General features: G+C 48.3%; 100 protein-coding genes and 1 pseudogene (1 of these 101 only partly in view). 18 read left to right on the top strand and 83 right to left on the bottom strand.

Translation table 11 applies throughout. The annotated features are described in order from the left end of the window. Window positions 1–408: 408 nt before the first annotated feature. The 7 genes from galE to ruvA all read right to left on the bottom strand — a co-directional run bounded on the left by galE (window position 409) and on the right by ruvA (window position 9,159). Window positions 409–1,425, bottom strand: a complete 1,017-nt coding sequence (gene galE / locus DW677_RS02000) for a UDP-glucose 4-epimerase GalE (RefSeq protein ID WP_015554230.1) — start codon at window positions 1,423–1,425, stop codon at window positions 409–411. A 394-nt stretch (window positions 1,426–1,819) separates the two neighbouring features. Next, complete coding sequence (locus DW677_RS01990) at window positions 1,820–3,250, bottom strand: penicillin-binding transpeptidase domain-containing protein (protein WP_242990508.1); 1,431 nt, start codon at window positions 3,248–3,250, stop codon at window positions 1,820–1,822. Next, window positions 3,237–4,571, bottom strand: a complete 1,335-nt coding sequence (locus DW677_RS01985; protein WP_117566396.1) for an FtsW/RodA/SpoVE family cell cycle protein — start codon at window positions 4,569–4,571, stop codon at window positions 3,237–3,239. Before DW677_RS01985 ends, DW677_RS01990 begins: the two co-directional genes overlap by 14 nt. Window positions 4,572–4,581: 10 nt before the next feature. Then, a complete protein-coding gene (locus DW677_RS01980; RefSeq protein WP_117483227.1) occupies window positions 4,582–6,801 on the bottom strand; it encodes a U32 family peptidase in 2,220 nt (739 codons plus the stop codon). Window positions 6,802–6,811: 10 nt separating this feature from the next. After that, window positions 6,812–7,144 carry a cell division protein ZapA gene (locus DW677_RS01975; protein ID WP_015554226.1) on the bottom strand — a complete coding sequence of 111 codons (333 nt, stop codon included), beginning with the start codon at window positions 7,142–7,144 and terminating at the stop codon, window positions 6,812–6,814. Between the two features lie 191 nt (window positions 7,145–7,335). Continuing rightward, window positions 7,336–8,334 (bottom strand): Holliday junction branch migration DNA helicase RuvB, encoded by a 999-nt coding sequence (gene ruvB / locus DW677_RS01970; RefSeq protein ID WP_117469434.1) that lies wholly within the window; start codon window positions 8,332–8,334, stop codon window positions 7,336–7,338. Window positions 8,335–8,541: 207 nt separating this feature from the next. Continuing rightward, on the bottom strand, window positions 8,542–9,159 hold the full coding sequence (ruvA, locus tag DW677_RS01965) for a Holliday junction branch migration protein RuvA (protein ID WP_117469433.1): 618 nt from the start codon (window positions 9,157–9,159) through the stop codon (window positions 8,542–8,544). Between the two features lie 320 nt (window positions 9,160–9,479). On the opposite strand from ruvA, the gene DW677_RS01960 reads away from it, so the two are divergent. Next, window positions 9,480–10,559, top strand: coding sequence for a ribonuclease H-like domain-containing protein (locus DW677_RS01960; RefSeq protein ID WP_117566395.1), 1,080 nt, complete (start codon window positions 9,480–9,482; stop codon window positions 10,557–10,559). Window positions 10,560–10,696: 137 nt separating this feature from the next. On the opposite strand, the gene DW677_RS01955 is transcribed toward DW677_RS01960, so the two are convergent. The 8 genes from DW677_RS01955 to DW677_RS01920 all read right to left on the bottom strand — a co-directional run bounded on the left by DW677_RS01955 (window position 10,697) and on the right by DW677_RS01920 (window position 20,475). Continuing rightward, window positions 10,697–11,278: a DUF5662 family protein gene (locus DW677_RS01955; protein ID WP_117566394.1), complete on the bottom strand. Its 582-nt coding sequence runs from the start codon at window positions 11,276–11,278 to the stop codon at window positions 10,697–10,699. Window positions 11,279–11,281: 3 nt separating this feature from the next. After that, complete coding sequence (hslO, locus tag DW677_RS01950) at window positions 11,282–12,166, bottom strand: Hsp33 family molecular chaperone HslO (RefSeq protein WP_117566393.1); 885 nt, start codon at window positions 12,164–12,166, stop codon at window positions 11,282–11,284. 3 nt (window positions 12,167–12,169) lie between these two features. After that, on the bottom strand, window positions 12,170–12,931 hold the full coding sequence (locus tag DW677_RS01945; protein ID WP_117483232.1) for a class I SAM-dependent methyltransferase: 762 nt from the start codon (window positions 12,929–12,931) through the stop codon (window positions 12,170–12,172). An 81-nt stretch (window positions 12,932–13,012) separates the two neighbouring features. Beyond that, a complete protein-coding gene (locus DW677_RS01940) occupies window positions 13,013–13,528 on the bottom strand; it encodes an SEC-C metal-binding domain-containing protein (RefSeq protein WP_117469428.1) in 516 nt (171 codons plus the stop codon). 185 nt (window positions 13,529–13,713) lie between these two features. Beyond that, window positions 13,714–15,015, bottom strand: coding sequence for a CapA family protein (locus DW677_RS01935; protein WP_242992094.1), 1,302 nt, complete (start codon window positions 15,013–15,015; stop codon window positions 13,714–13,716). A 328-nt stretch (window positions 15,016–15,343) separates the two neighbouring features. Next, window positions 15,344–16,996: an ABC transporter ATP-binding protein gene (locus DW677_RS01930; RefSeq protein ID WP_117566391.1), complete on the bottom strand. Its 1,653-nt coding sequence runs from the start codon at window positions 16,994–16,996 to the stop codon at window positions 15,344–15,346. Between the two features lies 1 nt (window position 16,997). Further along, on the bottom strand, window positions 16,998–18,815 hold the full coding sequence (locus DW677_RS01925) for an iron ABC transporter permease (RefSeq protein WP_117469425.1): 1,818 nt from the start codon (window positions 18,813–18,815) through the stop codon (window positions 16,998–17,000). A 238-nt stretch (window positions 18,816–19,053) separates the two neighbouring features. After that, window positions 19,054–20,475: a hypothetical protein gene (locus DW677_RS01920; RefSeq protein WP_117469424.1), complete on the bottom strand. Its 1,422-nt coding sequence runs from the start codon at window positions 20,473–20,475 to the stop codon at window positions 19,054–19,056. Window positions 20,476–21,056: 581 nt separating this feature from the next. Between DW677_RS01920 and DW677_RS01915 the strand changes: the two genes are divergently transcribed. After that, window positions 21,057–21,932: a phosphoribosylaminoimidazolesuccinocarboxamide synthase gene (locus tag DW677_RS01915; protein WP_015554215.1), complete on the top strand. Its 876-nt coding sequence runs from the start codon at window positions 21,057–21,059 to the stop codon at window positions 21,930–21,932. Between the two features lie 157 nt (window positions 21,933–22,089). Here the strand turns inward: DW677_RS01915 and DW677_RS01910 are convergent, their stop codons facing one another. From DW677_RS01910 to DW677_RS01835, 17 genes are all read right to left on the bottom strand, one after another. Next, window positions 22,090–23,181: a M20/M25/M40 family metallo-hydrolase gene (locus DW677_RS01910; protein ID WP_117469422.1), complete on the bottom strand. Its 1,092-nt coding sequence runs from the start codon at window positions 23,179–23,181 to the stop codon at window positions 22,090–22,092. Between the two features lie 82 nt (window positions 23,182–23,263). Then, window positions 23,264–24,112 (bottom strand): response regulator, encoded by an 849-nt coding sequence (locus DW677_RS01905; RefSeq protein ID WP_117566390.1) that lies wholly within the window; start codon window positions 24,110–24,112, stop codon window positions 23,264–23,266. Between the two features lie 40 nt (window positions 24,113–24,152). Beyond that, a complete protein-coding gene (locus DW677_RS01900; RefSeq protein ID WP_242992093.1) occupies window positions 24,153–25,736 on the bottom strand; it encodes a sensor histidine kinase in 1,584 nt (527 codons plus the stop codon). Further along, entirely contained in the window at window positions 25,715–25,879 is a 165-nt protein-coding gene (locus DW677_RS18625) for a hypothetical protein (RefSeq protein WP_242992092.1), read from the bottom strand. The genes DW677_RS01900 and DW677_RS18625 overlap by 22 nt, the downstream gene beginning before the upstream one ends. Continuing rightward, window positions 25,876–26,910 (bottom strand): ABC transporter substrate-binding protein, encoded by a 1,035-nt coding sequence (locus DW677_RS01895; protein WP_117566389.1) that lies wholly within the window; start codon window positions 26,908–26,910, stop codon window positions 25,876–25,878. The genes DW677_RS18625 and DW677_RS01895 overlap by 4 nt, the downstream gene beginning before the upstream one ends. 394 nt (window positions 26,911–27,304) lie before the next feature. Beyond that, window positions 27,305–28,456, bottom strand: coding sequence for a (R)-2-hydroxyglutaryl-CoA dehydratase subunit beta (gene hgdB / locus DW677_RS01890; protein ID WP_021904088.1), 1,152 nt, complete (start codon window positions 28,454–28,456; stop codon window positions 27,305–27,307). Between the two features lie 3 nt (window positions 28,457–28,459). Further along, a complete protein-coding gene (gene hgdA / locus DW677_RS01885) occupies window positions 28,460–29,902 on the bottom strand; it encodes a (R)-2-hydroxyglutaryl-CoA dehydratase subunit alpha (protein ID WP_015554211.1) in 1,443 nt (480 codons plus the stop codon). A gap of 78 nt (window positions 29,903–29,980) precedes the next feature. Next, window positions 29,981–30,772 (bottom strand): (R)-2-hydroxyglutaryl-CoA dehydratase activase HgdC, encoded by a 792-nt coding sequence (hgdC, locus tag DW677_RS01880; protein ID WP_021904090.1) that lies wholly within the window; start codon window positions 30,770–30,772, stop codon window positions 29,981–29,983. A gap of 123 nt (window positions 30,773–30,895) precedes the next feature. Continuing rightward, window positions 30,896–32,665: a carboxyl transferase domain-containing protein gene (locus DW677_RS01875; protein WP_117469416.1), complete on the bottom strand. Its 1,770-nt coding sequence runs from the start codon at window positions 32,663–32,665 to the stop codon at window positions 30,896–30,898. A gap of 93 nt (window positions 32,666–32,758) precedes the next feature. Beyond that, complete coding sequence (gene gctB, locus DW677_RS01870; protein ID WP_021904092.1) at window positions 32,759–33,568, bottom strand: glutaconate CoA-transferase subunit B; 810 nt, start codon at window positions 33,566–33,568, stop codon at window positions 32,759–32,761. Between the two features lie 21 nt (window positions 33,569–33,589). After that, complete coding sequence (locus DW677_RS01865; RefSeq protein WP_345941818.1) at window positions 33,590–34,690, bottom strand: CoA-transferase; 1,101 nt, start codon at window positions 34,688–34,690, stop codon at window positions 33,590–33,592. A gap of 143 nt (window positions 34,691–34,833) precedes the next feature. Then, window positions 34,834–35,976 (bottom strand): sodium ion-translocating decarboxylase subunit beta, encoded by a 1,143-nt coding sequence (locus DW677_RS01860; protein ID WP_117469414.1) that lies wholly within the window; start codon window positions 35,974–35,976, stop codon window positions 34,834–34,836. A 16-nt stretch (window positions 35,977–35,992) separates the two neighbouring features. Further along, complete coding sequence (locus DW677_RS01855) at window positions 35,993–36,427, bottom strand: acetyl-CoA carboxylase biotin carboxyl carrier protein subunit (RefSeq protein ID WP_117469413.1); 435 nt, start codon at window positions 36,425–36,427, stop codon at window positions 35,993–35,995. 49 nt (window positions 36,428–36,476) lie between these two features. Continuing rightward, window positions 36,477–36,758 carry an OadG family protein gene (locus DW677_RS01850; RefSeq protein ID WP_015554205.1) on the bottom strand — a complete coding sequence of 94 codons (282 nt, stop codon included), beginning with the start codon at window positions 36,756–36,758 and terminating at the stop codon, window positions 36,477–36,479. 457 nt (window positions 36,759–37,215) lie between these two features. Beyond that, the gene (locus DW677_RS01845) at window positions 37,216–38,016 is read right to left on the bottom strand and encodes a gluconate 5-dehydrogenase (RefSeq protein ID WP_015554204.1); all 801 of its coding nucleotides are present in this window, start codon (window positions 38,014–38,016) and stop codon (window positions 37,216–37,218) included. 55 nt (window positions 38,017–38,071) lie between these two features. Then, the gene (kduI, locus tag DW677_RS01840; protein ID WP_117483243.1) at window positions 38,072–38,914 is read right to left on the bottom strand and encodes a 5-dehydro-4-deoxy-D-glucuronate isomerase; all 843 of its coding nucleotides are present in this window, start codon (window positions 38,912–38,914) and stop codon (window positions 38,072–38,074) included. A gap of 208 nt (window positions 38,915–39,122) precedes the next feature. Continuing rightward, window positions 39,123–40,334, bottom strand: coding sequence for an MFS transporter (locus DW677_RS01835; protein WP_117483244.1), 1,212 nt, complete (start codon window positions 40,332–40,334; stop codon window positions 39,123–39,125). 165 nt (window positions 40,335–40,499) lie between these two features. Here DW677_RS01835 and DW677_RS01830 point away from each other — a divergent pair, with 165 nt between their 5' ends. Both DW677_RS01830 and DW677_RS01825 read left to right on the top strand, forming a co-directional pair. Beyond that, a complete protein-coding gene (locus DW677_RS01830) occupies window positions 40,500–41,435 on the top strand; it encodes a ketopantoate reductase family protein (RefSeq protein WP_015554201.1) in 936 nt (311 codons plus the stop codon). 204 nt (window positions 41,436–41,639) lie between these two features. Beyond that, complete coding sequence (locus DW677_RS01825) at window positions 41,640–44,288, top strand: heavy metal translocating P-type ATPase (RefSeq protein ID WP_117566388.1); 2,649 nt, start codon at window positions 41,640–41,642, stop codon at window positions 44,286–44,288. A 196-nt stretch (window positions 44,289–44,484) separates the two neighbouring features. Here the strand turns inward: DW677_RS01825 and DW677_RS01820 are convergent, their stop codons facing one another. The 23 genes from DW677_RS01820 to DW677_RS01710 all read right to left on the bottom strand — a co-directional run bounded on the left by DW677_RS01820 (window position 44,485) and on the right by DW677_RS01710 (window position 73,189). Beyond that, window positions 44,485–44,751 carry a hypothetical protein gene (locus DW677_RS01820; RefSeq protein WP_242992091.1) on the bottom strand — a complete coding sequence of 89 codons (267 nt, stop codon included), beginning with the start codon at window positions 44,749–44,751 and terminating at the stop codon, window positions 44,485–44,487. Between the two features lie 150 nt (window positions 44,752–44,901). Beyond that, window positions 44,902–45,909, bottom strand: a complete 1,008-nt coding sequence (locus tag DW677_RS01815) for a beta-methylgalactoside transporter (protein ID WP_117469409.1) — start codon at window positions 45,907–45,909, stop codon at window positions 44,902–44,904. Window positions 45,910–45,928: 19 nt separating this feature from the next. Continuing rightward, complete coding sequence (locus DW677_RS01810) at window positions 45,929–47,461, bottom strand: sugar ABC transporter ATP-binding protein (protein ID WP_117566387.1); 1,533 nt, start codon at window positions 47,459–47,461, stop codon at window positions 45,929–45,931. 118 nt (window positions 47,462–47,579) lie between these two features. Beyond that, the gene (locus tag DW677_RS01805; protein WP_117566386.1) at window positions 47,580–48,707 is read right to left on the bottom strand and encodes a galactose ABC transporter substrate-binding protein; all 1,128 of its coding nucleotides are present in this window, start codon (window positions 48,705–48,707) and stop codon (window positions 47,580–47,582) included. A 235-nt stretch (window positions 48,708–48,942) separates the two neighbouring features. After that, window positions 48,943–49,950 (bottom strand): galactose ABC transporter substrate-binding protein, encoded by a 1,008-nt coding sequence (locus DW677_RS01800; RefSeq protein ID WP_117566385.1) that lies wholly within the window; start codon window positions 49,948–49,950, stop codon window positions 48,943–48,945. A 13-nt stretch (window positions 49,951–49,963) separates the two neighbouring features. Next, window positions 49,964–50,935, bottom strand: a complete 972-nt coding sequence (locus DW677_RS01795) for a substrate-binding domain-containing protein (RefSeq protein ID WP_117471738.1) — start codon at window positions 50,933–50,935, stop codon at window positions 49,964–49,966. Further along, complete coding sequence (locus tag DW677_RS01790) at window positions 50,925–52,724, bottom strand: sensor histidine kinase (RefSeq protein WP_117566384.1); 1,800 nt, start codon at window positions 52,722–52,724, stop codon at window positions 50,925–50,927. Before DW677_RS01790 ends, DW677_RS01795 begins: the two co-directional genes overlap by 11 nt. A gap of 20 nt (window positions 52,725–52,744) precedes the next feature. Beyond that, window positions 52,745–54,385: a response regulator gene (locus tag DW677_RS01785; protein ID WP_117471736.1), complete on the bottom strand. Its 1,641-nt coding sequence runs from the start codon at window positions 54,383–54,385 to the stop codon at window positions 52,745–52,747. Window positions 54,386–54,466: 81 nt separating this feature from the next. Next, complete coding sequence (locus tag DW677_RS01780; RefSeq protein WP_242992090.1) at window positions 54,467–55,132, bottom strand: GGDEF domain-containing protein; 666 nt, start codon at window positions 55,130–55,132, stop codon at window positions 54,467–54,469. A gap of 526 nt (window positions 55,133–55,658) precedes the next feature. After that, window positions 55,659–56,537: an MBL fold metallo-hydrolase gene (locus DW677_RS01775; protein ID WP_117469620.1), complete on the bottom strand. Its 879-nt coding sequence runs from the start codon at window positions 56,535–56,537 to the stop codon at window positions 55,659–55,661. A gap of 29 nt (window positions 56,538–56,566) precedes the next feature. Beyond that, window positions 56,567–57,967 carry a Na+/H+ antiporter NhaC gene (gene nhaC / locus DW677_RS01770; RefSeq protein WP_117504506.1) on the bottom strand — a complete coding sequence of 467 codons (1,401 nt, stop codon included), beginning with the start codon at window positions 57,965–57,967 and terminating at the stop codon, window positions 56,567–56,569. A gap of 202 nt (window positions 57,968–58,169) precedes the next feature. Continuing rightward, a complete protein-coding gene (gene tsf / locus DW677_RS01765; RefSeq protein ID WP_117469399.1) occupies window positions 58,170–59,111 on the bottom strand; it encodes a translation elongation factor Ts in 942 nt (313 codons plus the stop codon). A gap of 97 nt (window positions 59,112–59,208) precedes the next feature. After that, window positions 59,209–59,934 carry a 30S ribosomal protein S2 gene (gene rpsB, locus DW677_RS01760; protein WP_147570577.1) on the bottom strand — a complete coding sequence of 242 codons (726 nt, stop codon included), beginning with the start codon at window positions 59,932–59,934 and terminating at the stop codon, window positions 59,209–59,211. A 389-nt stretch (window positions 59,935–60,323) separates the two neighbouring features. After that, window positions 60,324–61,106 carry a GTP-sensing pleiotropic transcriptional regulator CodY gene (gene codY, locus DW677_RS01755; RefSeq protein ID WP_015554182.1) on the bottom strand — a complete coding sequence of 261 codons (783 nt, stop codon included), beginning with the start codon at window positions 61,104–61,106 and terminating at the stop codon, window positions 60,324–60,326. A 236-nt stretch (window positions 61,107–61,342) separates the two neighbouring features. Then, window positions 61,343–63,439 carry a type I DNA topoisomerase gene (gene topA / locus DW677_RS01750; RefSeq protein WP_021904113.1) on the bottom strand — a complete coding sequence of 699 codons (2,097 nt, stop codon included), beginning with the start codon at window positions 63,437–63,439 and terminating at the stop codon, window positions 61,343–61,345. Between the two features lie 21 nt (window positions 63,440–63,460). Continuing rightward, the gene (gene dprA, locus DW677_RS01745; protein ID WP_117566383.1) at window positions 63,461–64,567 is read right to left on the bottom strand and encodes a DNA-processing protein DprA; all 1,107 of its coding nucleotides are present in this window, start codon (window positions 64,565–64,567) and stop codon (window positions 63,461–63,463) included. Window positions 64,568–64,583: 16 nt separating this feature from the next. Continuing rightward, complete coding sequence (locus DW677_RS01740; RefSeq protein ID WP_147324914.1) at window positions 64,584–66,119, bottom strand: YifB family Mg chelatase-like AAA ATPase; 1,536 nt, start codon at window positions 66,117–66,119, stop codon at window positions 64,584–64,586. A 500-nt stretch (window positions 66,120–66,619) separates the two neighbouring features. Then, on the bottom strand, window positions 66,620–67,555 hold the full coding sequence (locus tag DW677_RS01735) for an alpha/beta hydrolase (protein WP_158553075.1): 936 nt from the start codon (window positions 67,553–67,555) through the stop codon (window positions 66,620–66,622). A 341-nt stretch (window positions 67,556–67,896) separates the two neighbouring features. Continuing rightward, window positions 67,897–68,808: an ornithine carbamoyltransferase gene (argF, locus tag DW677_RS01730; protein WP_117566382.1), complete on the bottom strand. Its 912-nt coding sequence runs from the start codon at window positions 68,806–68,808 to the stop codon at window positions 67,897–67,899. Then, window positions 68,805–69,989, bottom strand: coding sequence for an aspartate aminotransferase family protein (locus DW677_RS01725; RefSeq protein WP_117566381.1), 1,185 nt, complete (start codon window positions 69,987–69,989; stop codon window positions 68,805–68,807). The genes argF and DW677_RS01725 overlap by 4 nt, the downstream gene beginning before the upstream one ends. A gap of 144 nt (window positions 69,990–70,133) precedes the next feature. Beyond that, window positions 70,134–71,003, bottom strand: coding sequence for an acetylglutamate kinase (gene argB, locus DW677_RS01720; protein WP_117552251.1), 870 nt, complete (start codon window positions 71,001–71,003; stop codon window positions 70,134–70,136). Window positions 71,004–71,074: 71 nt separating this feature from the next. After that, window positions 71,075–72,013 (bottom strand): N-acetyl-gamma-glutamyl-phosphate reductase, encoded by a 939-nt coding sequence (argC, locus tag DW677_RS01715; RefSeq protein WP_181968284.1) that lies wholly within the window; start codon window positions 72,011–72,013, stop codon window positions 71,075–71,077. Window positions 72,014–72,529: 516 nt separating this feature from the next. Beyond that, window positions 72,530–73,189, bottom strand: coding sequence for a Crp/Fnr family transcriptional regulator (locus DW677_RS01710; RefSeq protein ID WP_242992089.1), 660 nt, complete (start codon window positions 73,187–73,189; stop codon window positions 72,530–72,532). Window positions 73,190–73,379: 190 nt separating this feature from the next. Between DW677_RS01710 and DW677_RS01705 the strand changes: the two genes are divergently transcribed. From DW677_RS01705 to DW677_RS01695, 3 genes are read left to right on the top strand one after another with little or no spacing between them, the layout of a single operon-like run. After that, the gene (locus DW677_RS01705) at window positions 73,380–74,084 is read left to right on the top strand and encodes a GTP-binding protein (protein ID WP_117469394.1); all 705 of its coding nucleotides are present in this window, start codon (window positions 73,380–73,382) and stop codon (window positions 74,082–74,084) included. After that, window positions 74,081–74,833 (top strand): ATP-binding cassette domain-containing protein, encoded by a 753-nt coding sequence (locus DW677_RS01700; RefSeq protein ID WP_117469393.1) that lies wholly within the window; start codon window positions 74,081–74,083, stop codon window positions 74,831–74,833. The genes DW677_RS01705 and DW677_RS01700 overlap by 4 nt, the downstream gene beginning before the upstream one ends. After that, window positions 74,830–75,837 (top strand): hypothetical protein, encoded by a 1,008-nt coding sequence (locus tag DW677_RS01695; RefSeq protein WP_117469392.1) that lies wholly within the window; start codon window positions 74,830–74,832, stop codon window positions 75,835–75,837. The genes DW677_RS01700 and DW677_RS01695 overlap by 4 nt, the downstream gene beginning before the upstream one ends. On the opposite strand, the gene DW677_RS01690 is transcribed toward DW677_RS01695, so the two are convergent. Next, the gene (locus DW677_RS01690; RefSeq protein ID WP_242998055.1) at window positions 75,810–76,175 is read right to left on the bottom strand and encodes a sigma factor-like helix-turn-helix DNA-binding protein; all 366 of its coding nucleotides are present in this window, start codon (window positions 76,173–76,175) and stop codon (window positions 75,810–75,812) included. The genes DW677_RS01695 and DW677_RS01690 overlap by 28 nt on opposite strands. A 7-nt stretch (window positions 76,176–76,182) precedes the next feature. Continuing rightward, window positions 76,183–78,012 (bottom strand): recombinase family protein, encoded by a 1,830-nt coding sequence (locus DW677_RS01685; protein ID WP_107000081.1) that lies wholly within the window; start codon window positions 78,010–78,012, stop codon window positions 76,183–76,185. A 90-nt stretch (window positions 78,013–78,102) separates the two neighbouring features. On the opposite strand from DW677_RS01685, the gene DW677_RS01680 reads away from it, so the two are divergent. The 3 genes from DW677_RS01680 (at window position 78,103) to DW677_RS18620 (ending at window position 81,012) form a co-directional block, all read left to right on the top strand. After that, window positions 78,103–78,477 carry a TnpV protein gene (locus DW677_RS01680; RefSeq protein WP_117566379.1) on the top strand — a complete coding sequence of 125 codons (375 nt, stop codon included), beginning with the start codon at window positions 78,103–78,105 and terminating at the stop codon, window positions 78,475–78,477. A 234-nt stretch (window positions 78,478–78,711) separates the two neighbouring features. Next, window positions 78,712–79,077 (top strand): BlaI/MecI/CopY family transcriptional regulator, encoded by a 366-nt coding sequence (locus tag DW677_RS01675; RefSeq protein ID WP_107000083.1) that lies wholly within the window; start codon window positions 78,712–78,714, stop codon window positions 79,075–79,077. Window positions 79,078–79,080: 3 nt separating this feature from the next. Continuing rightward, entirely contained in the window at window positions 79,081–81,012 is a 1,932-nt protein-coding gene (locus tag DW677_RS18620) for a M56 family metallopeptidase (protein ID WP_233430164.1), read from the top strand. A gap of 555 nt (window positions 81,013–81,567) precedes the next feature. On the opposite strand, the gene mobQ is transcribed toward DW677_RS18620, so the two are convergent. From mobQ to DW677_RS01630, 8 genes are all read right to left on the bottom strand, one after another. Further along, window positions 81,568–83,274, bottom strand: a complete 1,707-nt coding sequence (gene mobQ / locus DW677_RS01665; protein WP_117504978.1) for a MobQ family relaxase — start codon at window positions 83,272–83,274, stop codon at window positions 81,568–81,570. Between the two features lie 346 nt (window positions 83,275–83,620). Further along, window positions 83,621–83,839: a DUF3847 domain-containing protein gene (locus DW677_RS01660; RefSeq protein ID WP_107000084.1), complete on the bottom strand. Its 219-nt coding sequence runs from the start codon at window positions 83,837–83,839 to the stop codon at window positions 83,621–83,623. A gap of 142 nt (window positions 83,840–83,981) precedes the next feature. Then, window positions 83,982–84,830: an ATP-binding protein gene (locus DW677_RS01655; protein ID WP_107000085.1), complete on the bottom strand. Its 849-nt coding sequence runs from the start codon at window positions 84,828–84,830 to the stop codon at window positions 83,982–83,984. After that, window positions 84,827–85,546, bottom strand: a complete 720-nt coding sequence (locus DW677_RS01650; protein WP_107000086.1) for a replication initiator protein A — start codon at window positions 85,544–85,546, stop codon at window positions 84,827–84,829. Before DW677_RS01650 ends, DW677_RS01655 begins: the two co-directional genes overlap by 4 nt. Before the next feature lie 36 nt (window positions 85,547–85,582). After that, window positions 85,583–85,954: an adenylate cyclase gene (locus tag DW677_RS01645; protein WP_117504976.1), complete on the bottom strand. Its 372-nt coding sequence runs from the start codon at window positions 85,952–85,954 to the stop codon at window positions 85,583–85,585. Between the two features lie 2 nt (window positions 85,955–85,956). Then, window positions 85,957–86,874, bottom strand: coding sequence for a ParM/StbA family protein (locus DW677_RS01640; protein WP_107000088.1), 918 nt, complete (start codon window positions 86,872–86,874; stop codon window positions 85,957–85,959). A 230-nt stretch (window positions 86,875–87,104) separates the two neighbouring features. After that, window positions 87,105–87,737 carry a helix-turn-helix transcriptional regulator gene (locus DW677_RS01635; RefSeq protein WP_117566378.1) on the bottom strand — a complete coding sequence of 211 codons (633 nt, stop codon included), beginning with the start codon at window positions 87,735–87,737 and terminating at the stop codon, window positions 87,105–87,107. 99 nt (window positions 87,738–87,836) lie between these two features. Continuing rightward, window positions 87,837–89,132: an ATP-binding protein gene (locus DW677_RS01630; protein WP_107000090.1), complete on the bottom strand. Its 1,296-nt coding sequence runs from the start codon at window positions 89,130–89,132 to the stop codon at window positions 87,837–87,839. A gap of 583 nt (window positions 89,133–89,715) precedes the next feature. Between DW677_RS01630 and DW677_RS01625 the strand changes: the two genes are divergently transcribed. Together DW677_RS01625 and DW677_RS01620 are read left to right on the top strand one after the other, a co-directional pair. After that, complete coding sequence (locus DW677_RS01625) at window positions 89,716–90,078, top strand: hypothetical protein (RefSeq protein WP_117566377.1); 363 nt, start codon at window positions 89,716–89,718, stop codon at window positions 90,076–90,078. Further along, complete coding sequence (locus DW677_RS01620) at window positions 90,003–90,698, top strand: transposase (RefSeq protein WP_107000092.1); 696 nt, start codon at window positions 90,003–90,005, stop codon at window positions 90,696–90,698. Before DW677_RS01625 ends, DW677_RS01620 begins: the two co-directional genes overlap by 76 nt. 189 nt (window positions 90,699–90,887) lie before the next feature. Here the strand turns inward: DW677_RS01620 and DW677_RS01615 are convergent, their stop codons facing one another. The 3 genes from DW677_RS01615 to DW677_RS01600 form a co-directional block, all read right to left on the bottom strand. After that, entirely contained in the window at window positions 90,888–91,817 is a 930-nt protein-coding gene (locus DW677_RS01615; protein WP_117504970.1) for a type II CAAX endopeptidase family protein, read from the bottom strand. Window positions 91,818–91,870: 53 nt separating this feature from the next. Beyond that, complete coding sequence (locus DW677_RS01610) at window positions 91,871–92,158, bottom strand: hypothetical protein (protein ID WP_107000094.1); 288 nt, start codon at window positions 92,156–92,158, stop codon at window positions 91,871–91,873. A gap of 469 nt (window positions 92,159–92,627) precedes the next feature. Beyond that, window positions 92,628–94,940, bottom strand: a complete 2,313-nt coding sequence (locus DW677_RS01600) for an NB-ARC domain-containing protein (RefSeq protein ID WP_117566376.1) — start codon at window positions 94,938–94,940, stop codon at window positions 92,628–92,630. A gap of 292 nt (window positions 94,941–95,232) precedes the next feature. Here DW677_RS01600 and DW677_RS01595 point away from each other — a divergent pair, with 292 nt between their 5' ends. Continuing rightward, window positions 95,233–95,376, top strand: coding sequence for a hypothetical protein (locus tag DW677_RS01595; protein ID WP_233430165.1), 144 nt, complete (start codon window positions 95,233–95,235; stop codon window positions 95,374–95,376). Between the two features lie 20 nt (window positions 95,377–95,396). On the opposite strand, the gene DW677_RS01590 is transcribed toward DW677_RS01595, so the two are convergent. Both DW677_RS01590 and DW677_RS01585 read right to left on the bottom strand, forming a co-directional pair. Next, a complete protein-coding gene (locus DW677_RS01590) occupies window positions 95,397–95,873 on the bottom strand; it encodes a helix-turn-helix domain-containing protein (RefSeq protein ID WP_158553078.1) in 477 nt (158 codons plus the stop codon). Between the two features lie 134 nt (window positions 95,874–96,007). Further along, window positions 96,008–96,283, bottom strand: a pseudogene (locus DW677_RS01585) (sigma-70 family RNA polymerase sigma factor); the annotation flags it as partial. A 289-nt stretch (window positions 96,284–96,572) separates the two neighbouring features. Here DW677_RS01585 and DW677_RS01580 point away from each other — a divergent pair. Together DW677_RS01580 and DW677_RS01575 are read left to right on the top strand one after the other, a co-directional pair. Continuing rightward, the gene (locus DW677_RS01580; protein WP_117566375.1) at window positions 96,573–97,100 is read left to right on the top strand and encodes a hypothetical protein; all 528 of its coding nucleotides are present in this window, start codon (window positions 96,573–96,575) and stop codon (window positions 97,098–97,100) included. Window positions 97,101–97,310: 210 nt separating this feature from the next. Beyond that, window positions 97,311–99,038, top strand: a complete 1,728-nt coding sequence (locus tag DW677_RS01575; RefSeq protein WP_117566374.1) for a carbon starvation protein A — start codon at window positions 97,311–97,313, stop codon at window positions 99,036–99,038. Window positions 99,039–99,094: 56 nt separating this feature from the next. Here the strand turns inward: DW677_RS01575 and DW677_RS18205 are convergent, their stop codons facing one another. The 8 genes from DW677_RS18205 to DW677_RS01540 form a co-directional block, all read right to left on the bottom strand. Then, window positions 99,095–99,271 carry a hypothetical protein gene (locus DW677_RS18205; protein ID WP_181968283.1) on the bottom strand — a complete coding sequence of 59 codons (177 nt, stop codon included), beginning with the start codon at window positions 99,269–99,271 and terminating at the stop codon, window positions 99,095–99,097. Continuing rightward, window positions 99,258–100,589 carry an acetyl-CoA hydrolase/transferase C-terminal domain-containing protein gene (locus DW677_RS01570; RefSeq protein ID WP_117566373.1) on the bottom strand — a complete coding sequence of 444 codons (1,332 nt, stop codon included), beginning with the start codon at window positions 100,587–100,589 and terminating at the stop codon, window positions 99,258–99,260. Before DW677_RS01570 ends, DW677_RS18205 begins: the two co-directional genes overlap by 14 nt. A 32-nt stretch (window positions 100,590–100,621) precedes the next feature. Then, window positions 100,622–101,968, bottom strand: a complete 1,347-nt coding sequence (locus DW677_RS01565; RefSeq protein ID WP_117566372.1) for an SLC13 family permease — start codon at window positions 101,966–101,968, stop codon at window positions 100,622–100,624. A gap of 250 nt (window positions 101,969–102,218) precedes the next feature. Further along, complete coding sequence (locus DW677_RS01560) at window positions 102,219–103,115, bottom strand: LysR family transcriptional regulator (protein WP_117566371.1); 897 nt, start codon at window positions 103,113–103,115, stop codon at window positions 102,219–102,221. 100 nt (window positions 103,116–103,215) lie between these two features. Continuing rightward, entirely contained in the window at window positions 103,216–104,526 is a 1,311-nt protein-coding gene (locus DW677_RS01555) for an FtsX-like permease family protein (protein ID WP_117469385.1), read from the bottom strand. After that, window positions 104,513–106,429, bottom strand: coding sequence for a CARDB domain-containing protein (locus DW677_RS01550; protein ID WP_242990502.1), 1,917 nt, complete (start codon window positions 106,427–106,429; stop codon window positions 104,513–104,515). The genes DW677_RS01555 and DW677_RS01550 overlap by 14 nt, the downstream gene beginning before the upstream one ends. A 77-nt stretch (window positions 106,430–106,506) precedes the next feature. Beyond that, window positions 106,507–107,355: an ABC transporter ATP-binding protein gene (locus tag DW677_RS01545; RefSeq protein WP_117566370.1), complete on the bottom strand. Its 849-nt coding sequence runs from the start codon at window positions 107,353–107,355 to the stop codon at window positions 106,507–106,509. Between the two features lie 232 nt (window positions 107,356–107,587). Beyond that, on the bottom strand, window positions 107,588–108,628 hold the full coding sequence (locus DW677_RS01540; RefSeq protein ID WP_117566369.1) for a hypothetical protein: 1,041 nt from the start codon (window positions 108,626–108,628) through the stop codon (window positions 107,588–107,590). A gap of 202 nt (window positions 108,629–108,830) precedes the next feature. Here DW677_RS01540 and pyrB point away from each other — a divergent pair, with 202 nt between their 5' ends. Then, the gene (pyrB, locus tag DW677_RS01535) at window positions 108,831–109,754 is read left to right on the top strand and encodes an aspartate carbamoyltransferase (protein ID WP_117566368.1); all 924 of its coding nucleotides are present in this window, start codon (window positions 108,831–108,833) and stop codon (window positions 109,752–109,754) included. Then, window positions 109,748–110,170 (top strand): aspartate carbamoyltransferase regulatory subunit, encoded by a 423-nt coding sequence (locus tag DW677_RS01530; protein ID WP_015554166.1) that lies wholly within the window; start codon window positions 109,748–109,750, stop codon window positions 110,168–110,170. Before pyrB ends, DW677_RS01530 begins: the two co-directional genes overlap by 7 nt. 101 nt (window positions 110,171–110,271) lie before the next feature. On the opposite strand, the gene DW677_RS01525 is transcribed toward DW677_RS01530, so the two are convergent. Beyond that, window positions 110,272–111,270: an isocitrate/isopropylmalate dehydrogenase family protein gene (locus DW677_RS01525; RefSeq protein ID WP_117566367.1), complete on the bottom strand. Its 999-nt coding sequence runs from the start codon at window positions 111,268–111,270 to the stop codon at window positions 110,272–110,274. 20 nt (window positions 111,271–111,290) lie between these two features. Further along, window positions 111,291–112,148 (bottom strand): DUF6282 family protein, encoded by an 858-nt coding sequence (locus DW677_RS01520; protein WP_117566366.1) that lies wholly within the window; start codon window positions 112,146–112,148, stop codon window positions 111,291–111,293. Window positions 112,149–112,373: 225 nt separating this feature from the next. On the opposite strand from DW677_RS01520, the gene DW677_RS01515 reads away from it, so the two are divergent. Beyond that, window positions 112,374–113,294 carry a LysR family transcriptional regulator gene (locus tag DW677_RS01515; RefSeq protein ID WP_117566365.1) on the top strand — a complete coding sequence of 307 codons (921 nt, stop codon included), beginning with the start codon at window positions 112,374–112,376 and terminating at the stop codon, window positions 113,292–113,294. Window positions 113,295–113,358: 64 nt separating this feature from the next. On the opposite strand, the gene DW677_RS01510 is transcribed toward DW677_RS01515, so the two are convergent. The 3 genes from DW677_RS01510 to DW677_RS18615 form a co-directional block, all read right to left on the bottom strand. Next, on the bottom strand, window positions 113,359–113,553 hold the full coding sequence (locus tag DW677_RS01510; protein WP_117469378.1) for a hypothetical protein: 195 nt from the start codon (window positions 113,551–113,553) through the stop codon (window positions 113,359–113,361). Between the two features lie 532 nt (window positions 113,554–114,085). Beyond that, a complete protein-coding gene (locus tag DW677_RS01500) occupies window positions 114,086–114,661 on the bottom strand; it encodes a hypothetical protein (RefSeq protein ID WP_117469377.1) in 576 nt (191 codons plus the stop codon). A 311-nt stretch (window positions 114,662–114,972) separates the two neighbouring features. Next, on the bottom strand, window positions 114,973–115,343 hold the 3' portion of the coding sequence (locus tag DW677_RS18615) for a hypothetical protein (RefSeq protein ID WP_242990605.1). Its footprint extends 127 nt past the window's final position; the window shows 371 of its 498 coding nt (coding positions 128–498); its start codon lies beyond the right edge, outside the window; its stop codon occupies window positions 114,973–114,975.

The raw sequence follows: 115,343 nt of genomic DNA, 5'->3' as shown, positions 1-115,343 counted from the left end.
AATTCCTCCTGACAGGCATTCAAGGGATTCCGCCCGAAAGCAGATTCCGCAGGTGTGTTTTTTACTGAGTTTAGTATACTTCTTTTTACCCGTGTTTGCAACCACGTTTTCACTCGCAGAAATTTCCATAATGTGTTACAGTACACGGGCACTCCATGCCCGCGCACTGTAACAGGATTTTGCCGATGCTTCGCATTCCGAATCGGCAAAATCCACTACCCCCACTGTATTGTACGGAATTTTCAGTTCAGAAAATTCCTACCCATGAAAAGTAACCATAAGATATCTTCAGAAGGCCGATCATATATTTCACTGCGGTCCACACCTTACGCCGAAACAGAAAAACTCCGGCAGACCATACATCCGCCGGAGTTTCCTGTCTATGACCAAAGTTCAGTCATTCATTTTTTATGAACGATAACCATTCGGATTCTTGGACTGCCAGTTCCATGCGTCACGGCACATATCGTCGAGGTTTCTCTTTGCCTCCCAGCCAAGCTCCACCTTTGCCTTTGTAGCATCGGAATAGCATGTCGCGATATCGCCTGCACGGCGCGGTTTGATCACATACGGGATCTCTTTTCCAACCGCCTTGGAAAAAGCGTGGATCACGTCAAGAACGCTGTATCCGTGACCTGTTCCGAGATTATAGATATATACCGCCGGCTTATCATCAAATTTCTTTAATGCCTTTACATGGCCTTCCGCAAGATCCATCACATGGATATAGTCGCGGACACCCGTTCCGTCCGGTGTATCGTAATCGTTTCCGAATACGCCCACCTCTTTCAACTTTCCGATGGCAACCTGGGTGATGTACGGTGTCAGGTTGTTCGGGATTCCCTCCGGATCCTCTCCGATCAGACCGCTCTCATGAGCTCCCACCGGATTGAAGTAACGGAGCAGGATCACATTCCACTCCGGGTCTGCCTTCTGCATATCGGTAAGGATTTGCTCCAGCATACTCTTTGTCTGTCCGTACGGGTTTGTGCACTGTCCCTTCGGGCACTCCTCTGTGATCGGAACGAAAGCCGGATCTCCGTAAACGGTAGCGGAGGAGCTGAAGATGATCTTCTTCACGCCATGTTTTCTCATCACATCGAGAAGGATCAATGTACCGGTAATATTGTTGTGGTAGTATTCCCACGGCTTTGCGACTGATTCGCCAACAGCCTTTAATCCAGCAAAGTGGATCACTGCGTCGATCTTCTCCGCATCAAAGATCTTTTCCATCGCATCACGATCCAGCATATCTGCCTTGTAGAATGTCAGATCCTTTCCTGTGAGCTTCTTTACACGGTTTAATGCTTCTTCCGACGCATTGTAAAGATTATCAAAGACAACGACCTCATGTCCCTGTTCCAGAAGTGCCAGGCATGTATGGCTTCCGATATATCCTGCGCCGCCGGTTACTAAAATTCTCATGATGAACCCTCCCATGAATTTTGCCGTTCTGAGATACGGTTATTATTTCGGATCCTTTTCCCCGGATCCTGTCCTCGTTATCATTTTAACACTGCCCGTAATAAAAGAAAATATCATTTTTCTTTTATTCAATACAGATTTCTTTTTTTACAGTAATTTTGTTACAGTTCAGCCATTACATCTTCTTGTTTTCATATTCATGAAAACAAGAAGCTTGGTGGTTCCACCATATGCTGATTTGGATGAAAAAGTGCTTATGCAAGCAAGCTTGCAACACACTTTCTCATTCAAACCAGCGCATGGCTGAACTGTAACGTAATTTTCTCCGCATACAGCACTTTTTCAGTTCCTCAGACACGTCCCGTATCTTACAGGCATATTTCCAAAAAGCACTCTACTGAAGCCATGCATCAAACAATTTCGCCGCGATCGGTGCTGCCGTATGCCCGCCGGAGCCGCCTTCCTCCACGATAACGCATACCGCGATCTTCGGATCATCCGCCGGTGCGAAACCGACAAACCATGCGTGAGTCTCTTTTCCCTTGTCGAATTCTGCGGATCCTGTCTTCCCTGCCACCTGGTAGGAATCCCGTTTCAGTGCGGATCCCGTTCCCACATTGACCACCTGTACCATCAGGTTCTTTAAGGCATCCGCCTCGTTCGGGACCATCAGCTCTCCTGCCACAGACGGGGAAAACTTCCGGATCACATCACCGCCGGAATTTTCCACATGATCCATCAGATACGGTTTCATTAAGATTCCGCCGTTTGCGATCGCCGCGGTGATCAGAAGATTGTGCATCGGGGACATCAATGTCTGTCCCTGTCCGATACTTGTCTGAAGCACTTCCCATGTCTCCGCATCCGGCTGCATGGAGAAGGTACTCTTATTGTACGGAATATCGAGAGGCAGGCTTCTGTTGAATAAAAGCTGCTCTGCAAGGTTCCGGTAGCTCGTCAGCTCAAGCTCTGTGCCGAGGTTCGCGAACGCTCCGTTGCAGGAATTTGCAAATGCCTGGGTGAAATCCTGGGATCCGTGTGCCTTCTTGTGATAGCACTGGATCTTGTTGTTCTCGAATGAAAAAATTCCACTGCAGTCATAGTGATAGTCATTGTACGCGCTCGGATGTTCTCTCATATACTCCAGGGCTGTGACGATTTTAAAGGTGGATCCCGGCGGGTAGAGTCCCTGAGTCGCGCGGTTTAACAGTCTCGCCTCCGTACTGTCCCCGTTTACGAGATCATTCCAGTTTGCCGCCACCTTATTCGGGTCGAAGGACGGCTTTGAAACCATGCAGAGGATCTTTCCGGTATCCGGCTCGATGGCGATGACCGCGCCCCGGTTCTTTCCGAAAGCATCCGATGCGATCTGCTGCAGATTTACATTCAGGGTCGTCACCACGTTGTCCCCAATGCTCTTTCTTCCCATGATCTCATCGGCGGTCTGCTCGATGAGGTTCGTGTGAGATCTCAAAAGGTCAAAGTTTGCCAGGGATTCGATTCCTGTCTTTCCCACCGTCGAATATCCTACCGCATGGGCAAACAGGCTGCCGTATGGGTATTCCCGCACCTCGGTACCGTTGGAATCCGTCGCCGTAACGGTCTTTGCAAGCACAGTCCCGTCATCCGCCAGGATCTTGCCGCGGGTGACCCGGTCCTGGAAAATAGTGGCTCTGGCGTTATACGGATTATCGATCACCGTATCGCTCTTTACCACGAGAAAATATCCCACATAGATTCCCATTGCGAGAAATAAAAATATTGCTGCATACACAAACCAGAGGATATTCCGGTTTGCCTTCGGATTCGGTTTACTCTTCTTCACTGGAATTCTCCTCCTCCTCTTCTTCCCCGCGTTTTAAGACATAAAGTCCCTGGATGACCTGGAATATGATAAAGGTCGAGACGATGGAGCTGCCGCCATAGCTCACAAGAGGCAGCGTCACACCGGTGGACGGGATAAACTTCGTCACCCCGCCGATAGTCAGAAATACCTGGGTAATATAAACACTTCCAAGTCCAAACGCGATCAGTTTATAGAACATCGCCTGCATCTTTATCGCGATCAGCATAAACTGCATATAACAGCCAAGGCATAAAAACAGGACGCAGAGCGCATAGAGTGCCCCCATCTCCTCGGAGATCGCCGCGAAAACGAAATCCTTGTCCACAACCGGGATCTTCTCCGGCATGCCCCGGTAAAGACCCATTCCGAACCATCCGCCTGTTCCGATGGCAAACAGCGCCTGTGCCACCTGGTAGCCCTTGTTTGCGATATCAGACCAGGGATCCGCCCAGGCCTCCACACGCCGTCTCACATGTGGGAACAGATAGTAAGCCGCAACCGCCGCCAGGGATCCGCCCGCAATGCCGGCGCCGAACCAGAGATAGCTGGATGTGGCAACAAAAAGCATCGTCATGTAGGCGACGAAAAAGATCAATGCGCTTCCAAGGTCCTTTGAAAGCACAAGCACCAACACATGAAGTGCCGCCACGACGGTGGTCTTTATGATCGTCTCCCTGTCCGTGGACTGGTAGAACATGGCTGCCACGAAGAACACAAAACTGATCTTCACAAACTCAGACGGCTGTACTGTAAATCCACCGAAGGAGAGGGAAAGCTGTGCGCCGTAGGAAGTATTTCCGATGACGCAGACCACTCCCAAAAGTACCAGCCCGAGTATTCCATAGACCCATGGGAACGTCACAAGCTGCCATACCCGGTCGATGATAAACGGGATGATCCAGGTGATCACCGCTGCCGCCGCCACGATCACGAACTGTCTCATAGCCCGGTCAGGGTTCAGCCTTGTGAGGATAATAAATCCCGTCGCCAAAAGCGTACACATATTGTTGACGAGCAGTCTGGAACTGTTCCTGTAAAACAGTCTCGTAAGGTAAATGTACAGCAGGAAAAATACCACCTGCGCACCGTAAAAGGCTAACATCGTCACAGATTCCGTGTTCAGCCAGATCAGGATATTCGCCAGAAAGTGCAGCATAAACATGCACACAAGCTGGCGTCCGCAGACGCGGTTTTTTCCCTCCTCATCCCGCATGGAAAAGAAGCGGAAATTGTAATAGGTATCCATGGCGATCAGAAGGATCATCAAGTATCTGGATATCTGTATGATCAGATTAGTCAATAATTATCACCTACTCCACTCCGCGCTTAAAGTGTCCGCGCGTAAACTGATTCCTTAAAACTGGCGGCTCCGCCGCTTTTTCACTCATTCCGTATTCCTCAAAGAACGCGTCCAGGATCTCGCCCGCCGCAGCTGGTTCCTCCACCGTGAAGTTCAGGCGGACCGCATTCGGCTTAAGTCCTGTGACCTGTTCGGAGAGTCCTAAAAGGGAAAGCGGCGCAGAATTGTAGATCGTATTGTAACAGAAACGACACTGGTTTACCACCGGGAACCGCATGTCCTTGCGGTCCTTTAACCACATGATTTCCGACTTTCCGGAACATCCAAGCGTTGTTTTTCTGATACACTGGGCGGAGATCATCATCGGAAGATACCCGTATACGATCATCTCTCCCTGAACACCAGAATCCCGGATCTCTCTCTCGTTTAACTCCACAGGGATCGTCAATCGGTCTGCCCCATACCGCTCCATCGCCGCTCCCGCAAGGTGGTTCCAGGAATACATTCCCTGGTCGAAGTACATAGGAAGTTCAATTCCTGCTTCCCGGAGGAATCCCGGTTCTTCCATGGAACCGATACCAAGCGCGTCAAAACCGGCACTCGTTAAAAGCTCCATCTGCTTTCTGAAGTACTGTTCCGCCTCTTTCCGGAAGATCCTCGGCATCATAAGATAACACCGGACTCCCGCCTCATGACAGCGGTCCGCAAGCTTCTTCCACTCCTGGGCGTCAAAGCTCTCCGCCGCAAGATAAATTCCGTATGATCTTTCGGACAGCTTCCGGTACATCTTAAATTTCCCGAGAACCATCTCAAACTGCTGTTTCGTCTGGACAAAGACAGTAAATTCCGGTCTTTCTTCCAAATCAGCCTTTTCAGGCGCTCTCTCTTCTTCCTTTGTCGGTGGAACAGAACTGTTTCTCCGGTATCCGGAAAGGATCTCGTCCTGAAGCTTCTCCAGGACCTCGCGGCGCATCTTATTTAATGCCTGCACCGGCATAAACACATTTCCCTCACACTCCACGGTAAGGTCCGTGAACGTAAACATGGAATCACCGGTCTTTGAGAGCTGTTTTCTGATGCGCTCCGCGTCCATCGGGGCATTCTTTGCCTCCTCGGCGGGCTGGGATTCCTCCCAGGCTGTATTTCCCGCCGTATCCGACACGGAGCAATATCCCGGTTTTCCGACCGCGATGTACGCGCTTCCCGTCACAGGGATCTTCTTTTCCACATTCACATACGTGCGGTCCAGATAGTCGAAAAGTTCCTGGTCCACGTCGCGGTACTCCGGCTTTTCCTTTAAGACCACCATGTCCCGTCCGTTGTGGGTGTGGTAATAGCCCTGGGACTGTCCGCCCCGGTCGAAAAGAGCCAGCAGGGCATCCCTGTCTGCCTTCTCCACATGGTATCCGGCACGCCCCTCCTTCAAGTAGAGGTCCACGTATTTCCGGTAGATACTTACAACTCCTGCCGTGTAGCGCGGACTCTTCATGCGTCCCTCGATCTTTAAGGAACAGACACCCGCTTCCAGGATATCCGGGATCAGATCCAGGGTACAGAGATCCTTTAAGCTTAAGATATATTTTTCATTCTTTTTATTGACATATTTTCCGTTCTGCTCTGCGTCAAAAGGCAGACGGCAGGTCTGTGCGCACCGGCCCCGGTTTCCGCTCCGTCCGCCGATCAGGCTGGAAAACAGGCACTGGCCGGAATAGCAGTAACAGAGGGCACCGTGAACGAAGGTCTCCACCTCCAGACCCGTATCATCATAGATCTCACGGATCTCCTTTAAGGAAAGTTCTCTCGCCGGAACCACACGGACAGCGCCAAGGGCTTTCAGGTCTCTCGCGCTGTATTTCCCTGTCACCGTCATCTGGGTGCTGATGTGGACCGGAAGATCCGGGAAATGTTTCCGGATGTAGGTGAGCGCTCCCATATCCTGAACTAAAACGGCATCCAGTCCCGCCTCATAGTACGGTTTCAGATAGGAATACAGATCTGACATCTCTTTTTCCTTCACGAGCGTGTTGACCGTCATATAAATCCTGCATCCGTGAAGATGCATGAAGTTGATGGCTTTCACCATCGTCTCCTCATCCAGGTTGTTCGCGTAGGCACGGGCACCGAACCGGCTTCCGCCGATATAGACCGCGTCCGCTCCCGCGTTCACCGCCGCCACCATACTCTCGTAGGAACCGGCCGGTGCGAGTATCTCAACCGTTCTGTTTTTCATATTCTCTCCTTTATTCCGCCTTCTTCTCCGCGGATTCCTGCTTCATCTGAAGACCGATCAGCTCATGCTTTAAGCTGTAGATCTCCTTCTCCATCTCATCCTTCTGGCTGCGCAGCATCATCGCCTCCTGAAGTGTCTTAAAATAATCGTCCGCCAGGTTCAAATAGATCATGACTTCCTGGTAATCCTTATTCTGTCTCGTAAATCCCGGCTGTGCCTTTAAAACGGCGATCTTCTCATTAATATAGGCAGCCACCTTCTGCAGGTACTCCGGATCCTCCGCTCCTCCCAGCGTGTAGACATTTCCATTGATCAGCACTTCCGTATAGTTCTTCTCATCCATTTCTAATTCCTCACTTCTTTTGCATAACCGTCCGCCTGTTTTCCAGCCTGTACTCCCTCACGGCTCCACACGATCGATCCACAGATCCGCCGGACAGTTATCATCTATATAAAAATTGTCATTTTTTCTCTATCGTACAGATTTTTCAATTCAGAAAATTCCTGCCTGTATACTGCAGCAAATGTTTTTTTCTATTTCGCCGCATCCAGCCCAAGGTGCTTGTAGGCCAAATCCGTCGCCATTCTTCCTCTCGGCGTGCGCATAATAAGTCCGTTCATCAATAAATACGGCTCATACACGTCTTCCAGTGTCCCGGAATCCTCTCCGATAGACGCCGCCAGCGTCTCAAGTCCCACCGGACCACCGGAAAATTTCTGGATCAGGGTGAGAAGCAGGGTCCGGTCATTATTGTCGAGACCAAGCTTGTCCACATCCAGGATATCCAGGGCAAAATCCGCCACATGTCTCGTGATCACACCGTCGTATTTTACCTGTGCAAAGTCCCTCACTCTCTTTAAGAGGCGGTTTGCCAGTCTCGGCGTTCCCCTGGACCTTCTTGCGATCTCAAAAGCTCCTTCCTCGTCGATCTCAACGCCCAGGACCTTTGCGGAGCGTTTTACGATCACGCAGAGTTCCTCCGGTGTATAAAATTCCAGCCTCTGGATCACACCAAAACGGTCCCGGAGCGGAGCTGTTAAAAGTCCCACTCTCGTTGTTGCTCCCACAAGTGTAAATTTCGGAAGATCCAGTCGGATCGAGCGGGCGGATGAATCCTTTCCAAGCATGATATCGATGGCAAAATCTTCCATCGCCGGATACAGGACTTCCTCCACCTGGCGGTTCAACCTGTGGATCTCATCCACAAACAGGACATCTCCCTCCTGGAGATTGTTTAAGATCGCAGCCATCTCTCCCGGCTTCTCGATCGCCGGCCCGGAGGTCACCTTTAAGTTCACCCCCATCTCGTTCGCGATGATTCCGCAGAGCGTTGTCTTTCCAAGGCCCGGCGGGCCGTAAAAAAGCACATGATCCAACGCCTCCCCGCGGCTCTTTGCCGCATCGATAAAGACCTTCAGCGTGGACTTTATCTTCTCCTGACCGATATAATCTTTTAAGTACTGTGGGCGCAGGGTCCCCTCTATTTTTTTGTCTTCCTCAGTTTCTTCGGTCGTAATGATTTTTCGGCTCATAACATTTCCTATCTATTTCTCCTATCAGACAGCCGTCTCCGGCTGCCATTTTTACAAAGTTTCGTAACGATTCAGTACCCTCACAGTTACGCGCAAAAATCCATTCTAAATCGGCTGTGCCGATAGGATTTTTGCCTTCTAGTCTAAGTTTTCTTACGGTCAGCGCAGTAAATGCGCAGACCTACCGAATAGTTACAAAGTTTCATCCTATAAGAATGCCAGATGCTTTAACGCGCCCTTCAGCACGTCCTCGGAAGTCATACCTTCTGTGATCGCAACCTTCTTTACTGCGGTCTGCGCCTCGGACGCGGAATAACCGAGGGCCGTAAGCGCTTCCACAGCCTCTTTTCCAGCTTCCGCCATTCCAGAGAGATCCGTTTTCGGGCTCTCCTCCAGATCTGCACCTGCAAATAATACGTCTTCTGCTTTTATTTTATCTTTGAGATCCAGGATGATCCTCTGGGCTGTCTTTGCCCCGACGCCGGGCGCCTTCGAGATTGCCTTCGCGTCACCGGAGATTACAGCCAGACGCAGCACATCCGGTTTCAGCGCGGAGAGGATTCCCAGGGCACTCTTCGGACCGACCCCGTTCACCCCGATCAGCTGGCGGAACATCTCAAGATCCTGCCTTGAGAGGAATCCGAAAAGACTCATTCCATCCTCACGCACGGAAAAATACGTGTAGATCTTCACTTCCTCCCCAAGACCCGGAAGCTCCCCGAGGACCGATGACGGAATAAAGATCCGGTAGCCAATATTTCCCGCCTCAACAACGACGGAATCTTCCCTCTTTTCTTCCAAAGGACCGCGTATATATGAAATCACTGAATGAACCTCCCTTTTCCTCATCATGTCATGATGCATGTCGTAATCATACCATAGCCGCCATTTAAGTGCAAGTGGAACCGCCGCGAGAATCGAACATATTTTCGATTTAGCTGTTTTTTGAAATATCTTCCCGGAAAACGCCGCCAGGCTTCTCCTTCGTTGACTTTCCATGTTTTCGCGGGTATAATCAGAAAACACGGAAGCAAAAATTCTTCCGCCTGTTCCATTCATGATTTGCCATATGCAGTTTTCCGAGCAGTCACCAGCATTTTTATGAACCCCAGGCGGATCAGCAATATAAGTATAAGGACTATCACATGATCACTATAGAAAAAACATTCCCTGGCACCATCGCCTATCCGTTGGAGCGCCTTGGCGATCCGGAAAAGCTTGTCTTTTTTGATATCGAGACCACCGGCTTCTCCGCCGACTACAACACCGTATATCTCATCGGCTGTATCTGGCCGGAGGGAGACCATCTCCGCTTCATCCAGTGGTTTGCAGACACGAAAGCCGCGGAGGCCGATGTCCTGACCGCATTTTTTTACTTTATAAAGGATTTTCGCACTCTCGTCCACTTTAACGGGGACATGTTCGATATTCCTTTTGTCACGAAGCGCGCCAAGGCCTTAAAGCTCACCCCCGCCTTTGACAGCGTGGAAAGCGTCGATATCTTCCGCCGGATCAAGCCCTTTAAGAAGCTCCTTGGTCTGCCGGACATGAAGCAGAAGACCATCGAGCGCTTTCTTAAGATCGGACGCAAGGACCTCTATAACGGCGGCGAGCTCATCGAAGTCTACCTGGACTATCTGAGGACTCACGATCAGGAAGAAAAACATCTTCTTCTCCTCCACAATGAGGACGACTTAAAGGGAATGCCTTCTCTCCTTCCCGTCCTCTTCTATCCTGACTTTTTCGCCCAGGATTTCACCCTGGACGCGGTGCGGGAAGCTCCCGGCGAGACAGACCGGCTGATCCTCTCCCTCTCAGGGGACCCGGTGACGATCCTTCCGTCCCCGGTGGCTGCCTCCGTCCCCGCCTACGCTTTACGGGCAGACAAAGACCGGATGGAGCTTTCCATCCGGGTCTACAAAGGTACATTAAAATATTATTATCCGAACTATAAGGATTACTACTATCTGATCTACGAGGATACCGCGATCCACAAGAGTGTCGGCGAATTTGTCGACAAGGACGCCCGGATCAAGGCGACAAAGGAGACCTGCTACACAAAGAAGGACGGCACCTTTCTCCCCCAGCCCGCAGATATCTGGGTGCCGGAATTCAAGACCTCCTGCAAGGATAAAACAGGATTCTTCGAAGTCCGGAAAGACTGCTTCTCCGATGTGGAAAAGCTGAACCGGTATATAAAAGAGATCTTCTCATTTCTCAAATAAAACCCGCTAATCCAGTATCTTCACACATCAGCCCTGCCGCCTGCGTCAGCTGCAGACGGCAGCGGTTGTGCTGCAAATCTCATTCAATGCGAAAACGTGCTTAGACACATTCCTGCACCGGACGCGAGTGCTTATTTCTAGTAATCCCCGTCCTTAAGAAGCTTCCTGATATATGCAAACGTCTTTCTCTCTCCCTTTTCCTTCAACATCAGCAGGATCTTATCCAGACATGCCTTCGTCTCCGGATGCATGACGATATATTCCTTATTTCTGGAAAAATATGTGTAGGGCGCCGCGTCCGTGTAGTTCTTTCCCTGGTAGATCTTCGAGGCCGCGATCCGGTCCATGACCATCTCCGCCAGGTAATTCACCGGCATCTTCACGCCGACGATCTTCCAGTGGTCCTCCGCTGTGGACACATCGGTCCAGTACTCGAAGTGGTGTTTATTTCTTCCTTTGTGATGAAGCCATGCGGAGGAATATCCCTTTTCTTCCTTCTCCGCCGCGTTGGGACTTCTCGTTCCCTGGTAATACTTCACGCCGGTCTTAAATTCCTCCCAGGAATACTTCGACATATCATGAAGCAGCCCCTGCTTAAAAAGTCCTACTTTAAAACATCCCGCCATAACCACCAGCTTGTGATGCGTGATGGTCAGGAAGTGATGCCAGGCGTTGTGGAGCAGCCGTTTTTCTTCTTCATTTAATTTAACAGAATTCATTTTTTACTCTCTCGTTGCCTTCTTAAGCATATCTCCCAGCTCATCCACAGAGAACTTATAGTGCTTATTGCAGAACTGGCAGTTGACCTCGATCTCCTTGCCCTCGTCGATCATGTCCTGGATCTCTTTTTTCCCGATGCTGATGATCGCCTTTTCCACCCTGGAGCGCTCACAGTCGCAGTGAAACTGCACCGGCATTTTTGTTAAGATCTCAAGTCCAAACTCACCGAGGATATCTGTCAGGATCTCCTCCGGAGTCTTTCCTGCATCCAGTATGGCTGTAATGGACGAGATTCCGGAGAGCTTTGTCTCGAGCTTGTCAATGATCTCATCGGAAGCGCCCGGAAGAAGCTGGATGATAAAGCCGCCTGCCTGACGGACCGTGTTGTCCTTATTCATTAGAACACCGAGGGCAACGGAGGACGGAACCTGCTCAGATGTGGCAAAATAGTAGGTCAGATCTTCCGCGATCTCACCTGTGACGAGCTGTGTCTGTCCCACATACGGCTCTTTTAAGCCAATATCCTTGATAACGCTCAAAACACCAAGGTCCAGGGAACCGCCGACATCGAGTTTTCCCTGTGCATTCGGCGGAAGCATTACATCCGGATTGAACGCATATCCTTTCACATCTCCATGGCCATTGGCTGTGACAAGAAGTCCGCCCAGCGGACCGCTTCCCTCAATTCTAAGTGTTAAAAGGTCCTTCTCCCCTTTTAAGTCAGCGCCCATCATGGCAGCTGCTGTCATGAGACGTCCTAAGGCAGCCGTAGCCACCGGGCTTGTGTTGTGGGCGTTCTTTGCGTTCTCCACCATATCTCTTGTCGTTGCAGCAAAGGCGCGGATCTGTCCCTCCGCAGCCGTCGCACGGATCATATAATCGTTCATGCTCTATTTCCTTTCTTTTCCATATTCTCTCGCGATCACATAAATACGTTCGCTGTCCTCCCGCGGCGGATTCTTCGTAAATGCATCGTAGGCGGCAACAAATTCCATTCCCGCTTCGTGGATGGCACTCTTCACCTCTTCCAGGGAATAAGCCCGCTGATAATGTGTCTCATGGTACTTTCGGAAGAGATCCCCATCCTCACGGACAAAGATCGACAGATCATAGATATTGATCTGCTCCTCCTCATCGTACTGGTTGTCCCAGATAAAGCTGGAGTCATCCCGGTCTTCCGCGATCGTGTTGTCTCCCATGATCTCCCGGTATTTGTACTCCGTATTCATGTCGAAGATAAACACTCCGCCCGGATCCAGGTAATTGTTAACCAGGCGGAATACTTCTGTCAGATCCTCCGGCTCTAAAATATAATTCATACAGTCACAGATGGAGACCACCGCCGCCACCGTGCCATAAAGTTCAAATTCCCGCATATCCTGACAGAGATACAAAATATCTTTTCCGGACTGTTCCTTCTTTTCCAGGGCAAGCTCCAGCATCTCCTCGGAGTTGTCCACGCCGATCATATCATAACCAGCGTCCGCGAGAAGCTCCGTGAGACTTCCCGTTCCACATCCGAGATCGAGAAGAAGTCCCTCCGTAACCCCCTGTTCCTTTAAAAGCCCTGTCAGATATTCACACCATTCTTCATATGGAATATTATCCATGAAAGTGTCATAGACAGCTGCAAAACCTGTATATGCCTGCATTTTATCTCCTTGATCAGCCTCAGTCCGCGTACAATAATGAAAAAGCCACTACCCGCAATAGGTAATGGCTTACGTTTCATCTTATGCGTTGCGGCCGCAGCACTTTTTGTACTTCTTTCCGCTTCCGCACGGACACGGATCGTTCGGGTAGATCTTGTGGCCTTCGCGGCGTACGGTTCCGGAAGCTTTCTGCTTCTTGTAAAGCTCGGTTCTTGTCTCAGCGGAAAGGATCTCAGACCACTGCGGAAGCTCATAGAGCCAGGAAGCCTTAGCTTCTACCATATTGTAGTAAAGCTTTTCCGGATCGATCTCAATCTTAACAACGGTATCCTCTGCCATTGTGTCGATCGGGTTCTCATATCCCTTTAAGCTCTCATTGATTCCATCAAGGAAACCAGTCATAACGAGAACTTCTGTGCCATACTTCTCAGCAAGTTCTTTTACAGTTCCCTCAACAACTTCTGTCGGGTTGGAAAGGATCTTCTCGTAGATGCCTTTTTCGATCGTAAAATAGTTTGTCCAGAGTTCTTCTTTCTTTTTATCATCGAGACCATCGCCGTAAGCGAGGCTTCTCCATGTTTCAAGTAATGTTGCCATATCAGTTCCATCCTTTTCGTATACTGTTTCTATTTCTTTTCCGCACCATCCATTTTCAAAAGGGCAGACTGGTACAGAAAACGTCTAATGCACATTATAACATAGGATATTTTTTCTGTAAACAGGAAAATTTTTTGTGCATTGGAAATATTAAATGTGACAGGTCCGGTACGTGTTCTGTACCATTACTGGGCATTCTGCTTCGTAATATACCCCTCATCATCGATCACCGCCTCCGGAGAGATGCTTCTCATGTAATTGATGATCCGCTCCTTCTCCGCTCCTTCCGCCTTCGCCACGCGGCAATTCGACTGCTTCGCCGGAATAAACCGCAGGGATTCCAACCCCTCATCTCCGATCACCGCCTCCACGAGGCAGGAATCGAGCGTCTTTGAGTTGAAGAGATAGTTCCCGAGACTGTACACCACCGGGACATCTCCCTGGTAGCCAATGGGCTGCAGCACATGGGGATGGTCCCCGATGATCAGGTCCGCTCCTGCCGCCGCGATCTGGGGCGCCTGCTCCTGCTGCCAGTGATCCAGCTTATCAGTTCCTTCCGTCCCCCAGTGGATGTATACAATGACAAAATCGCTGTCCGCCTTCGCCGCGGAGATCACCTCCAGAAGTTTATTGATCTCCAGACACCGGAATACCCCCGGAGTTGTCTCCGTTGCCCCTTTGGTGTCCGGCGGAAGTGTCCGCTCGATCTGGGTTGCGGAGACGAAGGTGATCTTCCTTCCGTTTGCGATAAAGGATACCGGTTTCACCGCTTCATCCAGGTTTCGTCCCGCTCCCACATAGGGCATTCCGATGGCTTCCAGGGTGTCCAGGGTGTCTGTCAGGGACACTTCGCCGTAATCATAGGCGTGGTTGTTCGCCAGGGACACGAGATCCGCTCCCATGTCAAAGAGCCAGGACGCGTACTTCGGATCCGCACGGAACGTAAATTTCTTTCCCGCCGTGGGCGCTCCGCCCGTCGTATACGGAAATTCGTTGTTTACCATAAAGATATCGGCGCTCCGCATGATGGATAAGAGATCCGCGGAAATTCCACCCTCGATCCCCTGCCCCCTCTTTAAGAGGGATGCCATGATCGCGTAATGGGAGTCGAACAGGATATCTCCCGCAAAGATGATCCGCGTTTTTCCCGTCTCCGCTGTCTCTTTCACGTAGATCTTGTTCGCCGCCATGACTTCCGGGTCCTTTAAGAGGTCCGCGTAAGGATCCGCGGATCCCGTCTCCGCCTCGGAAGATTCCGTCTCATTCTGCTGCAGGACAACATGAGGTTTTTCACCGCCTGTTTTGCTGTCCACGATCTCCTGTGTAGTATCACTATTCTCCGCAGGCTCAGCCGTTTTCGTCTCCTGACTTACCTCAACCGCAGCCGTCGTCCGCACGGTCCCCGATGCCACACTGCTGCATCCGCCAAGCAGAACGACCGCCAACAGGACCGCTCCGCAAATTACCGCTATTTTTCTTCTCATCATACACTCCCATAAGCAGAATTCCTTTAAATTCCACCATTTTCCCTTTTGTTTTTTCTCCCTAAAGCTTACCAGATTTTCTCCTGTTCTGCAACATTACTATATAGAGAAAAAGGCGGCAAAGCCGCCCATTCGCAGCTCCACCGCCTTTATCCATCCTTTTATCGTAACTATTCAGTACCTTCATAGTTACACGCAAAAATCCATTCCAGATCAGCTTCGCTGATGGGATTTTTGCCCTCCAGCCTATGTTTTCTTACGGTCAGCGCAGCAAGTGCGCAGACCTACTGAACAGTTACCTTTTATCCTAACTTTTATCCTTTACTGCTTCTCAGCCTTTCACCGCAAGACTACCCGCCGTGATCGCCTTTCCAGACTTTCTGTCAAACAGAAGAATGTCCGTTCCCGCGATATCAACACCTGTCTCTTCGCCAAGTTTAAAAGTAACACCGCCGAAGATAACGCCTGTCAGCAGGTACTTTCCGATCCTGAGCTTCACGGTTGATTCCATGCCGGTCGGCATCGCACCGTAGATCGTGGATGCGATGGATCCGTCCTTTGAGAGTTTCAGCGCCTCCGGACGGATCGCCAGGACGAAGTCCTCGTTGGTGATCTCCGGCTCTTCCTCCACCGCATAGTCAGACTCGTCAACCTTCGCGATATGGTACTTAAATACCTCGTCCTTGTTGCTCTTCTCAACGGCCTTCTTATCCTTTAGCATCTCAATCCTCTGAGCTTCCAGATCAGCCGCGTCTTTATCCCTCTTTGCGAACCATGCCGCCATATCGATAGGCTCGTTCGGTCGGAATGTCGCTTCGAGATCATCCAGAATCTTAAATCTGAAACTTCCATCAGCCTGTTCTTTTCCCTTCGCCTCCACAAAGTTGATGGACGGATTTCCGACGAAGTCCGCTACGAAAAGGTTTGCCGGCCTGTTATATACATCAAGCGGGGCATCATACTGCTGAAGCACACCATTGTTGATCAGACAGATCTTTGTCGCCAGTGTCATGGCCTCCATCTGGTCATGGGTGACATACACAAAGGTACTTCCCGTCTCAACATGAAGTCTCTGCAGCTCATATCTCATCTCGAGACGGAGCTTCGCATCAAGGTTTGACAGCGGCTCATCCATGAAGAGAACTGCCGGTTCCGGTGCCAAGGTTCTCGCGATGGCAACACGCTGCTGCTGACCGCCGGAGAGCTCTGCCGGGTAACGGTTCATGAACATGCCGATCTTGACGATCCTGGAAACTCTGCGGACGGATTTATCGATCTCTTCCTTCGTGAGTTTTCTGTCTTCTGTCAGAACTTTTCCACCGGACACAACGGCATACTCCTCATTTAAGGACTGCCCCTTTGACTCGTAGGATTTTTTGATCCCGTCAAGCTTCTTTATCAGCTCCTCCGCCTTCGCCTTTGCGGCTGTGTCCGGATCTGCCGCGTCCTGAATCCCGTATCCGTAGAGGATCTTCGCGGTATAAATAGAGAGGATGAATGCGTCGATAAATTTCAGATAGACTTTATCCGTGTCGAGCTTACCTCTCTTATCGCGGCACTCTTCCACTAACTCTTTGATCTTCTTTCCGCTCTTCAGCGCCCGGATCAGCTCCCCCGTCGTCATGGCATCAAAATCGTATTTCGGAAGTTCTTCCTTGATATTGCTTAAACCAAAAGAAATATTCTGGTAAACGGTCATGTTCGGCCACAGCGCGTAGTTCTGGAACAGGAATCCGACCTTACGCTTATTGGCCGGAATGTTGATTCCCGCCTCACTGTCAAACACAACCTTATCTCCGATCTTGATCTGACCAGTCGTCGGTGTCTCGAGCCCCGCGATCATGCGGAGGATCGTTGTTTTTCCGCATCCGGACGGTCCGAGCAGTGTGATGAAGGAGTTATCCGCGATGTCGAGGTCCAGATGATCGACTCCGAAGAATTTTCCCCAGCGTTTTGTTATATTTCTCAATGTGATTTCCGGCATATTAATTTCCTCCTATTCCATCGTCAAGGCTTGCACCTGTCAGCTTATTGACTAACGTATTGAAGATCAGGATGGTAACGATCAGGATCAGGTTGATCGCGCTCGAGAACGCGTACAGACCCATTTCATCGAAATAGTCCAGCGTCGTCGAGAGGATGAAGCCCTGCGTACATAAGAGCAGGAACAGTGACAGTTCACGGAGACATGTCATAAACGGAAGCATGTATCCACTGATGATCGCGGATTTCTGGATCGGGATAATGATCCGGAACATTCTCTTCGTCCATGGAATGTCCTGTATGATCGCCGCTTCCTCGATCTCATTGCTGATCTGCAGCATGGAGTTTAACGCACTCCGGCTCGCAAACGGAATGTACTTGATCGTACCTGCGATGATCAGCAGCGTATATGTATTGAAGAGGTTGATCTTCTCGTTGGAGAACAGGATGAAGAATGCAGCACCGACAGCGATGGAGGGCATCAGATACGGAAGGAAGGCCACGCCGTTTACATAGCTTGCCCAGCGGCTTCTGCGGTTCTTCGCAACCGCGTATCCGATCAGGGTACCGATGGTACCTGCGATCAGCGCACAGCAGACAGCAACTAAAAGTGTACCGGCAAACGCGTGCCAGATCGTACTGTTATAGAGGATACCGTGCTGTCCGTACATACCGTTCTCGGTGATATTCTCTTTCGTGATCCACCATTTCGTGGTCAGGTTGCTTAAGTCTTTCGTGTAGAGGAAGCTATAGTCGCCCGGGTTCGGGAGGAACGTCTCAAGGGCGAAGGAAAAGATCGGGAAGATACTTGTGAAGAAGGTCAGAATGATCATCACAACTGCAATCGCGTATTTTCCGACTTTTCCAAGGTTCATCTTCGATAACTGACCGGATTTGCCGGTGACGGTCGTATAGTTCTTCCGGCTCTTTAAGCTCACCTGGTTCATCGTGAGGATCGCCACACCGAAGATCATCATGATGATGGCTAAAATACTCGCCTCACCGGTGTACTTGGAGTTTAAGGAAATGTACTTCGTGGAAAGTGTGGTAAGTCCAAGGTAATGCGGTACCGGGTAGCTTCCCATGGCGCTTCCGAATACGAGAAGGATCGTCGAGAGGATCGCCGGTTTTACCATCGGAAGCGTAATGCGAAACATCGTCTTCCATTTCGGTGTATCGAGGATCGTCGCCGCTTCTTCCAGATTTGCGTCCATATTCCGGAAAATTCCGCCGATCAGGATGTAAGCGAATGGCGCGTAGTGAAGTCCCAGAACCACAGAGCTCGGAAATAATCCCAGACACCACCATTTCGGCATGCAGATGCCGGTAAGGGATGCAAGGAGTCCGTTGGATGTACCAACGACTGCGTTGCTGTTAAATACGTTCTGCCATACAACCGCTAACGTCCACTGCGGCATGATGTACGGGAAAATAAAGATGGAGCTTAAATACTTTTTGAATTTCAGGTTCGTTCTTGTTACCAGAAATGCGAAGGTTCCGCCGTAGAGGATAGAGATCGTACAGGTAAAGACTGCTAAGAGGATCGTATTCCACAACGGCTTCCAGAGGTTTGTCTTCGCCAGACGGCTTGTAAAGAGGTCCACATAGTTAATCAGCGTGTAACCGGACGCCTTTCCGGCGAGATGGGCGTCAATGGTTCCCGGATGGATCGTGATCGTATCTTTTACGATGGCGATGATCGGCGCAACAGTGGAGAACGTCAGTACGATGCCGAACAGGAGAAGGATGATGTTCTGCGGTTTTGAAAAATATGTTTTTACACGATTGTATCTGTTCACAGAATTGTCCGCTCCTTTCATTTAAAACATGGATGCCGTTTTTCTCTCACGGCAGATGCCATATGTAACATGAGGGCGCCGCACACATGTACGGCACCCTCGAACTATCTTGTTTCATGCAACTGTTCAATAGGTCTGCGCATTCACTGCGCGGACCGTAAGAACGCGTCGCGCAGTAAGCAAAAATCCCATTGACGAAGTCAATTTGGAATGGATTTTTGCATGTAACTGTGAAGGCACTGAGCAGTTACAGGTTCATTTACTTTGCAGAGTCGCTGTACTTCGTGAGAAGCTCGATCCAGCTACCGACTGTAAAGGAAACGGATGCACAGTAGTCCGGATCTTCCAGAACTAACTCACCGTCTGTTGTCCACCAGTCATATCCACGGTCGTCCTTGCACGGGAACTGGTCTTCGCCGGCCTCGTTGTAGCCGCCCTTGCTGTGCTGGTAGGTTTCCTCGATCGCTGCAGCAACTTCCGGGTTAGCGGAGTAGCCGCCCATATCTTTGCCCCATGCGGAGAAGCCGTCCTCTGTACATGTCATGTACTGGATGAATGCGCATGCGGTCCACGGAAGCGGGCTGTTGTTTGTAACGAAGAGATAATGGCAGTAACCGTAACCACCGATGCCTTTGTAGCCGTCCTGATAAGCGGCAACCTTAATGTTATTTAAGGAAACGCCTGCGGACTCTTCTACGGAACGAAGTTTGGAATAAACTAATAATCCGGCCTGATCTGTTGCGGAATCCGTAACAAGTGTGTTGCAGATCGGACCATCATCTGTCTGCTCATTGTAGTTCTCAACCCAGAGCTTGATCCATGCGAGGGCATATGCGCCGTTCTCGCCAAGTCCAAGATCCTCAGCATCTGTTGCCATCTCGTCGATAACCGGTTTGAAGTATGCCTTCTTTGTGTCATCGAGAGCATCGTAAGCATCCTTTAACCATCCTGCATACTTATCTTCTGTCAGCATGTATAAGAAGTTCTTTCCAACGATCTCGGAATCGATATCCATATATAACGGGTGAACGCCCTCTGCTACGAAATCCCAGCAGTTCTTATATTCAGCGCTTCCTGTGCTGTTATACATAAATACTTTATTTAATGTCTGTAACGGAAGGAATCCTTTATATGCGTCCGGTGTTGTTCCGTTTGCCTCTGCCCACTCTTTCGGGATGTAGGTCTTTAAGATTCCCGGCTGAACCATCTTTGACTCGATCTGGTTGCCATCCTGGATCAGGGTCATCGCGAAGGTTCCTTCTGTCTTTAAGGAGTCTGCGGTCAGCTGCTCAAAGATCTTATTGTTCTTCGGCTGCTGCCACTCATATTCCATTTTGTAGGATGGATCGATGGACTGCAGGTATTCGATGAATAACGGCAGTGCGCTCTTTCCGCGGCTGGAGTTACCAACACCATAGAAGGTCTTTCCGTTGGACTCTTCGATGGCTTTCTTCGCCAACTCTTCCATGGACATTCCTTCTGCTTCCTTGATGATCTTTTCAACATCAGAAAGATTGGTATCGTCTGTGGACGCAGCCTCTGTTGCCGCCTCGCTTGCCGCCGCTGTGGTCTCACCGCCGGCTGCTGCTGTCGTAGCTGTCGTTCCGCCACCGCCGCATCCCGCGAGGGACATCGCTGCCATAGAAACTGCAAGTGCCAATGACAAAGTACGTTTTCTCATAAAACTTTTCCTCCTTCATTTACTGGGTCATCTTGTTTCTCTCACGACTCATTTTATACTTTTATTATACCGGCGCGCAGAAATTTTTAACAGTGGACAAAACTGCGATAGTTTGTGGAATCCTGTGAATCTGTATAATTTTATTCCATATTTATGATATTTTTGTGCATTTTCGACATATATTTTTCTGTGGCAGAATTGGAAGCACCGGCATATTGCTGTATATTTATTTGAGCATCATTTGTCCGCACACATTTTTCCCCATCATGCTGATCTGCAGGATCCCGTCAGTTCCGGACACCGGAGTTCAAAGTCGTCCATGTCTTTCTTATAACTGGTCACGCGTTTATTAGTGTAGCTTATTTATAAATATTAGCACAACTTTTATATATTTTATTAAAAGCCTGTAAAATTCTTTACGTGATCCCATTTCCAAAACATTTCTTTTTTCTTATGTAAATATTGTGCAAATTGAACATTGACAGAAACCGCCATTTAATGGTAATTTTACTGTAAGTTCGCTCAGCGTTTTCATGATACGACAAACGCTGTATAAGAAAATATAATGAAGAGGTGTAGACATGCAGGAATTAAAACCGATCAAAGAAGGAAAAGTACGCGAAATTTATGACAACGGGGACAGCCTTATTATGGTTGCCACTGACCGTATCAGCTGTTTTGACGTGATCCTTCACAATGAGGTTACCTCCAAAGGTGCTGTTCTGACCCAGATGTCCAAATTCTGGTTTGACCTGACAAAGGATATTCTCCCGAACCATATGATCTCCGTTGATACAAAGGATATGCCGGAGTTCTTCCAGCAGAAAAAATTTGAGGGAAAGACGATGATGTGCCGCAAGTTACATATGCTGCCGATCGAGTGCATCGTCCGCGGATATATTACAGGAAGCGGCTGGGCAAGCTACAAAAAAGACGGTACCGTCTGCGGAATCCGTCTTCCGGAAGGCTTAAAGGAATCCGATAAACTCCCGGAGCCGATCTATACTCCGTCCACAAAGGCTGAGATCGGCGACCATGATGAGAATATTTCCTTCGAGCAGAGCATCGACCATCTCGAGAAATACTTTCCGGGAAAGGGCCGCGAGTATGCGGAGCTTCTTCGTGACAGCACTATCGCTTTATATAAAAAATGTGCAGAGTACGCCCTCGCAAAGGGAATCATCATCGCCGATACAAAATTCGAATTCGGTCTTGACGAGGAGGGCAACCTCGTGATCGGTGACGAGATGCTCACACCGGACAGCTCCCGCTTCTGGCCGGCAAAAGGCTATGAGCCGGGTCACGGTCAGCCGTCCTTCGACAAGCAGTTCGCCCGCGACTGGCTCACTTCCCATCCGGGCAATGACTGGACACTTCCGCAGGAGATCGTCGATAAGACGATCGCGAAATATCTGGAAGCATATGAGATGATCACCGGGAAAAAATTAGAGGCATAACCCCCACAAATCTCCGCCTCTGAGTTTTCCTATTTAGTTCCTCATTTTTACGAAAAAAGCGTCCGGAATCCATCTTTATGGATCCGAACGCTTTTTTCTGTTGTTCTGTCTTCACCTGCCTGAGGGACACTGCCGCATTCGGGTCCCTGGGATCTTCTTATTTTAAAATATCCTGTCTGCAGATATGGCGGATCTTTTCCGCGTCAAGTCCCCGGATCACTTCCACAGCAAGATCTGCTGCCGCTTCAAGGTCGGACTTCGCGCAGAAATTATAATGGGTATGAACATACCGGCTCGGGACGCCGAGAACCAGAACCGGAACTGCCTTTGCTGTCAGGCTGATCTTTCCCGCGTTCGTGCTTCCGCCGCGGCGGACTGTCTCCTGAAATGGAATTCCGAATTTCTTCGCAAGCTCCTCCGCATACTCAATAAACACCGGATTCGAAATATAGCTCTTATCCATCCTGCGGATCTGGACACCGCCCCGCATGTGCCCCTGGGTCTGGGCAGCACTGAAATAAAAATCATCCGACGGGGATCCCTCAAAAACAATCGCCAGGTCCGGACGGACAATCTGGGATGTGACTGTGGCACCTCTTGTTCCAACTTCCTCCTGAGCCGCAAACGCTCCGGTCACCCGTACCGCCAGCTGATCCTTCTCCCCGCACAGACGGGTCATGGTGTCGATAATGCATGCACATCCTGCACGGTTGTCAAACGCTTTTCCAAAGCAGAGGTCACGTTCCTCATCGTAGGAAAATGAAACTTCCGGGACTGCCGGATCTCCGATGGAAATGCCGAATACTTCTGTCACTTCTTTCCTGCTCACCGCGCCGACATCCACGATCAGCGTCTCAATACTCAACGACTGGGAGGCCCGCTCTGCCTCATTCATAAAATGAATCGGCTTGGAAGAAATAATTCCCCGTACAAGCTTCCCGCTTCTGGTCCGGATCATCACTGTGTGAGCCGGAAGGTTCGTAAGGATCACGCCGCCGAGCATGAGGATCTCCAGGCTTCCGTTTTCTCTGATGCTCTGTACCATAAATCCACACTCATCCGTATGGGCATCCAGCATCACGACCGGTTTCTCCGGATCCTCACCGGGCATACGCGCATAAAGGTTATTCATCGCGTCATTTTCCAGCTCCAGACCTTTGCAGTACTTCGCAACCGTGCGGATTACATCCTCCTCAAATCCGCTCGGTCCAAACGCATCGCAGATCTCCCCAAACATCTTTACATTCATACTGATTCCTCCTGTATTTTCATTTTAATTCTTACCTTTTTCCATTGATGGCCTCCAACGGCTTGTTTTTTCAGGATCCAGATTATTTTTCCTGTATCTCCGATGGAGCAACACCCGCAATTTTTTTAAATGTGTTAGAAAAATACGCAATATCTTTATATCCGACTTTTTCTGCCACTTCGTACACCTTGTTCCGGTGGTCCGAAAGCAATTCCACTGCCTTTTTCATCCGGTACCGCGTGAGCCACCCCATCACCGTATATCCCGTCTCTTTCTTGAAACAGTGGCTCAGGTGGCCTTCGCTGATCCCCACCGCACCTGCAATCTTCGCCACATTGATCGCACTTTCCCCGTAATGAGATGCCATGTAAAGCACCGCGTCCCGGACATATCCGGTAAGGCCCGCGGTATTTTCATCGAATGGCAGACAGAGCCGGATCACCGCGGCATTGATCTCTGGTCCGTCACCTTCCAAAGCTCCCGGATATTGCTCCTTTACCGGTGCCTTATCCGGGACAGATCTGCTCAGACCGGTATCTCTTCTCTTCTCCCGATCCGTCTCGATCCGCTCTTTTGCCCTGAGGATCGCGCTCTCCAGCTCCCCGTCCTCGAACGGCTTTAGCAGATAATCAAATGCATAAAGCTTCAACGCCTCTCTGGCGTAGGAAAACTCGCTGTACGCGGTCAGAAAGATCACCTGTACCGGATTTTTCTCTTCCCGAAGCTTCTTTAACATCTCAAGACCGTTCATCTTAGGCATCCGGATATCACAGATCATCAGCTCCGGATTCTTTTCATGGACCAGCTCCAGCGCGTCCAACCCGTTTTCCGCCTCACCGACGACCTCGCAACCCAGCGAGGCCCAGTCCGTCTCACCGACAATGCCCATCCGGACGAACCGCTCATCATCTACAACGATCACCTTGATCATAACAGCTCCCCCCTTCCCTTTTTCCATTCCCCATCGGTCATCAGGATCTGTTCTCCATACTGGGCGCAGGCTGTCCGGAGCCATTCACCGGTATTCTTATCGTTACCTTTGTTCCACCGGCAGGCAGCCGCTCTGCCCTGAGACCGTAGTCTTTTCCATAATGAAGCCGGATGATCGTATCCACATTGTAAAAGCCGATGTGGCCATTCTTCTGTTCCTTGTCCCGGTTTCCGAGCCGTCGGATCACTTCATCGCTGATCCCGCATCCGTCATCTGAAACCTCGATCACAAGCTCCTTCCTTTCCAGATATGCCCTGACAAAAATATGCCCCTCATCCGCATCCGCCAGCCCATGGATCACCGCATTTTCCACGATGGGCTGAACGATGAGCTTTGGAACCAGGATCTCCTCCGTCTCAGGAGCGATCTCATAGCGGAAATCAAACTTTCCGTTAAACCGGATCTTCTGGATCTTTGCATAACTTTCCACCAGTGTCATCTCTTCCTGCAGCGTGATAAACTGGGCGCTTGAAATACTGGTCCTTAAGATCTTCGCAAGCTTTGCCGCCAGCGTCGCGATCTCCGGAATATGGTTCGCCTTCGCCACCCACTTCATCGTATCAAGGGTATTGTAGAGAAAATGCGGGTTTAACTGGGACTGCATCATGGCGATCTGGGTCTCGTTCAACTCCTTTTCACGCCGCACACGCTCCTCCATGTAGGATGAGATCCTCTTTGTCATGATATTAAAATTTTCTGCCAGCTCCCCAAACTCGTCCTGACGTTCCATGTCCACATGGGTATCCAGATTTCCCTCCTGAACCTCATCCATGGCATCATGAAGTACATGGATCGGCTTGGAAAGAAAGGAGCTGATCCCGATCGCGACACCAACACTTAAAAGAAAGCTTCCCGCGGCCATGAAAAGAAGAACTGTATACATGGATCTCGTGGTATCACTCGTAAAAACATGAGGACGGATCAGGACACTGTAAAGTCCTGTGTTACCCAGCTTTGAAACGTAAATACTATTGTTGTTCCAAACCTCCGTCAGAGATTCTCCCTGTAGAAAACGGCTTCTCAGAACATCTCCGACCGTCTCCCCCGATGCCGTGCCTACACTGTACACGGTCTCCAGAAATCCATTGAGAATACAGATTCCGTCCTGGCCACTGTATGTGCCGGAGAGCGCCTTCGCGAAATGCTCCGCCGTCATTGTGACCACAAAATATCCAGAACATTCCTCCGAATTTCCGGTCACCGCTCTGGCAAACCGCAGGACCTCATCACCGCCAATCTCCAGATCACTCCGGATGATCAGATCATTCGGGTGGGCATGAGCCTCTCTCAGGATCCCCCAGTATACCGGCAGCGTCTGTCCGTAAGTACGGTTTCCCGTAGAGTACAGGCAGGAGCCGTCCGCATTGTAGAGATGAAATCCCGCCATCTCACGGCATGCAGCGGTCGCTCCGTACAGACTTCGGTACACTTCATTCTTCTTTCCAAAGCTCTCCTTTTCCAGTGCCTCGGCAACCAGCGGATCCGTACACAGTTTCTTCGCCGCGTCATGATAAGCATCGAACAGCGTCATCAGCTGCTGTTCTACCGCACCGGCAAGCTCCATATTTTTTTTTCAAAATCTCTTCCGACCTTCACCTTAAACATCTGAATCAGAAACACGCAGCACACGATCAATGGAAGAACAGACACCGCGAGAAAGCTCACAAGAAGCTCCCGCCGGAAGGATCTCTGGATAAAGTTCTTCATGATCCACCTCCGTTTCCTGCCATGAGCGCCGCCCATCTTTCCAAAATGGATTTCTGGTTTTTTACTGCCCATCCAAGATCGAAGTCCATGATCGATCCCTCTTCCTTCTGATCCGGGGTAATATCATCGCGGACCGTCCGTCTGTAAAGCTTCTCGACAGCCAGTCTCTGGACATCAGGACTCACGATAAAATCCACAAAAAGCTTCGCGTTTTCTTCATGCTCTGTCCCCCTGATCACCGCGCATCCGTCTGCCACCGCGCTGGTTCCCTCCCGTGGATAGACGATCGAGATCGCCGCGCCGCGGTCGATATACTTTTTCGCAGTTTCCTCCAAAGTCAGACCAACCAGATATGTTCCCTCTGACACCTCATCGAGCACGGCGCCAGATCCTGCCGCCATCCGGCGGCCGAGCACTCTGGCAAACTGTTCCAGGACCTCGTTTTCACGCATCGGCAGGACCTGGATCATCGTCTCCAACATCGTGCAGCTGCTGCCGGATCTTCCCGGATCCGCAAAGGACACCTTTCCGTCCCAGTTCCCGTCAAACAGATCCTCAAATCCCCGCGGGGCGGAAGCCGCGTCCACCAGCTTATTGTTGTAGATCAGAACAATGGGAAGCTCCGTAAACGGAGTCCAGACATGATCCTCAGTCCGGTATATACTCTCGATATGATCGCTCTGGGTGCTCTCGTATGACACGAAGCAGTCCTTAAAGACCTCATAGCTCTCCACACCTCCGCCGAACATCACGTCACAGGATCCCTTTTCCCCCTCTTCCCGGATCCGCTCCAGAAGCTCCGTTGTTCCTCCGGGAACCACTTCTACCCAGATTCCGGTCCGCTCCTCAAACTCCTTTATGATCGGCGCATAGACCTCCTGCTTGTGGGAAGTATACACCGTAAGCCTCTTCTCCTCACTCACCTTCTCCGGTCCCTGTCCGCTGCTCTCCCCTGCGCCACAGCCCGCCGCACTCATCGCTGCAACTGCAATTCCAAGGAACAACGCCCATACGTTTCTCTTTCCCTTCACTCCCCGAAATCCCCCCTTTGATTCCGATCAGATTGAATTTCTATCGATAACTCTTTTCCTATAATCTCATTCTGTTTCGTCTCTCTTTTCAGTCTATTCTAACATATTTTCCCTGAAGAAACCATAACTTTTATATAATAAAAAAACCGCCGCACCTCCACGATCTCCCCGAAAGGAAATCATGTTCGGTACGGCGGTTTTTCGCCTGACTCCGCGTGAACACTAAGAAACAGGAACGCCTGCCCCTTCTCATTATGAATTATCTTCTTGTCCGCCTTACGGCGTCCAAGAAGCTTCGGACCTCGTCCTTATACTGCCCCGGCAATAGAATTGCTTATGAAAGCAAGCTTTCAACACAATTCTATCACCAGGTCAGTGCAATTCAAAGTTTTATTTACTTTCTCATCTCAAGAACATCCGCAAATGCCTCGATAGCAGTTGCAGCCTGTCCGAAGTCTCTCATCTGCTGGTCAACACCAAGCTTGATGTGCGGGATACCTGCGTTGTCGAGAGCTTTCTTGAGGTACGGATACTCCATCTCCTCCGGATCACAGAACTGCTGCATGAAGAGTACAAGACCCTGAGCGCCGCTCTTCTTAACCATGTCAGCTACGAACTCACCACGACGGTTCTTGGAAGACTGCGGATCGTAAAGAAGGATATCATAATCCATGTTTGCAAACTGTTTTGCAAGAGCTCTGAGAGCATCCTGCTCGTCCTCCGGAACGTCTGTACGGAAGGAACGGCTCTCATGAGCAACATCATCAGCTGCGATCGCGATGTTGTTGTTCTCGAAGATCTCAAGAAGCTTCGGGTTGTCAACGATGATACCGGATGTAACAACCTTTGTTCCCTTCCAGTCACATACCGGAAGAGCTGCAAGCTCTTTATTCAACTCTTCAAGTTTCGCTGTGTATTCCGGTTTCTCCATGAAGAAGAATGCCTTTAATACTGCGGAACGCTTTGTAGGAGTTACAACGTCGCAGTGCTCGTTAGCGAGTTTTACGAACTCACGGCGGGCTGCACGGCTCTTGTTGTAAACCTTAATTGCGTCAAGGATCGCATCGTTGGTGATCTCGTGGCCACATACTTCCTCGAGATCAGCCTTAACGTTTGCGTACTCCTCCTCACAGAACTTAAGTCCGAACTCTTCGAAACGGTTCTGCGGATGAGCAAGGAAGATAACTTTCATCTTGTCGCCCATAGCAACACGGAAGTTCTGGCTCATCGGACGTAATGTATCACAGATTGTTGGTGTGATGATTCCGTCTAACTGATCCATTGTTCCGTCAAGGAGCATCTCAAGTGCGAGCTGAGCGATTGTGCAGTAGAAGGTTGCACAGTACTCTTTTGCACGGCTGATCGTCTTGTTGTTGGAGCCCCAGATTCCCATCGGAACCATGCCTGCAGCATATACAAGCTCTTCCGGAGCGTAGTACGGGAGAACGCCGATGACCTTCTTGCCCTGTGCTTTATATTCAGCAAGCTGCTGTTTCGGAGTTGCAGCTTTTACCTTAAATTCGTCTAATAATGCGTTGATACTCATGGTCTATTTAGCCTCCTTTGCCTGGATGTTTGCTTCCATAGCCTCAACAAGACCCTGTACTCTAGTCTCGTACTGAGCGGCATTGAAGTTACGCGGGTCAGCCTGGTCACCATCGAATCCTGCGCACGGAATACCAAGATCCTTTGTGAAGCGGCGCTGCATCTCTGCCATGTAACCGGACCACGGCTTACAGCTTCTGTTGTAGTGAACGAGAACGCCATCTACCTTGTTGTCACGGCAGATGCCTTCACGCCATGCAACACCCTGCTCGATACATACAGAGTTCGGTGCTTTGTAGTAAGCACGTGCCATCTCATCCAGACCATTATATACGAAACCGAATGCCGGTGCGTATACAACTGCTGTTACGTTGACGCCGTTAGCCTTTAACGGTTTGAACAGTGCCGGAAGCTTCGGCCAGCACGGAATACCCTCGAACATTACACGGTATTTCTCCGGGAACGGAGTTGTTGTCTCGCCCTTAGCGATCGTCTCGTCAAGGTCTTTTGCTAACTGCTCAAATGCCGCAGCAGCCTCAACTCTTGCACGTGCGGTTACAACGTCAGCCATATGGTTGAACAGGTCGAAACCACTGTACGGAGCCGGTTTATACTGTAAGTAATCACAGACTTTTAACCATGCCTTTGCTGTACGGTTTGCGTTCTCACATGCATGCTCGAACTTCTTCTCGTCGAACTTCTTGCCTGTGAGTTCCTCTAACTGTTTGATTGCCTTATCAAACTGTCCACGAACATAGCGAACATTCTGATCAGCAACTTCTACAGTGTTGTTGTACGGGATATCGATCATGATAAGCGGAACATTGCACATACGGGCGATGTTCTCATACCACTTTGTCATACAGTTACAGATGTTGTTGCAGCAGAGAACGAAATCCGGCTGCGGGATCTGCATCTGACGGATCGGGGAGATCGCTGCAATACGGCGCTCTTTATCCGGTCCATCCGGAAGCTTTTCAAGCTCAAGAAGGTTTACAAGCTCAAGATACGGAGTCTGAGTCTTCGGATCTTTTTTCGGCTTGCCTGTTGCCTCATCGATCACTACGTTTCCGTCTGCGTCCTTTAACGGCTTACCTGTGCTCGGGTCGATGATGTACTCACCTGTCTCCGGGTCAAACTTACGCGCTACACGGACACCGGCTGCGTAAGCAAGGCTGATACGTGCGTATCCGCAGATATCGTTGTCGTAACCAAGATCCTCAGCTGCCTGACACATAAGCTCACCGTAACGGTTTGCTGCGATACCAGCTGCCTGGTTCTCCGGGTACATAACGTTTAAATCAAATGCTGCTGCGAGCTCGCACGGGAATTTGGAAGAAGACCAACCAACTAACTCGCCTCTCTTTTTGGCTTCGCGCGCGTCTTTATGAACGTCATCTACGACTTTACGCAGCGCAAGAACACCAGGGCTAACCTGCTTTGCCATAATAAATATCCTCCATTTCTTATCAAACATGGCTGCTTATGTTATTTACAGCCATAGATCTGCATAAACTAATAATGATTATGCGCGGCGGCTTGCTGCCTGATATGCATATAAAGCTGCACCAAGCGCACCGTTATACTGTGTCAGAGGAGATCTGTGGATCTCACAACCAAGCTCATTCTGAAGAGCCTTGACTACACCCTCGTTCTGAGCAACTCCGCCAGTCATAACGAGTGCCGGAACAACTCCGATCCTATGGGCGAGTCCAGTGACACGGTGAGCCACGGAGCGGTGGATACCGGCGATAATATCGCACTTATCGGTTCCCATCGACAGCTGGCTGATAACCTCACTCTCCGCAAACACGGTACATGTGGAGCTGATCTCCACTCTCTTCTTGGACAGGGAATCAAGATGTCCCAGATCCTGGACCTTAACCTCAAGAACGCCTGCCATAACATCCAGAAATCTTCCGGTTCCGGCAGCACACTTATCGTTCATCTGGAAATTGGTCATTGCACCGTTATCAATATGAAGGACCTTAACGTCCTGACCGCCGATATCAATGACGGTATGAACGTCAGGGAACAGGAAGTAAGCTCCCCTTGCGTGGCAGGATAACTCACTCATCTGTTTGTCTGCAAAATTCATTAAGGAATTACGGCCATAACCTGTTGCCAGGGTAAAAGCCACATCCTCTTTTTTCATGCCTGCGTTTTCCAGCACTGCGTCGATCGCGCGCTGGGGGCCGCTGGTACCTGCACCTACATCGATCAGGGATTTCGCTACGATCTCCTGGCCATCCTTAAGCATAATGCATTTGGAAGCCGTGGATCCAACGTCAATTCCCAGGGTGTAAATTGCACTCATAATAACCTCCGGGTATACTGAAAATGTAAAATGAAACTGGCTTTGTTATACCAGTATATCCAGGCCAGAGAAAGACTCCCCCGGCCTGGATACATATCATTTTACTCTATCCTTCAGTCAAAATCAAGCCTTGTGAGCGTCATTCCACTCGCGAATTGCACGCGGTGTTACCATCTGGTGCATCGGGCAGATAGACTTCGGATTCTGGTAAGCAGCCTCTGTAAATGCCTGAATGTACGGACGGATATCTGTCATGTCAACGATCTCATCTACCATACCAACCTTAGCGCAGTATGCCGGACGGGACTTATCATGATACAGCTGGATCATATCGTTCATCTTCTTGATGATCGGAGCAAGATCCTCTCCTGCCTTGCTTGCCTTAACAAGCTTTCTGGAGTACATAGCGTTTGCAGCGGTTTCACCCGGCATTACATAGTACTCACATGCAGCTGTACCAAGGGAGTATACGTTTGTATTGTTACCCTGCGGTCCACCAAGTACATAGTGAGCAGCAGCGCTTGCTTTACGAAGAGTAATTTCGAGAGACGGAAGCTTGGAGTTCTCGATGGAGTAGATCAGGGACTGACCTAAACCAAGTAATTCAGCCTTCTCTGCTTCGTCGCCTACATCGATACCTGTTGTATCCTGTAACCAGATCAGCGGAATACGGTCACGGGCACATAAGGTTACGAACTCGTTCATCTTGATGAGACCCTGACGGTACAGCTTTCCGCCGATACCAACGGAGTTCTGCTTGTACTCCGGATAATTCATAAGAAGACCCTGAGTATTTGCGATCACACCAACTAAAAGTCCGTTAACCTTTGCAAGACCTGTTACCATCTCCGGACCATAGCCCTTCTTGTACTCATATAACTGAGAACCATCGAAGAGACGGCCGATTACGTCGTAAATGTCATACGGACGTTTTCCGTTCATCGGGATGATGCTGTAAAGATCTTCTGCCGGAAGACACGGTCTCTGTGGATCATCAACACGGAAGAACTCGAGGTTGTATGCCGGAAGGTAGCTGATGTACTTCTTGATGCCCTCGATTACGCCGTAGTCGTTCTCGTAAACCTCACGGAAGAATCCTGTCTCGTCATAGTGGATCGGAACGGAGCCCGGAGCCGGAACGTGCTTCTTGCTGTTCTCGATCTGGGCAGCAACGATCTGCTCAGCAGCTTCCTCGTCAATATATCCCTTCGGGTTCATACCGGAAAGAATGCCAGCACCGCCGACTGCCATGTTAGCCTGGCTGTGTGCGATCAGGATTGTCGGGGAAATGCTGTGGTATCCGCCGCCGGCCGGGTTTGTACCGTAGATACCTACGATTACCGGAATGCCTAACTGGTTTAACTCTGCGTTACGGAAGAACGGAGTACCGCCGCCGCGTCTGTTCGGGTAAACCTGATCCTGATACGGGAAGTCTACGCCTGCGCAGTTTAATAAGTAGATTAACGGAAGATTTAACATCTTAGCAGCATCGGAGCAGCGGATCAGGTTCTCTGCCTGTCCCGGTTCCCATGTACCAGCCATCTTCTTGTTATCAGAAGCGATGATGTAAACCCATTTGCCGTTTACACATCCGAGACCGTTGATGATGTTTGTGGAACCCATCTTATTGTCGTTCGGGTTGAAAAGGCTGTTTAACGGGCAGAAGGTTCCTTCATCTACAAGAGCGTTGATACGCTGCATTGCGGATAACTGACCACGCTCGTTTAACTTCTCTTCTGTTGTGATACCAGCAGCAAGGATCTCAGTAACTTTGTCGTGGATCTGCTTCTCGATCTCTTTGATCTCTGTCTCGTTTTCCGCATTCGGATTAACTAATGCCTTACCAACGGTAGGCATGTTCTGGAAATATTTCGGCATGGAAAAGTAGCCCATGTTCTTCCTCCTTATATACGCGATCGCTGCGGTCAGCGGATTTTGCCAGCCGCTGACCGCGGCATTTATGATTTTACTTTAAATCAGTTTCGATTACTTTGTTTCCTTCGGAACTTTGATGAATGCCTGACCTGGGTCGATCTCTTCACGAATTACGCGGATGATCTCCGGATCCGGACCTTCCATAAGCTGAGCTCTTGTGGTATCGATCTCGAAACCTGTGTTCTCCTGAACCATTTCCGGAGAGGAGAATGGATAGTAGTAAGCAAGGTACATTCTCTTGGTCTCTTCGTCGAACTTCATGATACCAAGATCTGTAACTACCATCTGCGGTCCACGGTTGCCCGGAAGACCTGCTCTCTCACGTCCGCCAGGGCCGTCCATCCAGCCACAGCTTGTGATGTAGTCAACATGCTCCATGAATCTTCTCTTCTGGTGCTGCATCATGATGATTGTGTTACAGAATGTAGCGATACCGTTAGCTCCGCCGGAACCTGTGAAACGTGTTGTCGGCTGAACATAGTCGCCTTTACCGAAGATACATGTGGAGTTTACGTTACCATACGGGTCGATCTGAGCGCCGCCGATGAAAGCGATCATACGGTCAGCGTCATGAAGCCACTCATTCGCCTCGAAGCCTACGAAACGAACGTTCGGCCACTGTACTGCACAGTGAGCCATGAAACGGTTATCACCTACGGAACGCGGTACCTCTACCGGTGAGCAGTCCATAAGTCCGCTCTCTACGATCGGGTGGCAGCTCGGGCAAACCACACGCTTCGCAAGGGAAGCACCGATTAACGGAAGACCAGTACCAACGATAACGATCTGGTTTTCTTTAATATTTTTTGCGATGGCATAAGCCTGCATTTCCTGCTTTGTATACTTTGTATAATCAGCCATTTTTGAATTTCCCTCCCTCAATTAGTGTCTGGTAGAATAGCCAAGATGCGGCTCATTCTTAAGGTTCATGAGGCGAGCGCCGCCAAGGACATTAAGAAGATCATCCTGATCCTTGCAGCCGTATACGTATTTCTGGAGGTAATCCTTGAAGGTCTCCGGAATCTTTGTGCCGTTAGCAGCATCCTCTGCAGCCTGTTTTGCAACTTCTGCAGCCTTTGCAAGCTTCTCGTCTTCCGGTTTCGCAGCAGCAGCCTTCTCAGCCTTTGCAGCAGCCTTTGCGAGCTGTGCCTTTGCATCTTCAGCGTCAAGGTACTTGGAAGCCTTATCGTACTCCTTAAGTCCCTTATCATCATCATCATAGTAGCCATAGCACTGTGCCGGCCATGCGCCGTACGGAGTACGAACGACAGCGTCTACGCACTCGCCGAAGATTCTTGTCTTTGTAGGATCACGGCGGATATATTCATCACTTACGATCTCCTCGCAGGTAACGATCGTACGCTTTGCAGCGATTGCGATATCAACATCGTGGAACTCATCACCCTCGATGATGCAGGTTCCATCCGGAGATGCCTGCTGTACATGGATGATCGCGCAGTCAAGCTTCGGAACCGGAACAGCAAGAAGCTTCTCGCCCGGCTCAAACGGGTTCTCGATATCTACGCACTTTAAGTTGTCAACGCCTTCCATTGTTTTTCTCTTCTCTTCGCTGATACCCCAGAATTTAACAAGACCGGAGCCCTGCATCATTCTTACCGGGAGGTACGGAAGACCAAGGGAAGCTGCGTGAAGCTGTAACATAAGAACGTCCTGGGAGTAGTCCTCATATGTAAGCTCACCTTTCTCGATTGCAGCACGGAAACGACGTGCAACGTTTGTATAACCAGAGTTTGCTGTGTAGCAGTTGATGTAAGCTCTTACACGACCCTCACCGATTAAGGAGTCCCAGTCTCCGCCTGCCGGACCGGACCAGCCTACAAAACCAGTTTTACCCTGACGAAGGATCTCGTAAACAGCAGCGTACGGTTTACGGTTTGTTGTAAATCCGCCGAGGCAGAGTACATCGTTATCATGTACATACTTCTCTACGGCATCGTGTAATGACATAACTTTATTAGCCACAATAAAGCCTCCTTTATTTATATTTGCAGTTAAAAGGCCTGCCTGTTCTCCTCAGACAGGCCTGAACTGCTTTTAATTCCTGTAAAAATATACCACGTTACGGAATGAATTTCAACTTCTGGTTCCGTTTCGAAGGGGTTCGATCAGGCCTTGAACATCAGCATGAAGTAACCGGCTGCTACTGCAGAACCGATAACACCTGCCACGTTCGGACCCATAGCGTGCATCAGAAGGAAGTTGGTCGGATTTTCCTTAGCACCAACAGTCTGGGATACACGAGCTGCCATCGGAACGGCAGATACACCTGCAGAACCGATCAGTGGGTTGATCTTGCCGCCTGTGATCGCACACAGGACTTTACCAAGCAGGATACCTCCGACTGTCGCAAACGCGAAAGCAAGAAGACCCATTGCAATGATAGCCAGTGTCTGGACACGGAGGAAGATCTCTCCGTTTGCTGTAGCGCCTACGGTTGTGCCGAGCATGATCGTAACGATGTTGCAGAGTGCGTTCTGTGCGGTATCGGAAAGTCTTCCGGTAACACCGGACTCACGGAACAGGTTACCGAGCATCAGCATACCAAGAAGCGGTGCTACGGACGGAAGAAGCAGGGAGCAGAACAGAACAACGAATACCGGGAATACAACCTTCTCGACTTTGCTGACTTTTCTTAACTGCTTCATAACGATCTGACGCTCTTTCTTTGTTGTAAGAAGCTTCATGATCGGCGGCTGGATCAGCGGGATCAGAGCCATGTAGGAATACGCGGCTACGGCGATCGGAGCTACAAGATCCGGAGCCAGGTTATTTGCGATATAGATCGCGGTCGGGCCATCAGCACCGCCGATGATACCGATCGCTGCACACTCACCCGGTGTGAAAAGTCCGGTTGCATTTGCGAGTGTAAATGCAACATAGATACCGAACTGAGCGGCTGCACCGAGAAGAAGGCTGACCGGGTTCGCGATCAACGGACCGAAGTCTGTCATCGCGCCGACTGCCATGAAGATCAGGCACGGGAATAAGCTGGACTTAACGCCCATGTACATAATTCTTAACACACCGGACTGATACCAGTGATCTGCCTCATTCATAAGACCTGCAAGCGGAAGGTTCGCAAGGAACATACCGAATGCGATCGGGAGCAGAAGGAGCGGCTCAAACTGCTTCTTGATTGCAAGATATAATAAAACGAAGGATACAAGGAGCATTACGCACTGCTGCCAGGTGATTGCGGCGAAACCTGACTGGGCGAGCAGCTCCGCGAAAACTGAAAGTATATTCACGTGTGGCACCTCCTGCTTAGTTTAAGGTAACCAGAACTGCACCTGTCTCAACGGAATCGCCTGTGCTTACGTTGATGGATGCAACAGTTCCTGCTGCCGGAGCTACGATCTCTGTCTCCATCTTCATTGCTTCCATAACGATTACACACTGACCATAACCAACTGCGTCACCAACTTTAACTTTGATGTCAAGGATCTTACCTGGCATCGGAGCCTCTACTGTCTGTCCGCCTGCTGCTGCCGGAGCTGCTGCCGGTGCTGGAGCCGGTGCCGGTGCTGGAGCTGGTGCCGGTGCTGCTGCCGGTGCCGGAGCTGCCTTCGGTGCCGGTGCTGCTGCGAGGATCGGAGCCGGTGCGCTAGCCTGTGCGCCTCTGTCAAGCGGTCTGTACTCGTCTACTCTCTCGATCTCAACTTCATACTTTTTTCCGTTTAATGTTGCAACGTATTTCATGTTATTTACTACATCCTTTCCTTTTTCTGCGTTTTAGGTTTTTTGTTTTTTACAGTTCTTTGATACTTGTTACACGGAACTGCTCTCCAGACAATCTTGCTTCCTCACTGACTGCCGCGAGAAGCACTGCATAGGATTCCTCATCGATAGCCGGAGCCGGTGCTGCAACTGCCGCAGCTGCCTTTGGCGCACTCTCCTTAAATAATGTACCGATGACCTTAGAGATAATGATAACCGCGATTGCGAGCACTGCAAGTGCCGAGAATACGACTAACAGTCCAACAAGTGAAATGATGATCGAATCCGCAAAGGTCATACCGCCTGTCCACATATACTTACCGCACCTCCTTCGTTTCGTTTCACTTAAGAAACTTTTGTTGGTTAGTTATTTCGTATTGTGGAATGCATTCCACATTTTCCTCAGCGCATACGGGCACATCTCAAAAATGTACCCGTCTTGCGCCTGTTTCTATGCATTTTTCACAATATCGTAATTTGAGTATATCAGCTTTCTGCAAAAATGTCAACAAAGCCGCCCGAAAAAATTTATCAAATATACTAATTTCAGGTCACATAAAGACAAGCAGTACTTATGTCTTTATATGACGAAATGTTACAGTTCAGCCATTACATCTTCTTGTTTTCATATTCATGAAAGCAAGAAGCTTGGTGGTTCCACCATATGCTGATTTGGATGAAAAAGTGCTTATGCAAGCAAGCTTGCAACACACTTCCTCATTCAAACCAGCGCATGGCTGAACTGTAACGACAAAATCTTTTTTCTGCCTTTACGGCTGTTTTCCGATATAAGCGAGGATACCTCCGTCCACATAGAGGATGTGTCCATTTACAAAGTCAGAAGCCTCGGACGCGAGGAACACCGCCGGTCCCTTGAGGTCTTCCACGGTGCCCCATCTTGCTGCCGGTGTCTTCGCGATGATAAACTGATCGAACGGATGGCGGGAACCGTCAGCCTGACGCTCTCTTAACGGAGCTGTCTGGGATGTGGCGATGTAGCCCGGTCCGATGCCGTTGCACTGGATGTTGTACTCGCCATACTCGGAGGCGATGTTCTTTGTGAGCATCTTCAAACCGCCCTTTGCCGCTGCGTATGCGGATACGGTCTCTCTTCCGAGTTCAGACATCATGGAGCAGATGTTGATGATCTTTCCGGCTTTCTTTTTCATCATGCCCGGAAGGACAGCTTTTGCCATGATGAACGGAGCATTCAGGTCAACATCGACAACCTTGCGGAACTCATCCGCGCTCATCTCATGCATCGGAATTCTTTTGATCATTCCCGCATTGTTTACAAGAATATCGACCGTTCCGATCTTCTCCTCGATATCCGCGATCATTTTCTTTACCGCTTCCTCGTCCGTAACATCGCAGACATAACCGTGAGCATCGATCCCTTTCTCTTTGTATGCGGCAAGTCCGCGCTCTAAGGACGCCTCGCTGCTGCAGTTAAATACAACCGTTGCTCCTGCTTCTGCATAGCTCTCCGCGATGGCAAAGCCGATTCCGTGGGCACCTCCTGTTACGAGAGCAATCTTTCCTTCCAGAGAAAACATGTTCTTCTTATCCATTTTGATCCTTACCTTTCCTATTTTATATCAGTTTTTTATCGGCCTCTGCGATATCTTACTTTAAATCCATCGGAGCGATGTTGTCCATATCGTCGAACTCCTGATTCTCTCCGCCCATAGCCCAGATAAAGGTGTAGTTGGAGGTTCCTGCTCCGCAGTGGATGCTCCAGGACGGGCTGATCACAGCTTCTTCATTTTTCATGACGATGTGTCTCGTCTCAGTCGGTTCACCCATAAAGTGCATGACCACCTGATTCTCCGGGACTTCAAAGTACATGTAGATCTCCATGCGGCGCTCATGGGTGTGGCACGGCATGCTGTTCCAGACACTGCCCGGCTCCAGCGCTGTCATTCCCATGGAAAGCTGGCATGTTTTCAGCACATCCGGATGAATGAACTGGTTGATGACTCTCTTATTGGAAGTATTGGCATCACCCAGCGGGCGCTTTGCGGCATCCTTCAAGGTGATCAGCTTTGTCTCGTAGGACGTGTGGGCCGGCGCACTCACCATGTAAAATTTTGCCGGAGTCTCCTCACTGTCACTGGAAAAGATCACTTCCTTTGTGCCTTTTGTGATGTACAGGCAGTCTTTATAGCCAAGGCGGTACTCCATTCCGTCCGCTGTGATGGATCCGGCACCTCCGATATTGAAGATTCCGATCTCGCGGCGCTCAAGGAAATAGTGGGTACCGAAATTTTTCCAGCAGTCGATCCCCTTTTCAATGGAGACATGTTCTTTCACCGGCATACATCCCAATGTCACCATGCGGTCCACGTGGGAGTATACGGATACCACCTCATCCGGATGGTAGAGATCCTGAATCAGGAACTCGTCCCGAAGTTCTTCGGTTGTGTAGCGTTTTACATCTCTTTGATTTGCGGAATAACGAATATCCATATGTTTTTACCCCTTATTTATATTCAGGACGGTTTTTATGCCATCCCGGTTGACTTTTTTATCTCAGTCGAGAAGACTCCCACCTCTTTTAGGTGGTGAGTAATAGTAAATTTGTCTCAGCGGGAGTCAGGTCTCTGACTGAGATAAATGCTCCGCGAGGATGCACAGTGATATGTCAGCTTTACTGACCAGAATCAAGCGCCAGGTCTCACGGACGTTCGACTTGAATTTTCTGATTAGTGGCATATCTCAGAGCCCCGGCTCCAAAAAGTGCCAGCAGGAATGCGTCCAGCACTAAAAACAGGATCGCCGCCTGGAATCCAAGCTTATCCGCAAGGACTCCAATGACCTGCGGGGTAAGGATCCCGCCGAGGGAACCGATCCCTGTAAACACTGACATTCCAAGTGGGGAATTTCCCATGAGATCGCCGGTAAAGGCCGTAGTTGTCGGAAACGCCCCCGCCATTCCAAGTCCTAAAAGGATCAGGGCCGCCACTGCCATTGTGGTATGATCCGCGAAGACAAGGATCAATACCGAGACAAACTGGAGTGCGGAGATCACTGCCAGAATCTTTGCCGGCGGCACGCTCTTTGAGATGGACGCAATGACGATCCTTCCGATCATGATCATGATCCAGGTCACGGATACCATCACAGTCGCAAGACTTGTGGACATAAAGCCGGTACTTTTTAAATAAGTAACAAACCATCCGTTTACGGAGTTTTCAAGGCCCATATAGAAGAACAATGCCCCAACCGCCAGAAGGAATCCCGTGTTCTTTAAAAACCAGAATTTTTCTTTTGTCATCGACGATCCGCCGTTCTCCTCTCCCGCCTTCTTCTCCACCTCTTTTTCGATCTTTCTGTAATCCATTGTGGCGTAGGAAAGAACGATGAGAACCGTGAGGACTGCAAGGAGGCGAAGGATCGTCTTCCAGTTCATACCCGCTCCCATGAGGAGCATCGTAACGAATGGGGACAGGAAAGCCCCCACCGCATACCACATATGAAGCAGATTCAGATATTGATTGGAACTTCCCGTCACCTGACGGATCGCATGATTGTTGATGATCGTGATCATGCCCTTCGTGATTCCGATCAGGAAGATCATCACATAAAGCACCGGGACCGGAAGTCCCATTGTAAACAGGAAGAGGCACACCGGATAGGGGACCGCCAGTACGACTACCGCCGTCTTCTGGGACATCATCCCACAGAATACCGGATATACCAGGCTTGAACATAAATTTCCGATCGCCAGAAAGGAAAGCAGTCCGCCGGCCGCGGTAAAGCTTAAATTTCTCTCCTCGATCAGGTTTGGCAGAATGACACCGAAGATCAGGATGACCATTCCGCTGATAAAATAGGTCAGATAACAGTGGTCGATCACCGACCGTTTATCTTCTTTTGTGATTTCCATCCAGTATTCTCTCCCCCACACATATTTGTTAATTTTTCTCCATACTTTTCCATCATATCATCTTTTATCCCTAAAGACAAGGTTGTTTTCGTTGACACCCCAACGGTCTTACTATACAATAGAAGGAATGCAGCTTGTTTTACTTTTAAGGAGGAAAAGGGAGTTATGAAGGACATAAAGAAGGTGACGTTGATCGGTCTCGGTGCGATGGGGGTATTTTTCGCGCCGCGTATCTCAGAAAAGCTGGGGGCTGATTTCCGGATCCTTGCAGACGGCGCAAGAAAAGAGCGTCTGGAGCGAAAAGGGGTAACAGTCAATACGATCAATTACCGTTTTCCGATCATCACACCTGATGTCGAGGGGGATCCGGCAGATCTCGTTATCATTGCGGTAAAGGGATATGACCTGGAGCAGGCGATCAGGGATATTAAAAATCAGGTTGGCAAAGATACGATCATCCTCTCCGTATTAAATGGTGTGGAGAGCGAAAAACAGATCGCCGCCGTCTACGGCAGCGAACATCTGCTGTACTCCTATATGCGGATCAGCATTGTCATGAAGGACGGAAAGACGGAGTTCGATCCGCATAAGGGTCTGATCCACTTCGGCGATCTTAAGAATGATCCGGAACACTATTCCGGGAATGTTCTCGCTGTGAAGAGTCTTTTTGATCTCTGTGGGATCGACTACAAGATCGATGCAGATATGTTAAAAGGAATCTGGTTCAAGTTCATGTGCAACGTTGCCGAGAATATGACATGCGCCATGTTCGGCGTTCCCTTCGGAGCATTCCAGAAGAACGATGACGCCAATTTCTTCCGCCACAAGGCCATGTGGGAAGTGATCCGCATTGCAAATAAGTTGGGCATTGATATCGGTCAGAATGAGATCGACCGTCAGGAGCACACGCTCGGACGTCTTCCTTATGAAAATAAGCCGTCCACGCTTCAGGATCTTGAGGTCGGAAAACGCACGGAAGTCGATATGTTCGCCGGAACGGTTGTCCGCCTCGGAAAAGAGCTTGGCGTTGAGACTCCGGTCTGCGAGTGTTTCCTTCACGGAATCCATCTGATCGAGGCGCGGATGTTTAAGGAAATCTAATATTTATACGTACATAGCCAAAGCTGCCTGCGGAATATCGCCAGGCAGCTTTTTCTGCTCTCCCACCTTATTTTCTTAATTCTTTTCCTAATATCAAAAAACAGTCTTGCATTTCCCATAGAGCTGTACTATATTTAACATATGAACGATGGTTCATATGTTAATATGATAATTAAAAATTATAATTCTGAGGAGGTCTACTCTATGGAGGAATTAGAAAAATCCAAGCAGAAATCAGCAGACCACGAGGACGAAGAGGTTTGCTGCTGCGGACACCATCACCATCACGATGAGCATGATGACGAGCATGAAGAGCACTGCGGCTGTGGGCACCATCACCATCACGAGGAACATGGTGACGAGCATGAAGATCACTGCGACTGCGGACACCATCACCACGAAGGGCATGATGATGACGAACACGAAGAGCACTGCGGCTGTGAACATCACCATCATCACGACGATGACGATGGCTGCTGCTCCGAACACGATCATCATCACGAGCACGCCGAATACCACCACGGTCCGGCACCGAAATCCACCTGTGTGGTCTACGTGATGAAAAACATCGACTGCGCGAACTGCTCCGCAAAGATCGAGAAAAAGATCCAGGAGCTCCCGGAAGTCGATGACTGTATTTTGACTTTCGCGACGAGACAGCTCCGGGTCTACTCTTCCGTGGGAACAAAGCTGCTCCCGAAGATGCAGGAGATTGCTGATCAGATCGAGCCCGGCACCGTCATTGAGGTCCGCCCAAAGAATCCGAAAGCGATCTGCACCGTCTATGTAATGAAAAACATCGACTGCGCAAACTGCTCCGCAAAGATCGAGAAAAAAATCCAGGAGCTCCCGGAAGTCGATGACTGTATTTTGACTTTCGCGACGAGACAGCTCCGTGTCTACTCTTCTGAAGGAACAAAGCTGCTCCCGAAGATGCAGGAGATTGCAGACAAGATCGAACCAGGCACCATCATCGAGATCCGCGAGGAAGGAAAACCGGCAGATGCAAACAGTGACGACAAGCATGCCCATGATCTTCCGGAGCTGATCGCCGGAGGCTTGCTCTTCATCGTCGGAGAGCTTCTCTCCCACTCCATGCCGCAGATCTCCGCCATATGCTTTGTGATCGCCTACCTGATCCTTGGACGGGAAGTTCTCTTAACAGCCCTGAAAAACATGAAGACCGGCCACGTGATGGACGAAAACTTTTTGATGAGCCTCGCGACCATCGGTGCTTTCTGTGTCGGCCAGTTTGGGGAGGCGGTCGGAGTTATGCTCTTCTACCGGGTCGGTGAAGCATTCGAACACCGCGCGGTTGAAAAGAGCCGCAGCCAGATCATGGAAGCCGTTGATCTTCGTCCGGAGACCGTTCTTCTTGACGAAAATGGTACTGTCCGCGAGGTTCCGGCCGGTTCCGCCGTTGTCGGCAATATCGTAGAGATCCGTCCCGGTGACCGCATTCCGCTTGACGGCGTTGTCGTAGAGGGCGAGAGCCGGATCGATACGTCACCGATCACAGGTGAACCGGTCCCGGTATCGGTAAAGGTCGGAAGCCAGCTGACATCCGGCTGCGTCAATACTTCCGGTCTCTTAAAGATGAGAGTCGAGAAGGAACTTTCCGAGTCCATGGTCACAAGAATCCTCGATTCCGTGGAGAACGCCGCAGCCAGCAAGCCGCAGGCCGAGCGCTTCATCACGAAATTTGCACGAGTTTACACCCCGTTCGTCGTTGCCCTGGCGGCTGCGACAGCGATCATTCCGTCCTTAATTACAGGAAACTGGTCCCACTGGATCTACACAGCTCTTACCTTCCTCGTAATCAGCTGCCCGTGTGCCCTTGTTTTAAGCGTTCCGCTGGCATTCTTCTCCGGGATCGGCGCAGGTTCCAAGAAAGGAATCCTCTTTAAAGGTGGAATTGCACTTGAAAACCTGAAAGCTGTAAAAACGGTTGTCATGGATAAGACAGGAACCATCACAAAAGGAAACTTCGTGGTTCAGACGATCCTTCCGGCAGGCACAGCTTCCGAGCAGGAAATCCTTCAGATCGCGGCAGCATGCGAGACCGCATCTACTCATCCGATCGGAATCAGCATCGTCTCTGCTGCAAAGGATCAGAAACTTGTGATCGAAAAGCCCGCCGAGATCGAGGAGATCTCCGGCAAAGGCATCCATGCAAGGCTCTCCCAGGGCGAAGTGCTCTGCGGAAACAGAAAGCTTCTCACCGAGTTCAACGTGGACTGCGGTGCTTACGATGAGAACGGTGCTGTCACCACCGTCTATATATCGGTAAACGGAAAGCTTGCAGGAACGATCCAGATCGCCGATACGATCAAGCCGGAGGCAAAGGATGCCATCAGGTCCTTAAAATCCATGGGGATCCGCTCCGCTATGCTCACAGGCGACGGCGAGGCAGCCGCTGAGGCGGTAGCCGCCGAGGTCGGAATCGACAATGTATACGCAAAGCTTCTCCCGGCTGATAAGCTCGAGATCTTGCAGAAGCTCCGCGCGGAGAACGGAAGCGCAATGTTCGTCGGTGACGGAATCAACGACGCACCGGTGCTTGCAGGCGCTGATGTGGGCGCAGCTATGGGAAGCGGTGCTGACGCAGCCATCGAGGCCGCCGACGTCGTCTTCATGACATCAAGCATGGATGCCATTTCGGAAGCCATCAAGATCGCGAGAAGCACAGGCGCGATCTCCAACCAGAATGTGGTATTCGCCCTTGCGGTAAAAGCTCTTGTCATGATCTTAGGTCTCATGGGAATCGCCTCCATGTGGCTCGCGGTATTCGCCGACACCGGTGTCGCGATCCTCTGCGTGCTGAATTCCATCAGAATTCTTTATAAGAAATAAGACTCCTGCTGTAATTTTCCTCTTTAGGGAATCAGCAGACAAGACAAAGAAAAGCCCTGGAGAACCTTTCTCATATCGTTCTCCAGAGCTTTTTTGTTATCCACTTCGATAGTTTCAGTTTCTGGCATCAGGATCTTTTCCTGTCGTTGAATGTTTAGGCTGCAGCGGGCATGATCTCTGTCAGCGCTTCACTCTCTTACTTCAGCATCCCCATCACCACAACAGCCACAAACAATACGCACATGCACCCGATAAAGATATCAATGGTCCGCACCGACACATTGATCTTATCGTACATCCGTTCTTTTATGGATCTGTTCTTCAGGCGCTCATTTTCCTCCTGCAGCCGTTTATTCTCTTCAGTGAGTTCTTCTAAAGTCTTCTCACCAAAGGCCTCCACAGCCTTTTCTGCGGCTTCGGTCACTGTTCCGATTCCGCTGACCTTCTCAATCTCTTCTTCCATTCCTTCACCTCCACTCTCCCGGTGCAGGTTTTATCAAACCGCTCCAGCTTTCTTTCCATGTGGCAGGCTGCTAAAACCCACAGTGCACAAAAACGGGCGTTGGAACTCGTCCTCCGCCCGTTTTTTAACTGTACCGAAACAGTCAGTCTATTACTTCTTTGCAATGTACTTTCTGATATCGAGTGCAATCGCAACTACGATAACGATACCCTGTGCGATGTACTGGTAGTTTGTATCAACACCAAGGTACTGTAAGCAGGTCTTTAAGATCTCGAATACAAGAACACCGATAAGAACACCAGAGATACGTCCGATACCACCGTTTACGGATACACCGCCGATGGTGCAGGCTGCGATGGCCTCAAGCTCCCAGCCCTGGCCCATATTGACGGAGGAACCACCGGATTTTGCTCCTACAAGGAAGCCGCCCAGTGCGTAGAGCGCTGCTGCTGTCATGTAGATGATGATCTTTGTCTTCTTAGTGTTTACACCGGAAACCTCTGCGGACTGCTCGTTGCCGCCGATCGCATACATATATTTTCCATGAGGAGTCATGTTATAGATGAACCACATAACAAGACCAACCGCAAGGGCGATCAGGAACAGGAACGGGATCGCGCCAAAGAGTTTTCCTTTTGCTACTGCTGTGTATGCGTTATGATAACCACCGATCGGAGTCGCGTTTGTGTAAACAAGGCAGACACCGTAAACGATAAGCTGCATACCAAGTGTTCCGATGAAGGCCGGAACCTGTAAGTAAGAAATTACGATGCCATTGATGAAACCAAAGATACAGCAAATTGCCACACAGATCAGAAGAACCGCGAGAACCCATAAGCCCCAGGCATTTCCGAAATCCGGAAGGTTCTGGAAGAACTTGCCGCTGTAATCCGGCTTCTGAAGTAAGGTACCTGCTAAGCAGGCAGAAAGACCAACCATACGTCCTGCGGAAAGGTCTGTACCTTTTGTAATTAAACATCCGGATACACCGCAGGCGATGATGAATCGCGGAGCTACGTTTAATGCGATGTTGATTAAGTTGCCGCGTGAAAAGAATGTAGGCTGCTTGATCGCAGTAAATACTGCAAGTAATAAAAGAACGACGATGATTCCATTATTGATAAGGAAATCTTTTGCACTTACTTTTTTCGCTGTCATGACTGAACCTCCCTGTAATCTACTTGTTTTCCTTGCCGCTTAAAGTGAATTTTGTGGCAAAGGACATGATCTTCTCCTGAGTTGCGTCTTCTCCTTCCACCTCACCGGTGATGTGACCGTTGCACATTACGATGATTCGGTTGGACATACCGATCAACTCCGGCATTTCCGACGAGATCATAATGATGGATTTGCCCTGTTTTACGAGATCGATCATGATCTGATAAATCTCGTATTTGGCTCCGACGTCGATACCACGGGTCGGCTCATCCATGATCAGGATATCAGGATTGTTTGCAAGCCATCTTGCGATAATTACTTTCTGCTGGTTGCCACCGGAGAGAGACTGGATCAGCGTCTTTCCGCTCGGTGTCTTGATCTTTAATTTCGCAATGCTGTCCTTTACGACCGCATCGACTTCTTTTTTGTTGATCTTACCCATATGGGTGTAATTCTTGTAGGAAGCGATCGCAGTATTGTCATCGATGCTCAGGCATCCGAAGATACCGTTTCCGCGTCGATCCTCTGTGATCATTCCGACGGAGCTGTTGATCGCATCCTGCGGTCTCTTGATGTGAGTCTCTTTTCCGAGGATCTCCACGGTACCGCTCTCAATGTGGCGCATTCCAAAGATCGCTTCCATAAGCTCGGTTCTCTGCGCTCCTACCAGTCCGCCAAAGCCCAGGATCTCACCTTTCTTTAATTCAAAAGAGCAGTCCTTGAAGGAATTCGGCAGAATACTTGTCAGGTGGCTGACCTTTAAGACCGTCTCATCCGTCCGGTAATCATCCTTCGGCGGATAGACGTTATTTAATTCACGTCCAACCATCTGTTTTACGATCTCCTCATCGGAGATATCCTCGATCGCCCAGGTTCCAACGTATGTACCGTCGCGCATGATCGTGATATCGTCGGAGATCTGGCGGATCTCAGCCATCTTGTGGCTGATATATATCATAGAAACACCTCTGGATTTCAGGTCTCTGATGATCCGGAATAATGCTTCTACCTCGTTATCAGTCAGTGAGGAGGTCGGCTCATCCAGAATTACAAGGTTTGCACTCTGGCTGACCGCTTTTGCGATCTCTACTGACTGCATCTGTCCGATTGATAATGTGCCGAGTTTTGCTTTCGGGTCAAAATCCATCTTGACATCCCGAAGCCATTTCTCAGCTTCTTTGTTCATCGTCGCATGATCAACGACCTTGACCGGTCCGTAGTTTTTCATCGGATACCGTCCAAGATACATATTCTCAGCGATGGAGCGCTCAGGAATCGGCTGAAGCTCCTGATGAACCATGGCAAGTCCTTTGTGAAGCGCGTCGTCCGGGTTTGCGATTTCGGTCTTTACACCGTCAATATAAACTTCGCCTTCATCCATTTTGTAAATTCCGAAAAGACATTTCATCAGTGTCGATTTTCCGGCACCGTTTTCTCCCATCAGTGCGTGGACCGTTCCGGGGCGGACCCGTAAATTTACTCCGTCAAGTGCCTTAACACCTGGGAAGGTTTTTTTGACTCCTCTCATTTCGAGTCTGTACTGTTCTGCCATCCCAAAACTCCTTTCAGATACACTCCCCCGCATCTCCGGGTGGCATATTTTTTTAAGTTTTAAGTTCAGAGAACCGGGTGTGCCAGACACACCCGGTTCTCATTTGTTACAGTATCAATTACTTTAACATATCAAGGATTTCCTGAGCGTTATCCTTAGTAACCTTTTCGTAGTTGACCATGTTGACAGCATCAACCTTCTCGCCGCTTAAGAACTTAACAGCGATATCGCTTGCAGCCTGAGCCTGTGCGAAGTGGTTGTTGAATACAGTACCTGTCTGCTTGCCATCGATTACGTTCTGAACAGCCTCTGTCAGAGCGTCAACGCCTACAAGGTAGATATCCTCGTTAACTTTACGTCCTGCTGCCTCGATTGCCTGTAATGCACCAAGTGCCATAGCATCGTTGTTGCAGAAGATAACCTCGATCTTGTCGCCGTACTGGTTTAAAGCGTCCTGTGCGATCTGCTGAGCCTTAGCCTGATCCCAGTCACCACGCTGTTTTAAGAGCTCCTCAACTTCCATTCCTGCGTCTGTAAGAGCCTTAACAGAGAACTCTGTTCTGTACTGAGCATCTACGTTCTCCGGATCACCCTGGATCATGATGTAGGAAACTTTGCCATCGCCGTTGATATCACCCTTGTTTGCAGTCTCAAGGATCTCTTCGCCCTGGTATGTACCGGACTGTCTTGCGTCACATCCTACGTATGTAGCGTTAAGACCTTCAGATTCCCATCTCTCTTCTTCTGCTGCGTCCGGCTCACGGTTGATGTAAACAACCGGGATACCAGCTTCTTTACACATATCTGTGATCTCCGGTGCGGAAGAAGCCTGTACAAGGTTTAAGATCAGAACGTCATATTTCTGAGTGATGAAGTTCTGGATCTGGTTTGTCTGCTCTGCCTGATCGCCCTTACCATCCTGAACGACTACGTTCTCAGCCTTGAATCCAAGGTCCTCTGTTAAGTAGCGAACTAACTCTGTTCTGTAAAGAGTCATGAAGTTATCATCGAACTTGTAGATGCTGATGCCGACTTTCTTGTCTGCTACATCTGTGGTTGCTGCTGCGGCTGCAGCTGTTGTTGCAGCTTCTTTTGCTGCCTCGGTAGCTGCTGCTGTTGTCTCTTTTGCTGCCTCAGTAGCTGCTGCTGTTGTTGCTGTTGTGGAAGAGCTTCCTCCGCATCCTGCTAAAGACAGGGCCATCATGGAAGCCAGTGCCATTGCTGTTACTTTCTTTGTCATTCTCATGTTTTGAATCCTCCCATTCAAAAAATAATTTTGACCGTTTAGGCATTTTTCCTTAACGATGAATTCATTATAGCCTGCCTTTGTGCATTTTTCCATACTATTTTTTATGATAAATTATTAAAATTCTTTGATTCCTGTAAAAAAACCACAATTTTTTGTCATATCATGGCAGAAATCAGCTTAAATATAACAGTACAGGCATGCGCGAGGCGGCGCATGCCTGTAAAAAATGATGTCAGTTAGCAATGATATGCTGGGGACACCAGAAATATTTTTCCTGGGTCACCTCTTTTCCCATTGCGAGCTCCTCCGCCGTATCGAAGATTCTCTTCGCGTAGATATCCTTGCTGGACTCAACCGTCCCAAAGAGTTTTCCCTCGCGGAACGCCTCCTGACCGGCCGGTGTCCCGTCGATCCCGACAAGCTTGATCGTCCCGGCGACGATCCCCGCCCGCTCGATGGCATCAATCGCACCAATAGCCATGTCATCATTGTTGCAGAGCACAAGCTCGATTTTATTCCCATAATCCGAAAGCCACTGTTCCATGAGGGCGGAGGCCTGGTTTCTCTCCCAGTTTGCGATCCCGCCTGTGATCTTCTCGATCGGAACACCGCCGTCCTTCAGAGTCTCGATGGACCACTCCGTGCGGATCAGGGAATCCTGGTGGTTCGTCTCCCCCTCAAGGAGGACATAAGAAACAACCCCGTCCCCGTTCCGGTCAAGGGTTGACGGATTCTTCTGGTAGGCGTCCACGAGGATCTGCCCCTCCAGCACCGCGGACTCCTTTGCGTCCGCCCCTACATAGTACAGTTTCTCCCAGCGGTTCATGTCCTCCGCGACCGGCTCCCGGTTGAAAAAGACAATGGGAATATCCGACTCCATGGCCTGATCGATCACGCCGGACGCGGCAGAACGGTCCACCATATTGACGCAGAGCACGTCGCAGCCAAGGTCGATCATGCGCTCCGCCTGGCTGTTCTGCGTGAGCTGATTTCTCTTCGCATCCCGGACATCCAGCGTCACGCGGACCCCGGTCTCTTTTTCATATTCCTTCGCCGCCTGCTCCATGGAATTCCGGAGAGTGCCGATGAACGTGTCATCCCCGCGGTATAACAGGACACCGATCCGCAGGGACGTCTTTTTTTCCTCATGCCCTCCGGTCTTTTTCGCGTACAGCCAGGCGCTTCCCCCGAGAAGCGCCGTCGCCGCAATGGCAAGGATCAGAACATTTCCCTTTTTCATACCTGCCTCCCCCCTATTCCATCGGATATAGCATCTTTTCGAAAATCCCACTCCTTAAGATCTCCCCGTCGATATACTCCGGTGTCAATGTGATCCGTTTTTCCTTCCACTCTCCCCCAGCTGCCTGAACCGCCTTTTCAACACTTAAATACCCCTCGTCGAACCGGTTCCATGCCATCAGACCCTTGACGATCCCCCGGTCGAGCTGGTTTAAGAGCGCCGTCGTGCTCCCGATCCCGTAAAGGGCCGTCACATGCTCCCGGTACACACTGCTGCCCTCCAGGATATCCGCAAGCTCGGATAAGGCACCAACATCCATGCCGACCGCCATAAAATCACCGCTCTCCGGATATACCGTTTCCTCGATAGCCTTGCGGTATGTGTCCTCTGACTTTTTCTCGATCAGACGTACGGTAAAACCGGCGGGGTCCAGCACAGAGCGGATCCCGTCATACGCGTCAAGGTTCCCCGTGTACTCCATTCCCTCGGAGAACAGGCATACCGGCACAGCCGGATCCTCGCTCTCCGCAATCTTCTCCCCAAGCGTCCGTCCCATCTCGTAGCGGTCCACAGAGATGGAGCACGCCACCGAGCTGTTGATCGCCGTGGGACCAAGAAAGATCACCGGGCAGCCTGGCGAGATCTCATCGAGCTTCATGACCGCGAGATCCTCGCGGACCGGTGCAAGGATGATCGCATTCGCTCCGTCCTTTATTTCACGGACGATCAGTTCTTCCTGCTGTTCCTCATCGTTTTCCGCGTACAGCGTGATGAAATTGACATCCGCCTGATACTTCTTCTCCGCCATATCCATGCCCGCGCGGAAGCTCCCATAATAGTTGTCATTCACGTTGTCTATGATGACGGAGATCCGGCAGATCTCCCTCTTTTTTTCCTTGATGATCAGATCCGTGGACGACAGCAGATAGAGCATCACAAGGAGAAGGACGCCGGCACACCAGCTGATTTTTTCTCTATTTGACATGGATCTTTTCCCCCTCTGCAGTCTCAGCGTAAGACACCGCCCGCATGTGGATCGTCACGACCGTCCCCTCATCGAGCTCGGATTCGATGGACAGACCGTATTCCTGTCCAAAATACAGCCGGATCCGCTCATTGACGTTCCGCACCCCGATCCCGGAGCCGCTTCCGGACTTCACATGCGGCTTATCCGTGAACATGCCTTCCACCTGCTCCTTCGTCATCCCGAGTCCGTTGTCGGAAACCTTCATATAAAGATCCTCCCCGTCCCGGTACACCCGGATCCGGATCTCCCCATCACCGTCCATAAACTCCATTCCGTGATAGACCGCATTCTCGACGAGCGGCTGGAGGATCAGCTTCACGCTCGCGAGCTCCATGACATCCTCATCCGCCTCGATCTCATAAGTAAAACGGTTCTTAAACCGCATGTGCTGGATCATCAGATAGTTTCTCACATGTTCCAGCTCATCCCGAACGGGAATAATGCTCTTCCCACGGCTTAAGCTGATCCGGAAGAATCTGGCGAGCGCCGTCACGACCTTCACCGCGTCCGCCTGTTTCTCATTCTCGATCATCCAGACGATGATATCGAGGGTGTTGTAAAGGAAATGCGGGTTGATCTGCGACTGTAAGACATCAAATTCATTTTTCCGCTTGGATTCATGCTCCGCCACGATGTCATCCATCAGATGCCGGATCTGGGTCGTCATGTTCCGGATGGAGGTGCCGAGGTGACGGATCTCATAGGAACCGCCCACATAGACTTCCGTTTCCAGATTGCCCGCCTCAATCCCGTTCACAGAACGCTCCAGTTTTTCGATCGGTGTCGTAATCCTCGTGGAAATGTAAGCATTGATGACCGCGAGGATGAATACGACAAAGGCAACAATAAACACGATCAGGATCCTTGTCTTCAACGCGTTTAAGGATGCGCCGCCGAGTGCCGCCGCCCCGACGATCTTCCAGCCGGTATAGCCGACCGTCTTGACCGTCACGGCACGCCCCTTTCCTTTATATTCCTCCCGATGGATCCCGTCCCTGTATTCCGCTGCCGCCTCAAGGTTCTCATCCTCGAGCCCGGAGTAGATCAGCTGGGACTGCGGATGGTAGATCAGCTCCCCATCCGCGCCGAGAAGATAGACATAGCCGCCGTTTCCCAGGGTGATCCCGTCAAACAGCTGTTCCAGGCTGTCATAGCGGATGTCGATGAGGAGAACGCCCTGCTCCGTGGACGAGCCCTCCGTGATCTCCACCGCGCGCGCCGCCGAGATCACCCAACGGTACTGGTTCTCCCCCGCGTCGAACACCCGCTGGACATGCGGGACTGAGAAGTGAAGATTCTCCGTCTTTTTCAGCGCCGCCTCAAACCACGGTTCCGCTGCCGGATCTGCCCCCGTCTTGAGTCTCGTGGCGGGAACGGCCTCCAAAAGCTCTCCGTCTCTGGAAAACAGGGCGATATTCTCGACATTATCCTTGTTGTTGTCGTAGAGAAGCGTCATCTCTTTGTTGACACTCTCATTCCTCAGATCCGTGTTTTTTACGATCCCGTAGTATGTGGTGTCCGAAAGCTTCATGATTCCGCGGAGCCACACATCCACAGACCGGTTCAGCTGGTCGATCAGGATCTGGTTCTCCTCCTGCATCGTATCCGACATCTGCTTTGACATCCGGCTGTACAGGGACAGTCCGATAAAGATGCTCGCCGCCAGGGCTGTCACCGTAAAGTAGACGAAGATCATATAGCGGATGCTGGTCCGTTTGAAAAAGCTGCCCTCATTTTCCGGTTTCATACCTCTCTCCCCCGCCGGCCCTACGACCGGCTTCCTCTGAATTTCGTCGGTGAAACGCCGAATTTTTTCTTAAATACGTAGCTGAAATAATTCTGTTCCTGGTAGCCGACCTTTGCCGCGATCACATAGGTCTTGTCATCCGTCTTATTCAACAGCTCCACAGCCTTATTGAGACGCACATCCGTCAGGTAACCGATATAGGTCTGCCCCGTCGCTTTTTTGAACATCGTCGAAAAATAGGCGGGACTCATGTGCAGCGTCCGGCAGACCTGCTCCACAGACAAGTCCGGATCCTGGTAATTCTCCATGATATACCGCTTCGCGCGCTCCATGCTCTGGCGCGTCGTATTGTCACGCTCCTGGTCCATCGCCCCGTTGATCCTGAGTGCCGCCTCAAGAAGCCATTTTGAGAACTTCTCCCGGTTCATCACCTGCCGGATCATCATAAACGGGTCCGTCCCCATCCCGGTATCCCCAAAAAGCACTCCCATCTCCAGGTCGTACTGCTGGATGAGCTGGACCAGACAGTTCGCGGTGCTGAACATGTAGGTCTGGTACTGCCGCGCATGGACCTTCGCGTCAGACATCCTTCCGATGATCCCGGATACCACGGACCTTATCTTCTCCTCCGGACCGAATTTTACCGCCTGGATGAGGGCAGACTCGTCCTCCGCGGTAAACTGGAGCTTTCCGGTGTTCACCGGCTCCACATCGTTGATGTAGATCGTACTGCCGCTCCCGACAATTGCGCAGTAGCCCAAGGCATCGAGCGCTGACCGGAAGGACTCACAGATCAGACCGAGCTCCGTCCGGCTGTGCCCGATCCCGATCGTTACCGGGATCATCAAGATCTTCCGGATCTCCTTGCAGATATCGCTTAAGATGTCGATCATGCTGGTCTGGGAGTTGTTCTCATCGATCGCCACGATCCCGGCGATCTCCGCGTCAGCCGCCCCGGAGAACGAGAACAGGGAGAATCTGCAGTACGGTTTCAGGTTCTCCTCAAGGATCTGCATCACAGAGATCGGGATCAGCTCCCGCTCCTCGTGGAGCGGAAGGATCAGCTCCCCTGACACTTCGGAAATTTCCGCTTTCACCGCAATGGAGATCCACTTTTTCGCTCCCGCAAGTGGGATATCGTACTGTTCCAGGCGGTCATTGACCGTTTTCCCGTCCATCTGGTGGCTCACAAGATCCTTTAGGAACTGCTCGCGCAGGATCGGCAGGCTGCGTCTGTAGTTTTCCCGCAGAAGGCTCACATCGCGCTTCTGCTCGATCTCCTCGTCGAGGCTCTCCTGGATCCTCCTCAGGATCGCCGTCAGCTCCTCCACATTCACGGGCTTTAAAATATACTCCGTCACATTCAGCTTGATCGCGCGCTTCGCATAATCGAAATCATCATATCCGGAAAAAATGACGATCTTCATCGATGGATACCTCTGGCGGATCTTCTCCGCAAGCGTCAGCCCGTCCATGTATGGCATCCGGATATCCGTGAGGACCACGTCCGGCTCTAAGGCTTCGATCTTCTCCAACGCGTCCTCCCCATTCTCCGCGTCCCCGACAACGGTAAATCCAACCGCCTGCCAGTCGATCTTGCGGATAATGCTCTTACGCACTTCCTCCTCGTCATCCACAAGGATAATTCTGTATAAGTCCATTTCCTGCTCCTATCTTTTAAAAGATCTGTTCCAGATGCTTCCGGATGACCGCCTCATCGGTCAGTTTTGCGATATGACCGTTCATGCCCGCCTTGATCGCTCCTTTTCGGAAACCGCCGTTTCCCCATTCTGACAGCCTGCCAGACCCGGAGTGCAGAGAAGGAGCATAACGGCTCCAAAGATTACAGAGCGCCTGCCCCCTCCTGTCCTTTTCTTTCTATTCAACGCAACAAGGTCCTGCATGTATTCCATCCTTTTCATCCGCCCCGGCCACCTTGCCTGTTTCCGTGCTTTTTTATTCGCATACATATTCGCGTCCGCGCGCGCTTTTGTGTCGGAAATGCTCTCCTGCTCCTCGATCAGGGCACTGCCGTATGAGGCACCTGGGAGCATATGCAGCGATTTTTTCTGTTTTTCTATGATCCAGTAAAATTTCTCCCTGCAGTATTTTTCCTTCTCCGGTTTCCTGAACAGGACGCAGAACTCATCTCCGCCAATCCGGTAACAGTTTCCATAGCGGGAATACGCCTTTTTCAGACATTCCGCGATCACCTTCAGGCACTGGTCCCCCGCCTGATGACCGTATGTATCGTTGATGTACTTAAAATTGTCGAGGTCGAGGACGATCAGCATCTTATCCTCCGGCTGGAGGTTCAGTGTCCGGTTCAGATAGCTCTTCTGGCTTAAGAGTCCCGTCAATCCATCCAGCTGGTTCCACATTTCATTGCAGTAGATGTAATAGAGCACTGAGATCAGGGTACTTTGCCATGATATTGACCGGGCGGAGTCTTACCGGAGTCCCATCCACTATCACGGTAACCAGCTCAAGGACTGAGATCACGCCGATCAGGATGAAGGTCAGCAGAAAAGTCCTTCTCTGTCTCGGAAACAGCGCTTCACTAAAATTGACGAGCATACACATGAACCCAAGGACAAAACAATTGATAACCGTCAAAGAAAAAAATAGAGATCCGGCATATCAGGTTCCTCTCTTTCAGATACTAAACGGGCACGCCGCCTTCCGGCGACAACGCTGTTACGTATAATTATACTGTGGAAGCATATAATCGTCAAGCCAGCCCTCCGGTAGGTTTGCGCGCCCTTTCCCGTCCCGGTCCAGCCTGAACTGTGGTTTTGCCTGTCCTCTTCGTTTTTTATTAAATATCATTATACTGCTTACTACTGTTTCTGGCAATGCTGCGGTCAGGTGTTTTTAAGACATTGGGCTGTAACGAAAAAGAGTGCGCATCTTTGGCACGTCAGTGCCTGTTTTCTAAAAGACATCCAGGTCCATTCCATTCACCACAGGACCTTCGTAACCGGCATTCCGTATCTCCTCAAGGATCGCCTCGTTTCTTCTCGCCATCTCGGCTCCCACATCCACCGTGTTGTCCTGGATCTCCATGTGATAGATCCGGTGGTATGTGACGAGAAGCTTTGGTCCTGCCTTCTTCGCGATCTCTGCAAGATCCACACTCAGGGTGTGAACCTCCCGATGGTATTTCTGCCACTTCGGTTCCCTCGCGGCAAGACCTGCCGTGTATTCTACTTCATGGAGAAGAATATCACAGCCCTTTGCCTTTTCCGCAACGATCTCAAGCGGCGCGGTATCCCCACTGATCACGATCACCCGGTCCGGCGTCGTAAATTTGAAGCCATAGCTCTCAAGCGTCCCATGGCTCACCGGGAAGGCTTCGACTGTCACACGGTCATCCCGGTAGATAACTCCGGAATTTATTTCCTGTGTTTCCACCCGGTATCCCACTTCATTTGCCTTTTCAAAACCGTTGATCCGGAAATCAATATCCACCTTGTAGGCCTTTAGCAAATGCTCTGTCATATCCCGGATCCCTTTCGGTCCAAATACCCGGAGTGGTTCTTTCCGCTCCAAGACCCATGGGGTAAAGATCAGGTCCGGGTATCCTACCGTGTGATCCGTGTGCAGGTGTGTGCAGAACGCGGTCACCAGCCTGTCCGGGCGAAGCGCGTCGATCCCGTTCCGGTATGCCTTCGCCGCCTGGCGGACGACCCCCGGACCGAAATCAACGAGGTACGCCCGGTCGCCAACAACGACCGCAGATGACGGACCGCTGGCATCCGGGCACGCGTTCGGCGTTCCGGTACCGAGAAGTACAAGTTTTGTCTCCATCATGATTCTCTCTCCTTTTTCCCTTCCGCGCTTCATCCCTGCTTCTGTTCGTTTTCATCCTCCACATGCCGGATCGAGATTCCGGTAAAGCCGTAAAAGATGCTGAAAAACGGAGTCAGATATAACAGGAACAGATATGGGAAGAACGCAGACCATGCGACGCCGAGCGTTCCCGCCATGTATACGCAGTACCCATGCCACGGGATCATCGGTCCGGAGAGCGTTCCCGCATCCTCCAGGCTTCTCGATAAAATCTCCGGGGCAATCTTTCTCTCCTTAAACAACGGTTTCATCATGTTTCCGGTCAGGACATGGGACATCGGCTGGGAACAGCTGATCAGGCTTGTGATATAACCGACGAGGAGCGTCGCGAAGATCAGGCCGCCATCGCTGTTAATCCGTCCGGTGATCGCGCGCAGGATGTTGTCAAGAACACCCAATCTGTCCAGCATGCCGCCCATTCCGACCGCGAAACAGATGATCGCCACATACTGCAGCATGCTGCTCATACCGCCACGGTTTAAGATCGTTTTCAGAACAGCCTCCTCAATCTGGGTCGTATAGCCGTTGTAAGCAACACGGATGATGCTCTGGAGCGTCGCGCTCTGGCAGAAGAACGCAACCGCACCGGCGCACACCGAGGACAGTCCCAGGGATACGATCGCGTTGACTTTACATAAGAGCAGGACAATGATAACCGCCGCCGGGATCAATGTCACAAGACCAAGTTTAAATTCTCCCTGAAGTGCCTCCGTGTAGACAAGAAGGTTTCCCTCTTCATAACCACCGGAGGTCTGACTGATCCCGAGAATGACAAACAGGACCAGGCTGATCACAAAGGTCGGCAGCGTTGTCCATAACATGGACCGCACATGATCGTTGAGCTTCGCGCCCGCAACAGCCGGGGCAAGATTCGTCGTATCGGAGAGCGGGCTTAACTTATCCCCGAACATGGCACCGCAGATGACTGCGCCTGCCACCATTCCAGGATTGATTCCCATCGCATTTCCAATCGCCATCATCGCGACACCGGCACTTCCGACCGAGCCGTAGGATGTTCCGGTCACAAGGCTTAAAACGGCGCAGAATACAAGTGTCAACGGCAGGAGCCAGGTTGGATCGATCAGTTTCAGACCGCCTGCGATGATCGTGGCGATCGTACCGCTCTGGAGCCAGGTACCGATCATGACGCCGATCGCCATAAGCAGACATAGTGTCGGAACGACCACACGGATCGCGTCGTAGGCACCACTCACAACATGGTCATATTTGATCTTTAACCATTTACAAAACAGATAGATGATGATCCAGCTGAAAAACAGTCCGATCATCGGTCCTCCCGTCTTCAGCCGGATGCAGACTGCGACTGATCCGATGATCAGAAGCAGGAGCAGAAGCGACTGAGGCATATTCAGTTTCTTTTCTTCACTCATAACAATTTTCTCTCCCCTGAAACTCATTTTTTAATTTAAAGCATTAAACTTTAAAGTGCTGTATTATTATATCGAATATTCAGGAAAATTGCAAGAGCTCACACAAATTAAAATAGCCGGAACCCACAGAAATACTGGATTCCGGCTGTTTTTAACAGCTTATATGAATGATTCGATATAAGCTGCATTTTCGCTTTATGAATTATTTACCCATCTGAGCAGCAACCTCAGCTGCGAAGTCCTCGTTTTTCTTCTCAAGACCTTCACCAGTCTCGAAACGAACGAAGCTCTTAACTTCGATGTTAGCGCTGTTCTCTTTAGCAACCTGTGCTACATACTGAGCTACGGACTGCTTGCCGTCCTCTGCTTTTACGTAAACCTGGTCTAAGAGACAGATCTCTTTCATCTCTTTGTTGATACGACCCTGGATCATACCCTGGATAACCTTCTCCGGCTTGGAAGCTTCCTTCGGATCATTCTGGATCTGAGCCATAAGGATGGATTTCTCATGCTCGATGTAATCTGCGCTTACTTCGTTGCGGTTTGTGTACTTCGGGTTAAGAGCTGCGACCTGCATACAAACGTTCTTTGCCATCTCTTTTACAGCGTCGTTTACAACATCTGTCTGAACGTCAAGAAGAACACCGATTCTGCCGCCTGCATGAATATAGGAAGAAACGAAACCGTTCTCCTCTGTAACCTGTTTGAAACGACGGATGCTCATGTTCTCACCGATGATGGAGATTTCAGAAGAAAGAGCTTCCTTAACAGTAAGGCTCTCATCTGCTGTCCACTTCTCGTCCATAAATGCGTCCATATCTGTCGCTGTTGTTGTAAGAGCCTGAGCTGCTACCTGAGCAACGTATGCCTGGAACTTAGCGTTCTTAGCAACGAAGTCTGTCTCAGAGTTAACCTCAACGATAACAGCTTTCTTCTCATCTGCTGCCATAGCTGTGTCAACGATACCCTCAGCTGCGATACGTCCAGCTTTCTTCTCAGCGCCTGCAAGTCCTTTTTCTCTTAAGAACTCAACTGCTTTGTCCATGTCGCCGTCTGTAGCAGAAAGGGCTTTCTTACAGTCCATCATTCCAGCGCCTGTCATTTCTCTTAAATCTTTTACCATTTTAGCTGTAACTGCTGCCATGTTTCATTTCCTCCGAATCATATTAAAGAATCAAAATGTGTCTTTTCGGAAGAAGGTGCTGCCACTGACAGCACCTCCTTGGATTCCTTATAACAACTTAAGCCTCTGCGTTCTCCTCAGCTGCTTCTGCTTCCTCAGCCTCGCCCTGTTTAGCCTCGATGACAGCGTCTGCCATCTTGGAAACGATAAGCTTAACGGCTCTGATAGCGTCGTCGTTACCCGGAATTACATAGTCGAGTTCTTCCGGATCGCAGTTTGTATCAGCGATACCGATCAGAGTGATTCCAAGTGTGTGAGCTTCCTGTACACAGATTCTTTCCTTCTTCGGATCTACGATAAAGATAGCGTCCGGGATCTTCTTCATGTCCTTGATACCGCCAAGGTTCTTCTCAAGCTTCTCCCACTCTTTCTTTAACTCGATAACTTCCTTCTTCGGAAGTACGTCGAATGTTCCGTCCTCAGACATCTTCTCGATTGCTTTTAATCTAGCGATTCTGGACTGGATGGTCTTGAAGTTTGTAAGCATACCGCCAAGCCATCTCTCGTTTACGTAGTACATTCCGCAACGCTCTGCCTCAGTCTTGATAGCGTCCTGAGCCTGCTTCTTTGTACCTACGAAAAGGATTGTGCCGCCCTCAGCTGCGATATCAGCAACTGCCTTGTAAGCCTCATCAACTTTGCCTACAGATTTCTGAAGGTCGATGATGTAGATACCGTTTCTCTCTGTGTAGATGTACGGTGCCATTTTCGGGTTCCATCTTCTTGTCTGGTGACCGAAATGTACGCCGGCTTCCAGAAGCTGTTTCATTGAAATTACGCTCATGTTTTTTTCCTCCATTTGGTTGTTTTCTTCCGCCTGCATCTCACTTCCACGAACACCTGAGCTTCTCAGGCACCACTCGCAGAATCCGCAGACGTGCATAATATCAGCTTTTTCACTATATCATAAGTCATTTTTCACTGCAAGCACTTTTTTCTATTTTTTTTGATTTTTTTCCATTACATTTGATTTCATAAAAAACAAGGTCATTCGGGCATGCGGCGGCAGGGATTCTTCTATATATAATAGACCTTTTAATAGTCTTTTCTCTCCTTAAATCCCTCATGCACCAGATACAGCCTGATCTATCTGATGTCATACAACAATTCATATTAAAAAAAGAGGCGCGGCTTTTCACCCAGCCGCGCCTCTTTTCCACAGGTCTCCCTGTCTTATTTTGTATTTACTGCCTTTAAGGCTTTTAATTCATCGAATACCACATCGTTTAAGACCTTAATGTAGGTTCCCTTCATACCGGAAGAACGGGACTCGATAACCCCGGCACTCTCGAATTTGCGGAGTGCGTTTACGATCACGGAGCGGGTGATCCCGACTCTGTCGGCGATCTTGCTGGCTACAAGGATTCCCTCGTTTCCGTCAAGCTCCTCGAAGATATGGGTGATCGCCTCTAACTCGGAGAAGGATAAGGTGCTGATCGCAGATTTTACGATCTGGACTTTTCTTGTCTCCTCGGCGTTCTCCTCGTTTACGGAACGCATCATCTCCAGGCCGACAACGGTCGTGCCATACTCGCAGAGGATAATATCATCGATATCGTACTGCTCGTCGGATTTGTACATAAATAAGGTTCCGAGGCGCTCGCCTGCGATATCGATCGGAGCGATGATCGCCTGGTACTTCTTTACGTTCTCTTCAGCGAAGCCGAGAGTCGCAAGGTTTACATTCTCCTTGGTGGAAAGGACACTTAAGAGGCGTTCGTTAAACATTTTATCGACATAGCCGCCTACCTTGTCCTCAATCAACTCGTGGATTTCATCAACACCAGGACAGATGCTGACACCCAGGACTTTTCCTTTCTTGCTGATCACGAGAATGTTCGACAGCAAAATTTCGCTTAAAACTTTACAGATGTCGTTGAATACGACCTTGTGCGAATTGTTGTTGTGGAGCAGTTTGTTTATTTTTCTGGTCTTATCCAATAATTCAACACTCATTTCCGAAAACCTCCTTTACTTTCTGATATCGTACGAATAATATTAGATCGATTAAATTGTAACACGATATTTCCAGAATTTCAAGACTTTTTCGGATAATTAAGATAAATCGAAATAAATTGTCAAGTTCTTATCACGTTTTGGAAGTTTGAACAATTGAAATTGTACCATTTGTTTACGGCAAATATCCGGCAGAGCCTCTTCTGGGCGCTCTGCCGGATCTTGATCTCGTTATATTAATCTTCTTTTTCTTCCTTATTTTCCTTCATCGGCATCACAAATCCGCACTGCTCATTGGCGCAGACGAGTTTGTTTCCTTTTTCCACCATGTAGCTGCCGCACTCCGGGCACTTCTCAGTGGATGGTTTCTGCCAGGACATGAAATCACAGTCCGGGTTAGCTTCACAGCCGTAATACTTTCTTCCCTTTTTCGTCTTCTTAATGATAACTTCTTTTCCACACTTCGGGCACGGGATTCCAGTCTTCTCCAAATACGGCTTTGTGTTTCGGCATTCCGGGAATCCGGGACATGCGAGGAATTTTCCATGAGGACCATATTTGATGACCATCCTTCTTCCGCAGAGCTCGCAGATCTCATCGGACTCCTCATCTGCGATATGGACAGTCTCCAAGGTTCTCTGCGCCTCTTCCACCGCTTCCATAAGATCAGGGTAGAAGTTTCTTACGATGGTCTTCCACGGAGTCAGGCCCTCTCCGACACTGTCTAACAGGTACTCCAGGTTCGCGGTGAAGGCAATGTCCACGATGCTCGGAAAGCACTGCTTCATGATCCGGTTAACGACCTCGCCGATCTCGGTCACATAGATGTTCTTATTCTCTTTTACCACATAACGGCGGGCTAAGATCGTTGTGATCGTCGGCGCATAGGTACTCGGGCGGCCAATGCCCTGTTCCTCCATGGCTTTTACCAGGGATGCCTCTGTGTAATGGGCCGGCGGCTGGGTAAAGTGCTGGGCGCTCACGAGATCCGCAAGCTCAAGCTCCTCACCTTTTTCCAGCTTCGAGAGGATCTGGTTTTTCTCCTCTTTCTCATCCGCCTCGATATAGACGGACATGAAGCCGTCGAACTTCAGTCTGGATGCCGTCATCGTAAACTCGTTTCCGCCCGCTCCGATCTTTACGGATGTTGTCTCATAGACAGCCGCGGACATGCGGCTCGCCGTGAAGCGCTTCCAGATCAGCTGGTAGAGGCGGAACTGGTCTCGTGCCAGGGATTCTTTTACCTTTACAGGTGTTAAGGAAAGATTTGTCGGACGGATCGCCTCGTGGGCATCCTGGATCTTTCCGCTGTTCTTCTTTGTATTTTCACCCTGGGACAGGTAATTCTCGCCGTAGTTTTCAGCGATGAAATCACTTGCCATCTTCTCTGCTTCCTCAGCCACACGGGTGGAATCGGTACGCAGGTAGGTGATGAGACCGACGGTGCCATGGCCCTTTACATCAACGCCCTCGTAGAGCTGCTGGGCGAGGCGCATGGTCTTCTGGGTAGAAAAGTTCAACGCCTTGGACGCTTCCTGCTGCAGGGTACTCGTTGTAAACGGAAGCGGCGGTTTCTTCGTGCGCTCCCCGTTTCTGATATCTGTCACGATAAATTTCTGTCCCTTTAAGGACTCAAGTAAAGCGTCAAGCTCCGCCTTGCTCTTGATCTCCGTTTTTCCATCTTTGTCATTATGAAAATGGGCTGCTGCCGGTTTCTTTGAACCCGGAGCTTTTAACATCGCGTCGAGGCTCCAGTATTCCTCCGGGATAAACGCGGAGATCTCCTCTTCCCTGTCGCAGATCATGCGGAGGGCCGCAGACTGGACACGGCCAGCGCTAAGGCCTCTCTTAACCTTCTCCCAGAGGATCGGGCTGATCTTATAGCCAACAATACGGTCCAGGATACGCCTCGTCTGCTGAGCGTCCACCAGGTTCATATCGATATCGCGGGGCGCCTTTAAGGACGCCTTTACCGCATTTTTCGTGATCTCATTGAAGCTGATCCTGTATACTTTTTTATCTTTTACCTCGTCAAGCTTTAACGCTTTCATCAAATGCCAGGAAATCGCTTCTCCCTCACGGTCAGGGTCAGTTGCGAGATAAATTTTATCTGCTTTTTTTACTTCCTTCCGAAGCTTCGCAAGGATATCTCCCTTGCCCCGGATCGTAATATATTTCGGTTCATAATCATTTTCCACATCAATTCCGAGCTGGCTCTTCGGAAGATCTCTCACGTGTCCGTTGGACGCATCGACCTCATATGTGCTTCCCAGGAATTTTTTAATTGTTTTAACCTTTGCAGGAGACTCTACAATCACAAGACTGTTCGCCATATTCTTCACATCCTTCTGCAATCATTCCGCTTTTTTATAATATTGATTCCCGGTTCCAAAAACAAGTCCCGCAAGCTCCAGCTTTAAAAGGGCTTCCATACATTCTGTCACGGAGAGTCCGCAGAGTGCGGCGATCTCTTCCAGATATCTGGGGCGCGAATCAACCGAAGCATACACCAAATTTTCGTTCTTGGCAAGCCTATTTTGTGAAAATTTATGAATCGTTAATTTTCTTTCGTATTTCATCCCAAGGAATTCCAGCACATCCGAGGGGCTTAAAAGCATGTTCGCACCGCCCTGGATCAGGCGGTTGCAGCCACCGCTTAATGGGTCATTTGCCCGTCCCGGAAGGGCGAAAACTTCTTTTCCCTGCTCCAGGGCAAAGTCCGCCGTGATCAGGGATCCGCTCTTCTCCCTCGCTTCTATTATAATAACCGCATCAGCGAGGGCGCTGATGATCCGGTTGCGCATGGGGAAATTCATGGCGGCGGGGCGGGTTCCCGGGACGAACTCCGAGAGGATGCCGCCGTTTTCCTCCATGGCATGGAAAATTTTGTAATTTTCCCGTGGGTAGCAGACATTTACCCCGCAGCCCAAGACTGCGTAGGTGGGCTTTCCACGCTCGATGGCGCCTCTGTGGGCATAGCCGTCCACGCCGGCTGCCATGCCGCTGATGATGTTGACTCCGGCGTTGGCAAGTTCCCCGGCGTAGAAGCCTGCCGCTTCCTTCCCGTACTCCGTGCAGGCCCTCGCGCCCACGATGGCCACCGACGGGACCTCGTTTTCCGGGAGACTGCCTTTTACAAAGAGGGCTGCCGGGCGATCTTTATATGGAAGAAACCGGGTCGGATAGTCCGGGTCGCATTCCGCGATGACGCGGATGTTCTTCTGTGCCAGGCCGGCAAACTCCTTCCGCCATGCGGATTCGTGTTTTCTCGACTCCTGGAAGACCTCCGCACGCCGCTCCGTGAGGACTCCTGATTTCTGCAGTTCCTGGGGCTTTACCCTCCAGGCAGACAGGCAGGTCCCAAATGTGTCTTTCAGGCCTCTGATTGTTACGCCGCCGAAACCGGGAACGTGGCAGAGGCAGTAGAGAGCTTCGCGGTCGGTGAGTGTATTACTTGTCATATTTCATATTCTCCTTTTAATTTCCCCAGAATTTATCGCGGTTCTTCACATAAGACACTGCTTCACAGAGATCCGGGAGCCGGATTTTCTCTTCTCCTGCAAGATCTGCCGTTGTCCGTGCTACTTTCAGGATTCGGTCATGCATTCTGGCCGAAAGGGCGAGCTTTTTAAAAATTTCTTCCATAAACTTTTCTTCCTCACGTCCGAGCCCGCAGAATTTCCGTATATGACGTCCTGACATTTCACCGTTACAGCGGACATTTTCACCTGCGAAACGTTCTCTCTGGATCTTCCTTGCCTGTTCCACACGGGCACGGATTTCACGGGATGATTCGTTATTTCCACTGCTTTTGATATCTCCGTAAGTGATCGGTGATGCCTCCACGCAGATATCGATCCTGTCTAACATTGGTCCCGATACTTTCTGTAAATACCGGGTTATTTGTCCCTCGGTGCAGCGACAGCGGGAACGATCTGGGAAATGACCGCAGGGACAGGGGTTCATGGCTGCAACGAGCTGGAAATTCGCTGGATATGTCACGGAAGCTTCCACTCTTGAGACAGTCACCTCCCGTTCCTCCAAAGGCTGACGCAACGTCTCCAGGGCTGCTCTGGAGAATTCCGGGAACTCGTCAAGGAACAAAATACCGCCGGTTGCAAGAGAGATCTCCCCCGGCTTCGGTCTTCTCCCACCTCCGGTCAGTGCCTGAACCGACACTGTGTGATGGGGTGCCCGGAACGGACGTATCCGGATCAAAGGCTCTTTGGCTGTCAGGAGATGGCTCACACTATAGATTTTTGAGATCTCGATGCTCTCTGCGATATCAAGCCCCGGCATGATCGTCGGCATTCTTTTGGCCAGCATGGTCTTTCCAGCTCCCGCAGGACCAACGATCAAAAGATTATGTTTTCCAGCTGCCGCCACCTCGGCTGCTCTTCTGAGCAGCGGCTGACCGGAAAGTTCTGAAAAATCCACCTCGTAACGGTTCATGGAATTCTGCAATTCGTCCATATTTATCGTTGACTCCGCCTGCATAGGAAGCTTTCCCGAAAGCACCTCCAGGAGATGTCTCAGATCCCGGATCCCATAAAGTTCCATTCCCCCTATAACGGATGCTTCATTCACATTCTCCACAGGTAAAAATACACGTTTAAAACCACTTTCCCGTGCCTGGTCTGTAAGTGCCATAACCCCAGGAATTCCCCGAACAGTCCCGTCCAGCCCCAGTTCTCCGAACAAGACAGCGTCTTTGAGATCTTTCGCCCGAAATCCACCGTAGGCGGATAAAATGGCAGCGGCGATCGCGAGGTCGAATCCGGTCCCTTCCTTTCTAAAATCTGCCGGGGACAGGTTGATCGTGATCTTTTTGGGCGGCAGGGAAAGTCCGAGATTTTTGATCGCCGTCCGCACCCTGTCTCCGCCTTCCCGTACCTCGGACGCAAGGTAACCTACGAGGATCAGCCCCGGAAGTCCATCGCTGACGTCCGCCTCCACGGTCACATTCTTTCCCTCCATGCCGCGAAGGTATATGCTGTTGATTTTACTGAACAAAAAGACTCCTTTCCAAACATGTTTAAGATGTTTTTGCTTTGCTGAATTTTTCAGAACTATTTTTGACAGGTGAATTTTTCACCATTGTTGATAATATAGATGTATTTAAGAATGTTTAAGAAAAATATTGGTAACTGTCCAGTAAGTCTGCGCACTTGCTGCGCTGACCGTAAGAAAACATAGGCTGGAAGGCAAAAATCCCATCAGCGAAGCTGATCAGGAATGGATTTTTGCGTGTAACTATGAAGGTACTGAATCGTTACAAATATTGAATTTATAGCAGACTGACCCGCAGATCAGCGCAGCCAGTCTGCCGCTTTTATCTCAGTCGAGAAGACTCCCACCTCATTAGGTGGTGAGTAATAGCAAATTTGTCTCAGTGGGAGTTGGGTCTCCGGCTGAGATAAACGCTCCGCGGGGATGCGCAGTGATTCTGTATGGAATATGTCAGCTTTGCTGACCAGAATCACGCGCCAAGTCTCACGGACGTTCGACTTGAATTATTTGTTGTTCTCATGCTCCTCGATCCACTCCAGAATATCCCCAGATACCTGTTCGCGGTTGAGTTCATTTAAAAGTTCATGCCTCGCACCCTCATAAAAGCCGATGGAGAGATCTTCTACCCCTGCTTTATCATAGCGGTCGTAAACTCTCCGCACGCCTTTTGTCTCCTCTCCCACCGGATCTTTGCTTCCGGAGAGGATCAGGACCGGGAGGTCGGTGCACATTTTGCCTGCTTTTTCGAGTTTTGCGGTCTTTAAGATCACCTCGAAGAAATCCCGGTACGCGCCCGCGGTGAAGATGAAGTTCGTCAGCGGGTCATCCCCGAAGGCACGGTCTCTCTTCTCATCCCTGGACAGCCAGTCGTAAGGCGTCTTTGTCGGCTTGAATTTCCGGTTATAGTTTCCAAGGGACAGGTTGTAGAGCATTTTGCTCCTGTATCTCGTCCCTTTCCTCTTACAGACAGAGTCCGCCAGCATATATCCGAACCGCACCTCAGCGTCCTTCGGTGCTCCGGTTCCGAGCAGGATCACACCGTCGATTCCGTCCTTGTAGACGGTCAGATATCGTCTCGCGAAGAACGACCCCATACTGTGCCCCAAAAGAAAAATCGGCACACCCGGATATTTTCTCTGTGCATGGACCGTCACACGGCGCATATCACGGATCACGGAGACAGCGCCCGCATGGTCACCGAAATATCCCCTGTCTTCCTCCGCTGCCGCGGTCTTTCCGTGGCCTAAGTGGTCATTCCCGAGAACATAGATCCCGTGTCCCGCAAGGAATTCCGCAAACTCCCGGTATCTTCCCACATGTTCCATCATTCCGTGGGCGATCTGGACAACGGCTTTCACCTCGCCGTTTGGAATCCATTCCATACAGTGGAGATTCGCAAGACCGCTGCTGGATGGTATATAAAATTCATGGATCTCCATAATTTCTGCCTCCTGTGCATAAAACATTTTCGATTTTAGCTAACAGGCACTCAAATACCCGTTCCGCCTGTCATCAGTGCTCATCGAAGAGTTTTATAAATATAGTCCTAGTATAACACGCACTCAAAACTTTCCCTAGGAAACATCTGTTAAAATTTCATAAACTTTATCTAAACCGAAATTAAATGTGTCAGGCGCATTCCGCTATCCTGTATGGTCACCCACACCGGGCTGCACTCTGCGCAGGCGCAAAAAAGCCCCGCAGGCGCTCTCACACCAGCGGGGACTTTCTAACTTTCCAATGCTTCCAACCTCAATTACAAGACAGTCGTCATGTCCGATCAGTCTTTCTTCATCAGCTTTACCATAACAGCCTTCTGCGCATGCAGGCGGTTCTCTGCCTCATTGAAGATCTCGTCGGCATGTTCCTCGAAGACTTCCTCGGTGATCTCCTGTCCGCGGTATGCCGGGAGACAGTGCTGGACCATAGCGCCCGCGTTTGCGGCCGCGAGGAGCTGTCTGTTGATCTGGTAGTCCTTGAAGATTTTCTTTCTCTCCTCTTTCTCCGCTTCTTCTCCCATCGAAGTCCATGTATCTGTGATCAGAATATCCGCACCGGACGCCGCCATAAACGGATCTGTCTCCAAGGCAAACTTATCGCCGTAGCCCTTCGTGAATTCAAGGACAGCTCCGTCCGGCTTGTATCCGTCCGGTGTCGCGACCGCCACGTTCATTCCGACCTTTAAGCCACCAACGATCAGGGAGTTTGCCATATTGTTGCCGTCACCGATGAAGCACATTTTGAGTCCGGAGAAGCTTCCGAACTTCTCACGGATCGTCATGAGGTCCGCAAGGACCTGACACGGATGACAGAAATCCGTCAGGCCGTTGATGACCGGGATGGAACCAAATTTTGCGAGGTCCTCCACTTCCTTCTGCTCAAAGGTACGGATCATGATACCGTCAAGGTATCTTGACAACACACGGGCGGTATCCTGAACCGGCTCTCCACGGCCGATCTGCAGATCTCTGGAGGACAGAAACAATGCATGTCCGCCCAGCTGATACATTCCTGTCTCGAAGGAAACCCTCGTTCTTGTGGAGGATTTCTGGAAGATCATTCCCAGTGTCTGCCCTTTTAAAAGCTCATGAGGAATGTTGTGCTTTCTTTCATATTTTAACTGGTCTGCCAGATCCAGAATTCCGGTGATCTCCTCTGTACTGAGATCCAGTAATTTTAATAAGTTCTTCATGATTCAAATACCCCTTTCATGGCCTCAAGTGCCTGATCGATCTCTTCATAGGTGATAACAAGCGGCGGCAGCAGACGGATCGCGTCCGTTCCGGCTGTCAGGACGAGAACGCCCTGTTCCATAAGCTTTGCAACATATCCGGCGCGCTTTTCGGGATCCACGATGATACCTAACATGAGTCCCATGCCGCGGACATTCTTCACTGCAGGGGAGTGAAATCCCAGGACTTTTTCTCTGATGTAAGCGCCCTTTTCCTCAACCTCTTTTAAGAATTCCGGCTTCATCACCGTGTCGAGGACCACATTCGCAGATGCCGCGCTCACTGGGTTTCCGCCGAAGGTGGATCCGTGGGTTCCCGGTCCCATAACATCCGCGCAGGACTTCGCAGCCAGCACGCCGCCGATAGGCAGACCGCCGCCGAGACCTTTCGCCATGGTCACGATATCCGGAGCAATTCCGTACTGCTCATAGGCGAAGAGGCTGCCACATCTTCCGATGCCGGTCTGGACCTCATCCACGATGAGCAGGATGTCGTTTTCCTTGCAGAATTTCGCGACGCCCTGGACAAACTCTTTATTTAACGGCAGAACGCCGCCCTCTCCCTGGATCATCTCCATCATGACCGCACAGCAGGTCTTATCTGCCTTCGCAGTCACATCCGCCAGGTCGTTTGCCTTCGCGTAGGCAAAGCCTTCCGTGAACGGGAAGAAGTACTGGTGGAACTTCTCCTGTCCGGTTGCCTTTAATGTTGTGACCGTTCTTCCGTGGAAGGACTGGATCAGTGTCACAATGGTGTTTCTTCCCTCACCGTATTTATCGAAGGAATACTTTCTCGCGAGCTTGATAGCGCCCTCATTCGCCTCCGCACCGGAGTTTGCAAAGAAGATTTTTCCCATCCCTGTGGCTGTCACGAGCTTCTCTGCGGCGCTCACCATGGGCTCCGTGTAGTAAAGGTTGGAAGCGTGCATGAGCTTTTCCGCCTGTTTTGTCACGGCATTTACGATCGCCGGATTTCCGTGGCCTAAGCTGTTTACTCCGATCCCGGAGGTCAGATCCACGTGCTTTTTTCCGTCCGCATCCCAGAGCGTCGCGCCTTTTCCGTGGTCAAGGACGATGTCGAACCGTCCGTATGTATGCATGATATATTCTGAATCTTTTTTCTTGATCTCTTCCGCTGTCATATCGTTCCTCCTGTGGCAACTGATTCGGCAGATCCACGCTTTTTCCTGCGTTCTCTCTGCAAAAAACGTGTACTCTGGCACATTCCGCGCCGGATACGTTTTCTTACAGGAACCTGCATCTTCACATGGATCTGCGTCTGCCTTTTATGAAAACATGGTTCCTACACCTTCATTTGTAAGCAGCTCGATTAAGATCGAGTGCGGCACACGGCCATCCTGAATGTTCGCGCGCTCCACGCCCTGACGGACACACTCCACGCAGCAGTTGACCTTCGGGATCATGCCGCCCTTGATGATGCCCTCCCTGACGAGAGACGGAACTTCCGAAACCTTCAGACGTTTGATCAGTGTGGATTCATCGGACGGATCTCTCAAAAGTCCTCTTACATCCGTGAGCATGATCAGCTTTTTCGCCTTTAACGCGATGGCAAGCTTCTCAGCCGCCGTATCCGCGTTGATGTTGTAGTTGCAGGTATCGTCAATTCCTGCGGCAACACAGGTAACTACCGGGATATAGCCTTTTTCCAGCATATCAAGGACGATCTGCGGATTTGTCTTAACGATGTCACCCACATAGCCGTATTCCGTTCCGTCCGGATCGTTCAATTTGACCGCCTCAAACAGGCCGCCGTCCATTCCGCTTATTCCCACGCCTTTTCCTCCGGCATTTTTTAAGAGTGTTACCAGATTCTTATTGAGCTTTCCGCAGAGGACCATCTGGACCGCTTCCATCGTCTCTTTGTCTGTATAGCGCAGACCCTTGATGAATTTGGACTCTTTTCCGGTCTTCTTTAAAAGTTCCCCGATCTCCGGACCGCCGCCGTGGACGAGAACGACTTTCACACCCACGAGATTTAAGAGGACGATGTCACGGATGACCGCCTGCTTTAAATCCTCGTTGATCATGGCGTTTCCGCCGTACTTTACGACTACGATCTTTCCATTGTATTCCTGAAGATACGGGAGCGCCTCCACAAGGACGCCCGCTCTTGTCTCCGCTTTCAGATTTTCCATAAATTTTCTCCTTTTTTTCAGATTGCATCAAATAGAATCACGCGCCAAGTCTCACGGACGTTCGACTTGAATTATAAATTCAGTCCCGCTGTCTCCTCAAATCCCAGCATCAGGTTCATGTTCTCCACCGCCGCGCCGGAAGCGCCTTTTCCGAGGTTATCAAACAGCGCCGTGATGATCGTCTGACCTTCATGTCCATTGACGACCAGTTCCATGCTGTCCTTTCCCGCCATGGTTCCGGCGGCGATCATCGGATCCTCATATCCGAACGGATGGACTTTTATGACCTTCTTTCCGTCGTAGTGGGCAGCCAGCGCCCCGTGGATATCTTTCGCTGTGGGATTTCCCTTTAACATGGAGTTCTGCAGCATGACGGTGACTGCCATTCCTTTATAATAGTCATCCACGATCGGGCAGAACACCGGCGGAATATCAAGTCCGCAGATCTTCTGCATCTCCGGCAGATGCTTATGCTTCAGGCTCAGACCGTAAATTCTCGGTGTGTTGTAGAGCTCCGGTTTCTCCGGGGATTCGTACTCCGCGATCATCTTTTTTCCGCCGCCGGAGTATCCGGTGAGGGAAAATACAGTGAGGGGCGTCTCCTTCGGGATCATTCCAGACGCCACAAGCGGATAGACCGGAATCACGAATCCCGATGCGTGACAGCCCGGATTTGCAGTAAATTTCGCGTTAACGACTGCATATTTATGCGCAGCGGAAAGCTCCGGAATTCCATATGCCCAGCCAGGCGCGGTGCGGTGTGCCGTGGAAGCGTCGATGATCCTCGCGAAATCCTTCTCCACAAAACTCACCGCCTCCTTCGCCGCCGCATCCGGCAGGCAGAGGAAGGTGATATCCGCCGCGTTGATGAGTTTCTTTCTCTCATCCGGGTCTTTCCTCTTTGTTTCATCAATTAACAGGAGTTCAATGTCGTCTCTTGATGCAAGTCTGTCGTAGATCTGGAGTCCGGTGGTTCCTTCTTTTCCGTCAATGTATACCTTTGGCTTCATAATTGTTCTCCTCTCGCTCATAGATTGTTCTGGATTCCAGGTTCGTCTCCCACCCGCCGTGAATTTGTGGGGTGCGGATGGAGACCGTGAATATTTTTGAATAATTTTGCATAATTATAACTCTATATGTATATTTATGCAAGTGTTTTTTGCCTTTTTACAGCGTTTTTATGAAACTTTCTTTGTAACTGTTCAGTAGGTCTGCGCACTTGCTGCGCTGACCGTAAGAAAACATAGGCTGGAGGGCAAAAATCCCATCAGCGAAGCTGATCTGGAATGGATTTTTGCGTGTAACTATGAAGGTACTGAATAGTTACCTTTCTTTTATCATAATTTCCTGCTGCACAAAAAGCAGAGGTTTCATGCACACGGATTCGTGCATTCGCAAAACCTCTGCTTCTTATCTGTTATTTCCCATACACGGGAACATTCATATTATTTCGATTTTTCTTCCGCAATCTGTTCCGTCTCCGGATTTACAAACCGCCTTCCTGTCTTCTGACCACAGCCGTCCCTTTACGCGTATAAGATCTCTTCCAGTTCATCCGGCCTCAACAGACAGATCTCTCCGTCCCGCAGGGCGATGAGTCCCTGTTTTGTCAGACTTGCAAGTTCCCTGAAAAGGGAAGCGCGGCTGATTCCGAGGATCGATGCCAGTTCATCTCTGGAAACGTTCTTTCCAAACGCCCTGCCCTTATCCGGTTCCTCCAACAGGTACTGCACTAGCTTCTTCTTTCCGGACTGCATGGTCAGGAACTCGATCCTCCGGATCAGAAACTGCATTTTCCGATTGCAGAATCCGGCATACCGGAGTGCCAGTTCACTGTTTTTCTCCATGACCGCCAGAAGCTGGCTTTTCGGCATCGTCGCCAATGTGGTATCCGTACGGCACCGGAGTACTGTCGGAAATTCCGTGTTTGTTAAGAGATTTACCACTCCGAAACAGTCTCCCCTTTCCAATTGAGAGAGCAGGATCTCCCTCCCATCAAGGGCGATGCTGTAAACGTCCATACTGCCCTCCATGACAAGACCGATGATCTCCTCATTTTTCTGTCTGTCGCTCACGATCTGACCTTTATGACAATATTTCACATTCATACCAGAAACCGACAGATTGCAGCCGCCAAGCAAAGGGGATGCCTCGACAGCCGCCTTTATCTCTTCTTCTCTTATCATATGCCTCTCCTATGATCCGTCGTTAGTTAGTTGTATCTAACTAGAATGGTATCACAACAACAATTATTTTACAAGCCCAAAATATACCCCCGCCAGTCTCATTTGATACTGACGAAAAATCCCCGGCTCTGCTATGCTTTTTACATATTGTGACACGTTCTGTTCATTCAGGACAGACAAAGGAGTTGTAATGCCAAAGCATGTATTTTTATTTTCCGGATCTTCTGCAGTTGGAAAAACATCCATCCTGCGGTATCTGATCCCTTTCTTAGAAAAAGGAGGAATGCGGACAGCCATCTGTAAAATCGACTGCCTGTCCTCCAACGATGAATCTGTATATAAGAATCTCAATATCCCCACGGTAACAGGACTCAGCCGGGATATCTGCCCGGACCATTTTCTCGTATCAAATCTCCCAGAGCTCTGGGACTGGTGTGACAGCCTCGGGCGGGACTGCCTTCTTATCGAGACAGCCGGGCTCTGCCACCGTTGCTCTCCTGCGACAGAACTCTGTACCGCGGGATGTGTCCTGGACTGCACCGCCAGCAGCCACTCCCCGGAGCGCCTTGGTCCCATGGTCTCTGGCGCTGATTTCATTGTTCTCACAAAGATCGATATGGTCTCCCAGGCGGAGCTTGAGATCATCGAATGGCAGCTAAAAAAAATAAATCCGGGTGCCAGGATTTTCCCTGCGGACGGTCTCGCCGGATACGGGACAGAATTTTTAGGGGGCTGGCTTTTGGAGCGGCCGGAAATTGAATCCCTGAAGGAAGACCGGCTCCGCCACACCATGCCCGCCGGAGTCTGCTCCTACTGCGTCGGTGAACAGCGGGTGGGATCCGCCTACCAGCAGGGTGTCGTCGGCAAGATCTTTCAAGGAGGTATCCACAGATGAACTTTGAATCTTTGACGATTCTACCAGGAACCAACAAAGCCGGGGAACCGGAACATTTTGCCCCGGTCACACTCCATCCCGGCGAGCTCTGTGCCATCGCCGGAAACACAGGGGCTGGAAAAAGCCGTCTCATAAAAGACATTGAGCAGCTTGTAAACGGTGACGGAATCAGCAGGCGGGGCATCCTCATAAACAATGTCCCGGTCACCCTGGCAGACCGCTCCAGCCTCTCGAAGGAACTCATCGCCCATCTCTCCCAGAGCATGCGCTTCGTCCTGGATCTCAGCGTCCGGGAATTTTTAAAGCTCCACTGCCAGTGCCGGAACCATCCGGAGATCTCCCCGGATGATGTGTTAACCATGGCGAACCAGATCACGCCGGAGCCGGTTCTACCGGAAGAAAGTTTAAACCTCCTAAGCGGCGGCCAGACCCGGGCACTTATGATCGCCGACCTTGCCTGCATCTGTGACAGCCCTATCGTCCTCATCGACGAGATAGAAAACGCAGGAATCGACAAAAAAGCGGCGCTGCGGCTCCTCACCGACCAGAGCAAGCTTGTCCTCATCGTCACTCATGATCCCCACACTGCCCTGATGGCATCCACACGCCTCGCAATGAAAGGTGGGGAGGTCTGCCGGATCAGAAAGCGGACAGAGGCGGAAAAAACGCTTTATGCAGAGCTGGATGCTGCCTACGAGTGTCAGAAACATCTTCAGGAATTACTTCGACAAGGAGAAGAACTTTTATGACAACCATCAGACTTTACTGGAACAATATCTGCGTCCTGCACCGGCAGGAGCTGCAATTTTTAAATGAGATCCGGGAGGAACTCAGAAAGGATAACATCGACCTTGATATCACCTGCTTCGGTCTCGGATATGGCCGCCATATGTCCGACTATCTGAGGGAGGAAGATTCCGTCCTTCCAGATCTCGTGGTCTCCACGGATCTGGAAGTATTTGAGGATGAGCGGATCTGGAACCGTTTTAGAGAGCATGGACTTCTTCCATTAAAAGAGTTCTTCCCGGTAAAAGATATTCCGGAGCTTGGCGGACTCAAAAAAGCTTCCGCTCTCCTTCCCTATCTTGCGATTCCTCTCGTGTTTTACTCCGACGTGGAGCTTCTACGCCAGACCAGCATGGATGCCAGGAGCATTAACGCTAATTTTTTCACAGGAACCGATGCAGACAGTGAGCAAAGTATCTCTCTTAACCGGCTCGTTGAATCATCCTTTCCCCTCTCCTATGGCGGCATCAACAACTCTGCCGTAAAGACTGTCGCAAAGCTCACATGGGAGTCCTTCGGTATGGAAACAGCAAAACATTTTCTTACTGCATCAAATGTTTTCGACATGCCGATCCAGGCCTTTCATCAGGTTTCCATCGGTGCGTCACCTCTCGCCCTGGTTCCGTCCGTCTATGCGCTCCGGGCTGACGGCAAAAAAAATAAGGCCTATTGGCCTCTGGAAGGCGCTCCGGCAATCCCCTCCTATATCTGTGCGGGCACCTCGGTCCCGAAAGATGCCCTTTTCGCCGTCATAGAAAAGCTGCGCGGTCCGAGATTCAGCCACTTTTACACAACGAATGGATGCCTTTACAGCTGCGCTCCTGCCGATCCGCTGCCGGACCTCTCGTTCCTGGAAGGAAGCCGGACGAACCGGGGACTTCTCGTTCCGTCCGAATCATTCTTAAACTCCCTTCCCGCAGAAACTTTCTACAAAATGTATCACCGGGTGTTCCCGGCAGGCTCATAAAACGCCTCCCGCATATGCCCCACCGCCCGTTTTTCGATCCTCGACACATAGGACCGGGAGATCCCGAGCTTTTCCGCGATCTCCCGCTGTGTGTGTTCCTTTGTCCCGAACAGTCCATATCTCATGCGGATCACGGTCTGCTCCATATCCGTGAGATTTTCCTTGTACGCCTCGTAGAGGATCTTCACGTCCTGCTTGATGATCACAGTCTCAAGGACTTCCCTGTCCCCCGCCTCAAGGATATCCAAGAGGCTCACGGTCTCCCCGTCCTTATCCGCTCCGATGGGATCATAGATGGAAACTTCTCTGGAGAACTTCTTTCCGGTCCGGAACATCATTAGGATTTCATTTGCTATCCTCCCCCCAATGCGTTTTTGATGCACTGAGGGGATTAGTTTTTCCCAGGCGGTCATCCTCCGTATCATCATCTTCGTAATCTACATCGGAAAATGCCACCAATTCATCATTATCGTCCTCATCGTCTGTATTATCAGAAGCAGCAGAAGCGATTTCCGGGTATTCGATTTCATCGTCCTGCACACCGAACAGAACCACATGGGCATTGACTCCGTCCCAGATAACCTTACGCACGATGGTGCGGATGGCTGCTCGTTTCTGTTCTATGGTCATTTCATCAATGCCGTCCTTAAAGACAGTCAGCAGCTGGCGCATCAAGTCAAATTCAACATCACTGAGAGCGTGCTGCGTAGTCAGTCCTTCCAGCTCCTGAATACGTTTTTCAAGGGACTGGTATTCTTCGTTCAGTTGCTCAATTCGCTTTGTTACATGAGCCTTGGCAGGGCTGTCACCCATTTCCACGAGAGAATCCACCAGTGAATTGATTTTCTTCTCTGTTTCTGCCTTCTCTTTTCTCATATCGGAAATCCGCTGTTCGTAGTCCATGCGATTGCCGGTATAGAATTTTCGGCTCTGCTCCAACTGACTGACAAAAGTCTCCTTATCATCTGCAAGCATTTTTACCTGTTCGATGATTGCCATATCCAGTGTATTGCCGTTTGCGTTTTTGCTGTTGCACACGGTACGCTGGCTGCGCTCTTTCATTTTGCACACATAGGTGTAAATCACCTTGCCGTCAGCAGTTTTTCGCTTGCTCATCTTCGGATACATACGCTCACCGCAGCTGCAGAACAGCAGACCGGTCAGCAACGCTTCGTTACTGCGTGGTTTTCTGAAAGACTTGGACTTGTTGCGTTCCAATGACTCTTGAACCTGCACCCACACCTTGCCGGGAATTAGTCCGGGATGTTTGCCAACGGACACAATCCATTCACTCGGCGGTAACGAGATACTCGCTCTGCCTTTTTCCTGATCGGTACGATTATATGCCATCATGCCGTGAACACCGTCAAAGGCATCATGCTCGGAGAACAGGTCTGTATCATTCTTTATAAAGAAATCATACGCCTCTTGGTCAGCGACCATGTAGACCGGATTCTGCAAAATCGCTTTGACCGAGAAACGGGTAAAATATTTTCCGTTCTTTGTCTTGAACCCTTGCTTAATCAACGCCGCTTCTGTCAAAGTCAAAGAATCCGTTTCCACATACAAATCAAAAATCGTTTTGACTATATCTGCTTCTTCCGGAACAAGTTTCAACTTGCAGGCTTTCTTTGTCTTTCCGTCCACTGTAATGCTTTTTATAGCTTCGGATTCAAAGCCGGTAGGGGTTGTACCACCTAACCAGCGTCCGGTCTTTGCCAGCTCATGCATATTGTCACGGATACGCTCGGCAATGGTTTCACGCTCCAACTGAGAAAAAACAGATGCAATATACATCATGGCTCGTCCCATCGGGGTGCTGGTGTCAAACTGCTCCTTGATGGAAATAAAAGAAATATCCAAACGGGCAAGTTCTTCAATCAATCCAGAGAAGTCGCTGACATTACGGCTGATACGGTCAAGACGATAGACAATGATTGCCTTAAACTGTCGCTTTTTTGCTGCATCCATCATTCGTTTGAATGCCGGACGGTTCAGATTCCCTCCGGAAAATCCCTCATCTTCATATACTACGATTTTATCTACAGCGGCATCACCAAAATGCACACGAACATACTCTTTGCCAAGTTCAACCTGATTGCCAATACTCTCGCCTTTCCCTGTAAATTTTGATTTACGGGAATAGAGGGCGATAACATCTTCATTTTGTCGCATCTGCTTTTCCTCCTTCTCTTGCTATGTGATGTATCATGTGCTATTATAACATAAAGTAAGCACCAAGTAAACATGACAGGAGGGTTTTCTATGAAATCGATTTTTGAAGAATTAGGCGGCACCTACACTTTAGGCGAGGACGGAATGTATTATCCGAACCTGGAGCTTCCGGTTGAAGAAGAACCACATTACGGTAAGTATGGTCGTATGCGAATGAATTACATAAAAGAGCATCGCCCGGGGTTGTATACGGAGCTTTTGTTCGACGGAAAGCTGGTATCACACTTGAACGACATTGATGATACGGCTCGTCAACGGATGGAGCTGCTGACTCGACAAATGCAGGAGCAGCATGGTGTAAACGAGGAATTAAAAGCTCTTGATCAGATGATCTGGGTAGATGCCTGCAATAACATCCGCAATGCTGCGGAGGAAATTGTTTTGAATGAACTAATATATTGCTAACGCCAAGGGAGAGAGCTTGTACACATCATGGGTACAAGTTCTCTCTTTTCCCTTGAATCCGAGTTGGACAGAAGTTGTTTTGACATCCCACCAGCTTGTCGGAAAGTTAGAAAATGCAGAAACCCAAATACTTGTGAAACTATTATGAACATGACTGTTTCCTATTGACATTCCAGTTTATTGAGAGTAAACTATAATTAGTTTATTGACTATCAACTGGAAGGAGAAATCTTTATGGCTGAGATTAAAATGGGCGTAGTGGAATCCCACTTCGCTGATATTATTTGGGCGAATGAGCCTTTGCACTCCAGAGATTTGGTAAAGCTCTGTGAGAAGGAACTGAATTGGAACCGTTCTACCACTTATACCGTGTTACGCAAACTCTGTGAGCGTGGGATTTTCCAAAACAACGGAGGAACTGTTTCCTCTGTGCTGACCAAGAACGAGTTCTATGCTGTTCAGAGCGAGCAGTTTGTAGATGAAACCTTTGAAGGCTCCCTCCCTGCTTTCATTGCGGCTTTTACACAAAGGAAGGGTATTTCTCAACAGGAAGCTGCGGAGATTCGACACATGATTGATGCAGCCGCCGGAAAGGAGTAATCTATGAGTTCACTCTTTTTGAAAATTGTAAATATGAGTATCGCCGCATCTTGGCTGATCCTTGCGGTCGTACTTTTGCGTGTAGTTTTGAGAGAGGCACCTAAGTGGATCAATGTTCTGCTTTGGGGTGCTGTTGCAATTCGACTCTTATGCCCGATTACCATCGAAAGCAATTTGAGCATGGTGCCAAGCGCAGAGGTTTTTCCGAATGAGGTCGTTTCCGGACCATCCTTTGATGTGAATACAGGTTTCAATATCGTAGATACACAAATCAATGATTACCTTGGCGACCGCTACTTTGAAGGTGTGACGGTTCCTGCAAACAACGGAGCTAACATAACAACGATTCTCAGTGTTGCATGGATAGTTGGCATTTTCACTTTTGCTGTATTTGCTCTTGTGAGCTACCGAAAAATCCACAACAAGGTTCGTCCATCGTTAAATGTGCGGGACAACATTTGGATTTGCGATGATATCCAAACACCATTTATCCTAGGCTGCTTTAAGCCAAAAATCTACATTCCGTCCGGAACGGATGAAGTGCAGCTTCCCCATATCATCGCCCATGAGAACGCTCATTTAAAACGCTGTGACCACTGGTGGAAGCCGCTGGGGTATCTGGTTTTAGCAATCCATTGGTTCAATCCGCTTGTATGGATTGCGTATATTTTACTTTGCAGAGATATTGAGTTGGCTTGCGACGAGAAAGTCATTCGAGAATTAAATCAGAGCGAGTCTATTTCCTATTCCGAAACATTACTCTCTTGTAGCGTAAATAGAAGAACGATTTTGGTTTGCCCGCTTGCCTTTGGCGAGGTTGGCGTAAAAGAAAGGGTGAAGCGTGTGTTGAATTATAAAAAGCCTGCGTTCTGGATTGTTGTCGTAGCAATAATTGCTGCTATCGTTACGGCGGTTTGTTTCCTGACAAATCCCAAAACGATTGGTGATTCTATAACACTTGTTGAACAGTCTACACCCGGAAATGGTAATACTTTTACCTATGATACTACCTTTGGTCAAAGTGTAATGAGCGGCACTGTTTATGCCGAGCAGTGGAGTAATGGCACTTGCACAAAATCTACGCCTGCCGTATTAACGAGTGAAGTCGATGAGATAAACATCTTATTGGATGTTCGTCGTGAAAACGGTCATTCAGTAGGTGTTGATATTCAAGTCGATACCAACGAACATGGTGGTTCCTTCATCACATATTTTGCATTCCCTGAGAATTATTCCATCCTCGGATGGAGCTGCAACGGTTATGAGTTGAATAAACCTATTCTAATCCAATCCGAGGCGGAAAAAATTTTGGCAGCTATGGTATTTGATGTGGGAAATGGAGTGAGGGTATTTAGTCCCGAAGTGCTTGTCAATGAACCTGAAAGATTGGAAAATGTAGATTATGCAATCGTGATTCGTGCTTCATTTGATAGTACCAACTTGGGCAATGAAAATTCGGAACATACTTCTCACTCAGCAGATAGTGGTGCTGTGATTCCGATGGTTATGGTGAATGACACACTCTATCTGTACACAGGATTTGAAAATACAGATGCTCACCACGATGTGATGAATGGCAAGATCACATCCTCTGTTCACGGGAACACCAAGCCTACCGTAAATGATCAATCGAATTTTGGCGAGGGATACGCATATCAGTACGGTGCTGCCGAAGGAACCATTGAAATCTACATGGATGGTAAATGGTGCATCTTTGCTACTGAAGAAGTGCGACAGGATATTCAATTTCCTGTTGCTGATGGAGATGTTAACGGATCAAACGGAGCTGAGTCGGGAGAAACTACATCAGTAGTGGCAGGAGTTTCAATGGTGGATGCTTCTAAGATTGCCAGCATTGCTGTAACCAACGGCAATACCGGAGAACAGAAAACAGTTACTGGAAAAAAGGCATATAGCGATGAATACCTTGCCTAACGTGACTATGATGATGGAAAAGTATAAATCCCGGGAAGGCGATATTGAAATTTCAAATCAAAGTGGAAAAGGACTGAAAACCTGGGAATGGTATGATATTCAGAAGTGGGAAAACGGTGAATGACACAGGCTGGATCAGCTGACGGATGGATTGTGGACAGATACTCTATACCAGATTCCAGCGGGAGAAATTACGGCTTTTTCTACGAATTGGAAAACGTGGTATGGCGACTTGTCAGACGGTAAATATCGCATCATAAAGAAAATATATGAAACGATAGAAGATGAAATCCATACTCATTATCTGGCAGTAGAATTTGAAATTCGATAACTGTCCAAGTACAATGTCAAATATAATTATTGCATCCTTAGTAAAGGAATACCATCGCAGATACTTCCAAAGTAGCAGCGATGGTATTTTTTCTGTTGAAAATACTGTGTAGTACGATATGTACACAGGAAGGACAGTATATTTTTCACTGGCTCAGATATATTGTAGAGCAGCAATCCACCACTACCATTCCAAAATCGGAGTGGTAATGGTGGATTTTGTTATCATCGCTCGTAATCTTTTTGCTTTCTTTTGGGAGGTTTTTGCATCTGTGATTCTGGTTCTTTGCGCTGAAGCATTTGAGTAATAGAAGGCTTTCTGGTAACTTCCCCAAGCATTTTCTTCACTTCCAGCTTGCTCTGACGCATCATATCATAATCATATTTAACGCCGTAGATTTTTTGAAGCTGACTGGCTGCGGATTGCTCTTTGCCAGTGCGAAGCTCCATTCTGGTGTCGGTCAATTCGCCTGCATCCACATCGGCAACGGTTTTTTCCAAATCCCTGTATCTCTCCAGTGTTCTGTCCAGTTCGGCAGTGAATTTATTTTCTGCCTGTTCCAGTGCGTCCATCTGTGTATCAAGATTCTTGACTTCCTTTTTGAATTTGGAGAAGGCTGCATCATCCGCACATTCCATACTGTTCAGAAGCATGGACTTTTCGGATTTCAATTCCTCCAAATCCTCAGTCAGCGTAGCAACCTGCTCCGACAATTTCTGATGCTTTATCACATGAATAAAGGGTAGAGAATCCTGTTCTGCACGGAGCTGCTTTCGCTCTGTGTTTTTCTCTTTGATTTCCTGTTTGATTTCCGTATATCGTTCCACGACCGGTTTTACAGCATCCACATAGTCAGAGATTTTCTGCTTGCTGATACGGATATGGCTGATGCGGTACATAAGAACAATCATATTCTCACGCAGGGATTCCAGTGCATTTGCCAGCTCCGGAATCGAAGTTTTTACTGCAGCAGCCAGCTTTTTGACCTTCGCTTTCAGCTCCCGGAGAAGGGCGTTGTCCGCCTTGATCTGGCGATTAATTTCGCAGCGGTCAGAAACGATACCCATCGCTTCCAGCTTTCGTGCGTGATAGCCCTCGTGGATGGTTGGCAGTTCATCCAATCCCCGTGCGGCGTGACTGCGGTGATCGATCCGGGCATCTATCTCCGGATACTGTGCCAAATGCCGATTGGTAACGGTTGCCCATTTTTCCCGCCAGATGAGTAGCTGTTCATCGCTGTTCCAACGCTGAGAAATTGGATTCTGTCTGCCATACTTTGTACTTTTGGGATACTTGTTGGCTCGTTCATAACCTTGCTTCTCAGCTTCTGAAGGTGCCATATACACCTTTCGCTCGCCAACCAGATATTGATACTGTTTCTCCCAGCCCTCTGCCTGTGCGATCTTATATTCAGCAGAGGTAAATCCCCATTCTGCGCCATCCCTCACGCACAGATATTCTTTTTCGGTTTTATGCTGCCATTTACCGTTTTCCTGTAAGGGGCGAATCGTCAGCATAATGTGGGCGTGTGGATTGTGTCCGGGCGGATATGGGTCATGGATTGCAACATCCGCACACATTCCCTCGGCCACAAAATTGTCCTGAATAAATTCTGTGAGAAGGCTCTGCCAGTCTGTCTTTCCCAGTTCTATGGGAAGTGCTACCACAAATTCACGGGCAAGGCGGCTGTCCTTGGTCTTTTCGTTTTCCTCCACCGCATTCCACAGAATGCTTCGGTCACTCCACGCAGCCGGAGCGATTGGCGGAAGAAATACTTCCTGCCAGACAAGCCCTCGTTTTCTGGTGTAATCATGCTGAATCCCATCGTAGTCGTTGTATATCTGTGAACAGCTCAGATATGCGGAAGCCGCCACAGCGGAGCGCCCGGCTCCACGGCTGATGACCTTTGCTTCCAGATGATAGATTGCCATTCTTCATCACCGTCCTTTCGCTTTTGTTTTTGTTGCTTTTTAGAAAAAGCAAATTGGGCTTGGCAACAATGCCCATCTCTGCAACAAAGCTGCCGGTGGCAGGTTTTTGCAGACAGTTGGTGGAATACCGTCGGTTAAAGCGACGGTATTTTTTATAGGTGGTAACACCGACCACCAGCTGCGTGGACAATGACAGCAAGCTCGCAGGATTGTGGCATTGTCCATAAGGCTCCCGCAGGAGCCGCATCCGCCTCGCAGAGCGCACGGCCCCGAAGGGGATACCACCGCCCGATGTTATCGGGTGGTGAGTAAGTGCGCCCTTCGGGAATAGAGATACTTTCGTACCTCAATGTTTTTCCGTAACTTCTGCACTTAATCGTCTTTCCAGCTCCATTTTTAGATTATCCAAGTCCATTATCTGTGCTTCCGGGAATACGTTTTCCAGAATAGCTCCCTGCTGAATCAATCTTCTTGTGCGCTGTTTTCTCTCTTTCTGACGGTTTCTGGCTTCAACCGCTTCCTGTCTGTGTTTCGCCTGCAATAATTTCTTTTCATCCTCGGTCATATTTACGTCCTTTCTGACCATATCCGGTCTAACTGATTTTTATTTGGTACTTGTTTTAGAAAAGAATGGTGCCGGGATTGTTGCTGCATGAGCGGAATTATCAATGCACCGCTGATTAGGAGACAATCCGGCACCGCCGGTCTTACGTTCCAGTACCGCTTTCCAGTATTTTCCGTGCTTCTTTCATGCTTTCAGCGGCATTTCTCTGCCGGATATTCTGATTGTTGATTCTCAGCGGCACACACCGTTCCAATACTCGGTCATAGATACGGGAGCGAGTCAGATCCTGCGGATTTTTCAGTTCCTCCAAGGTCATATTAGTTGTCACAATCAGTGGCAATTTGCTGCGATATCGGCTATCAATGACATTGAATACCTGTTCCAAGGCAAACTCCGTACTGCGCTCAATTCCCAGGTCATCAATAATCAGCAGACTGTACTGGTTCAGGCTGTCGATATATTGGTTCTTCTCCTCGGAATACAGCCCGGACAGGGCGTTGAGAATCCGGGAGAAATTGGTCATCAGCACCGGAACACCCTGCTCCAGCAGAGCGTTGGCGATACATCCGGCAAAAAAGGATTTTCCGGTTCCCACATCGCCCCAGAGAAGCAAGCCGATGGATTTTGCCTTCATTTCGCTCCAATGGACAACATAGTCATGGGCTTTCTGCATTTCCGGGTTGTAACCCTTATCATTGGCAAAGGTGTATTCCCGCAGGGACTTGTCCTGTAAGCCGTTGGCTTTCAGACGGGACACCTGATCCAGAAATTCACGGTGCTTTCTCTCCGCTTCCTCTTTATCCTGGACTTCCTGCTGACAGCGGCAGCGAATGGGAACCACCATTTCCTTTCCAAGAACAACCACATGGTGCTGCCTGGGTGTTTTACATTTGGCGCAGTGGATGAGGTTGTCTGATTCATTGCGGTATTCATCTTCCTGCAAAGGGCGGTCAGAAAAGATATTCTGAATGGTGCCAGTGATTTGGTTCATAGGCTTTCATCCTCCTTACATTCATAGCTGCGTCTTACGGGAGCCGGGTGATCCTGCGTATACCAGCTGTGAATCGTAGCAGCGTGGTCTTGATACCGCTTCCCGCTGGAACGTATATAGCCAGACAGCTTTTCGATATATTCCCGGTATAATGGTATTTCCTTTTGAAGCTGTGCCAGCTCCTTTTCATTCAGGAAAACATTTTGATATTTTCCGTAAGCGGTGCGGTCAGCCTTACTCCCTTGTTTCTTTATCTTGTTATTGTTCTTTTCATTATTACTTCCGGACACTTTTCTTTCCCTTACAGAGACAGTTTCCTGTCCGTCAGACGGATAGGTTTCTGTCTGTATCAGGGAAAGATTTCTGTCCGTCTGCACCAGATATTCCGGTGGGACTTTTACATAGATTTTGTTTGGCAATCCCGGTCCCTGACGCTTGCGGAAAATCAAATCCGTTTTTTCCAGAACTGCCAGAGCGGTCTTAACAGACATTTCGCTTTTGTGCATGGTTTCTGCCAAATCCTTGATTGGAAAGAATATGAACGCACGCCCACGCTCATCTACCCAGCCTTCGTTTTTCTGTGAAAGTCTTGCTCTATCCAACAAAAGTACATACAGTATTTTTGCGGTTTCACTCAGCTGCTCCATATCCAGTAAAAATCGTGGAAATGCCATATACGGCGGTATCAGGGTATCCTTTATTAGAAACTGTGTCATGCGTTCACCTCCTTCCGTTGTCAGAATAGATACCGGTTATTCCCCAAGAAAATCCCAGTCAAGGTCTGCATCTTCCGGTTCGGATGCTGCAACAGCTACCTGCGGTGTAATCTGAGCAATACCAACCATACAGCCTGCCAAATATACCGGTAGGGTCCTGTTCATGGCATTTTCCACCGCTGTTACAATCTGCTCCACGAAGCGTTCCTCACGCTCTCTGGTTTCCAGATACGGCTCATCTTGCTTCTTGTAGTAACGGTCAAAGTAGTCCACCAGAGAAATGGCGATAATCTGGCTGTAGGATTTGAATTTCTTTTTATCCATCGTTTGCAGATACTGCCACGCCCGGTTCTGCACATCCTTGTCCAGATTGAAACGAAGATTTGTGCTGCGGATATTCTCACTCATGCTTACTCCTTCCTGCGAAGGCTGGCATGGGCGAGATATTCATATCCCTTAGCAGTCGCACAAATATCATCCAGAATGGTTACACGGGTTTCATCGTACTGCCCGAAGTTTCTGACCAGACAGCCACCACCGCCAACAATATACAGTCGCATCAGTTCCGGATTGTATTCATAGCGGCGGAGTGTGGCGAAAATATCCGCTACATACCTTTTCGCAATGGCAGTGATACAGTCCAGATAAGGCTTGCCGATGTCCGCTGTTCCATAGCGAAGCACCTGCTCAATGGTGACTTCTTCGATTTTGACACCAAAGCTGTCCAGCACGGCATTTTTAGCAGCGATCATACACTGGTTCACACCAAACTTCTCTGTCCAACAACGGCTCTCCACCGCCTTTTTATTGTTGATATAGAGAATGTTCATGGTGCCGTTTCCGATGTCTGCAAGGAGATTGGTTCCCTTGAAATCGCCCAATCTGCTGACAATAGCGGGATAACCTTGAGGGAACAAACTGCATCCGACAAAATGGAGCTTGTACTCCTTACCATTGAAATGGAAAGATACATATTCATTGCGGAGCAGGTAAGTTCGGAAATCTTCACGCTGTTTGCGAACCCAGGTCAGCGGCAGACCGGCAGCCAGATGAACATCTGCTTCACGGATGCCATACGCATTCAGCTCTCTGGCAACTGCCATCAGAGTCAAAAGATAATAGTCCTCATCCATGGCTTTGTCCGGAATAAATTCCTTGTGTCCCTCTCCGATGCGGTAATAGGTGCCGTTGTATTCCAGAATGTTACCGGAGAAAATCGGTTCTGTGTCATAGGCAGTAATGCCGGTAGGGGTGACGGTGTTTGCTGTTTTGATGTTGCCGTAGCCATGATCTACGGCGATAATTTTGATGCTTTTCAGTTCTTTCATTTGCTTAATTCCTCCTCAAAAAATTTGATAGTCATAAAAAATGCCCTCTTTTCAGTAGATTTGCTTTGAAGTGGCACCGGATTTTTGAATTTGGTGCTGTTTTCATTGCAATTTCATTCTACTGGAAAGAGGGCAAAAGCACATTGAGCGTGGATTGAGTGGAAATTGAGCAAAAAAAGAAGCAGCCACACACCGTAGTGCATGACTGCTATACAAAATCATTTTTCCTTTTATTCTTTTGGCAAATAACTTTTGTCTATTGAAAGATTAACACAAGTTGCTACTGCAATATAGATTACTAAAATAATAGCCTCTAATACCAAAGTATTATACGGACGAGGGTAGAATCCTGCCGCAACACTTACGATAAATCTAATCGGGAAATAAAGTCCCAACCAAGTAGAAATTTTGTAAAACTTTCTACGGAAGTTCTTTGTTTTTTCTGTTGCACTGGATACTTTCTTCTGATACGCATATTCAAACCCGCCAATGGCTGCAACAAACGGCAGGAAACTTAGAAATGCAAAAAACACATTTTGAAGAATGAACATTGTCATAAACTGCATCAAAAGTATCATCACTTCAAGTGTCACCAGATAGATCATAATCTGACCGAGATTATCGTTTTGAACTTCTTTTATCTTCGGCAAGTCATTATCACTTTGGTAATCATCGTTCAGTAAGTAATCTGTTGTAACATCAAACAGCTTGCTAAGTTGAAGAATGTTATTTGCATCAGGCATCGCAGCTCCTGATTCCCAACGAGAAATAGCTTGTCTTGATACATCCAGTTTTTCAGCCAAATCCTCCTGAGACATTCCATTGGACTTTCTCAGTCCTACAATTTTATCAGATAGTTTCATATGAAATCCTCCTTTGCTTGGTGACTTCATTGTACTTAAAATCACTATAATTCACCACCACACCGACTTTGCATATCCGCAACAAGAGTTTACATTGTACTATTTTTCAAGAATTTGCGGGTCAAGAAGGAAATCATAGATATTCACGGTCAAAATACCATAGTTATCATAGTACGGCTGTACAATATCTTTTGTAATAACAATCTTCTTGAAAGAATCGTCTATCTTTCTAAACGGTCTGATTTCCTGAGTACGTTTCGCTTCATCAGGTAATGAATAAGCTGACTGGATATAATATCTGGAAGAACCGAGATTGCATACAAAATCAACTTCCAGCTGTTTACGGGTTACCTTTCCTTCTTGGTCTTTTTCCGCAATAATAACAACACCAACGTCCACGCTGTATCCACGCATACGCAGTTCGTTATAAATCACATTTTCCATGGAATGTGTCTGCTCAAACTGACGGAAGTTAATCCTTGCGTTGCGAAGCCCAAGATCAGAGAAATAGTATTTCTTTGGAGTTTCAATATATGCCTTACCCTTGATGTCATATCTCTGTGCTGATTCAATCAGGAAAGAATCCTCAAAACAATCCAGATATTTCTTGATCGTTTTTGAAGTGATTTTAGATTTTTTTACAGTCTTAAAGGTATTCTTTAACTTCTCAGGATTGGTCAGAGAACCAATAGCAGAGGAAAGGATATTCAGCAGGTCTTCCAGTTCTCCAATATTTTTAATCCGGTTACGTTTGAAAATATCTCGAATATAAATTTCGCTAAACAGGTTTTGCAATGCTGCCGCCTTATCGCTGCTACTTTCACGAAGAACGACCAGCGGGATGCCTCCGTAAAGCATATATTCAGACAATCCCATATACTTGTCGCCTTTGAAAACCGACATAAATTCCGAAAAACTCAGTGGATACATATGGACTTCATCTCCACGTCCGGCAAACTCCGTAACAATATCTTTGGACAGGAATTTTGCATTACTTCCGGTTACGAATACATCCATATTATCTTTGCGAAGATAACCATTCAATACAGATTCAAAGCAGTCCATCAGCTGAACTTCATCCAAAAGCAGATAATACATTCCATCCGTGGTAACTTGGGAACGGATATATGCCATAAATTTCTCCGGATCAACTCCACGTTTTTCTTTTTCAATTTTGATAAGGCTTTCTCCAATCAAATACAGGTCATCTGCGGAATCAAACGCAAAACGAATAATATGGTCAGCAGGGACACCGGACTCTAACAAGTGATTATAGAAAATATTATTCAGCAGATAGGACTTTCCACATCTGCGAATACCTGTAATTACCTTAATCAATCCATTGTTCTTTCTTCTAATCAATTTGTCTAAGTAAAAATCTCTGCGAATCTCCATACGATAACCTCCTTAGGAAAGATTTTTGCAACTTAATACAGTTTTCTGTTCTATATTACCATATCGCAACCTTCAAATCAATATGTATAACCGGTTTTAGGAAAGATTTTTGCAACTTAACACAGTTTTCCGTTCTAAAGCCTATTATATGCTTCAATCAGGATATTATCCCTGTATTCTCTCATTGTTTTATTCTGTTTCAACAAAGGAAAAGCAGCCACACACCGTTAAGTACATGGCTGCCCAAGGCAGTTCTTTATTTAATTTGAGGCTACGACAGACTGCGATTTGAAAAATGATGATTTTATAAACTATATACCCACTAATCCCATTGTAACTTAATCTTGCCATCTGCTTTTTCAAATTTAAGTATTAGATCTATAAATGAGTAAATCCTAAATTTTGCACAAAAGAAAGACACCCTCTGCTGAATGATGTATAATTGAAGTGTGACCAACAACCTACTCATTCAAACAAGGGGGTGCCTATTGCAAACATTATACATCATTCCAATAAGATTTACAATTACTTTAAAGTTCTCAACCTCAACTGTTTTTTATCCGATATTTACCTGCAGCATTTTATGGCTATCATTCTTTCTACCTTTTTGCGTGGATACCGTGGCAAAACAACGGATTTCGCCTTGACCAGCCAACATCATAGAACGATTGTGGCTCACTTCCTGAATCAGGGAAAGTGGAATGATTTCCTTTTTCAGGATGCCCTAAGAAACAGCGTTGCATATTTGATCTACCGGGAGGCGACTATTTCCGGTCAGCCTATCTTTTGCATTGTGGATGATACGATTGCTTCCCATACAAAGCTTTCGTCACAGGCTTTGCATCCAATCGAAGCTGCGTATTTTCATCAATCTCATCTGAAAGGCAGACAGGATTATGGGCACCAGATCGTGTCCGTCATGCTTTCTGCAATGGAATCACTCTGAATTATGCCGTTATTCTGTATGATAAAACAAAATCAAAGATCCAGATCATACAGGATATTGCTGCAGAACTTCCTATTGCACCGATAGTTTCCTACTTCCTTTGTGACAGCTGGTATACTTCAGCCAAAGTCATGGATTGCTTTGCTAAAAAAGGATTCTACACCATAGGGGCTTTAAAAACCAACCGAATCCTCTATCCTTGCGGAATCCGTCAGAAAGCCAGTGCATTTGCCCTTCACTTGCGGAAAACAGATCCAAACATCAGCCTTGTGACCGTTGATAAAAGGCAGTTTTACGTATATCGGTATGAAGGGAATCTGAATGATGTTCCCAATACAGTGGTTCTACTGAGCTATCCAACACCATGTTTTGGGATTCCAAAAGCACTGCGGATCTTTGTTTCAACGAATGCAGCATTATCCACGCAGGAAATCCTGAGACTTTATACCCAACGCTGGCAAATTGAACTGTTTTTCCGACAAAGCAAGAAAAAGCTTGGTCTGGATAAATATCAGCTGCGTTCCCAAAAAGGAATCCAGAGATACTGGCTGATGATGTCATTTGTCCATTATATGTGTTGCACTTGCAAAGGAACCTATATTTTTTTACATATAGAATAACCAACTTCTTCCCAAACAGGATCCTTTAGATAATCTATTGCATCCGAAATAATAATAAGCAAATCCATATAGCATTTGGGTGATGATTCCTCTTTTTTATATAAACTCAAAATATACTCAAAATAGCCATCAATAAAGTTGACAGACCATTTCTGCGACTCACTACCTTTCATGAAATAACACCTACCTTTATAAATTTAGTCCAAAAGAAACCAACGATATCAGCCATGAAACTCCAAAATAAAAAACAAATGACATAATTCCAGCTGTATTAAAAAAAACTACTAATCTACTTTTTTCAGAAATAATTTTTTCTAATAATTTCTTTTTACAATAATACAAATGTAAAAGTATATTCTTCTTACTACAGAGCAATAGCAGGATTAAAAGCATTAAAAAGAGTCCTGCATTTAATAACATGGTTAAAACCATATTCATTGAAAAGGAAAACAATTTATTTTCCCACAAGAAAATCCCCAGATTATGAATAACATGAAAAGTAATAGCATACCATAAATTTCCTGTGAGGCAGACCAAAACACCTGAAAAAAAACCAATCAAAAGAAATATTAATAATAACCCCTGACCATGCATTATAGCAAACAGTATAGTTGTTGCTAAAATTGCAAATCCCTCCCCATAAGACTTCAGCTTAGACCATAGAATTCCCCGAAAAATCCATTCCTCTACCAGAGGTCCCAGTATTACACCTGTGAAAATATCTAAACCACTGTGTAAACTTTTATCATTCATCATTACGATGTCTTGAAATACTTTTGCATACAAAAACAAAAAGAATGCACAAAAAACATGGGATAAAAATATTACAAATGCCGTTAATAAACCTTTTTCCAATACGGATAATTCATATTTGTTTTTAGAATAACATGTATCCAGCAAAGACAACCTTCCCCATTTTTTCATTCCCACCCATACGATACCAGCCCAAAATATATAAAAAGCCATATTTTCAGCAAAAATCGGCATTATTCGCATAAGTATTAGCGAACCCAAATACGCAATCAATAAGATCCATCCTATTTTGCCGGCAATTATTTTTAATTCACATTTCCTTTGTTCGTCCATCGTGCATATATTCTCCATATAAAAATGTCCCATAATTATCCTCCTGGTTTTAATTTGCTCCTTGCAACTTTTAAGCAAAAATTATACTATAACTTATTAAAAAACTCTTCACGTTTCTTTAATGTTCGAATAGCAATCCTGATTAGTTGCAGATATTTTGCTTCTAAATTTCTCTTTCCAGTTAAGCGGTTACAGAGCATGTGGCATATTGAAAGCAAAATGTGTTGTTTTGTCTCAGTTAATGTAGGTGCAAAATACAATGCTTTTTTCAGGAATTGTAACTTTTCTTTTCTTTTTAAATAAATTGACAAACTTTCTTTTAATCGCTCATCAATATTTTCTATAGCTCCCTTATCCAGTTGGAAAAGTATCATTATCTTTTCCGATGTGCAAAGGAAAGTCATGACTTTAGCACTTTTATGAAATCTATAGCGTAGTTTTGTGCAATTTTTCAAATTTGCTCATTTATAGTATTAGAAAATATCTACATTTTTCATCGACAGTCAACATACCGGTTTTTATCTCTGGTGTCAAATCTAATATGGTCTCTTTATTTTCATTTTCTACAATAACATGGATACTTCCTTTTGAGACATCGCCATCCAACTTAAAAGTATATTAACGACTTTCGTTAAATTTTATTACCTTTTTTACATATCCGCTACAAGATGAAAAAGAAACTTCGCATTTATTTTTCCCTCTGAGTGAAACAACAAATAATAAGGCTCGTTTTGCGTTCAAAATCATATATCCGTTGACCCATAAAAAATAAAACAAAACCAACATTGAAATAAATACAATCGCTAATTTCATGAATTCACTCATGCCAACACCTCACAAAATTCAATTTTTCGCATCCAACCACTGTCTACCTAATTGCACCCCAGCCTGAGTATAAGTTTCTAATATGTCCTGCTTCTTTTCTTCAATCAGTTCCGGTTCAGCATCAAACAGCACCTCATAGATAGCCAGAGCGTTCTTAAAGTGTGTGGTAGCTTGCAGCACATCGCCGATTGACAGACAGATATTGCCCATAGCTTCTTGTACAACGGCATAATCACCGGACACATCAGAGTTAGATTCTTTGATGACACGAGACAGCCTTTGTAATGCAGATAACCCGAGGTACGGCTCACCCATATCCGTCAGCAGTACCGCATAATTGGTGATTTGCGGAATACTGTCATGATAAGGCGCCAAGCCGTATTGCTCAAGCAAGTGAATACCCGTTTCCATATGCTGCTTTGCCAGTTCCAACTTACTGGTCTGCTTATACAGACCGCCAAGGTTTGCATGGAGATTCGCTGCAAGAAGGGCGTTCTCTGCGGTCACTTCGGAGATCAGCGTCACAGCTTCTTTTTCCAGCTTGATTGCCTTTTCCGGTTTCTTCTCATTAGCGGCACGGAAGTCCAGAAGCAAAGCACGGTCAGAAACAGAACCAATGGTATTGTCTTTCAGCATAGAAGCCAGTTCTGTCAAAATCAATTCCATTCCAGATTCATAGCCATACTTCTGCATATACGGAAAGGAATCTTCCAAAAACCGGAGATAGGATGCAGTATCGTCTTTTTCAATCGAAGTCACGATATTATTGACCGTCTGGAACAACTGTTTGTAATAGGAAACTTCTTCGCCATGCCGTAGACAAAGTTCCTGCAAGCTGTTGAGCAGGGTGTGGCAGTTCCGGACAGAAGGCTTGGCTTCTGTAATTGCTACTTCCTGAATCATCGGATGCAAGGCAATCGAATGACAGGACTTTGTCTGTATGAATCCTTTTTCCACCAGATCGTTGATGGTATTCATATTCCGAAGCATCAACCAGCCTGCAAACACACGGGAACTGATACCGGTTGTCGGTACAAACGCCATGCTCCGCATAATATCCTGTTCATCACCGGCAAGCTGATACAAGGAAAACAATGTATGGATATGGTCATAGTAAGTTGCCTTGCGGCTCTGACCGTCCTTGGTGATGCCGATTTTATCATCAGCATCCAAGGATGTTTTTTCTTCTTTCAGCTTTTCCAGCAAATCCATCGGCTCCAGAATACCCGTTTCAAGCAGTCGAGCTGCCAGTTCTACCGCCAACGTGTGACTGTGAACCGTATCAATGATTTGTTCCAATACACTCTGGTATTTTTCTGCGTCCGAGAAAAAGCAACCGGCAATGGATAATAACGCCTGCTTGCCTGCAATTTCGGTTACTTCCATGGAATCGTAGTTATCAAATCTGCTGCGGGTCGTGAACAACATACGGCAGCGATATTTCATCACAACAGAAAGAGTGCTGTCCTGAGAAGCCGTAGTATTAAAATTATCTACAATAAACAGCGTATCTTCTTTCAATGTACGCAGGAAGCGATTGTGTTTGCGGAAGCGTTCCTGCTCGCTGTCATCCGGAAGGTCATCAGCAAAATCCATATCCGCTATATCCTGCATCAGATTACCGGTATAGGTCAGATACAGAACATTGGTGTATTCCTTGCGGTGCTGCTTTGCATAGGCTTTTGCCAGTTCGCTCTTACCGATACCGGCGATGCCATGAAGAAATACCTTTCCATGCTCCAATAACAATTCGTGAAGCATTTCCAGTTCTTTTTCACGTCCGCAGAAATGTCGGCAAGGCTTTGGTGCTCCTTCATCAGCAATGAAATCACTGAGAATTGGAGAAAGCTTTCCGTCAGCAAGGAGATTCTTTACCTTTGGGTCACGCTTGATAAACTCACGCTCCATGCCGAAGCAAAGAACATCCGCTATAAACGATGCTTCATCCTCTCGGCTATCACAAGGATAGTGCCGGGAGCATTCTTTTTTTACTCGTTCCGAAATGGTATCATCCTGCATTAGCAGTCGGTATACTTCCTGTGCAGCCATAGAACTATCATACATTGAAAGCAGTACATTGTTTTCCAAATCTGCTGCCAGTTTTTCACGATTGCCATCTCTGGAATAAAACTGCGTTATTTTCGGACTGATTTTTGCCTGCCCGGTGAACCAGCGGCAGACCAATGCCATATCAAATGTAATCGTTTCCTTTGTTTGGGTAAACAAGGAGCTAAAAACATCTTCTAACAATGCAGTTTGGTTTGTATCGTAATCGTCGCTGATAAAGCGTCGAACAATGGTCATGACTGAACTGAAATCACATCTTTCCATAAACAGCCCTCCCTTCGAAAAGTAGTCAATTTATGGTCAATTGGCACTCAATGTGCCTTTGACAGTTTCTTGATAGAATGATATCACGAAAGAAGTTCCGAATATCTTACCTTTTATTATAGCATCAATTCCTATTTTTTGAAGTAGCAAAGCGGCTGCAGTAATGTGGTTATAGCGGACAACTTCTCTCTCATAAACTGAAATACCGAGGGAGGTGCGTGGTATCGCAAGAAAGAGTGCTCCAATCAATGTAATTGTCCATTATCCTAAAACAGAACAGGGGAAACGTGAATTGGCAGAGCGAGTAGCCGGTGTCCACGCAGATATGGTCAATCAGTATATCAAAAAATTAAATTGTCCATCCGATCAAAAGGCGGAGTTGCTGGGTGCGGTTATCGCATCCGCAAAAAAGGAAGCAGGTGAGCAAACCGATTAAGGCCCCCTCACCTGCTTTTCTTATGCTTTTATTTTCCCTTTGAAATACTTGTTCCAGGAATTGATGTTCATTCGCTTTTGATGATCTTCCCATGCTCGAAGCAGATTAGGTGAAATTCCCATCAGCCGAGCAAACGGTTTCTTTTTTAGTCCCAAACTTTCACGATATTCTCGTATCATCTTTCCTTGTCCTTTATATAAGAAGCGATTGTAATCATCCAGCAGGTCATCCACCGGTACTCCATATAGCTCTGCCAACTTGTCCACAATCTCCTTTGGATAGTAGTCAACATATCCGACTTCAAAATCTATGTAATGTCCACGGCTGATACCGATCAGCTCTGCAACTTCCTTTTGCATCAGGCCCATGTGATGACGGCACCAACGGAGCCTGTCCGGTACATTGGGAATATCTTCGTAGTTCTGATACTGCTGATTGAACAGCTGTGCTTCCAAGATCTTGCGAGGGGCGATCGGTCGGAAACTATGGATATACATAGGTGCATACCTTACGCAGCCGTCCAAAGCAGAGCAAAGGATATACATATTCTCGGATACCTGTGCCAAAATACGCCATCTCGGTTCTTTTCGGCTCTGGGGATACTGGTTTGGAACCATAAACGCATCCGTGAGAGGATAGCATTCTCCACACATTTCGCCGCATATGTGGCAAGCCGCGATCCTTTCTCCACATTGAAGGTATTTACAGCCTTTATGAGTCCTATGGTCCCCACCGACAGAAGATCATCCATATCGTATCCGGTCTGCTGGTACTTCTTTATGACATGGGCAACAAGACGGAGATTCCGGTTGATCAGCACTTCTCTCGCTTCCAGGTCGCCCTCTTTGTAACGCTTCAGGTACTCCCGCTCTTCCTGTATGCTCAGTGGTTTCGGAAATGTCTTCAAAGAAAGCCGCCTTAAGCTTCATTACCTTATTTTATGCGGGCGGATCTGTTCAGGTGCTTTTACAATTTCGATTGTTTTTCCGTTACATCAGGATCTGGATCTGCGGTCTTTTTTGCCTGTATCTCATCGTATCCGCACCGGGCACTCATCTTTTTGTTAATATTTCGTTTTGTTACTCCTGTTTTTTGCAAAAAACTTGCATATTTATGTCGACAGGAGTATAATAAATTGATTTTATAAAATTTTTATAATTTTTAATATTTGTATAATAATTAGATTGGAAAATGGAATGCAGTACACAAGAGAATCCGCACTAGAGCGGCTGTTAAAGAATTACGAACCTTATTACGATATTCACATGATGATCAATGGTGATCAATCCCCGATCACAGCCCGCTGTGATTTTTTTGAGCATTCCGGACAGTATGTCATCTCAAAAAAGGCGGAATTGTGGTCCGCGGACAATGAGGAATTCCTGTATCTCGTGAATGTTCCGCACCTGACGCTGGATCTTTTTGAAAGCTTAAAGAATGAGATCCACGAGGATGGCATGGGCCGGATCCATGTTGGACCAGGCCATATGGCTTCCTATATTACGGCAGTCTTTATCTGCGATACCTGTGATGAGGACGCAAGGAAAGCCTTAAAAAAATGCCGTATTTACAAAAGTTTTCATTTTTCCCTGCATGGCTGGATGAATTTTCATGCGGCGTTGGTGGAGGTGGCTGACGGGAAGGTCACTTCAAACGCAAGCGGTCACCATGTTGCGAAAATTTTGAAAAAGATATTATATGATACCAGGGGGAAAAGGTCTTAAATCCGATGCAGGCTTGCCTGCAAGAGGTTTTTTGACCTTGGACCCCGCCAAAAACATGAATAAGCAGCCATTTTTCGCAGAAAAATGAGCGGATTATGAATGTTTTTGAGTATTGTGAGAGCACAAAGTGCGGAACAATACGGTATCAAAGGGGCCAAAAACTTTTGACCCCAACATTATTATATTTTAAAAGAAAGGGAGATAGCAACAATGAATTCATTAGTACTTCTCATCGTCTGTGTTGCCATTCTTGGCATCGGCTATGTCTGCTACGGCGGCTGGCTGTGTAAGCAGTGGGGCGTAGGCGAAAGCAAAACAGAGACACCGGCTCATACAATGGCAGACGGTGTTGACTATGTACCGGCAAAAGCTCCGGTTCTTATGGGACACCATTTCTCATCCATCGCAGGCGCAGGCCCGATCACCGGACCGATCGGTGCAGCTATGTTCGGATGGCTTCCGGTGACCTTATGGATCCTCATCGGAGGTATTTTCTTCGGCGGTGTCCATGACTTCGGCGCACTGTTCGCATCTGTCCGCAGCAAAGGACAGTCCATCGGAGAGATCATCTCCGCAAACATGAGCAAACGTGCAAAGCAGCTCTTCATCATCTTCTCTTACCTGACCCTGATCTTAGTCGTAGCTGCATTCGCTTCGATCGTTGCTTCCACATTCGGCGCAGTTTACGATGAAAGCGGCGCTCTTGATATGGCGAAATCTGCGACTCCGGCAACTGTAGCAATGATCTCGATCCTGTTCATCCTGATCGCGATCGTGTTCGGTTTCTGTGTATACCGCCGCAACATGCCGATGGGCATCGCTTCCGTATTCGGCGTTCTTGCGATCGTTCTGATCATGGCGATCGGAATGAACTTTCATCCGATCTACCTTTCCACAAAGACATGGATGTGGATCGTTGGTCTCTACATCGCCATCGCTTCTGTAACACCGGTATGGATCCTTCTCCAGCCGCGTGACTACTTAAGCTCCTTCCTTCTCTACGCGATGTTGGCAGTCGCAGCGTTCGGTGTCATCGTCGCTCATCCGACCTTCGACTCCACCTTCCCGGCTGTGACAAGCTTTGCAGTTGACAATGGAAATGGTACCCAGTACATGTTCCCGGTGCTGTTCACGACCGTTGCCTGCGGTGCGATCTCCGGTTTCCACTCTCTGGTATCTTCCGGTACCACATCCAAGCAGCTCGACAAAGAGACTGACGCGAAACCGATCGCTTATGGCGGAATGCTCTTAGAGTGTGTTCTCGCAGTTTTAACTCTCTGCGCCATCGGTTACGCTTACAAGTGGAACGCGGTTCATCCGGACCAGGCGTTAAAGGGCGCGACAGCGATCTTCGGCGGCGGTATCGCTCACATGATCGACGATATCATCCCGGGAAGCTACAGCATTTTAAACTCCTTACTGGTACTTACATATTCCGCATTCTGCCTGACTTCTCTTGATACCGCAACCCGTCTTGCGCGTTTCATGTTCCAGGAGTTCTGGCTGGAGCCGGGCGAAACTGCTGCTGATATCAAAGAGGGCTGGAAAAAGGTTATGGTAAATCCATACTTCGCTACGATCCTCACGGTTGTTCTGGGCATCCTTCTCGGTATGAACGGATACGGAAAGATCTGGGGGCTCTTCGGAGCTGCAAACCAGCTTCTTGCAGGTATCGGCCTCTTAGCCGTTGCCACATGGCTCGGAAACATGGGCAAAAACAACAAGATGTTCCTGATCCCGATGGCATTCATGATCGTCGTTACGATCACATCCCTTGCACTCACAGTTAAGAACCAGATCGGCATGATCGCTGCAGGCGGCGCTGACTGGGGTCCGTGGGCACAGACGATCCTCGGAATCCTTCTGATCTTCCTTGCGATCATCCTTGTTATTGAGGGTGTACAGACACTGTCCAGACAGAAGGCGGCCAAGGCTTAAGTGCCGGGTAAATGATCAGATATTTTAAGAATTGAAAAAGACACGTCATACAGGTTTTAAGTGAAATCTGTATGGCGTGTCTTTTGGTTTACCGGATCTTTTAATCCCGATTTTTCTGTTGTCTGGCAACCGTCCGCCTTTCCATGCGCGGCTTTACAGTGGAATTTTTCTGCCACTTTCCAACCTGCCTGTGGACTGGCAACTCTACAAATAGTTATTTTACCAAAGTTCATACTCCTCAACTGCTTTTGTGAGCTCTTCCCTAAAATCCGGATGAGCGATCTTTATTAATTCTTTTGCACGCTCTTCTACCGTAAGTCCCCTAAGCCATGCGATTCCATATTCGGTAACAACATAGTCCACATCATTTCTGGATGTTGTTACAACTGCTCCTTCATGAAGGAACGGAACAATTTTTGATTTTAATACTTTATTACCGTTCTCGTCCTTTGCATAATATGTGGAATGCATTGCCAGAATTGACTTTCCTCCCGGTGACATCTGTGCGCCCTGAACCGTCTCAGACTGTCCGCCTGTTCCGGACCACTGATGATATCCAACGGTCTCGGAAGCCGCCTGCCCCATAAGGTCCATCTCCAGTGTCGTGTTGATTGATACAAATTTATTGTTCTTTCCGATCGTATATGGATCGTTCGAAAACGTGCTTGACTTAAACAATACGCTCGGATTATCATCAAGGAAATCATATAGTCTCTGGGATCCCATCGTAAAAGAACATACTGAATAACCGTTGTAAAATCCTTTCTGTGAATTATCAACTGCCCCACACTCGATCAAGTCGACCATAGTCTCCGTGAACATTTCTGTATGAATTCCAAGATGCTTTTTTGTTTTCAGTTCATTTGCAACTGCGTTCGGAATGTTTCCGATTCCAAGCTGGATCGTTGAACCATCTTCCACCAGCGATGCTACATTCTTTCCAATCTTCTCGTCCACATCCGTATACGGAACGACCACCGCAGTCGGAATCGGTCTGTCACTTTCAACAAGGACATCTGCCTCTGAAACGTGAACCAGTGTATCCCCAAATGTCCTCGGATAATTTTTATTTACCTCAAGAATCACATATGCCCCTGCGTTAATCAAATCACGCTCATAAATCGCGCTGATGGAAAGTGTCATATATCCACAGTCATCCATCGGAGAAACTGTCGCCATGACCACCGGTCTTCTTCCCTCAAAGCGTACCCGATCCAAAGTCTTTTTTAAGACGGTTGTGGAACACTGCGGAACTGCGCTGACAAGCTTATTCGGTCTTTCTTTTCTCAATGCGGCGCTGAAAAACCATCCATGATGGGACATGATCTTCTTCATTTCCGGATCATGCAGCGCCGGATAATCCATCGGAAGACAAGTGTTTAATATAATATCCCGAACTCCTGTATCTTTTAAATGCTGCAATTCCTGTAAAATTCCTACAGGCTCCGCTGCTGCCTGGGCTGTAAAGATCCAATCACGATTCCGAATCATTTCTATCGCGCCTGCCGCTGTTTTCTTTTTCTGATTATATAAATCTATGTATTTGCTCATATATTTCCTCCATGCTGATATTTATTTAACCGTTAAAACCACATCGGAAATGTTCCGATTGAATTCATGATAAGGATCAGGATAAAGCTTACCACTCCCGCAATGGTCGATGGAATACATACAGCTTTTACAGTATCTCCAACAGTCAGTCCAGACGCGTCCTTCATATACCAGAAGGTTACATCTGTCGGAATAAGAAGGACAAGCTGTCCAATTCCGCAGATAAGACCAAATGCCATTAAAGAAGCTCCGCTGTCAACGAATGTTGACATGAACAGTGAGATTGCTGTGGATCCAGCAACTGTTCCAGCTCCGGTTCCCGCATGAAGGGCTACAAGAAGGATCAGGGCAAGCCACAACAAGTTGATACTCGTATTAGAAAGCATTCCCACGATATATTCACCAACACCTGCTGCCTGAAGAACTCCTGCATAAACGTTTGCGAAACCAAGCATGGTAAGTACAGTTCCGGATTCCTTGATTCCGTCCGCAAAGATCACAGTTGAAGCTCTCGGAAGATAATTTCGAAGTGTCCACATAGAAATCATAGTGATGATAAACATGGATATTCCGGTATTACCGATAAAGGAAAGAAATCCTCTCATAAAGCTGCCATCCGGCGTAAAATACGGTGCGAAAGAACCAATTGTGATCGTTGCGATCGGAATAAGAATAAGGGCAAGAACTAATAATGCAGATGGTTTTGTCGGATCTGCGCTTAAATCAATTGCCTCAGCATCGATCTCATCTACGTGTCCTTTTTTCTTGAGATGGTTTGAAAATAAATAAGCAAAGATCGTGCTGACGATCGCGCCAGGTATCGTGATCAAAATTCCATAGATCATATACCAGCCGATATCGATGCCAAGAAGTCCTGCGAAAAGTACCGGACCGGATGTCGGTACGACCGCGCATGCTGTAAGCAGAGACGGAACGACAAATGCTGTGAGGTATGCCGGAACCGGTCTTCCTGTCAGTTTTGACATTGGTCGAAACATTGGAATCACAATTGCGCAGGATGCCAGAAGTCCTACCGGAATGGAAAGGATATATCCGACAATTGCCATCGCGATCAGATCATATTTGTTTCCCACAATGCGTACCATGAATTTTGCAAATTCTGTTACACCGCCTGACTCATTTAAATACTGGCTGAATGTAAACGCAAAAACCATCAAGATACCCGTACTGACTAAAATACTTCCGAATGAGCTATTAAACGTTCCGGCAATTGAACCGAAATCAACTCTTCCAATAATGGCTGCCACGATCGCGCCGATAAAAAGACAGAGTGACGGATTCAACTTTTTCGACAGGATCAGGACAATGATCACTGCCAGCGAAATCACGAACGTCCAAAGTAAATACATATCATTCATACATTTTCCTCCTTCGTGTCTTTATGTATTTATTTGCTAAATTCAATATATCATTCTTTGTTTTTTTAGTAAAATTGACAAAATTCATCAACTTTATTCCTAAAATTCATGAGCTCATTCTTGTAAGATTCCCCTCCCAAAAATTTTCCTCTCCGACTCTTTCCTACAGCTATTATCCGGATTTATGGCAACAAAAAAGATCTCCACGCACGGTTCTGATTCGTACGTGAAAATCTTCCTAATAGTTCTGTCATTCTATAAAATTTTTTACAACATTATTCCGGCACATTTCCCAGAAATTCTGCATTGCTGATGTCACCGGTCTGTCTTTTCTCCGAATCACCGACATGCCCCAGCCGAAATCCGGGTCACTCAGATGGATCTGTTTTACTCTGGAATTATTGAATTTTTCAATCAGCGGTCTCGGCAGAATACTGATTCCCTGATTATTTGCTACCATTTCGAAGATAAACTCCCATTGATTGCTTTCAAAGGCAAATACTGGTTCACAGTTTATTTCCCTGAATTTACTCATCACAAAATCATAGTATTTATATTCTTTTCCAACCATAAGAATCGGCTCTCGAATAATTTCAGACGCAGAGACACTCTTTCTGTCCGCAAACGGATGGTCATTTGATACAAGAAGAACCGCCTCTGACTGTACAACCGGCTCTTTTTCAATTCTCTGATCTTCAAACGGCTCAATGACAACACTCATATCAAGTACCCCATCCAGCACCATCTTAATTCCTTCTTCAGTGTTTACTTCTTTTACAAGCAAGCTGCTTGATGGATATTGCCTTTTATATTTATAGATCATAGAGGAAAAGTACATTGCACCGGACGTCGGAGTGATTCCTATGCTGAATTCATCCTTATTCTTTTCAAGTTCACAGAGAAGCTGCTTTGTTTTTTTATCGAAAAAATCCAGTATTTCTGAAGCATAGACAAACACTGTCTCTCCATCTCTTGTGAGCTGAAAGTCTTTAGCTCCCCGATCGATCAAAACGGTACCAAGTTCACTCTCCAAAGACTGAATTGCCTTGCTCAATGCTGACTGTGTCACAAAAAGTTTATTGGCTGCCTTCGTAAAACTCTTTAGCTTTACCGTTTCAGCAAAATATTCCAATTGTCGGTTATTCATAGCAACCCCCCTTTTCCTACCCCAATATGCTTATTGTACCACTCCCTTTCCCTTTCATGCAATGAAAAAAGACACCATACTAGTGTCTTTTTTCATCTTCCTATTCATTCCGAATCGCCGCCAGCGGACTTAATTTCATCGCCCGCAGTGCCGGGAAAAGTCCGGCCAGCATGCCGATGAGGACCGCAAAGACCACAGCGGATCCGGAAAGCCACAGCGGGATCCTTGAGATCGCTCCGGAGCCGCCGGTCATGCCGGAGAGACTGGCTCCCAGAAACTTATTGATCGCCGCGGAGACGCTGTAGCTTAAGCCAAGTCCCAGAACGCCTCCCATAAATCCGATAAATCCTGCCTCCATCAAAAACATCGTCCGGATATCTCCAAGCGCACATCCCAAAACCTTCAGCACACCGATCTCCTTCGTTCTCTCATAGATGGACATCATCATCGTGTTTGCAATTCCGATTGCCGCCACAAACAGCGATACAGCACCGATGCCTCCGAGGACCGCCTGGATCATATCCGTCTGCTGCTGGGCCTGTTCGAGCCACTGCATGCTGCTGTAGGCCTCATAGCCCATATCTGTGATCGCTTTCTGGACCTCCGTCACATGTTCCATATCGTCCACATTCACATAAACCATATTGTAGACAAAATAATTGTAGGGTTTTCCCTTTTTATTTGTCGGCTGTCCGGGGATCGGGTTCTTCCGGTAGATTTTTTTCAGCTGGGTCTTTAACAGATCAATATCCGTGTAGATCTGGTATCCATACTCAGAAAATCCGTTCTCGCCGCCATCCACCAGAGCACAGGCCGGGAAAAGATACTTTTTCTGGCTGTTTTCATCCCCGTTTCCCATATTCTGGAACATGGTAAAAAACGGCTTGTGTATAAGATCCACTTTGGAAAGATCCTCACCGTCCCAGCTTCCCTTTCCGGTCTTGCTGTTATAAAAGTTGTCGGAAACCATATTTCCGACGATAAATTCCAGAGTCGCCGCATTCTTATCCGGAAGCTTTCCCTCCGCCAGCGGAATCTGTTCCAACTCCTCCCTTGGCATTCCCACAATGTTCGAATATCCCTGATAAACTCCCTGCTTCAGATTCACATCTGTCTCCAGGATCGGGGACACACTCTTCACATGTGGGATCTTCGCAAGCTTCGTCACCGTGGCGTCCACGAGGTAATCGTCCTCGGACTGGTTCCCGTATCCGGAACTGATCTGGATCCTTGTGAGACTTCCGAAGGAAGCATAGGATTCCACGGTATTTTCCTTCAATCCGATTCCCAGAGAGACCATGACTACGATGGAGGCCGTGCCGATGACAACACCCAGAACGGTAAGTCCCGTCCTGAGTTTCCGTCTGCGCAGGTTATTGATGCTCATGATGAGCAGATCAAAGAATCTCATCGTCCATTCCCGCTTTCTTCTTTTTGCGTCTGATGACCACAAGGATCACAGCTGCAAGGACCACTCCCACGATTCCCACCGGAATTGCGAGATGTTTCAGTTTATCCGTCGTGGACGGTTCCGGCTGTATATCGTCACTGCTCCAGGTATCATCAACATTGCTTTCATCCATGCTCTGATCCTCATTTACCATAAGCTGGATCTCTTTCTCGACCGTAGAGACTTTTCCGTTCTCATCCTCATATGTAATGGAGAGTTTTACCTTTCCGTCATCCATGGTCGGGGCGATCCCGTTGATCATCGTATCCACGTTTCCGCTTTTTCCGGGTTCGATATTTCCAACATAAGCCTCATTCTTCTGGATAGAATCAGCCTCAAAGACCGCGTTCACGTTATAGAGCATGACTTTTCCGGTGTTGTTGATGGAAAACATCACGTTTGACTCTTCGCCTACGGAAATAGCATCCGGCATGACCTCGATGGTGCCGGTATTTAACCGTGCCTCCTGCTTTAATCCAACCGCGATCTTTACGGCTTCCTTCGCGTTCTTGAATTCCGGGCTGTCATACTGCTCATTGATCGTGATCGTGTAGGAACGCTGTTCCGCTGTGGGACTTGAAGAAAATTTTATCGTCAGCGTGTCGGATGCTCCCGGTGCCAGAGAATTAACAACCACGGAGTTTGAACCGTTCACCGTCGTAAATACCGGACTGTCGCTCACTGTTTCCGACTCGAAGGTAAACAGGATGTTGCTGGCTGCGATACTGTTGGAAGCGTTTTTCATGCGCACCTTCAGCGTAAAATCCTGTCCGGCATAGATCTCCGCAGGATCCGTCTCAAAGCTGTCGACGATGATACGCGCCTTTGTTCTTTCGTTCTCGCCTGCTTCAGAATCCAGAGAATCATCCTCGTCTTTTCCATAGACCCGCACATAAAAGGTATCCTCAATGGGAGCAGCAAAGTTTCCATTCTCATTTTCCCGGTAACGGATCTTAAACTTGATCGGATAATAGCCGGATTTCGCCTTTTCCCGCACCGCCATGCTGAATGGAACCGCCACCGTCTGATCCGGATTCATATTTCCCATCTGCCGGTCATAATTTCCGTCATTGATCTCGAACGGAAACTTCGCGATATCCTCAGAGAGCTCCATATCGACACGTACATCGTAGGCGGTCTTATAACCGGTATTTCTCACATTTACATCGAAATTCATGACCTCGGAATAGTTCGCGGACGGGGTGGGCTGATTCTCGCCGAGGGCGAATGCTACCGGCTCGGAGTTGTCCTCATTTGTCTCACTGGTTCCTGTTGTCTTCTTTGTCTCGATCCACGCCATGATCGTCTTTGCGTACTCGGATGACATTCCGTCCTCGCCCTGAGCGCGCTTCGAGATATAGATCAGGATCGGATAGTATCCCTCTTCCAGACCTTTTTTTACATTGACATTCAGGTTGACGGTCTTTTTCGCTTTTTTATTTACATGACCGACCTTGTAATGGCGGTTTAAAGAATCTGTCACCTCAAAGGGATAGATCGTCTTCATAGACTGAACGATGCTGCTCTCCTCGCTGTCGCGGTCCTCCGTCTTTGTGATCTCATCGGAATAATGGTTCCGGAAATCATCCTCGGAGGCGATCCAGATCTCCGTCTCGATCCAGTCTTTGTCCTCCATGTTCATGAGTGTCACGGAGACGGTTCCGTTTTTTCCGATATATAAGGTCGGCGTCTTTCCGATCACAAGGCGGACGGTATCATTGTCGTCATCCATCCGGTATACCTGTGGGATCGTCTCCGCCGCTTCTGTTGTCTCCTTCGCCGCGAATGCAGTTGCCGGGACTGCGCCCATCAGCATGCACGCGGCAAGGAATGTTGCCATCCAGCGTAATCCTTTTATTTTCATACTGTTCCTCTCCTCCTGGCTGTTCTATTTTAGTTATTTGTGCCAGCTTTCCATATTTTTGCGTTTATTCCAAAATTTTATTCTGACTTTCCCTCTATCTGGTGTTCTTCTGCTTCCACAACTGTCTCTATTTGCTCTTCTGCTGCCGGATTCTTAGATTTTCCCTCTGCCTGCGCCTCTGCCGCCGCCTGCATGGACTCTTCTAACTGCACAAGATCCACCTCATGGTGATTCTCCTCGATACTCACGATCTTTCCGTCGATGATCTTAAAGATCCGGTCCGCGTAGGTCGCCAGATTATTGTCGTGGGTAACCATCACAAGCGTCTGTTTCTCCTCTCTCACGACCTTCTGCATGAGTTTTAATACTTCCATCGTTGTCTTCGAATCCAGGTTTCCCGTGGGCTCGTCCGCGAAGATGATCTGCGGGTTCATCGCCAGGGCTCTTGCGATTCCGACTCGCTGCTGCTGTCCACCGGACATCTGGTTCGGCATATGGGTCATAAATTTCTCAAGTCCCACAAGCCTTAAATACTGCTTCGCCCGCTTGATCCTCGCTGCCCTCGGCATTCCCCGAAACGATAACGGCAAAGCCACATTTTCCACCGCATCCATCGTCCCGATCAGGTTGTAGGACTGGAAGATAAACCCGACCCGCTCTCTTCGGAAGGTCACAAGCTGTTTTTCATTCAACTTTTCTATATGTTTTCCGGCGATCACGATCTCTCCTTTTGTCGGGTGTTCCAGACCTGCCAACATATTTAAAAGCGTCGATTTACCGGAACCGGACGGTCCGGTGATCGCGCAGAACTCGCCCCGGTGGATCTCAAAACTCACACCATTTAACGCGTAAACCTTCTCCTCGCCCATGCGGTAAACCTTATACAGATCTTTTACCTGTATTACCGCATCTTCCTTCTGCTGCATCCGTCCGCCCCCTTCTTCTTAAATTTTTACAGCGTTTTTTCGCCGATTCTTTTTATATTTCAAGTATATCGTTCCCATCGTGTTCTGACTATATAAAATTACTTAATTATTCTTACAATTTCTTACGTTCTTCCGGATCCGCAGAACCCACGGTCAATTCTCTCCGCAGTCATAGAAAAAAGGGAATCTCTCCGGTTTTACTGAAACCGTAGAAATTCCCTTTGCGCCTGTCCTATTCCATTTTTTCTGAATCTGTTTCTTTTACATCTGCCTCTTCTATGTCTGCTTTTTCTTCGTTGTTCGTTTCCGGCTGCAGGTTTTCAACCGTTCTGTCCATATTCCACTGCTCTCCCTGCTTATTTTCCTCCTCACCGGAAAGTCTCCTCTTAAATTCTTTCAGGTACTCTTCCAACGACACATACTGTCCATTATTTACCCGATATGACGGATTCCACATCCGCACGACCCGGACCTCTGCCTCGTCCTTCTTTGTTTCCTTCACCGGTCGGTAGTCCCTGTCCGCAAAGAATACATCTCCCCGGACCAGATCCTTCCATTTCATATAGATCTCACGGTTCTTTTTCTGCTTTTTATTCTGGAAAACTTCCATAACGATCAGGCGGAAGAGATCCTCGCCGCAGCAGACCACGGTCTTTGGATTTAAGAGACGGATCTGCTTCTTGATAAACTCGATATAATACTGGCCGTAGTCCATGCTGATTTCGTCGGCCGCGCCTTTTCCACCGCGCTTATTGATATAGAGGACTGCTGCCTTTTCCCTTAGTTTTTTCCCCGGAAGCCTGCACTCCTCGCCTGGATGTTTTTCCTCCCACAGGATCTTCTGCATGCTTGTGAGATAATCCAGATATTCCACCCGGCCGGAGGGACTTTTTCCGGATAGGAAATCCGCGCGGATGTCCGATGCCACCGGCATCGTCTCACCCTTCTGGATCATCTTTCTCATATTTGTCTCTTTTAATATGTAAAGCGTCCCGTCATAATGTTCCGGATCCGCGATTCCGTCGACATGAAAATTTCTCTGATCCAGCTCCGGATAGCAGGTGTTCCCAAAGGGATCTTCCTCCATCTGCTGCATCAGCTCCCACAACACATAAAGTTCCTCTATAGAGCGGCATTTCGCGACCTGCCCTTCCAGAACGATCTGTTCCATCGTCTTTCTCATAGTTCCTCCACCGCGCGTTTCCCGCAGTTTTTCATTTGCATTTCTGACTTTCTCCAATGTCCTTTTTCCACGGGATTTCACGAATTTCATCTGGCAGTTCTTCCTGCCCTGCAGAATTTGTCCACTTATTTTTCTTTTGTTTCTCTGCGTTCACTGTTTCATATTTTAACACAATTTTCTTAAAAAAAATAGTGGAAATTCTGTTTCAGATTCGCTATAATAGTGAAAATGCCTAAGCGCGGTCACATACGATGCGGACCGCCGTGAGGCCTGAAAGGAGATTATAAACATCATGAGACACATGTTAAATCCTCTTGACTTTTCTCTTGAGGAGACGGAAAGTCTTTTAGAACTTGCCGCCGACATTGAGAAAGACCGTTTCCGATACGCACATGTATGCGACGGAAAGAAATTAGCTACTCTCTTCTATGAGCCCAGCACAAGAACCCGTTTAAGCTTTGAAGCTGCCATGTTAAATCTTGGAGGCTCCGTTCTCGGATTTTCCTCCGCTGATTCCAGTTCCGCTTCCAAGGGCGAAAGTGTTTCCGATACAATCCGTGTTATTTCCTGCTACGCAGATATCTGCGCGATGAGACATCCAAAGGAAGGCGCCGCTTATGTAGCCTCCATCAAATCTTCAATTCCTGTTATTAACGCCGGAGACGGCGGTCACCAGCATCCCACCCAGACTTTAACCGATTTATATACGATCCGTTCTTTAAAGGGCAGACTCTCCAATATGACGGTCGGACTCTGCGGAGATCTGAAATTTGGCCGTACCGTTCACTCCCTGATCAACGCGCTGTCCCGCTACGAGGGAATCCGTTTTATCCTGATCTCCCCGCCGGAATTAAAGGTACCGGATTATATCAAGGAGAGTGTCCTTGATGCCAAAAATATCGAGTACCGTGAGACGACCAGTCTTGATGACGCGATGGAAGAACTGGATATCCTCTACATGACAAGAGTCCAGAAGGAGCGTTTCTTCAACGAGGAAGACTACATCCGCATGAAGGACTGTTACATTCTTGATAAGGATAAGATGAAACTTGCGAAACCGGATATGTATGTGCTTCACCCGCTCCCGCGTGTCAACGAGATCTCTGTTGAGGTGGACGATGACCCGCGTGCCGCTTACTTCAGACAGGCCCAGAACGGCGTATATGTCCGTATGGCACTCATTATGACATTACTGGAGGTAGAAAAGCCATGTTAAATATCAGCGGAATTCAGGAAGGCGTTGTCCTTGACCATATCCAGGCGGGCAAGAGCATGGATATCTATCGCTATCTGCGCCTCGGCGAGTTAGACTGCACAGTCGCGATCATCAAGAACGCAAAGAGCAACAAGATGGGAAGAAAAGATATCATCAAGATCGAGGGACCGTTAGACTCCATCGACCTCGATATCCTCGGCTATATTGACCACAACATCACCGTCAACATCATCCGCGACGACAAGATCGCCGAGAAGCGCACCCTGCATCTCCCGAAGATCTTAAAGAACGTGATCCACTGCAAGAACCCGCGCTGCATCACCTCCATCGAGCAGGAGCTGCCGCATATTTTCTATCTCGATGATAAGGATCATGAGGTATATCGCTGCAGATATTGTGATGAGAAGCACAGTTGATTCCGCTTCCGCAGGTTGCGAAGTGCTGTAAAACGCAGCAAAGAGAACCATCCCCGGCGATCCGCCGGGTTTTGGTTCTCTTTTTTTCTATCTTTCTTTCATTATAATCTCGCGATCACAGCATCCACATACTCTTCTGTAGATGCCTCACCATGGAGATCTCTTGTCAGGTGCTTTCCTTCCGCGAGGACCTCATCCACTGCTTTTCGGATGCGGGATGCTGTCTCATTTTCACCAAGATACTCAAGCATCATGCATGCAGACCACAGGAACGCCGTCGGATTTGCAAGGTGCTTTCCGGCAATATCCGGAGCACTTCCGTGAACGGCTTCGAACATTGCGTAGTCGGAACCGATGTTGCTGGACGGCACAAGACCAAGGCCGCCGATCAGGCCGCTGCAGAGATCGGAAAGGATATCACCGTAGAGGTTCTGCATTACCATCACATCAAACTGGTTCGGGTTCATGACAAGCTGCATGCAGGTGTTGTCGATGATCTTGTCATCAGCCTCGATCTCCGGATAATCCTTTGCGACTTCGCGGAAGATCGCAAGGAACATACCGTCGGACATCTTAAGGATGTTTGCCTTGTGAACGCAGGTAACTTTCTTTCTGCCGTTTTTCTTTGCGTACTCGAAGGCGTCACGGATGATGCGCTCAGATGCATTCTTTGTGACGATCTTGATCGCGTGAACCGTGTTCTCATCGATCTGCTCTTCTTTTCCCACATACAGACCTTCGGTGTTCTCACGGAAGATCACGATATCCACGTTCTTAAACGGAGTTTTTACCGCGTCATTGGACTTTACCGGGCGGATATTCGCGTAGAGGTCATACTTGCCGCGCAGGGTAACATTTAAGGAACGGAAGCCCTTTCCAACCGGGGTCGTGATCGGGGATTTTAAGAGGACTTTTGTGCGCTCGAAGGAAGTATACGCCTCGTCCGGGATCAGGGCACCGTTTCTCTTCCACTCATCCTCGCCGACATTGTAGATCTCATACTCTAACGGCGCATCTGCCGCTTTTAAGATCTTTAAGACATTGTCCACTAACTCCGGACCGATTCCATCGCCGCGAAATACTGTTACTGTGTGTTTCATGTTAAAACTCCTCCTGATTTTTAAATTCCCAGCAGATCTGCCGGTATCGTATGTGTCATATGGTATACCTGCTCTTCGGGGATCCCATGATCCAGCAGGTACTGCATATATTCTGCCATTTCAATTTCCCAGTGCGGGTTTTCTGTCTGGCCGCCGTCTGTGTCAACCATGACATTTTTGTATCCGGCTTCTTTGATGATCTCAAGGTTATCCGGCAGATTGCTCTTATACGTTCCGCCGCCCATGTTCTGGGCATAACAGCGCTCCAGGATCACATCGTAGTCCTTTACCATGCGGATCTGATCCTCCATGGTCATTCCCACGACCCACCATTCCGGATGGGTGATTACGATCTTCTTCACCCCAAGGTTTCTGGCCGCCTCCACCACCGTGAAGGATTCCTCCGGTGAGATGTGCGCCGTGCCGAGAACCGCGTCATAGTCACGGACAAGCTCCAGAATCGTTTTCAGCTCCGGAACGATCATCCCGTCTTTTACGACCTCCACGCACTGGCTCGTGTTCTGCTTCATCTTCTCCAGATGGTTCTTTGCCGACTGGGTCGGAAGCCAGACGACCTTTGCGCCCATGCGGAGTGCCACGTCAACGGCCTTCGGATTTATTCCGCCGACCGCCCGGTTCAGCGTGATCCCACCGAACATAGTGAAGTCGTTCGTCTTTCCATGTACGATCTCGTTGTGGCGGTTACAGAGATATGCCCGGTCCACCGTCGATCCCTGATGAGTCTTGATCACGATGGCCCGCGCACCCACACGGATCGCAGCTTCCATCAATTCGAAATCATCATAGGCACGAAGGCGCAGATCCGGATTTGTATGAACATGCATGTCAATAACACCCTTCATAAGATCCATTTTCATCAGCTGTTGTTCCCCTCTGATCATTTTTGCTGTTGCTTTCTTACGGGATTCATTTTATACTAAATTTGTTATTAAAAAAAGTACTAAAATCATATACCCGGTATCGATATTTCCGATGGCTGTTTTGAACGTGATCCGGTACCCTACAGGCCGCGAAATGGAGATATCGCCTGTTATTCCGATAATCTTCTTACCTGCCAAACGGCTGAAAGGAAACTATATCCTATGGACCTGAAGGAATTAAACTATGTTGTGACCGTCGCCAACGAGGGAAGTATCTCCCGCGCCGCGGAGAAACTTTTTATGAGCCAGTCCAGCTTAAGCCAGGCGATCCGTGTCCTGGAGCAGGATCTCGGGACCTCTGTCTTCGTCCGCACTACCCGCGGAGTCCGGCCAACTGCCGCCGGGGATGCTTTTATTTCCCACGCAAAGCAGATCCTGCAGCAGTACCGCACTGCATGCAGTGAAGCCGCAGACATCGAAAATCTCAACGGCGGTACCATGATCTTCGGGATCAGCACCTACCGCGGCACGTATCTTCTGCCGCCGGTCTTAAAGCGGTTCCGCACCCTCTATCCGAAGGTCCATGTTGAGATCTGTGAGATGGACAGCATTGACCTCGAAGATCAGCTCTTAGAAGGTCTTCTGGACCTCGCCCTGATCGCCGCCCCGCCGGTCCGGATCAGACACAGCGTTTCGCCATTCATGCGCGATGAGATCATGATCGTCACCACCGCGGATCATCCGGTCATGGACTTTGCCAGAACATGTGATTCCGCTCCGGAGCTTTCCTGGATCGATCTCAAAGACACTGCCGCCTTCGAATATATTTTCGGACCGCCAAACACTGTACTCGGCCGTGTTGGCCGTCAGGCGCTGCGGGATGCCGGAATCGAGCCCATTGGGCAGGGCACCGATCTCTCCGCCTCCTTCGCCGCCGCTATGGCAAGAGAAGGTGCCGGTCTCGCCTTCACCTACCGTTCCTGCCGTGTCCCAGGAGATCATTTCCGCTATCTCCGAGTAGGAAAAGAAGGAATCTTCCTTGACCTCGCCCTTGCATGGCCCGCCGGAAAGTACCGCTCCAGAGCAGCGTCAGCACTGGCGGAACTGTTTCAGGAGATGGCACCGGAGCTGCTGCAAAGGTGATGGATGCCGGACTACAAAAATGAGCCCGCAGGTATAGAAAAGCTGTTACCGTGGAGTGTTGTGGTCAAGCTTTTTTGTAACACTTGTGGCTAAAAAAGCTTGACCACAACACTTTATACAATATCGCTTCCAAAAGTCTCGGCTGTGCACTGTCTCTTTCTTTCCATATCCGATTGAATGACCTAGACGCTTTCACATACCCTTTATGTTCCACATTATCTCTTTGCGAACAGCCATTGTTTTCAATGTCTTCTGCCATAGATGGTCATTCCTCCTTTCTCGGTCATACTCAAGACTCCTACTGATTCGGTCCTTCACCTCTCGGCTACTATGACCTCTGCTGACTTCTGTGCGTTCAGCATTGCTTTATGCAATGGTTACCTCTTTCAAGGCGTACCGCACAGACCTCCCTAGGTACCACACGTTTCTTCCTCTCCATCCATCTGCCTCATCTATCATGCAGGATTCCGTGTAGTTATTGGGCTTCAACGTGTCTGGCAGTCTTACCCTCATGCATGACCTCATATGAGATTTCTGTTCGTCAGACCAGAGATTTGCCCGTGAGTTAGTATGTTCCTCACATCCAGCTTCCTCCAGATTCCATCTCACGATGGACACCCTTGCCTTCGGCTATATCCTTCCCACTACCGGGCGGATTCGGGACTTTGACCCGTTAGAAACGTGCGCCGCCAGGCGCACCAGAAAAAAAGCTGATAGAAAGATTTTTCTACCAACTTTTTTACGTATTAATACAATCAAACGCTATCTATATTATCCACCGAAATAATGGCTTACTCATTACTGTAATTGCTCTCAAAAAGTCCTTTTATTAAAGGGATCAGAGATTTATTATAATAATATTCATACATATTCGACTTATTAAATACATTTTCATCTTCTGAAATAAGCATAATTCCTTTGTTATTTTCTTCTGAAAATGTTGTATCAAGAATAAATACGTAAGATATAATCTTAAATAAATCTCCTTCATTGCTACTGTTAATTACATTTTTCCACTTTATTGGTTCCTTATAATAAAAGCTTATTAAAATATCTTGATTTGAAAGTTCTTTTTCTGAGAAAGTATTTAATATTTTTATTGGCGCATCCATATCTTTTAAATTGGCATCAGTAAGAGGCTCATTGATATCTTTAATAGTCTTCCACCAATTCCTTTCAATTAAAGCAACCACTTCTGAGAACTCCAACTGCTCCGGTGTTAAATATATTTCCGAAATACCATTATTTACTTTAATGCTTGTTGGTGTCGATAATACTGCTTGTGGAAAATCAATTCTATCATTACTGTGCCCACATGCAGATAACATCAACATCATAATAGATAGGGCAATAAAATACTTTTTCATATACTTACCTCCTAAGAATTCCTTAATATACATCATGTGCAATTTCCAAGATATTGCCAGAAATTGCATCTATATCAACATAATAGTTCAATTCATAAACAACTCCATCGACATTTACTTTGACGGGATAAACCAGTTTCCAAAATATCTTTCCCTTAAAAGTTTTTAAATCCTCCATACTAGTATGATTCACGCAAATTAGAAGCCTATTTCAAACTATCGTTTTATGCTAATTCTGGATAGACTTTCTCTTTCGTGAAATTGGTTTTGGTGCTTTTTTGTTTTTGTTTTCTGCTGAAGCAGCTCATACACTATGAAATCAATCTCTTCTTTAGAAAGGTCATAAAGTCAGAACTTTTATGAGTTTCACTTACTAATGGAATTGCTTCTCCTGAGAGCAAATCAATCGCTGCAAGCAGAGAGAGGGTCTCCAACCTGACATACTCATAATCTCGCTGATAGCCACTGCTTTTATCTGTATTCGGAATCGGTGGACGGTCTTCACCTGTGGTAGCAATTGCCTGAATTCCTGGCTTTTCATCATAAGACAGGGTATGTACGGCATCTTTCTCAAAGGGAATCAGTTTTCCATCCTTGTCAAACTGCATTTCAATCTGCTTGTGGATAACAAGGACATCATGCATTTTTGCATCAAACTCAGGATCCCGTCTTTCGCAGTAAT

This window comes from Clostridium sp. AM25-23AC (genome assembly GCF_003435125.1).
GTDB classification, from domain to species: domain Bacteria; phylum Bacillota; class Clostridia; order Lachnospirales; family Lachnospiraceae; genus Pilosibacter; species Pilosibacter fragilis.
The sequence above is the reverse complement of the archived record's forward strand: the minus strand, read 5'-3'. Positions and strand labels throughout refer to the sequence as shown.

What these genes read in the sequence shown, in the direction of transcription:
- galE (WP_015554230.1), bottom strand. Translation starts at nt 1,425, where the DNA reads ATGAGAATTTTAGTAACCGGCGGCGCAGGATATATCGGAAGCCATACA.
- DW677_RS01980 (WP_117483227.1), bottom strand. Translation starts at nt 6,801, where the DNA reads ATGAAAAACAGAACGGTTGAGATACTCGCACCGGCCGGTTCCTACGAG.
- DW677_RS01975 (WP_015554226.1), bottom strand. Translation starts at nt 7,144, where the DNA reads ATGGATGAGAAGAACTATACGGAAGTGCTGATCAATGGAAATGTCTAC.
- ruvB (WP_117469434.1), bottom strand. Translation starts at nt 8,334, where the DNA reads ATGAGCCGAAAAATCATTACGACCGAAGAAACTGAGGAAGACAAAAAA.
- DW677_RS01960 (WP_117566395.1), top strand. Translation starts at nt 9,480, where the DNA reads ATGATCACTATAGAAAAAACATTCCCTGGCACCATCGCCTATCCGTTG.
- DW677_RS01955 (WP_117566394.1), bottom strand. Translation starts at nt 11,278, where the DNA reads ATGAATTCTGTTAAATTAAATGAAGAAGAAAAACGGCTGCTCCACAAC.
- hslO (WP_117566393.1), bottom strand. Translation starts at nt 12,166, where the DNA reads ATGAACGATTATATGATCCGTGCGACGGCTGCGGAGGGACAGATCCGC.
- DW677_RS01945 (WP_117483232.1), bottom strand. Translation starts at nt 12,931, where the DNA reads ATGCAGGCATATACAGGTTTTGCAGCTGTCTATGACACTTTCATGGAT.
- DW677_RS01940 (WP_117469428.1), bottom strand. Translation starts at nt 13,528, where the DNA reads ATGGCAACATTACTTGAAACATGGAGAAGCCTCGCTTACGGCGATGGT.
- DW677_RS01935 (WP_242992094.1), bottom strand. Translation starts at nt 15,015, where the DNA reads ATGATGAGAAGAAAAATAGCGGTAATTTGCGGAGCGGTCCTGTTGGCG.
- DW677_RS01930 (WP_117566391.1), bottom strand. Translation starts at nt 16,996, where the DNA reads ATGCCGGAAATCACATTGAGAAATATAACAAAACGCTGGGGAAAATTC.
- DW677_RS01925 (WP_117469425.1), bottom strand. Translation starts at nt 18,815, where the DNA reads ATGAAAGGAGCGGACAATTCTGTGAACAGATACAATCGTGTAAAAACA.
- DW677_RS01920 (WP_117469424.1), bottom strand. Translation starts at nt 20,475, where the DNA reads ATGAGAAAACGTACTTTGTCATTGGCACTTGCAGTTTCTATGGCAGCG.
- DW677_RS01915 (WP_015554215.1), top strand. Translation starts at nt 21,057, where the DNA reads ATGCAGGAATTAAAACCGATCAAAGAAGGAAAAGTACGCGAAATTTAT.
- DW677_RS01910 (WP_117469422.1), bottom strand. Translation starts at nt 23,181, where the DNA reads ATGAATGTAAAGATGTTTGGGGAGATCTGCGATGCGTTTGGACCGAGC.
- DW677_RS01905 (WP_117566390.1), bottom strand. Translation starts at nt 24,112, where the DNA reads ATGATCAAGGTGATCGTTGTAGATGATGAGCGGTTCGTCCGGATGGGC.
- DW677_RS01900 (WP_242992093.1), bottom strand. Translation starts at nt 25,736, where the DNA reads ATGGAGCTTGCCGGTGCGGTAGAACAGCAGCTGATGACGCTGTTCGAT.
- DW677_RS18625 (WP_242992092.1), bottom strand. Translation starts at nt 25,879, where the DNA reads ATGAAGAACTTTATCCAGAGATCCTTCCGGCGGGAGCTTCTTGTGAGC.
- hgdB (WP_021904088.1), bottom strand. Translation starts at nt 28,456, where the DNA reads ATGAGTATCAACGCATTATTAGACGAATTTAAGGTAAAAGCTGCAACT.
- hgdA (WP_015554211.1), bottom strand. Translation starts at nt 29,902, where the DNA reads ATGGCAAAGCAGGTTAGCCCTGGTGTTCTTGCGCTGCGTAAAGTCGTA.
- hgdC (WP_021904090.1), bottom strand. Translation starts at nt 30,772, where the DNA reads ATGAGTGCAATTTACACCCTGGGAATTGACGTTGGATCCACGGCTTCC.
- DW677_RS01875 (WP_117469416.1), bottom strand. Translation starts at nt 32,665, where the DNA reads ATGGGCTACTTTTCCATGCCGAAATATTTCCAGAACATGCCTACCGTT.
- gctB (WP_021904092.1), bottom strand. Translation starts at nt 33,568, where the DNA reads ATGGCTGATTATACAAAGTATACAAAGCAGGAAATGCAGGCTTATGCC.
- DW677_RS01855 (WP_117469413.1), bottom strand. Translation starts at nt 36,427, where the DNA reads ATGAAATACGTTGCAACATTAAACGGAAAAAAGTATGAAGTTGAGATC.
- DW677_RS01850 (WP_015554205.1), bottom strand. Translation starts at nt 36,758, where the DNA reads ATGTGGACAGGCGGTATGACCTTTGCGGATTCGATCATCATTTCACTT.
- DW677_RS01845 (WP_015554204.1), bottom strand. Translation starts at nt 38,016, where the DNA reads ATGGATAAGAAGAACATGTTTTCTCTGGAAGGAAAGATTGCTCTCGTA.
- kduI (WP_117483243.1), bottom strand. Translation starts at nt 38,914, where the DNA reads ATGGATATTCGTTATTCCGCAAATCAAAGAGATGTAAAACGCTACACA.
- DW677_RS01835 (WP_117483244.1), bottom strand. Translation starts at nt 40,334, where the DNA reads ATGGAAATCACAAAAGAAGATAAACGGTCGGTGATCGACCACTGTTAT.
- DW677_RS01830 (WP_015554201.1), top strand. Translation starts at nt 40,500, where the DNA reads ATGAAGGACATAAAGAAGGTGACGTTGATCGGTCTCGGTGCGATGGGG.
- DW677_RS01825 (WP_117566388.1), top strand. Translation starts at nt 41,640, where the DNA reads ATGGAGGAATTAGAAAAATCCAAGCAGAAATCAGCAGACCACGAGGAC.
- DW677_RS01820 (WP_242992091.1), bottom strand. Translation starts at nt 44,751, where the DNA reads ATGGAAGAAGAGATTGAGAAGGTCAGCGGAATCGGAACAGTGACCGAA.
- DW677_RS01815 (WP_117469409.1), bottom strand. Translation starts at nt 45,909, where the DNA reads ATGACAGCGAAAAAAGTAAGTGCAAAAGATTTCCTTATCAATAATGGA.
- DW677_RS01810 (WP_117566387.1), bottom strand. Translation starts at nt 47,461, where the DNA reads ATGGCAGAACAGTACAGACTCGAAATGAGAGGAGTCAAAAAAACCTTC.
- DW677_RS01805 (WP_117566386.1), bottom strand. Translation starts at nt 48,707, where the DNA reads ATGAGAATGACAAAGAAAGTAACAGCAATGGCACTGGCTTCCATGATG.
- DW677_RS01800 (WP_117566385.1), bottom strand. Translation starts at nt 49,950, where the DNA reads ATGAAAAAGGGAAATGTTCTGATCCTTGCCATTGCGGCGACGGCGCTT.
- DW677_RS01795 (WP_117471738.1), bottom strand. Translation starts at nt 50,935, where the DNA reads ATGTCAAATAGAGAAAAAATCAGCTGGTGTGCCGGCGTCCTTCTCCTT.
- DW677_RS01790 (WP_117566384.1), bottom strand. Translation starts at nt 52,724, where the DNA reads ATGAAACCGGAAAATGAGGGCAGCTTTTTCAAACGGACCAGCATCCGC.
- DW677_RS01785 (WP_117471736.1), bottom strand. Translation starts at nt 54,385, where the DNA reads ATGGACTTATACAGAATTATCCTTGTGGATGACGAGGAGGAAGTGCGT.
- DW677_RS01775 (WP_117469620.1), bottom strand. Translation starts at nt 56,537, where the DNA reads ATGATGGAGACAAAACTTGTACTTCTCGGTACCGGAACGCCGAACGCG.
- nhaC (WP_117504506.1), bottom strand. Translation starts at nt 57,967, where the DNA reads ATGAGTGAAGAAAAGAAACTGAATATGCCTCAGTCGCTTCTGCTCCTG.
- tsf (WP_117469399.1), bottom strand. Translation starts at nt 59,111, where the DNA reads ATGGCAGCAGTTACAGCTAAAATGGTAAAAGATTTAAGAGAAATGACA.
- rpsB (WP_147570577.1), bottom strand. Translation starts at nt 59,934, where the DNA reads ATGAGCGTAATTTCAATGAAACAGCTTCTGGAAGCCGGCGTACATTTC.
- codY (WP_015554182.1), bottom strand. Translation starts at nt 61,106, where the DNA reads ATGAGTGTTGAATTATTGGATAAGACCAGAAAAATAAACAAACTGCTC.
- topA (WP_021904113.1), bottom strand. Translation starts at nt 63,439, where the DNA reads ATGGCGAACAGTCTTGTGATTGTAGAGTCTCCTGCAAAGGTTAAAACA.
- dprA (WP_117566383.1), bottom strand. Translation starts at nt 64,567, where the DNA reads ATGACAAGTAATACACTCACCGACCGCGAAGCTCTCTACTGCCTCTGC.
- DW677_RS01735 (WP_158553075.1), bottom strand. Translation starts at nt 67,555, where the DNA reads ATGGAGATCCATGAATTTTATATACCATCCAGCAGCGGTCTTGCGAAT.
- argF (WP_117566382.1), bottom strand. Translation starts at nt 68,808, where the DNA reads ATGAAGAACTTATTAAAATTACTGGATCTCAGTACAGAGGAGATCACC.
- DW677_RS01725 (WP_117566381.1), bottom strand. Translation starts at nt 69,989, where the DNA reads ATGACAGCGGAAGAGATCAAGAAAAAAGATTCAGAATATATCATGCAT.
- argB (WP_117552251.1), bottom strand. Translation starts at nt 71,003, where the DNA reads ATGGAAAATCTGAAAGCGGAGACAAGAGCGGGCGTCCTTGTGGAGGCG.
- argC (WP_181968284.1), bottom strand. Translation starts at nt 72,013, where the DNA reads ATGAAGCCAAAGGTATACATTGACGGAAAAGAAGGAACCACCGGACTC.
- DW677_RS01710 (WP_242992089.1), bottom strand. Translation starts at nt 73,189, where the DNA reads ATGATAAGAGAAGAAGAGATAAAGGCGGCTGTCGAGGCATCCCCTTTG.
- DW677_RS01705 (WP_117469394.1), top strand. Translation starts at nt 73,380, where the DNA reads ATGCCAAAGCATGTATTTTTATTTTCCGGATCTTCTGCAGTTGGAAAA.
- DW677_RS01700 (WP_117469393.1), top strand. Translation starts at nt 74,081, where the DNA reads ATGAACTTTGAATCTTTGACGATTCTACCAGGAACCAACAAAGCCGGG.
- DW677_RS01695 (WP_117469392.1), top strand. Translation starts at nt 74,830, where the DNA reads ATGACAACCATCAGACTTTACTGGAACAATATCTGCGTCCTGCACCGG.
- DW677_RS01690 (WP_242998055.1), bottom strand. Translation starts at nt 76,175, where the DNA reads ATGATGTTCCGGACCGGAAAGAAGTTCTCCAGAGAAGTTTCCATCTAT.
- DW677_RS01685 (WP_107000081.1), bottom strand. Translation starts at nt 78,012, where the DNA reads ATGCGACAAAATGAAGATGTTATCGCCCTCTATTCCCGTAAATCAAAA.
- DW677_RS01680 (WP_117566379.1), top strand. Translation starts at nt 78,103, where the DNA reads ATGAAATCGATTTTTGAAGAATTAGGCGGCACCTACACTTTAGGCGAG.
- DW677_RS01675 (WP_107000083.1), top strand. Translation starts at nt 78,712, where the DNA reads ATGGCTGAGATTAAAATGGGCGTAGTGGAATCCCACTTCGCTGATATT.
- DW677_RS18620 (WP_233430164.1), top strand. Translation starts at nt 79,081, where the DNA reads ATGAGTTCACTCTTTTTGAAAATTGTAAATATGAGTATCGCCGCATCT.
- mobQ (WP_117504978.1), bottom strand. Translation starts at nt 83,274, where the DNA reads ATGGCAATCTATCATCTGGAAGCAAAGGTCATCAGCCGTGGAGCCGGG.
- DW677_RS01660 (WP_107000084.1), bottom strand. Translation starts at nt 83,839, where the DNA reads ATGACCGAGGATGAAAAGAAATTATTGCAGGCGAAACACAGACAGGAA.
- DW677_RS01655 (WP_107000085.1), bottom strand. Translation starts at nt 84,830, where the DNA reads ATGAACCAAATCACTGGCACCATTCAGAATATCTTTTCTGACCGCCCT.
- DW677_RS01650 (WP_107000086.1), bottom strand. Translation starts at nt 85,546, where the DNA reads ATGACACAGTTTCTAATAAAGGATACCCTGATACCGCCGTATATGGCA.
- DW677_RS01645 (WP_117504976.1), bottom strand. Translation starts at nt 85,954, where the DNA reads ATGAGTGAGAATATCCGCAGCACAAATCTTCGTTTCAATCTGGACAAG.
- DW677_RS01640 (WP_107000088.1), bottom strand. Translation starts at nt 86,874, where the DNA reads ATGAAAGAACTGAAAAGCATCAAAATTATCGCCGTAGATCATGGCTAC.
- DW677_RS01635 (WP_117566378.1), bottom strand. Translation starts at nt 87,737, where the DNA reads ATGAAACTATCTGATAAAATTGTAGGACTGAGAAAGTCCAATGGAATG.
- DW677_RS01630 (WP_107000090.1), bottom strand. Translation starts at nt 89,132, where the DNA reads ATGGAGATTCGCAGAGATTTTTACTTAGACAAATTGATTAGAAGAAAG.
- DW677_RS01625 (WP_117566377.1), top strand. Translation starts at nt 89,716, where the DNA reads ATGGCTATCATTCTTTCTACCTTTTTGCGTGGATACCGTGGCAAAACA.
- DW677_RS01615 (WP_117504970.1), bottom strand. Translation starts at nt 91,817, where the DNA reads ATGGGACATTTTTATATGGAGAATATATGCACGATGGACGAACAAAGG.
- DW677_RS01610 (WP_107000094.1), bottom strand. Translation starts at nt 92,158, where the DNA reads ATGATACTTTTCCAACTGGATAAGGGAGCTATAGAAAATATTGATGAG.
- DW677_RS01600 (WP_117566376.1), bottom strand. Translation starts at nt 94,940, where the DNA reads ATGGAAAGATGTGATTTCAGTTCAGTCATGACCATTGTTCGACGCTTT.
- DW677_RS01590 (WP_158553078.1), bottom strand. Translation starts at nt 95,873, where the DNA reads ATGTATATCCATAGTTTCCGACCGATCGCCCCTCGCAAGATCTTGGAA.
- DW677_RS01580 (WP_117566375.1), top strand. Translation starts at nt 96,573, where the DNA reads ATGCAGTACACAAGAGAATCCGCACTAGAGCGGCTGTTAAAGAATTAC.
- DW677_RS01575 (WP_117566374.1), top strand. Translation starts at nt 97,311, where the DNA reads ATGAATTCATTAGTACTTCTCATCGTCTGTGTTGCCATTCTTGGCATC.
- DW677_RS18205 (WP_181968283.1), bottom strand. Translation starts at nt 99,271, where the DNA reads ATGAACTTTGGTAAAATAACTATTTGTAGAGTTGCCAGTCCACAGGCA.
- DW677_RS01570 (WP_117566373.1), bottom strand. Translation starts at nt 100,589, where the DNA reads ATGAGCAAATACATAGATTTATATAATCAGAAAAAGAAAACAGCGGCA.
- DW677_RS01565 (WP_117566372.1), bottom strand. Translation starts at nt 101,968, where the DNA reads ATGAATGATATGTATTTACTTTGGACGTTCGTGATTTCGCTGGCAGTG.
- DW677_RS01560 (WP_117566371.1), bottom strand. Translation starts at nt 103,115, where the DNA reads ATGAATAACCGACAATTGGAATATTTTGCTGAAACGGTAAAGCTAAAG.
- DW677_RS01555 (WP_117469385.1), bottom strand. Translation starts at nt 104,526, where the DNA reads ATGAGATTCTTTGATCTGCTCATCATGAGCATCAATAACCTGCGCAGA.
- DW677_RS01550 (WP_242990502.1), bottom strand. Translation starts at nt 106,429, where the DNA reads ATGAAAATAAAAGGATTACGCTGGATGGCAACATTCCTTGCCGCGTGC.
- DW677_RS01545 (WP_117566370.1), bottom strand. Translation starts at nt 107,355, where the DNA reads ATGCAGCAGAAGGAAGATGCGGTAATACAGGTAAAAGATCTGTATAAG.
- DW677_RS01540 (WP_117566369.1), bottom strand. Translation starts at nt 108,628, where the DNA reads ATGAAATTCGTGAAATCCCGTGGAAAAAGGACATTGGAGAAAGTCAGA.
- pyrB (WP_117566368.1), top strand. Translation starts at nt 108,831, where the DNA reads ATGAGACACATGTTAAATCCTCTTGACTTTTCTCTTGAGGAGACGGAA.
- DW677_RS01530 (WP_015554166.1), top strand. Translation starts at nt 109,748, where the DNA reads ATGTTAAATATCAGCGGAATTCAGGAAGGCGTTGTCCTTGACCATATC.
- DW677_RS01525 (WP_117566367.1), bottom strand. Translation starts at nt 111,270, where the DNA reads ATGAAACACACAGTAACAGTATTTCGCGGCGATGGAATCGGTCCGGAG.
- DW677_RS01520 (WP_117566366.1), bottom strand. Translation starts at nt 112,148, where the DNA reads ATGAAAATGGATCTTATGAAGGGTGTTATTGACATGCATGTTCATACA.
- DW677_RS01515 (WP_117566365.1), top strand. Translation starts at nt 112,374, where the DNA reads ATGGACCTGAAGGAATTAAACTATGTTGTGACCGTCGCCAACGAGGGA.
- DW677_RS01510 (WP_117469378.1), bottom strand. Translation starts at nt 113,553, where the DNA reads ATGGCAGAAGACATTGAAAACAATGGCTGTTCGCAAAGAGATAATGTG.
- DW677_RS01500 (WP_117469377.1), bottom strand. Translation starts at nt 114,661, where the DNA reads ATGAAAAAGTATTTTATTGCCCTATCTATTATGATGTTGATGTTATCT.